We start from the raw sequence: 115343 nt of genomic DNA, 5'->3' as shown, positions 1-115343 counted from the left end.
TGTATCCAACCGGCACGTGCATTTGTCGCCGGAAGATGTGGAGGCACTCTTTGGTCCCGGTTATCAGCTGACCCCTCTTCGCGAACTGTCGCAGCCTGGCCAGTTTGCCTGCCAGGAAACGGTCACGATCGTCGGCCCCAAAGGCTCCATTCACGGCGTCCGCATCCTGGGACCGGCCCGTGGCGCGACCCAGGTGGAAATCTCCCGCACGGATGGCTTTCAATTGGGCGTTCACGCACCTGTAAGGATGTCAGGCGACATCGAAGGGACACCCGGCCTGGTGCTGGTGACGGCCAAGGGCTCGCGGATTCTGGAAAAAGGCGTGATCGTAGCCAAGCGGCATGTGCACATGTCCGAAGCCGAGGCGCAGGAGTATCAGGTACAGGATGGCGACACGCTGATTCTGGAGACGACCGGCGAGCGTCCCATCATCTATCCGGATGTGGTGGTTCGCGTGAATCCGCGCTTTGCGCTTGATTTTCACGTCGATCTGGACGAAGGCAACGCAGCCAACCTGAAAACGGGCGACCGGGTCAAGGTCATCGGCAAGAACGGCCAGCTCTACACCCGTCAAGGGAGGTAATACACCATGGATATCAGGGAAATGGTGGCATCCATCACCAAGGAAATCCTGCAATCGATGAACCAAGAGAAGAAGCCGCCAGCTCCGCGCGTCCTGTACGTCTTTTGCGACAGCCAGGCGCACGAAGCGTTTGCGGATCATTTTATTCAGTTGAAAAATCACGGCATTTGCCACGATATTCTCTTCCTGGACGGCGAGACGTCAAGCTGGCTGGGCATGCACAAGATCGAGTGCGGCGGAGCCGGAAAGATTTTGACGGCGGATGAATACGCGCCGATCCCGCTTGAAGTCCCCAAGGAATACGCGGGGATTGTCATTCCGGAAATTGATTTGGACAACGCCGCCCGCGTGGCGAACGGTCTGAAGGGAACGATCAAGGCCGAGCTGGTTTTCTCGGCGCTGGTGACGGGCAAGTTCGTGCTGGTCGGCTCCGATGTTCCCGGTATCAAGCGGGCGGACCGCCGTACGCTGGCTACGCTCACATTGCCGCCTGCGTACGAAAAGCTGTTTCACCGCCACGTGCAGGAGATGAAGGAGCTCGGTGTGGAGTTTGCCGAACAAAAGCGGCTGGCCGACAGAGTCATCGCCAAGCTGAACGCAGGAAAGAAAAAAGAGGAAGCGGCCCCGGGGCAGCCAGTACTGACAGCGTTGGACGAGACCGAAGCGGTATTTTCGGGACGCTTGCTGACGGCTGACTGGATTCGCTCGCAGCCGCAGCTCCGCAATACCACGCTGTACGTCAAGCAGGGATCGATTGTTTCTCCCCTGGCTTACGACAGTCTGAGAGAACGCGGGGTAACAGTCTCCTATCTGGGAAAAGGGTGATCGCATGTTTTTGGGAAAAGTGATCGGCAGCGTATGGGCCACCCAAAAAGAAAGCGGGATGGAAAATCTGAAGCTGATGGTCGTTCAGCCTGTTGATTGGAACGGGCGGGAAAACGGCCAAACCGTGATTGCCGCAGACCGGATCGGAGCAGGAATCGGCGAGCAGGTGATTGTCTCCAGAGGCACGCCTGCCCGCATCCTGTTTGGCTCCAACAGCGTACCGATCGATGCCGCAATCGTGGGCATCGTCGATTCGTTTGAGGTGCCGGGAGCGACCGAAGGGGAGGGATAGGGTATGGAACAGGAACGTTCGCGCGTCATACAGGAATTTGTGCCGGGGAAACAGGTAACGCTGGCCCACGTGATCGCCAATCCAGACAAAATGCTGTACACCAAGCTCGGTATCAACGAAGCGGGTGCCATCGGCATTTTGACCCTCACTCCGACGGAGACCGCGATCATCGCGGCCGACATCGCCACCAAGGCAGCCAATGTGGAGCTCGGCTTTCTCGACCGCTTTACCGGCTCGCTGATCGTCGTCGGCGACGTCTCTGCGGTGGAAATGGCGGTAGACGCCGTCAATCGCGTACTGAGCGAAAAACTGCGCTTTACCCCTGCGCTGGTGACGAAGTCATGAAAAAGCGGGTCATGATCATCGGTGCGATCGAGGCGGGCAAGTCTTCTCTGGTCAAAGCGCTGTTCAACGACGAGCAGCCTGCCAGGAAAACGCAAGCATTGGAGTTTCGCGACTGGCTGATCGACACGCCTGGTGAGTACAGCGAAAATCCGATGTACTACCGGACGCTGATGGCGACGTCTCTGGAAGCGGGAGCAATCCTGATGGTACAGGACGCGACGCGTGAGCGAAACTACTTTCCGCCGGGTTTTTCATCCGGTTTTCCTCAGCCGTGCATCGGCGTCATCACGAAAATCGACCATCCCGCTGCCAACGTGGCCCGGGCGGAAGCGTTTCTCCGTCAATCCATCGGAAATGCCGTCATTTTTCCCACTTCCGCCTATACGAAGGAAGGCATTCCCGAGCTGATGGAGCATTTGAAAAGCTTGGAAACTCGCTAGTTTTCCTTTTCGTCCGAGTTGTTATGTGAGAAAATTTAATTGATTTCATCGAATTATGGGTATTATCGGACGGTAAAGAGGGATCAGATGCAAACCTTACGAGAGCTTTGCCAATCACAAACAACGCTGCGCGAAGAGGATATTCGGGTTTTGGAGGATTTGGCTGACAAGCTGCAAATTTTCTCGGACTTGTACCAAGCGGACATGTTTATCGACTGTTTGACGGCAGATCGAAGTTCCGCGCTGGTAGTGGCCGAAGCATCTCCCCGTACGGCCAAATCGCTGTACAAAGGATCGGTCGTCGGACAATTGGCCACCGCAATCAATGAGCCGGCTGTGATGTACTGCCTGACTACTGGCAAACCGGTCATCGGCTCGCGAGGAGTTTCCCAGGAGCAGGTCGTGATGAGACAGAGCGTCACCCCGATCTGCAATGCCCAGGGAGAGACGATCGGGACGCTCATTACCGAACAGGATATCTCTGAGCAAGTGGAGCAGGAGCGGAGCGTCGAGCTTTTGAGAGAGACTACGGAGCATCTCAGCGAAACGCTGATGCAGTTTGCTGAACCGGAGATGCCGATCTCCTCGCTTTTGCACGAGGGGATGATCCTGTTTGATTACCAGGGAAATATTTCCTACGCCAACCGGCGGGCGCATGAGCTGCTGGCTTCCATCGGGTATCCCCAGCCGGAAAAAGGGGAGAGCGTCGAGCGCATCTTTTCCTGGCTGCTTTCTCCGGAAAGCTTCGTCAGGAGCGGCGGCTTTATCCAGAAAGAGCTGTCGCGAGGAAAAACCTTTCTGTTGCTGAAAGCGGTTTCGGTTGCCCGCAAGCCAGACGACAGGGGAGGGATTGTACTCCTGCGAGACATATCCGACATCCGCGAAAAAGAAAAGCAGTTGATGATCAAATCGGCTGTGATCAAAGAAATTCACCATCGGGTGAAAAACAACCTGCAGACGATATCCAGTCTGCTGCGGCTGCAAATGCGCCGCTCGCAATCGCAAGAAATTGAAAAAGTATACCGGGAGAGCATCAACCGGATCAACAGCATTGCCATCATTCATGAATATCTGGCCCAGGATGGGCTGGAGCAAATCGATTTCAAAGACATTTTGACCAAAATATCGAAAATAATCGTCTCTTCCATGAGGCGTTCAGAGCAGAGTATACAAGTAACGATTACGGGTGAATCCGTATGTTTGCCGTCCAGCAAGGCGACCTCCTTCGCCCTGATCGTGACGGAGCTGATACAGAACTGCATGATCCACGGCTTTCGGGATCGGCAGGAAGGAACCATCACTGTCTCGCTTGTTCCCAAGGACGATTTTGTCAGCCTGTCCGTAACCGATGACGGTGTCGGCATGGGCGATACAGAACAACTGTTGAAAAAAGGGCATCTGGGGTTGAAGATCGTGGACACTCTGGTCAAGGAAGACCTGGAGGGAACGATTCATTTCAGGAACACGGGCAATGGAACAGAGGTAACGATCCTCTATCCGCTGCATAAGGGAGATGAACAGGATGACACAGCCGAAAATTATGGTGGTTGATGACGAACCGATTATCCGCATGGACTTGCGCGAGATGCTGGAGGCGGAAGGGTACCTCGTGGTGGCCGAAGCGAAAAACGGCGAAGAGGCCGTAGCCCAGGCTCACCGCCACAAGCCGGATTTGATCATTATGGACGTGAAAATGCCGGTCATGAACGGCATCAAGGCTAGCAACATCATTCGTTCCTTTTCTGATTGTTCCATTCTTCTTCTTACTGCGTACAGCCAGAGGGAGCTGGTGCAGGATGCCCGCAAGGCTGGCGTAACCGCCTATTTGGTAAAGCCGGTGTCAGAGGATGACCTGATCCCTGCCGTCGAGATCGCTTTGAGCCAGAAAGAAAAGGTAGTCTCTCTGAAAAAGGACATCAAGGATATTCAGCAAAAGATGGAGGACCGCAAGAAGATCGAGAAGGCAAAAGGGTTGATCATGACCCAACACGCCTTGGAAGAGGATGTCGCCTACAAATGGATGCAGAAAGTCAGCATGCAACGGCGCATGCCCCTGGTGAAGCTGGCGGAAGAAATTCTCGCAGGAGAACAGGTGTATTCTGCTTCCGTGTAGAAGAAACAGGGATGGATGGAGACGGTACGATCTCCGAACTTCTGCACCAGAAATATCCGCAAATGAATAGAAAAGCAATGGCGCTTTGACAATCGGCCGGTTCCATATTCGATCCGGCGGTTTTCAGGCGCCTTTTTGTTTTTGTTTGGAATGCCACTGCTTCAAGGAGGTTCATGATGGATGAACAATGGATCCAAAGCGTGGGTATAGATGTGGGGACGAGCACGACGAAGATGATCGTCAGCCGGCTGCGGCTCGGGAGGATGTCGAGTACATTCTCCCTTCCGCGTTATCAAATCGTGGAACGCCAGTTGCTGTATGCGAGCAAGGTTCACACGACTCCCCTGCACGGCTTTGACGAGATCGACGCGGACGCGATTGGAGCGATTTTGCAAAAGGAATACGAGCAGGCACAAATCAGCCTCGGCGACATCAAGTCGGGTGCCGTCATCATCACCGGAGAAACGGCCAGCAAGAAAAACGCGCAGCATATCTTGCACTTGCTCGCGGAAAGATCGGGTGATTTCGTGGTGGCGACGGCAGGGGCCGATCTGGAAGGCGTGCTCGCGGGGAAAGGCTCGGGCGCGGAAAGGCGTTCGGTCGCCATCCAGGGAACGATTGTCAACGTCGACATCGGGGGAGGCACGGCGAATGCCGCTTGCTTTCACCGGGGGAAGGCGATCGCGACGGTGACGTTTCACGTAGGCGGACGCTTGCTGCGTCTCGGCCCAAAAGGAGAGGTGCAATACGTCTCTCCAAACATCCAGGCGTGGCTGAATGCCAAGGGCCTGTCAATTACCGTCGGAGAAGTGCTGACGTACGAGCGGATCAAGGACTTTTCCATACAGATGGCCAGAGGCATGCTCGACTATTTGAGCGGGCGGGAACGACAAGTTTCCGGTCTGCTTGTGCTGGGCCAGCCTTTGAAGGAAAACGTGTCAGTCGACGAGCTCTCGATCTCTGGCGGAGTCGGACAGCTGATGTCGGCCCCCACACCGGAGACGATTTCCGATGTCAGCCGATACGGCGATTTCGGCCCGATGCTTGCCTGGGCCTTGCGGCAGGAGAGGGAAGCGGGGACGTATCCGATGCAGTGGATCGACCCGGAACAAACAGTTCGGGCTACGGTCATCGGGGCAGGCATGCAAAGCACGGAGATCAGCGGTTCGACGGTGCATATCAAGGCGGAGCTGCTGCCGATCCGGAATGTGCCGATCGTCAAGCTGGAATTGACCGAGGGGCATCTGGGCGACCCGCAGCAGCTTCGCCGGGAAGTTTCGGATGTGTACGACCTGGCTCTGCGCCTGTTTGAAAAGACGACGGGAAGCCCGTTTGCTCTTGCCATTTCCGGCATCACGTATTGCTCGTACTCCCTGCTGCAGACGATCGCAGAAGAGCTTTCGCAGCAATACAGGCAGAAATTCGCGGAGAGCCGGACCATGATCGTGGTGTGCGAGACGGATATGGCCAAGGCCTTGGGCCAGGCGCTGGCGCTCAGGTGCAAGGGCCAGCCGGAAATCATCTGCATCGATCAGGTGCGGGTCGAGTACGGGGATTACATCGACTTGGGAGAGCCGATCTCGGGAAGCATCATCCCGGTCATCGTCAAAACGCTGGCATTTGATGAAGCGCCGCAAAAAGGGGTGTAACAATGAATACGAAGACGACTGTTCTGGGGCAAACCTACCAGTTTCGCAATTTAAAAGAGATTTTCGCAAAAGCAAACGAGGAAAAATCGGGCGACCAGCTGGCGGGAATCGCCGCCCAGGACTCCCGGGAGCGGGTGGCGGCCAAGCAGGTGCTGGCTGATCTCACGTTGGCCGATATACGCAACAATCCGATGCTGCCGCCCGAGGAAGACGAAGTATCCCGGGTGATTGAGGAAGGCATCAATGAAAAAATTTATAGTGAAATTAAAAACTGGAGCGTTGCCGAACTGCGCGAATATATCCTGAGCCATCAGACGGGGGACAGCGAAATCAAGCGGATCAGCCGCGGACTGACGAGCGAAATGATCGCCGCGACCGCCAAGCTGATGTCCAATCTGGACCTGATCACGGCTGCGGCCAAGATCAAAAATATCACGCACTGCAATATCGCCATTGGTCAACCAGGCGTACTTGCTGCCCGGGTCCAGCCGAACCATCCCTCCGACAACGTGCAGGGAATCAAGGCCGCTTTGTATGAGGGTCTCAGCTACGGGATCGGCGATGCAGTGATCGGCATCAATCCGGTTATCGATACGTCCGACAGCGTGAAGGACATCCTGGAGATGACCAAGGATGTCATGACCAAATGGAGCATCCCGACACAAAACTGCGTATTGGCTCACGTCACGACGCAAATGCGGGCGATCCGCCAGGGGGCTCCGGCCGACCTGATGTTCCAGAGCCTGGCCGGATCGGAAAAGGGCAACCGGGCTTTCGGGATCGACGTCGCTTTGCTCGATGAAGCAGATGATCTGATGCGAAAAGAAGGCACGTCTACAGGTCCAAACTTCTGGTATTTCGAGACCGGGCAGGGCTCGGAGCTCTCCTCGGAGGCGCATTTTGACATCGACCAGGTGACGATGGAGGCCCGCTGCTACGGTTTGGCCCGGAAGTACAATCCGTTTATCGTAAATACGGTCGTTGGCTTCATCGGACCGGAATACCTCTACGACAGCAAGCAGGTGATCCGCGCCGGTCTGGAAGACCACTACATGGGCAAACTGCACGGCTTGCCGATGGGCTGCGACGTCTGCTATACGAACCATATGAAGGTAGACCAGAACGACATGGACAATCTCGGCATTCTGCTCGCGGCAGCCGGCGTCAACTTCGTGATCGGCGTGGCCATGGCCGACGACGTCATGCTCAACTACCAGTCGACCAGCTTTCACGATATCGCGGCTTTCCGCGAGGTGCTCGGTCTGCGGCCAGCCCCGGAATTTGAAAAGTGGCTGGAAAAAATGGGCATCATGGAAAATGGCAAGCTGACCCCGATTGCGGGCGATCCGACGATTTTTATGTAAGGAATGGAGGTGAGGACGGATGGAACGACAGCTAGACTTTTTAGTCGACAAGGTTCTTGAGCAATTGGAAAAGAAGCTGGGCGAGATGGGATCGGGCAGCGCGAAGTCGCAAGCTTCGGGGGCAAGTCATGCAGGGATTGCGGCGGCAGGAGAGCAAACGGCGGCTCAGGAAGCAGGCAGCTTGCAAACGGCAGATCAGCCAGCAGCAACAGGGGGATCTGCGTCCGCTTCAGCAGCAATTTCCACAGGCTTTTCCCAAGCGAATTCCGGCGAAAGCGCTGCTCCCCAAGCGTCAGCAGAGCCAGAACGAGTCTCTCATGTGCCCAATCCGAAATACAGGGAAGGCATGCAGGAGCTTCTGGCCAGCACACCGGCCCGGATCGGGGTATGGAGAGCAGGCGTCAGGCCGTTGACCAAGACGATGCTCCAGCTGCGCCGCGACCATGCCGCTGCGGTGGATGCCGTATACGGAGAGGTAAGCGAGGAGACACTCAAGGAGTTTTCCTTGTTTACGGTGGAGACGAAATACGACAATACGGAAAACTACTTGAAGCGTCCCGACATGGGGCGGATCATCAATGACGAAGGCGTACGGCTGCTGGAGGAGCGCTGCCAGAAGAAGCCGCAGGTGCAAATCGTCGTCTCTGACGGCCTGAGCGCCAGCGCTGTCGACGCCAACCTGCGAGATGTGCTGCCGTCCCTCTACGATTCCCTGCAAAGCTACGGCCTTAGCTGGGGAACCCCTTTCTTTGTAAAGGGGGGACGTGTGGCCAGCATGGACCACATCGGGGAGATTTTGCAGCCAGAGGTATTGGTGATGCTGATCGGGGAACGTCCGGGACTGGTCACGGCCAACTCCATGAGCGCCTACATGTGCTATCGCCCGCGCAAAGGGATGGTCGAGTCCGAGCGCACCGTGATCTCCAACATTCATCGTCAGGGTACGTCTCCTGTAGAGGCGGGGGCTCATATCGGAACGATTTTGAGCAAGATGCTGGAGCAGAAGGCGAGCGGCGTGAAGCTGGTCTTGTAGTCGAAGGACGATGAACAGCGAGCAAAGAACAAAGAACAAAGAACAAAGAACAGTGAACTATAAACGAACAAACTACAAACTATAAGGCGTTAACGATCAACTCTAAACTATGAACAGGATTGGAGGAGGATTCAACATGACATTCAAAAGGAAAAAAATCGCTGTGATCGGCAGCGGTTTTACCGGGGCCACGACCGCGTTTATTTTGGCGCAAAAGGAACTCGGTGATATCGTATTGGTCGACATCCCTCAGTTGGAAAACCCGACAAAGGGAAAAGCGCTGGATATGATGGAATCTTCCCCTGTGCTAGGCTTTGATGCCGCGATTACCGGAACCTCCGACTACAAGGATATCGCCGGAGCGGATCTGGTCATCGTCACAGCGGGTATCGCCCGCAAACCGGGCATGTCCCGTGACGATCTGGTCAACACCAATGCGGCCATCATGCGCTCTGTAGCGGAACAAGTAAAGCAGCACGCGCCGCATTCGACCGTGATCATTTTGTCCAACCCGGTAGATGCGATGACCTATACCTTCTACAAAACATCCGGTTTCCCGAAAAACCGCGTTATCGGCCAGTCTGGCGTCCTTGATACCGCCCGCTTCCGCACCTTCGTGGCGATGGAGCTGAACGTGTCCGTAGAAGACGTCAGCGGATTCGTGCTTGGCGGACACGGAGACGATATGGTTCCGCTGCTCCGTTATTCCTACGCTGGCGGCATTCCACTCGACAAGCTGATCCCGGCCGACCGTCTGGAAGCTATCGTGGAAAGAACCCGCAAAGGCGGCGGCGAGATCGTCGCTCTGCTCGGCAACGGTTCGGCCTACTACGCTCCGGCTGCATCTATCGTCCAAATGGCGGAGGCGATTTTGAAAGACAAGAAGCGCATTCTCCCGTCGATTGCATATCTAGAGGGCGAATACGGCTACCATGACCTGTATCTCGGCGTGCCTACCCTGCTCGGCGGCAACGGCATTGAAAAAGTCATCGAGCTTGACCTGACAGCCGATGAAAAAGCGGCACTGGACAAGTCGGTTGCTTCCGTCCGCAATGTGATGGCTGCGCTGAATTAAAGCGAAGGGCTTGGACTTGGAGATTCTAAAGCGACTGCATGGTTAGTCGGTCTGCCCGTAAAGCGGCTGCAGTGGAGAGAAGCCTGTTTCCATTCTGCGCTCCGGTCTGCGTCCTGCAAGGGAGAGTGGACTGTCCGCTCCGCAATGATCCCGAGGGAATCGCAAAACGGCGCGCAGCTCCGAAGCGTAATCATAGGTTGCGATTCTGTTTCCTCGGGATCATCGCTCCGCTGGGCCGGACTCCGCTAGTCGCTCCGAATGGAAACAGGCTTCTCTGGCGAGCAGAACGGCTTCGACGGGCTTTGAAAAGCAGTGTCCCACCGAACCTGCAGCCGTTTTCTCCTTTTTCATCTCCTCCACCAAAGCCCGTCCAACCGAAACAAACAAAATAACGTTCTTCCGAACGAGACAAACAAAAAAGCGGGAACCATGCATGCAGCCAATAGCATGCATGCATAGCCCCGCATTCCAGAAATGCCTTAATCCGCCAGCAGTTGCGCTTCCTTTTTCCCCAGCTTGACCGTAGACTCCGAAGGAATCCACATGCCTGTATTTTCATCCCGCCCCTGCAGAACAAATGCCGGATTGTTCTTGCCCATTTGCGACGCAGCCTTGGCGGCAGCTTGTCCAATCGTTCCCCCCTTGACCCGGTTCACGACCAGCACCAGCTTCACGCTGTCAAGCTCCGTCATCATTTCATAGTCCCCGATGCTGTCACCCGCGATAAAGATCGGACCATGACCGTATTTTTTGACCAGCACCGATTCGATCACTTCTGTTTTCCCATGATGAACGGTGAAAGGATAGTTTTTCTCGTACACGGGCTTGATCTTCCCGTTCTCTACCTGCAGACGCATGCCAATGACGTTTTCGGCAGGCAGGTTGTATCCGTATTTGGGCAGGGTGGCAAATACCCGCACGACCTCTTCCAGAGAAGCGGAGACGACGTACACATCGATTCCGTTGGAGCGGAAGGTGTTCATCAAATTGGCGACCTCAGAAGTCAAACGCAGTCCGGTCGTATGCGACACCGTGATCACTCCCGCTTTTCCTGAAAGCGCTTTCGGACTTGTCCACGAAACTTTCTCGATCGCCATCCCAAGGCTGGCATCGTTCGACGCTTCGGCCAATGCATGCACTTCGTCGATTGTCATGTTGGCAAACAGGTAGAGGACCCACGGATAGCCGATACTGCTGCCGTGCGTGCCATTGATCGCTTCATAGAGGAAATAGAGCTTGGCGCGAAAATCGGCAAACTGCTCGGTCGCTTTGACCTCATCGAGGGATTTGGTTCCCTTCATGCCTTTATACTGATTGTAGAGGAAGGTATAGTCCGCTGCCAGATCGGCGGCGATGTCATCGAGTGTAACCGGCTGGCCGTCGTCGTTTTTGTAATCGTCGGAGAAAGGACCTGCGGGTACACCGGTACGGATGACGCCGGCAAACTCCTCCGGGGTCATTTTAAATGCGAGATGATTGATTTGATAGACAAACAAAGCCTCTTCGGTATCGTGCATGATGCTGGTGTTGTCCCAGTCAAACACGGCGTAAGGCTTTTTTGCCGGATTATAGGAAGGGCTTTTCACCCCGTGCTTATCAATTAAATCTTGCACAGCCTGGTACGTTCCCGGCGCCCATTTCCCCTTGTCGAGCACCTGCAGCTGTTGGAGCGGTTCCTTTGCGGCCCACGCCGGGGCTTGTACGCTCACCAGGGCCAAACAGAGAAACAGCGCAAAGAAGCCCCATTTCATGCTTTTTGTGTGTTTGATCGACATTCGTCCTCATCCTCTCTCTGCTCACGTTCTCAAATGTCACGAAATGCAATACGGCAGTTTCCCTTGTCTCTCCACCTCCTCAAAAAAATAAGCCGCCTACCCGTGGACGGATTCTTCCACAGGTAAACGACTATCATCGTCTGAAAATATTGACTTTTATAAAGAATACATAATTATTTGTTTGATTTCAATGGCATTCTTTATTCTCATTTGACTTTTTTCATCGTGCTCCAAAAAGGGTATCATGATAGCAAGAGCGTAAAAAGGGAGCAAAAGCGTGTGGCAAAAGATCCGTTTACCGTAGAACAGTTGATGCAGCTGCCTGCTTTTCAAGGGGCAAAAATCATGGCGGGCATAGAAGGCCTGAAAAATGAAATCTATTATGTGGACAGCATGGAAATTCCCGATCTGACCGGCTGGCTGCGGCCAAACGAGCTGATTATTTCAACCGGTTATGCCCTGCGGAACGAACCGTACCGGCTGAGCCGTCTGCTGGAAGAGATGCACCGGGTGGGAGGCGCGGCTGTCGCGATCAAGACCAAACGGTTTTTGCAGGAAATTCCGGAAGAAGCATTGCGAAAAAGTGATTTGTATCGCATCCCTTTGATTGATGTCCCGGCGGAAACTCCTTATATAGACCTGACGCACTCGGTCATGGAGAATATTTTAAACCGCCAAGTCGTCGTCATGAGAGGAATGCAGGAGGTCAATCAGCAGTTCACGCAGTTGGTGCTGAACAGGCGGACGCCCGAGCTGGTGGTGATGGTCGGGCAATTGCTTCATTGCGACGTAGCTGTGCTGAACCAGCAGGGAGAGGTTGAAAGCAGCACCGTCCATTTTACGAAAGAGCTTATCGCGGAAAAGCGGAGCATCCTGGTCAGCAACAGAGTCGTCGGCTACCTGGCGATTACAAAAAAAATCGAGGAAGACGATCGCTTTGGGCAGCAGTGTCTGGATCAGGCCGTTACCGTTCTGGCGATCGAATTTACGATCCGGCAGTCTCTGCAGATTCAGCGGGAGCGGGAACAGGAGTCGTTTCTGATAGAGCTGTTGTCAGGTACAGCCGGTGAGGAAGAATTGCTGCGCCACCGGGCCAAGCAGGTAGGAATATCGCATAGCGGTCATCTGTACGTGATGGTTCTCAAGCCGAGTGAAACAGGGAAAGCGAACCCCAGGAAGGAAGAAGCTTTGCTCCGGCTTTTGCAGGAAATGAATCAAGGCGACCCACATGCCAGAAAAGGCGTCCTGATCAATGATCAAATTGCAGTGATTTGTTATACCGACAAGCAGGAGATTTCCAAACAGCGAGAGGAAGCGGTACACTATCTCCAGGAATTGGCCGGCTGGGGAGCCGGGAAGGAGGAGCGAGGCGGCTGGATTTGCGGCATCGGCTGTATCCGCGAGCACATGAAGGATCTTCGCTACAGCTACCGCGAAGCAAAACGGGCCATGCGAATCGGCCGCCTTGTCCGTCCGGGGCAATCGGTGATCCACTTCGAGGACATTTTGGTCGAGGACCTGCTCAAAGATGCAGCGGGCCATCCGTCGCTGACTGCTCTGTCGGGCATGTTTATCGAGCCGCTTGCCAAATACGACGCCGAATACGGGACCGAGCTGCTGTCTACGCTCGATTCCTTTTTGCGAACAGGCGGACAAACGAAAAAGGTAGGAGAAGAGATGTTTATCCACCGGAATTCTGTCTTGTATCGATTAGAGAGAATACAGGAAATTTTGGGGGTGGATTTGCACGATGCGGAAACGCGGTTCCGTCTCGATCTGGTAATGAGGGTTTGGAAAATGAGAGATTTGCCAGCGAATCCTGAGGATTTGTGAGGCTGCCAAAAAATAAACGCATTCTTTTGGGTCGTTTCCCATAGGGGGAAAAGACCCATTTTTGTTATAGTTGCAATTAACGCAATAATAAAAAATTGTTTGACAACGGGGGTGGAAAATCTTCAGTGATCGGAACGTCAGCAATCTTGCTCCCTGCGTTTTTTTTCGGACTATGAGAGAACCAGTGGTTCGCTATTAGAAACAAAAAGGTCGTCACCGTTTTCTCCTCTTGGGAAAACAAAGTGCTGACCGCAAACGGTTGCATTCCATTTTATGAAAACCTTGAGACGATAGGTGGCCAAGCATGCTAAAAACACTGGATAACGCTCTGGATTTACTCAAACACTTTACCCGGGAAAAACCGCAATGGGGAGTTCGTGAACTGGCCAAGGAAATGAATATTAGCCACACTGTTGTGTATCGGATGCTGGCTACGTTTGAACGATACGGATTTGTCAAACAGGAACCTAAAACAAAGAAGTACGAACTGGGGTTTAGCTTTTTGGAGTACGCATCCACTGTCAAGGACAATCTGGACATAACCGAGCTGATTTACCCGGTCATGAAACGGGTTGCCGAAGCAACAAATGAATCCGTTTTCTTGACTTGGCTGGATGGCTTGGAGGGCATTTGTCTGGAGATCGCCGAAAGCAGGCAGCAAGTGAAGTACGCGATGTCTATCGGCAGCAGGACGCTTTTGTACGCTGGGGCCTCCAACAAAGTGATTATGGCTTACTTGCCGGCCAGCACCCAATCAGCCATCATCGAAAAGGGGCTGCGGCCAAGAACAGAACATACGATTCATGACAAGGAGAAGCTGTTGCAGGACCTGGCACGGATCAGAGAAGACGGATGGGCTTACTCCGTAGGTGAATACACCGATACGGTGTTTGGCATCGCGGTGCCGCTGTTTTCCGGGGACAGGCAGGTCGTGGCATCGCTGACCATTGCCGGGCCGGACTATCGCATGCCGGAGCAAAAAGTACCGGAAGCCTTGAGGGAGCTGCGGACTGCACAGCAAGAAGTACAGGCCATACTGCAACGCATTTTCTAGCACAAAGGAGGGGACTTGCATGAACAACATAAACAACGGAAAGAGTGAAAAGGAAAAACACCCTTCCATTTTTGAACCTTTTGCGTTGATTCTGAATATTGTTACCGCTGTTATCGGGGCGGTCATCGGGATGCAGCTGGTGGCCTCGCTCGGAATTACTCCAAATACGGCCATTATCGGTGCGCTTATCGCCATGCTGATCGCGCGTCTGCCGATCACCATCTTTTCCAAGTACAAGTCGGTCCATCGCCAAAATCTGGTGCAAACCTCGATTTCTTCCGCGACATTCGGGGCGGCCAACAGCTTGCTGATTCCGATCGGCATTCCGTTTGTGATGGGAAAACCAGAATTGATCATGCCGATGCTGATCGGTGCGGCTCTGGCGATGTTTGTCGATGCTGCTCTTCTTTATAAATTGTTTGACTCTCGCGTCTTCCCTGCGTCCGGTACATGGCCGGCAGGTGTAGCTACTGCGGAAGCCATTATCGCCGGGGACAAAGGGGGCAAACGTGCCGCTCTGCTCGGTGTCGGTGCGGCGGGCGGTTTGCTCGGCTCCTGGCTCGGCATTTCGATGTCGGCGTTTGGTGTTGCTTTCATCGGAAACATTTGGGCGCTGTCCATGTTCGGGATCGGGCTCTTGCTTCGCCAGTATTCGATACCAATGTTTGGAATGGATGTAAACCAGATGTTCATCCCGCACGGCTTCATGATCGGTGCCGGTGTTGTGGCGCTGATCCAGGTCACGATGATTATTTTGAAGCGCAAGAAGACAGATACTGGAAATGGCAGTGAAGCAGCTGCGGAAACGTACACGCGCAGCGACAAGCAGACGACACGTGTACTCGGAATCGGATTTGTGGCCTATTTGATCATTTCTCTGGTCCTCGCGATTTTGGGTGGACTGATGACAGAAATGTCGACAGGCATGTTTATCGGCTTTCTGATCTTCGCCGCTTTTGCCGCTTATTTGCACGAGCTGATTGTAGGGATTGCCGCGATGCACTCCGGTTGGTTCCCGGCGTTTGCGGTGGCGTTGATCACCTTGATCATCGGGCTGCTGGCAGGGTTTCCGCCGGTAGCGCTTGCCCTGCTGGTCGGCTTTAGTGCAGCGACCGGTCCTGCCTTTGCCGATATGGGGTACGACCTCAAGACAGGCTATATTCTTCGCGGCAACGGACAGGACAAGGAATTTGAACTTCACGGCCGCAAGCAGCAGTACATCACGGGCATGATTGCATTCGGCGTTGCTTTGATCACGGTCATGTTCACCTATAAAGGCTTCTTTGCCAGTGGGCTTGTCCCGCCAGTGGACGCCGTCTATGTGAAGACGATCGAAGCGGGAGCGTCCGCTGAAGTCGCGAAACAACTGCTTCTCTGGGCCATTCCGGGCGCCATCCTGCAGTTTATAGGCGGTCCGAGCCGTCAGCTTGGCGTCTTGTTTGCAACAGGTTTGCTTATCCTGAATCCGGGTGCCGGTTGGGCGGTTCTGGTCGGGATTCTGATCCGTGTCATCGTGCTCAAGCTGAAAGGCAAAGAGGCAGAAAGCTCGATGAGCATTCTTGCAGCCGGCTTTATCGCCGGTGACGCGATCTACAGCTTCTTTAGCTCCATTTTCAAATTCAGTCAAAAATAGGAGGGTGTACAATGACGAAGATCCTGCTCAACGAACGCATGATGGAAGCAGCCGTGTACGGTGGAGCCGTACTCGGCGGAGGTGGTGGAGGCTGGATCGAGGAGGGGCTGCAAATCGGGCGGCTTGCTCTGGAGGTAGGCCAACCGGTGCTGGTTTCCGACGACGAAATGGCGGACGACGATTTGCTCGTCACCGTTTCGCTGGTCGGAGCTCCGGCAGCAAAGGATAAATTCCTCAAGCCGATCCACTATGTTCGGGCACTGGAGCTTTTGTCGGAGAAGGTAAAAACACCGCTCAGAGGGATTCATACGAACGAAAACGGAGCAGGGACAAGCGTAAACGGCTGGTTCCAGGCGGCAGTCACCGGTCTTCCAATCGTCGATTTGCCTTGCAACGGTCGGGCGCATCCGACAGGAACGATGGGGTCGCTGAATCTGCATGAGCTGCCGGATTACGTTTCCCATCAGGCTGCTGCTGGCGGGAAGGGAGACCGTTATGTGGAAATGAGCATTTCTTCTTCTATTGAAAAAGCGGCGTCCATGATCAGAAAGGTGTCCGTGGAAGCAGGCGGCCTGGTGGCTGTTGCCCGGAATCCGGTAACCGTTGCGTATGCCAGAGCAAACGGCGCGCCCGGCGGCATCTCCCAGGCGATCAAGGTAGGCGAGGCGCTTCTCGGGAGCAAAGGAGAAGCGGCGATTGAAGCGGTATGCGCCGCACTTGGCGGCCGTGTCGTCATCGAAGGGGAAGTGAGCGAGTTCTCGCTGGAGACAACAGGCGGCTTTGACGTTGGCCGGGTCACCGTTGGCAGTACGGAGATGACGTTCTGGAATGAGTACATGACGCTGGAGCAAGACGGCAAGCGCCTGGCGACGTTCCCCGACCTGATCATGACCTTGGATGCCCGGACTGCACGCCCGATTGTCACGGCGGCGATGGAAAAAGGGCAGCATGTAGCGGTGATTCACGTGCCTGCCGAAAAGCTGATCCTGAGCACTACAATGCGCAATGAGGGGCTGCTCAAGCCGATTGAAGGCGTGATCGGCAAAGAAATCGTGTCCTACCTGTAAACAAAACGCTCACCAACAACCAAGACGGAGGGATCTTTCATGTCGTTGAAACAAACCATTACTGTATTTGAAGCTATGGACAGTGCCTATGTAAGTGGAGAAACGATCAAAAACCTGTTTGCCAATCATTCCGATGTGCAAGTAACCGTTGAGACCGTTACCGGGCAAAAGGGCAGCACAGACTTCGTGAAGATCGTCATTCCCGGCAAGGAAGGGAAATCCAAGGGCGGGATGGCGCCAACCTTTGGAATCATCGGACGACTTGGCGGTATCGGCGCGCGCCCGAGCCGTATCGGTCTCGTATCCGATGCCGATGGTGCCATTGCAGCCGTAGCGAGTGCGCTAAAGCTGGCGGAAATGCAAAAACAAGGGGATGTGCTGAAAGGCGACGTGGTGATCACCACTCATATTTGCCCAAATGCACCTACCCGTCCGCATGAGCCGGTCGATTTCATGGATTCGCCAGTCGACATTTTGACCATGAACAAGTATGAGGTTACACCTGAGATGGAAGCGATCCTGTCCATTGACACGACCAAAGGAAACAAAGTGATCAATCACAGAGGGATTGCGATCTCGGCAACCGTAAAAGAAGGCTACATCCTGCGCATCAGCGACGACCTGCTGCGGATTATGGAAATGACGACTGGGCAGCTTCCGGTTACCTTCCCGATCACGATGCAAGACATTACTCCATACGGAAACGATCTCTACCATATCAACAGCATCCTGCAGCCATGTGTAGCGACCGATGCGCCTGTAGTCGGGGTGGCGGTGACGGCTCAGTCCGCTGTCCCAGGCTGCGGAACCGGCGCCAGCCACGAGGTGGACATCGCACTCGCAGTGAAATACGCTGTCGAGGTGGCAAAAGAATACACCAATGGTACTTGCCGTTTTTACGACACCGATGAATTTGCCCGAATCACATCGCTGTACGGCTCCATGAAAGTGCTGCAAACATTGGGCAAATAAGCAAGGCGAGGGGAGCTTTCCCCTTGCTTTTTTTCACACGCGAAAAGAAGGAGAGGATGACCGTGAAACGCATTGGGATGATTACGATCGGGCAAGCGCCACGGCCGGATGTCGCGCCAATCGTAGAGAAGTATCTCGCAGGAAGAGCCGAGCTCGTCCAGGCAGGAGTATTGGACGGAATGACGAAGCAAGAAGTGGAAGAACGCCTGTCTCCCGGACCGGGCGAATACGTGCTGACGTCCCGGATGGTTAACGGAGATGCGGCGGTCATGTCGCGTGAGAAAATCCAGCCGATCCTGCAGCGGAAGATCGAGGATATGGAGAATAGCGGCATCCAGACGATCCTACTCCTGTGTACAGGTGTTTTCCCGGGGTTGTCCGCCAAAAAAGCGTTCCTGATCGAACCGGATCACGTCATTCCTCCGACGGTGGCCGCGATGGTCAAGGGAAGCCGTCTCGGGGTGCTCGTACCGCTCGTGGAGCAAAAGGAAGCACTGAAGGACAAATATCATCCGCACGGATTGTTCCCCGTCTTTGCCGCGGCATCGCCGTATAAAAATGATGTGGAAAGCTTCCGGGAGGCTTGCGCGGAATTAAAGGAAAAAGCGGACATCGTACTGCTGGACTGTATGGGATACACAGAGGAAGCCCGCGAGCTGGTCTCCGACTTGACTGGATTGCCGGTCATCCTGTCCAATGCGATGATGGCGAAACTGGTGTCTGAAATGATTTAGGAAGGGTTGAACAAAGATGAAGCTGATCGAAATCAGTAAAGGAATTTTGACCAATTGCATGGCACTGAAAGCCGGGGAGTCCTTTTTGGTGGTAGCCGACGACGCCAAGCGGGAGCTGGGCGAAGCGCTGTGGGAAGCAGGCCGTCAGCTCGGCGCCGAAGCGATGTTCGTCGTCATGAATCAACGCGAAAAATCCGGACAGGAGCCGCCGGCAGCCATCAGCGAAGCGATGAAACGCTCCCATGTGGTCGTCTGCGTGACCCAGCATTCGCTGACGCATACCAAAGCGCGCAAGGAAGCAGCCGCAAACGGCACACGGCTTGCCACCATGCCTGCCATCACCGAGGACATGTTCCTGGAGGGAGCGATCACTGCCGACTACTCCCAGGTAAAAGCATTGACTGAAAAGGTGACCGAGCTGTTGACCAGGGCAAACACGATCCGCATCGAAAAGGAAGGAAAAGCGTTGACCTTCTCGATCAACGGACGCAACGGCGTACCGAGCACAGGCGTTTACGTCAATCCGGGTGAATCGGGCAACCTGCCATCCGGCGAAGCATATATCGCCCCAGTGGAAGGAACAGCCGAGGGCCAGATCGTCGTAGACGGCTCGATCGCCGGAATCGGCAAGATCGACAGTCCGCTGCTCCTGACTGTAAAAGACGGGCGCATTGTCGAGGCCGAGGGGGCCGAGGCTGACCGGCTGTTGAAAACGCTTGGCGACGGAGACGGTCGCTTGCTGGGCGAATTCGGGATCGGCACGAATGACAAAGCGCGGATCACTGGCGTGGTGCTGGAGGACGAAAAAGTGTACGGTACGATCCACGTCGCCTTTGGCAGCAACAACACCTTCGGCGGAACCATTGCAGCGGGGGTTCATATCGATTTGGTCGTCAAAGCGCCGGATGTGTACGCTGACGATGAGTTGATCATGAAGGACGGCAAGCTTTTGGTATAAGCGGCTATCGAAGCGATTTTCAGTATGTCAAATTACGATAACAGTAGTGGAGAGGAAAAAGGATCGAACAGCGTTGCAATGCTGCTCGATCCTTTTTTGCGAATGAGGGTTAGCGCTTCTGTACGGAAGATTTTCGGCAGCAACAACCTTTCTTCTTTAAAAAACCTTAAGAAAGTTCGACAAACACAAAAGCTGTAGAGATGAAACAGAAGTAAAATGCGAAGGCCTTTTGGACACCTCCCAGGCGGAATGGTAAAAGCGGGACACGCTTTTAGCGTCCAACCTCTGAGATGCTTTCCACGAGTCATCGATTTTTAGACGGGGTCCCGCTTTTGGAATGGCAGCTGGACAGTAAAGCCCCCAAGCAGTGTCCCACCGAGCCTGGAGGACTAAATAGTAAATATTTACCAATTGCAGTGTGGGTGATATCATAAAATCACCCGCATTCTACTTTTTTACAGGTAAGTGGTACCGCCAACATTTTGACAAAAACGTACGCTTAGCATTAGAGGAGATGATTTTCAGCCCATCTCAGCTACATTAGCGGTCATCAAACGTGTATGTGGTCATGTCTTAGCGATCGCCGAACCTATGATTTTCAATGGTTTGAGTCATTTAGCGTACGAAGTAAGGAGGGCTCAGAATGAGAAGAATTCTGCTCACAGTCAAGTTGATCCTTTCCGTTTTACTGCTTTCATCATGTGCTAACAACTCCCTATCCACAGATACACAAAAAACAACAAATGAAATCGCAAGCTGGCCGTACCCTTATGTGAAAGTTGAAAACCGTGTTTATGTAATTGAGAGCGATGAAAACAAAGTCGAACTTGTAGAGAAAGAAAATATCGGAGAACAAATTGGAACAGTAGAAGAGAAATACGATTTTGAAGGGGACGAACAAACATCGCAAGCAACTATTGCCTCTAATTATCTGGAGAAAGGGACTAAGCTTTTCACGATCAAGAACGTTGATCCGAGTGATCATATTGCATTTGAAAAAAGCGAGGGTGTATTCGTCAAGGCTACAGAGGAAAGTGCAGTTGCAAAAAAGCCAACTGATAAAACGAACTAAAGGCCATGGGGATACGCTTTTATTATGACTTTTTGCAAAATAAAATGGGACTTCGTGAAGAGTCCCCTTTTTTCATCTCCGCCATTAAAGCCCGAACTTCAGCAAACAAAAGATCGGCCAGATCCCCATCTAGCCGACCTCACAAACCTCTATAGCTATCTCGAGCGTATGCTTCTACGCAGTCCCCAATGTCACGCCCAACTCCTGCAAATACTGCCGATACGCGATACTGACCCGGTCGCATTTCAGGGACAGCTCCATCTGCAAATCGAGCGGCAAATCCTCCGGCTTTTGATTTTCCACAATCGGCTTGTCCTGGGCAAAAATCATGTTTTGGAATTCGACGATTTCCTCGTCGGTGGTACCAGTCTCGTAGTTAAAAGAAAGGACACCGTAGGCGACTGTTTTCCCTTCCTCCGTCGGTGCGACTGTCAGGAGAATGGACATCAGATGACCCGTTTCCCGGTCGCGTTTCGTAAACTTTACAGACAGCGGACGCAGAATTTCATATGTGTAGTAGACGTGCTTGGCTTGTCCGCTCCCGTCCGGGTCAGGCTGAAAGACAGCGATCTCGTCCGAGTAGACGGATGTTTCCGTCCGGTGAACGCGGTAATCGCCGATCTCCCTGTGCTCGGCCACGCCCAGGTAGCCTTCATGAACGACAGCCAAATGCCCGACATCGAGGAAATTCTCTACGACGCGCGGCGGTTTTGCATGGACGCTCTGGGGGCCCCAGATGACGTTGCGAAAACCGGGCTCGCCAAACTCCGGGAGAGGGAACATCTCGGGCTGATTGTTCCCCAGGTTGACCCAAATAAAGCCGTAGCGCTCCGTACAGCCGTAGGACAGGGCACGCGCTTTTCCGGGGATGGCTTGATCCTCGGGAAGCTGAGGAATCTTGACGCAGGCCCCTGTGGACTCGTACTCCCAGCCGTGATAAGGACAGACGAGCTTGCCGTCCCGGACACAGCCGAGGGAAAGGGCCGCACCGCGGTGGATGCACAAATCCTTGAAGGCATGAACACCTTCATCGTTTCGAAATAGGACGATTCGCTCGCCCATGATCACGATCTGCTTCGGCTGATCCTGCAAATCGGTGGAGCGGCAAGCGACGATCCAGTCATTTTTCAGTACAGTATCTTGAACCATTGTCAGGGACACCCTTCCTTCTCAACTTCCGTGCAACGTTTATTTGCGGACATTTTCTTCATATTTTAGCCCCTGTAGATAAAGAGAGTCAACAAAAACACGAACAATATTTTTAGTTAGGAGAAAGTCATTCGATTTTTGTGTACAAAACAATTCGATTATCCTATAATCTGGCGTATAACATTCGTTAATAGCTGAGAAAACATAGGGAGGCATAAGGGTGGAGCAACAGCGGGATGACGTTCGCCTTGTCGTGGGCGTCGATGACAAGATTAGTGTGGGAAAGGCTTTTTTGCTCGGTTTGCAGCATGTATTGGCCATGGACTTGTACATTGCCCCGATTATCATTGCAGGACTTTTGACATTGGATACTTCCAGTACGTCCTTCTTTATTCAAATGTGCTTTTTGGCTACCGGTATCGGCACATTGATCCAGACTGGCTTCGGAATTCGACTGCCGGTTGTGCAGGGCCCCTCTTACGTTCCGATTGGCGCTTTGGCAGCGATCGGCAGCAAACTGGGTATGGCAGCGATGATCGGAAGCATCATCCCCGGCGCATTGCTGATGGCTTTTGTCGGCTATCCGCTGAAGTGGTTTGCGAAAGCCGTACGCAGGTTCATTCCCCCGTTGGTAGGCGGGACGGTCATTGTCATCGTCGGGATTGCACTGATGCCTACGGCGATGGCCAATATTTACAATTCGCCGGGAAGCATCGGGACAAACAGCCTGATTGCAGCCGTTTCGGCGGCAGTATTGGTCGCTTGTATGCTGCTGGGACAAAAGGCAGGGAAAGCAGGAACGTTTTTCCGCCTCGTATCCGTGTTGATCGCGATCTTCGTCGGAACGGTGACGGCAGCGTTCTTTGGAGGAGTTGACTTCAGCTCGGTCAAAAGCGCCGCCTGGCTTTCTTTGCCCAAGTTTTTCCCGTACGGTGCCCCCGTGTTCGACATCAGCGCGATTCTCACCATGGTGTTCGTTTATTTGATCATCATGATCGAAACGACGGGTACATGGTTTGTCGTTTCCTCTGTCACGGGCAAGGAGCTGACGGAAGAGAGGCTGAACCGCGCTTCTTTGGGCGAAGGTCTCGGCTGCTTTGTAGGCGCGTTGTTTGGCGGAACGCCGATGACCGGGTATTCCTCCAATGCCGGGCTGCTCGCGGTAACCGGAGTAGCCAGCCGAATGGCAATCATGGCCGGAGGCATCATCCTCATCGCGCTGGGCCTGGTGCCAAAGCTGTCCGCAGCGATTACCTGCATCCCCGAGCCCGTAATCAACGGCATTTTCGGCATCGTCTGCGTAGCGATTGTGACCAACGGATTAAAAGTCATTCAGCATATCACCATCGACGAGCGCAACATGATGGTCATCGGCCTGCCCATTTTGCTGACCATCGCTGTCACAGTGCTGCCAAAGGACGCACTCCAGGGCGCCCCTGACTTCGTCAATTACATCCTGTCCTCCAACATTACCGTAGGCGCATTGGCAACCTTGATCCTAAACCAAGTCATCCCGGACAAAAAAAGCTGGGCCAAGCAAGGAGTCCCGGCTGAGAGCAGATCATAAAAAACGCTTTGCCTTTAAAGAAAGGCAAATATGTGAAAGGGTGCCCCAAAAACGCGGGCACCCTAATTTTGTAGCCGAGGAAAATTTGATTAGCAGAAATTCAATTTGATACAAGTTTTGAAAAACGAGGGGTGAAGATAGGAGTACAGAGAACAACGAACAAAGAACAACAAAGAAACTAAGAAAGGGGACGAAACAAAGAAGGAACTCTTTTAAGCCTTCTTCTCTGATTGACCTGCCAAAAGACAGTAAAGGACAAAGCTGTAGAGATGAAACAGAAGAAAAATGCGAAGGCCTTTGGGACACCTCCCAGGCTTCATTTCAAAAGCGGGACACGCTTTCAGCGTCCAACCTCTGAAAACGCACCCTCGAACCATCTGCTTTTGGACGCGGTCCCGCTTTTGAAATGAAGCCGGCCAGTCAATCCCCCAAGCAGTGTCCCACCGAGCCTTGAGCCTTTTTCTTCTGTTTCATCTCCTCCCCCAAAGCCCGTCCTACCCCTTATAGAGCTTTTAATCTTTTATTTCAGGAAACCAGTTCAAACGTCTCCGTAATCAAAATGCTTCCTTCGACCGATTGCGCCATCGGGCAGTTTTTCCTAGCCAGCTCAATCGCTTTCTTCACCTTGTCCGCCTGAAGCTGCTCCCCCGTGATGACATAATGAAGATGGATTTTTTCCACCCGGTTTGCCTTGTCCTCGTTGCGCTCCACGTCCGCAGTCACTTTCATGTCGCTGCAGGGCATCCTCATCTTTTCCAGCACCTTCCGCAATACGCCCGCGCCGCAGACCGCAATGGAGGAAACGAGCAATTGAAACGGGCGAAACCCGTACTGTTCGTCACCGGAAACGTGAAGATCTCCATAAGACAGATGTGCTACAAAACCGTGTTCCTTGGCCGTGAATTCCATGAAAGGGAAGCCTCCTCGCTTTGATTTGTCTGCTCCCATTATAAAGAAAGAGCTGTCCGGGATGAACAGAAGAAGTACAAATGGAGTAAAGGTCACTGATGGAACCGGGGGCCTTGCCCCAATGGCGGACAAAGAAGCAATAAAGCAATAGGCCGAAACATGCGTAATAGACGGTCACGGAGAGCCGGATGCTATGCCCAGGAGATGCGACAGATAGTCATTGGCAAATCGGGCCTGCGGATCCCACTCTTCTCTGACAGCCAGAAAGTCCTTCAAGCGAGGGAAAGCCTTGTGCAATCCTGCGGTGTCCATCCTGTGCATTTTTCCCCAGTGAGGACGGCCTCCGTATTTCCAAAAAATTTCTTCGACGCAAGAAAAGTAGGCTTGGTAAGGCATGCCTTTGTACATGTGGACGGCAATGTAGGCTGAATCTCGTTCGTAGGCGGGACTGAGCCAGATGTCGTCCTTTTTTACATAACGGCACTCGATGGGAAAATGGACGGCGAAACGGTGCCGCTCGATCGCTGTCTGGATCTCCTCAATTACTTCCTTCATCCGGTCGGCGGGTACACTGTACTCCATCTCGTGGAAGCGCACCAGACGAGGGGTGGCAAAGAGACGGTGGCTCAAACCCGTTCCCGAGACGGAAGGCACAGCTTTGGCGGATAGCTGACTTGCGGACGGGCACAGGGGCGGGAATAGGCGGCAGCTCTCGGAGAGGAGCCAGAAAAAGCCGTTTTCCAAAATGAGTTGTTTGAAATGATTCCAGCGCAGATATGGACTAGGGGGGTCAGCCGTTTCATTCATGCGTTTGGCCTGGACGAGCTGTGAGTAGGGGAACAGGAAAAATTCAAAATGACGGTTTTCTGCGGTCCATTTGTCCAGTTGGTCCAGACATGTTTCCACGGGAAGCCGCATGCTCTCGTATCGGAGCTGCAGCTTCGGGATGACGCGAAGGCGTACCTTGACGATCACTCCGAGCAGACCGAGCGATACCTGCAGGGCGGGAAACAAGGAAGGATGGCTCTCAGCCGAGCAATCCACCACCTCACCTGCTGCAGTTACGATGGTCAGGCCGACAACCTGCGTGGACAGGCTGCCAAACCGGATGCCCGTGCCGTGTGTTCCTGTACTGACTGCTCCAGCGATGGATTGGGCATTGATATCCCCCAGATTTTCTTGAGAGAGGCCGTGGGAGTGAAGCAGTTCGCCGAGCGCTTTCAGCTTGGTCCCTGCCCATACCTCGGCGACTCCTTTTTCGGCATCTACGCTTGCCAGACCTTGCAGACGGTCAAGAGACAACAGGCATTCATCGGTCTGGACCAGACCTGTAAACGAGTGGCCGGAACCGACTACACGGATGCGCAGCCCCTGCCCGGCACATTGCTTCACGATGGCGACGACATCGGCAATGCTTCCCGGAAAAACGATCTGGTCAGGCCGGCTCTGCACATTGCCGGCCCAGTTTCTCCACAGCTTTCCGGACTTGCTCACGATTGGCATAAGCCATCCCCCCTGTAAGTCGTCACTTCTTTGACGATACGTCCATCTGACACACAGTAGAGCCGGGTGAAGTGTTCGCACAGCTCGCCCGCTTTGGCGTGGCGGAAAAAGATCGGATCGCCGAGCTGCAAAGTCTCCCCTCCGCGGTAGCGAACCGGTGTCTGTACCTCGCCAGCCCCTTCGTTTGGAAGCAGAGAAGCACCTTTCGGCAGGTAAGGCTTGGGGAGTTTGTCTCTCCCGGCTGAGCCCGAAGCGATGAAGCCACCTCCAGCGCAGGTAAAAATACCAGCAGCAGGCTTGCGAACGATCTCGACTGCATAACCGGCCGCCGGCTGGCAGCGAAAATCGATATAGTGGTCAAAAAGGCCGGGAGCAAAGAATCCGGAACCGGCTGTCACTTCAGTAATTGCGTCTTCTTTTCCCGTCCAATGAAGGCTTCCGGTGCCGCCGCCGTTAAAAAAGCGGAGGGAAATTCCCATCTGTCGGACGGTTTCCAGGAGCAAGGCGCGGCGGTCGCGAATTTCACGTCGAGACACATGCTTGAGCATACGGACGGCGATATTTTTGAAAATGCTTCCTGGCGCGCGGTCGCCTACCCCGGCTATCTGCGCTTCGTACCCCATCAAGCCTGCTGCCTCCAGGTGATCGGACGCGACAATGCGGCGCAGGACATAGAGGGCTTGTTCGATGGACCGCACAGAAGAACGCCAGACACCGAAGTGGAGTCCGAAAAAGTCGGTGGACATGTCGGCATCCAGACATACAGGCAGTCTTACCTTGAACTGACGAGCGAACTTTTCCAGGTGTTCTGCATGCTCGACCGAGTCGACCATGAATGTGATGGCGTGTCCGTCCCTGACGGCTATAGCCAGCTTCTCCAGCCAAACCGGCTCCCATATCGGGTATCCCAGCAACAGGTCATCCAGACCGTGGTTAGCCAGATGAAGAGCTTCCGGGGCCGAATAACACATGATTCCCCGAAAGCAGTCATCCATCTCCAGCAAATGCTTCAAAAGCTCGACGCTGCGAATCGATTTACTGGCAATGCGAATCATTTTTCCCTGGCTGCGGAGGCGGATCTGCTGGGCATTGATCCCGAGTAGATCCAGATCGACAAAGGCAAAAGGCTTGGGGATTCCAGCAAATATCGTTTGATAGTAGCGGTAATCGCGCACGGAACAGCCACCTTCCCGCAATGCACTGCTAACACTCATCATAGTACAAATATTCCGTTTATTCATGAAATATTTGTGTTTTGCCAGGGAAGCACAAAATAGAAAATTTGGCACACTTCTTTTTGAACGTTTTGTGATAAACTAACTGACGTATAATTTGTTGATATATAGACAACTGGGGGTGCTCGTGCATTGATGGCGTTTTTAGAGAATCTTGTTGGGATTTTCAATGATTTCCTGTGGTCGAAAATCCTCATTGCAGTGCTCATTATTTTAGGTATTTATTTTACTTTTCAAACAAAATTCGTGCAATTTCGAATGGCAGGAGAAATGTTCCGCCTCCTGGGCGAAGGAGCAAAAGGGGCAGGAAAGAAGAAAGAGAGCATTTCCTCCTTCCAGGCTTTTTGCATCAGTACCGCGTCACGGGTCGGAACAGGGAATTTGGCCGGTGTAGCCATGGCGATCTCTGTGGGAGGACCCGGGGCTGTCTTCTGGATGTGGCTGATCGCCCTGATCGGTTCCGCTTCTGCGTTCGTGGAAAGCACACTGGCGCAGATCTATAAGGTGAAGGATGCGAGCGGCTTTCGCGGCGGCCCTGCCTACTACATGGAGCAAGGGCTGAAAAAGCGTTGGATGGGTGTGCTGTTCGCCATCCTGATTACGCTCTGTTTCGGGTTTGTGTTCAACGCCGTACAGGCGAATACGATCACCCAGGCGTTTCAGACTGCCTATGGCGTCAACCGTACTCTGATGGGAGTAATTCTTTCGGTTGTAACTGGTATTATCATTTTTGGTGGTGTCAAACGGGTTGCGAAGGTAGCTGAATTCCTCGTGCCGTTCATGGCTGGGGCCTACGTACTCGTTGCGCTCTTCGTCGTCGTGACCAACATCGGACAGCTTCCGGGCGTGCTTGCCCTGATCGTCAAGTCGGCGTTCGGCATGGAGCAGGTGGTCGGCGGCGGTCTTGGTGCTGCGATCATGCAGGGCATCAAGCGGGGACTGTTTTCCAACGAAGCGGGTATGGGGAGCGCAGCCAACGCTGCAGCTACAGCTGATGTGACGCACCCTGTGAAGCAAGGGCTCATTCAGGCGCTTGGTGTCTTCGTCGATACCCTGCTTGTCTGCAGTGCTACTGCATTTATCGTGCTGCTTTCCGGCATGTATACGACAGAAGGACTGGACGGAATCGCCCTCACCCAGGCCGCGCTCAGCTCGCATGTAGGCGGCTGGGCAAGCTCGTTTGTCGCTTTGATCGTCCTCTTGTTTGCCTTCAGCTCGGTGGTAGGCAACTACTACTACGGGGAAACCAACATCGAGTTTATCAAGTCGGACAAGAAGTGGCTGACGATTTACCGCCTGCTGGTAGTGGGCATGGTCATGTTCGGATCGGTAGCCAAAATCAGCATTGTCTGGGATCTCGCCGATCTCTTCATGGCTTTGATGGCGCTCCTCAACCTGTTTGCAATCGCCGTGCTGGGGAAAGTCGCATTTGCCGCTCTGAAGGATTATACAAAGCAAAAGAAAGCCGGCAAGAATCCGGTATTTCACGCAAGCTCCATCCCAGGCCTCCCGAAGGTCGAGTGCTGGTCAGAGGAAGCGAGCGAGAAAAAAGCAGTATCATAACGTTGGCAACGGATATGGAAGAGTGGTCCTTAAACAGGGGACCGCTCTTTTTTTGTTGATAAAAAACCGGGCTCTTCATTTTCTCAAGCCGGTCTTCCGGATATACCAGCGGCGTTTATGAAAGGAGATAGACCTGTATTTCTGGGCCATTCTGAAGAGTTGCTCACGAGTAAGTGATGCTGGTGTTGAGGAGCAGCTTTTGTTAAGGGCACTTCTTGCAACCAGATGACCGGGGTAGTGAGCTTTCACGAAGTTACCGTAGGTTTCGAACTCGGAGAAGCCGGCATAACTTTGTTTGTTGGTCTTCTTGATAATCGCCCAGTACCACCTAGTCTTATGCCTGGCCTCAATTTTCCACTTCAGTCGGGAGAGCTTCGATTTGTCGAACAGCATATAGTGGGCAACGAAAGAGCGCGAGGCGGTTGGCTTGGTCCCCAGCAATTTCTTATAGGTGCGAAAATACTCGGGACGACTCCAGTTACGGCAGTAAAAAACGGTTTTCCCGTTGACGAGAAAGACATGAGGGCGGATGAGAATGGTGTCGGCGTCGATCACAAGATAATACCTTCGCTTGGTCAGGTTTCCTCCCGCCAGCTTCAACAATTGTTGAAGCAGCCAGCCTGAGCGATTGGTGCGTTTGGTTTGGTAGCGAATGTCTTTTTTTGTAATCGGAAGGACGCGTTTTTCATTGATGAAGGTGCAGTTTTTACGCCGGCAAAGGGCTTGGATTCGCTTGCTTGGTGGCGATACAACCATGATCTTGCCGATCGGATGCTTTACTTGTGTACGGATACTGTCAATGACATAGGGAAGAGTGCCAAGGTCTTTCTCGATAGCCGGGATCAGGACATCAATTTTGATAGAGCTGTTGAAGGTCCTGTTTGCTGAATGTGTCAACTTCTCAACTCCTTTTCGCTTAGCACTTTCAAGCATATGTGTCTGAACAGGTCGGCTAGTGTGTCCGAACGTTCCAGATAGGATATGATTTTTTTCCTTAGGGTGAATACGACAGATATGGAAAACCTGCAAAATGGGGGTCTGTCTGCCTTCTTGAGTCAATGAGTTAAGTATGTATTGTTCAAATTATGTAAAACCCTGAAACCCTCCTCACTTTGTCTCGTCGAAATCAGAGAAATTGTAATGAATGATGCGTGGTCTTGTATAATTGTGGGAAAAAAGGGAAGGTGATCATGTGATTTTAGGTATATTTATCCTCAGTATGCTGAGTTTTGCTTGTTTACTCTCTATCGCAATGAACTCAAAAGAACTCGTAAAACAAAACAAACAGATTATTGAATTGCTTCAGGCAAATCAAAAGGACAAAAAAGATATTTAACATACCAGAACATGCAGGGCTTTCACGAGGACTGTTGATCGTGTACGAGGCGTCCGGAGCAGCCGGTCCTATTTGGGAGAATTCTTGGCACGCTGTCCGGTGAAGGAAATAAGCTGCTGATGTACGAAAATCCCACAGTTAAATCACGAATGTTCGGTTTTAATGTTCGGATTTAGGTTGTCAGACGACTGATCTTTCGATGGTTTTACGCCCAAACCAATAAAAAGGCGAATAAAAATTATCCAACTGATTGACATGATTCATCATCTGCGTTATCATGCAAATTGTTGCGAGTTTCAAAAACGAAAAATCCGACAGATTCGTATATCCTCAGAAATAAGGTTTGAGGGTCTCTACAAGGAACCGTAAATTCCTGACTACGAATGGGTGTATCGCTATACCCGTTCGCTTGTTGGGTTTTTTTATTGCGAGGAGGATATGAACATGAATAATATGAACAATGAATATGACGTGATTGTGGTAGGTGCCGGACCGGCAGGAATCTTCGCTGCCTATGAATTGACACTGAAAGCGCCGAAGGCAAAAGTCCTGTTGATTGATAAAGGCCATGACATTTACTCGCGCCGCTGCCCGATTTTGGAGGAGAAAATCAAGCTTTGCCCGCCCCCGGCAGGAAAGAAGGATTTCGCAGGCTGTCTGCCGGCCTGTTCGATCACAGCCGGATTTGGCGGAGCCGGCGCGTACAGCGACGGGAAATTCAACATTACCACCGAATTCGGCGGCTGGATGACCGATTATTTGGCTCCATCCCAGGTGCTGGATCTGATTAAATACGTCGACTCCATCAACCTGGAGCACGGTGCGACGACAGCAATTACCGATCCGACGACCGAAACGATCAAAAGCATCGAGCAGCGCGGATATGCAGCAGGGCTGAAGCTCCTGAGAGCTGAGGTGCGCCACCTGGGCACGGAGCAAAACCTGGAGATTCTCAAGTCGATTTATGAATACTTGAAAACGCGCATCGACATGATGTTCAAGACCGAGGTCGAAGATATCCTGACGGTCAAGGAAGCGGACGGTCACCGCGTTCGAGGCGTGGTGCTGAAAAACGGCGAGGAATATTTGAGCGACAACGTGATGATCGGGCCCGGCCGTGACGGTTCCGCCTGGCTGACGGGGATTTTGAAAAAGCGCCGTCTGAAAATGTACAACAACCAGGTAGACGTAGGCGTGCGGGTCGAGACGTCCGACGTGGTGATGCGCGAGATCAATGAGCATCTGTACGAAGGAAAATTCATCTTCAACACATCGGTCGGGACGAGGGTCCGCACCTTCTGCAGCAACCCGTCCGGTCACGTCGTCGTGGAAAACCACAGCGGCGTCATGGCGGCAAACGGCCACTCTTACAAGGACCCTGCGCTGGGCTCCCAGAATACAAACTTTGCTCTGCTCGTTTCGCACAAATTTACCGAGCCGTTTGACAAGCCGAACGAATACGCTCGCGAAATTTGCAAACGCGCCAACGATCTTTCCAATGGCGGCGTCATCGTCCAGAAATACGGAGACATTTTGCGCGGACGCCGCTCTACCGAGTCCCGCATCCGCGAAGGGTTTTTGGAGCCGACGCTCAAGGAAGCCGTTCCCGGCGATTTGGGCCTGGTTCTGCCGTACAATACGATGAAAAGCTTGATCGAAATGGTCGAGGCGCTGGACAAGGTGACACCGGGAATCGCTTCCGAGCACACACTGTTCTATGGCGTAGAGGCCAAATTTTACTCTGCCCGTCCAAAGCTGACCGAGGAGTTCGAGACGGAAATCAAAGGGCTGTACTGCGGCGGCGACGGTGCGGGCATTACGCGCGGACTGGCACAGGCCGGGGCTGCAGGCGTATGGATCGCCCGTAATATCATCAAAAAATCGTTGCAGTAGCATAGTCTATAAATCGGAAAAAGCAGGTGCTCCAAAGTCTCAAGCAGACAGCGGGGCACCTGCTTTTGCATTGCATATAGGGGAGTGGCGGGCATGGGTACGAAATTCGACAGCAGATTGTTTGGCCAGCATGCGAGGCCGAAAACGACCAGTTGTGCATCTTCAGAACCAGTCGAATGATGGAACTTTTTTCACACATTCTTACATTATTCGTAGTCGCTGGGACTTTTCTCAGTCTATAATGGCATCAAGAGCATTTCGCAAGTACGACAGGCAAGAGGGGGTACATATGTTTCAGTTGGTCCGCAACACCTTGACGAACAAAGAAGGCTTTATGATCTTTATTTTATGGAATCATCTCTGGGTTGCAGGCTGGATCGCGTGTCAGATGGATGTGAACTTCTGGAAGGTCACCTCCGCAGGCTTGCTGGCAACACTGATCGTTTCTCCGTTGTACTTCATTCGCAAGGACAGCTACTTGATCCGGTATCTGGTCGGAATTGGTCTTCTCTATTACTCGATTGCATTTGACCACTATACACCGTTTCAGGAAATCTCGTTTCTCGCGTTCATCGTCCTGGGCTTTTTGGCAGCCTATCTGGACTGGAAGCTGATTGTATCGGCGGGGGCGATGCAGGTTGCGGCGACATTAATCGGATTTTACACCGGTTCTTACCAGTTGTTTGACGGCCATTTTTCGGAAGTCAATTTGCTGCTTCGCATTGTCGCCTTCGTGCTGATGATCGCGGGGCTCACCTATCTCTGTCTGGCTGGACAAGCGTCGCTTGCAAAAGCGGACAGCGCGAGACGGGAAGCCGAAGACAAAGAGCAGCGCCTGGAAGAGCTGCTGCGGAATATCAAGATGGTAACAGAGCAGGTGGAGCGCACATCCGTGCATGTCCATGAGCATGCCGAGACGACAAGGCGCAACACGGACGAGATGATGGTCGCCTTCAAGGAAGTGGCGACCGGAATGGAATCCCAAGCCAATTCCACTGTCAAAATCGAGGAAGAAGTGCAGTCGATCGACCAGGAAATTGTGACTGTCAACGAGCAAGCGGCCGTCATGAAGGCGGAAGCGGATCAGAACAGCCGCCGCTTGGCAGGAAGCATCAGCATGATGAGCGAGCTTTCCGAGCAAATGGAGCAAATCGTTCAGGCGGTCAATGTGGCGTCTTCGACGATCCGCGAGCTGAACAAGCAAGCCAACAAGGTCGAGGAAATCGTCCAGACGATCAACCAGATCGCGACACAGACGAACCTGCTCGCGCTCAATGCCGCGATCGAATCGGCTCGTGCGGGTGAGCACGGCCGGGGCTTCGCCGTCGTGGCGGACGAGGTGCGCAAGCTGGCTGAGCAAAGCGCGACGGCTACGCAGGAGATTACCGAAATTTTGCAGTCGCTGCATCAAGAGAGTGAAAACGCCGTGAAGCACATGAGCACGGGCGAAGTGTCGGTAGCAAAGGGACAGGAGCTGGCGGTAGAGACAGTGGCGTCTATCGAGACAGTGCGAACAGGCATGGAAGCGTTCCTGGAGGCAGTCGAGCATGTGCGGACGAGCATGGATCGCGTGAAAATGCGCTCCGGGGAAGTGGCGGCCGAGATGTCTACGATTACAGCGGTCACCGAGGAGTCTGTTGCCAACCTGGAGGAATTGTTTGCGACGGCGGAAAACCAGCACCAAAAGGTGCGGGAGATTACCGAGGAGCTGGGCGAGCTGAACGCCTTGTCGACAAAGCTGCAGCAATCATTTCAGCGATAATCGTAATGTTTGAAATTGCTGAAAAAAGAATTGCATTTTTCAATTGATCTGCTAGAATGAATTCAATATCAATTAAATAGTTTCACCTTACCTTATCAAGAGCGGCGGAGGGACTGGCCCGATGAAGCCCGGCAACCACTGTGCACACGTGCACAGAAAGGTGCCAATTCCTACAGAACCTGTTTGGGTTCTGAGAGATGAGGAAGAGGTTAGCGATATACGGCAAACTCTTCCTCCGGGAAGAGTTTTTTCTTTGTGCAAAGGAGGTTGTTGACGAACGTTAATTTAATTAAATATAATAATATTCGTATTTTATTCAAATTGATTTTTAATACACGCCATAAACCAACGATATTTTGTTATAAAAACGAATATTATCGTTCGGGATATTGATAGGAGAGAGGACATCATGAAAAAATTGCTTCTGGCTTTAACGACATTCGCTGTACTGGCAGCCGGATGCTCGACAAACAGCAGCGCCCCCGAAGACAAGGGACAAGCCCAGACAGGCGGACAAGAAACAGCGAAAAAGCGGATCGCGCTGGTGCTGCCCGAGAAAATCGGGGTTAACCCGTTCTTCCAGCAGATGGACGATGGAGCGAAGAAAGCCGCCCAGGAATTCGGGGTGGATGTCAAGACGATTGAATCCACAGACCATGGGGCTATCGAGGAAAATATCCGCGTGGCAGTGGCCGAGCAATACGATTTGATCATCACGTCTTCCTTTGAAGCCGAGGATGCGCTGAAAAAGGTAGCGACAGAAAATCCGGACCGCACCTTCGCCATCATCGATACGCAAGTTGATTTGCCCAACGTCCGCAGTGTCATGTTCCGCGAGCAAGAGGCTGCATACCTGGTCGGAGCGGCTGCCGGTTTGGCAACCAAAAGCAACAAGGTAGGGATCGTCGCAGCAATGGACATTCCGATCCTGAAAAAATGGACAGTCGGTTTTCAGGAAGGGCTCAAGGCGACCAACCCGAACGCAGAAGTGCAGATCAACTACGTCGGCAGCTTCAGCGACCCGGCAAAAGCGAAGGAGCTGGCGCTGCTGCAGGCTTCCAAAGGAGCGGACTTTATTTACGGCGCAGCGGCTGTAGGAGATCTTGGCGTGTTTGAAGCAGCCAAGGAAAAAGGCTTCTACACCTCCGGACAAGACGTTGACCGGACCAGCATCGACCCTGAGCATATCGTCCTGTCCCAGTTGAAAGGAACGGACTCCGCTGTGTATGAAACGGTGAAGGCATTTGTGGACGGCAGCTTGAAGCCGGGTGTCGTCGCCTACGGACTGAAGGAGAACGGCGTCGGCGTGACCTACGTTACGCATGACAGCCCGACTCCGCTGAACCCGTTCATTGGAGAAGAAGTCGTCAGCAAGGTAAAAGCGATCAAGGATGAGATCGTCGCGGGGACGAGAACCGTGACAGACCCGCTGAAACAATAGCGAGAGCGCTGATTCGGAAACCGGCTACATGAGCGTAGTCGGTTTCCTGCTCTACCGGGAAGACAAAAGAGGGAGGGGGAAAAGGTGGAGAACCGACTGGAAATGCGGGGCATGACCAAGCGCTACGGCGATTTTACCGCCAATGACAACGTTTCGTTTACGTTGAAAGAGGGGGAGGTCCATGCGATCGTCGGCGAGAACGGAGCGGGCAAAACCACGCTGATGCGCATGCTGTACGGTATGGAGCAGCCCACTGCCGGAGAGATCGCAGTAAATGGCAAGCCCGTCGTCTTTCGCGGCCCGGAGGATGCGATCCGCCACGGGATTGGCATGGTTCACCAGCACTTCATGCTGTTTCCCGACTTTACCGTTGCGGAAAATATCGTGATCGGCTACGAACCGCAGCGCAAAGGGCTGTTTCAGCGAAAAGAAGCGGCGAGTGCAGTCCGCTCGCTCAGTGAGCGATACCGGATACCGATCAACGAGAACGCCAAGGTATCCAGCTGCTCCGTAGGGGAGCAGCAGCGGGTAGAAATCCTGAAGGTGCTCTACCAGGGTGCAGATATTATCGTGCTGGACGAGCCGACTGCGGTGCTCACGCCGCTGGAGGTAAAGGAGCTGCTGCAGACGATCCGCCATTTGGCCGAAAGCGGCAAAAGCGTCATTTTGATTACCCACAAGCTCCAGGAGGTCATGGAGGTGGCAGACCGGGTCACTGTCCTGCGCGGGGGGCGCGTGACCGGAACCGTTTCCCGAAGCGAAACCAATGCGGACGACCTCGCCCGTATGATGGTAGGCCGCGAGCTTCAGCAGCTCACTGATCGGGTCCGCCTGGAAGGAAAGCCGCTTTTGCGGGTGCAGGGCCTGAGCATCCGGGAAAAACAAACGCTCGTAGACGACGTGACGTTTTCCGTACACCACGGGGAGATCGTCGGGATCGCCGGGGTATCCGGCAACGGGCAATCCGAGCTTTTGGAGGCATTGACCGGCCTGCGGGCTGTTTCGGAAGGGAAAGTCTATCTCGGAGAAAAGGATGTGACTGGCCAGTCGGTGGCAGCGATTCGCGAGGCAGGATTGGCCCACATTCCCGAAGACCGCTACCTGTGGGGGACAGCAAAGCGGGAAAGCGTCGAGGAAAACGCGCTGATGGGCTATCAGCGCAAGCCGGAGTACATGCGCCGCGGTGTCGTTTTGCGCAGCAAATTCCGCCGTGTCGTGGAAGAGTGGGTCGAGCGGTTTGCGATCAAGACAGGCTCTCTTCATTTGAAAGAGCAGGCAGGCAACCTCTCCGGGGGCAATTTGCAAAAGCTGATTGTCGCCCGCGAGCTGGGACAGAATACACCACTGTTGATCGCGGCCGAGCCTACTCGCGGCGTTGACATCGGCGCGATGGAATACATCCATCAGGCTCTGCTGGAAAAGCGGAACAATGGAGACGGCATTTTGCTCGTCTCGTCTGAATTGACAGAAATACTGGCGCTGTCCGACCGGATTTTGGTGATGTACAAAGGGAGGATCGCCGGGGAGCTGACACGCTCGGAAGCGACAGAGGAGAAAATCAGCGTATTGATGGCGGGAGGAAGCGTGTATGGCAGCAGTCAAGCAGCTATGTAAGTCATTGGTTCAGCCGCTGCTGGCAGTGATCATCGGCCTGTTGACAGGTGCGCTGGTCATTGCCGCCGTGGGCGAATCGATTATCGGTACGTATCAAGAGATGTGGAAGGGAGCCTTTGGCAGCTTCTACTTCCTGACCTCCACGCTGGCCCGGGCCACGCCGATCATGCTGATCGGACTGGGACTGTCGCTCGCTTTTCGCGCCGGGGTATTCAATCTGGGGGCCGAGGGACAGATGGTAACGGGAGCGATCAGTGCGACGTTGGTGGCCCTTTATCTGCCCGCGCCCGGCTTCGTCAAAATGGTGGCCGCTCTGGTAACGGGCGTGCTTGCCGGAGGGTTGTGGTCGCTTTTTGCCGGGTATTTGGAGGCGCGCTTTCGGATTCAATTGCTGATTTCCTCGCTGCTGCTCAATTATGTCGCCGTTTTGTTCGCAGGGTATCTCGTCAGCGAGCCGTTCCAGGACAAAACCGGGTCCGCTGCCATGGCCCAGACCCCGATGCTGGAAAAAAGCGTCTGGCTGCCAAAGCTGTTCGCCGGGATGAGCGTCCATGCAGGCTTTTTGTTTGCCTTGGCTGCTGCTCTTCTGATCTTTTTCGTCATTCGCTATACTCCGTTCGGGTACGAAGTGAAAATGCTCGGGCAAAACCCGTTCTTTTCCCGCTATGGCGGAGTGAACAGAGTTCGGGTGATGCTGACCGGCATGTTTTTCAGCGGCGGACTGGCCGGATTGGCCGGGACTGTCGAGGTATTGGGCTCGCATTATCGGTATGTGGAAGGCGCCCTGACGCTTCCGAACTTCGCCTGGACCGGGCTGATGGCGACCCTGCTGGCCAACTCTCACCCGATTGGCGTTGTGTTTACTTCCTTGCTGCTCGCGGCTCTGCAGACAGGTGCCATGGGAGTGGAGCGGAATACGGATGTGCCGCTTGAACTGGCCAGTGTGATTCAAGCTGTTTTAATTTTGTTTATATCAGCTAAATTCAGTTACGACTGGTGGAAAAATCGCAACAACAAGAGGAGGGAATCTCATGGAGCTGTTTGATTGGTCCCTCGTCAGTTCCACCATCCGCATGGTGACGCCTATTTTGCTCGCAGCCCTGGGCGGTGCGCTCTGTTCGCGCGTCGGCATTTTCAACGTCGGTCTGGAGGGGTTGATCCTGGTTGGCGCCTTTTCCGCCATCGTCGGCAATCACTTTACCGGGAGCCTGCTGCTGGCGCTGCTGTTTGCAGCTCTCGTAACCGTTCTGTTCTCGCTGCTGTTTGCCTACATGACGATCGGTCTACGGGCCAATGAGATCGTCGTCGGCGTCGCGATCAACTTTCTCGGGCTGGGGCTGACCACGTTTGCCCTGCGTGCCGTTTTTGACGTAAAGGGCGCGTTTTACGACAAGGACATGGCCGGACTGCCGCAGTGGCAAATCCCGCTAATCAAAGACATTCCAGTGCTGGTAGACATCGTTTCCGGGCATTCGCCGCTCGTGTACTTCGCCTTTTTGGCCGCAGTTCTGCTGCATTTTTTCTTTACCAGGACCGTTACCGGCTTTCGCGTGCTGGCTGTCGGCATGAACGCGACTGCGGCCCGCAGCCTTGGGTTGAAAGCGACTCGCCTGCAGGTGCTGGCGATCGTCATGTGCGGCGTGCTGTGCGGGATGGCCGGAGCCCAGCTATCGCTCGGCCAGGTGACGATGTTTACGGAAGGCATGACAGCCGGACGCGGCTTTATCGCACTGGTGGCGATGATGCTGGGGCAAGCCCATCCGCTCGGCATCCTCGCGTCCAGCTTCCTGTTTGGCTTGATGGACGCGCTGAGCATTCGTCTGCAAGGCTTTTCGCTGCCGACGCAGTTTACCGCCATGCTGCCGTATGTGCTGACGATCGCGGCGATGTTCTTTTTAAAGGACAAGGGCGCTTCGTCAGCCGGCTCCAGCCAGCAAAGCACGCGATAGCTGATAATAAAGCGGAGTATGAACATTTTCATTTACGACATAAAGGGGAGAGGCTCGGATGAACAAGGCTGATCGTATCAAACGGATGAAGGTGCCGGCTGTAGACCCTGCTCTGGCAAAAAGGCTGCCGCCGGGCCAGGTGCTGACGGAGAGATTTCCGATCCTGCACGAGGGAGAGGTCCCGGTCTACGATTTGCAAACATGGACGCTTCGGGTGTTTGGAGAAGTGGAGCGGGAAGTGACGCTTGGCTACGAGGAAATCCGGGCCATGCCGCAGAGTGTACTGACGTGCGACATTCATTGCGTGACCCGGTGGTCCCGGTTTGACAACCGCTTTGAAGGAGTCCGGTTCCGCGACTTTCTAAAAGCAGCGGGCATCGTGCCGAAGAGCGATTACGTCATGCTGCACGGCGACCACGGGTATACGGCCAATTTGGCTCTGTCCGATCTGGACCGGGATGACGTTCTGCTGGCCCATTCCTTCGACGGGGAGCCGCTGACGGACAAGCACGGATGGCCGCTGCGCATGATCGTGCCTCACCTCTATTTTTGGAAAAGCGTGAAATGGCTGCGGGGAATCGAATTTACCAACGAAAACAAGCCCGGCTTTTGGGAGCAGAACGGCTTTCATCTGAACGGAGACCCGTTCCGCGAAGAGCGGTTCTCCGGCGAAGCGCTGCCGATCCCGGAAGACGAGTGGGAGAAAAAGGAGTTTGATTGAGATGCTGCCCAATCTGAAAATTGATCCGGAGCAACTGCCAAAGCGAGCGATTGTGTGCGGAGACCCGAAGCGGGCTGCCCGCATCGCCGAGCTGCTGGAAGAGAGCACTCTGATCGCGGAAAACCGCGAGTACCACAGCTACAAAGGGAAGTGGAACGGAACAGAAGTAGCGGTCGTCAGCCACGGCGTAGGCTCGCCGGGAGCGGCGGTCTGCTTTGAGGAGCTGGCCAAGGGCGGGGTGAAAACGATCATCCGCGTCGGCACCGCCGGCTCTTATCAAAAGGAGGTCGAGCCGGGCAGTCTGGTGATCAGCTCGGCAGCCGTACGCCAGGACGGACTGACCAGTCAGCTCGTTCCTCCCGGCTTTCCTGCGGTAGCCAATCGTCGTGTGGTAGACGCCCTGGTCACAGCCGCAGAAAAGCAAAATACCGGTCTTCATGTCGCCGAAGGCATCACGCTGACGCTCGATGTGTTTTACAGCGGCGTGGTGGATTTCCCGCACAAGCTCTATCAAAAGGCGGGCGTGCTAGCCGTCGAAATGGAGAACACCGCGCTGTTTGTCATCTCTTCGCTGCGCGGCATGAAGGCCGGCTCGATCCTGGCGATCGACGGGTACGCTGACGCCGACCTGCTGGAGACGTACGACCCGCACACAGACTTTACCCGGAAAGCCATCGAAGCCGAGGCCCGGATCGCGCTGGATGCGATTGTGGCGGTCGAGTAGGCAGTTAGGTAATGAAATAAAAGACCGTCGGTGCTGCAATACCGACGGCAGTACATTAGTCGTCCTCTTTTCAGGAGCGGCTCAAACCTGCGGGAAGTAGATCACCAGGTTGCCAAACTCAGGGGTGATCTACTTCTTTTTGTGGAAGGACAGTACGGCTACGATTAATAAGCCGACCACCCTTAACACCCGTGCATCCGATGTGGATGCACTTTTTTATTGACAGCTTGAAGGATCAACGGCCGTTGTTGGAAGTCACCTGGAGTGTAAATAGCGTAGTACCATCGTTTGTTCTAGCAGGAGGGCTTCATTTATATGTTTTTTATTGGTCTTAGGGGAAAATCTGAGAATCTATTCTCAGATTCACTCAAAAAAGAACGTAAAAAACAAAAGCTTGAGAGATGAAACAGAAGAAAAAAGCGAAGGCCTTTGGGACACATCCCAGGCTCCATTTCAAAAGCGGGACACGCATTTAGCGTCCAACCTCTGAGATCCCCCCTTGTATAGTCTGCTTTTGGACGCGGTCCCGCTTTTGAAATGGAGCCGGACAGTGAATCCCCCACGCAGTGTCCCACCGAGCCTGGAGCTTTTTTCTTCTGTTTCATCTCCTCCCCCAAAGCCAGACCTACCACTTTTCTTAACAGACTCCTTTCACAACATTAACCCTGCATTCACGTTCTCTTAACGAAACCCCGGTATCATTCTAACTAACAAGTGAATAGATCGTTCGGTTGGAGCCCTGGAGAAACCCCCGACATTCATTACCAAGCACTTTCACATAAAGTCTTTGGCAATTGTCTTGTCGCGGGGTTTTTTGTTTTGCAAAAGGAGGAGAACCGAGATGAACCAGGCGGAATTTTTCGAGCGGCTGACCCGGCAGAAAATGATCGCGTCAGTCAAAGAACCCAAATATCTGGAAAAAGCGGCTGAAGCCAAGGTAGGCGCGGTGGTCCTGTCTACGGGAAACATCGGTGTCATCAAGCGCTATGTCGACTTTTTCAAAAGTCACGATGTTCCGGTCTTTCTCCATCTGGAGCGGATCGGGGGAATCAGCTACGACCGGGAAGGAGTCGCGTTTGTCGCTCATTACGTCAAGCCGGACGGGATCGTGACCACGCGCAATACGCTGATCAAGCTGGCGAAAAAAGAGAAGCTTTTGACCATCCAGCGGCTCTTCCTGGTAGACAGCGACGCGCTCAAGTCCGGCCTTTTATCAGTTAAGGAAACGCAGCCCGATGCCGTAGAGCTCATGCCGGCGCTATTGCCGGAATTCATCGCGGAGTACGCGCAGGAGCTGAAGGGCACGCCGATCATCGCGGGCGGGCTGATCCGCAAACGTGAACAAATGGAGACAGCCTTGCAATACGGGGCCGCAGCCGTTTCTGTGGGCAGCTATTCACTATGGAAGGAGTGTCTTGCCGATGTATCCATGCCTGTTGTTTGATCTGGACGGTACCTTGCTGGACAGCAGAGAAGCGGTCATTGACGCGGTCGCGCACACGGCGGAACGCTTTGCCCCGGGCGTTTTTACGAGGAGAGATCTGGTGGGGCGGTTCGGAGAGTCCTTTGATGATTTTCTGGCCGCCGCAGTTGGGGAGGAGTACGACCGCAAAGCAGTGATGGACAGCTACTTCTCGTATGTCCGCGCTCACCATGCAGAGCATGTCCGGCTGTTTCCCCATGTTCGCGAAGATTTGGAACGGTTGAAACAAGCGGGCTTCCGTCTCGCTGTCGTGACGAATAAACAGCGCGAGTTTGCGGTTGCCGGGCTGGAGCTGGCGGGCTTATCCGAGCTGTTCGAGGCTGTTGTCAGCGTGGACGATGTTTCGCGTGGCAAGCCGTCCGCCGAGCCGATTGAAAAAGCGCTGTCCTTGCTGGGAATGGAGCCGGAGCAGGCGCTGATGATTGGCGACAGCCGGTATGATGTCCTGGCTGCTGTAGGGGCGGGCGTCAAATCAGTGGTGCTGGAATGGTACGGTGCGGAGGAATGGAACTACGTTTCTCCGGACTTTCGATATGCGGATTTTCGCAGCTTTGCCGAGGAAATGCTGGCTGTGAAGGCACAGGGAGGGGAATGACAGGTGGCAAAAGTGGTGTTGAAACAGGTGACGAAGGAGTTCAACGGCCAGCAAGTGGTCAAGGGCCTTGATCTGGTGATCCCGGATGGCTCCTTTACCGTACTGGTCGGGCCGTCAGGATGCGGAAAGTCGACGACGCTGCGGATGATCGCCGGCTTGGAGCAGGCGACGGGCGGAGAGATTTTGATCGGGGAACAGCCGGTCAATGATCTGCCGCCGGGAAAACGGGACGTCGCCATGGTGTTCCAAAACTACGCACTCTATCCGACGATGAGCGTCTATGACAACATCTCGTATGGTCTGCGAAACCGCGGCTATTCCAAGAAGGAATGCCAGGTGCTGGTAGAGGAAATCGCCGAGGTCGTGGGACTGGCTCCTTATTTGAAGCGGAAGCCTTCGCAGCTCTCCGGCGGCCAGCGTCAGCGGGTCGCACTGGCCAGGGCCATGGTCAAAAAACCGCAGGTCTTCCTGATGGACGAACCGCTATCCAATCTCGACGCCAAGCTGCGCAACCAGATGCGGGTAGAGCTGACAAGCCTTCACAAGCAGCTTGGCAGCACCTTCATTTACGTAACGCACGATCAGGTGGAAGCGATGACGATGGGCGACCAGATCGTCGTGATGAACGAAGGGCAGATCATGCAGGTGGCGGCGCCGATGGATCTGTATCAGGAGCCGGACAATCTGTTCGTTGCCCAGTTTATCGGCTCTCCTGCTATGAACATCGTCCCGGCGGCAGAGCGCGAGGATCAGGTCTGGGGGTTTCGCCCGGAAAAAGCGCTGCTCCGCCACGCAGGAGTCTCCTCTGTCGGTCACGCTGACGCAATGGATATGCACGGACATATCGTCTCCAGGGAGATTCTCGGATCGGACACGCTGTATCACGTCGAGACGGACAAAGGACGGGTCGTGGTCAAGACGGACACCGAATCTCTTCTGGATGCAGGATCGGCCGTACACGTAACGGTGCCGCTTTCGAGCATCTACGTGTTTGACCGCGCGACCGGGAAGCGGATAGCACGGGCAGAAAACGGTGTCAGGCAGCAAATCCTGGCAGGTGGGGTGGTCTGATGCGAAAGGCAGCGGCCGCACACGAAATGACGGCTTCCGGTCATGCTCTTGGGAGAACGGAGGCGACAAAAGTCAGGCTGAATCTGTTTGAGACGATCCGTCCTTATTTGTATGTCACACCGGCATTGGCCTTCTTCGGCGTCTTTTTCTTCTTTCCGATCGCCTATGTGATCTACCTCTCGTTTCACGACTGGTCTCTGCTGAATTTGGACGAGATCGAGTGGGTGGGACTGGCCAACTTTACGGCGCTTTTCGAGGACGCGGATTTTCGCCAGGTGCTGGGGACAACTCTCATCTATACACTTAGTACCGTTGCACTGGGAATCGGGATCGCCTTTTTCCTGGCGCTTTGGCTAAACCGCAAAGCCAAGATTTTTGGGCTCGTGCAAGCGGCGGTCTTCAGCCCGCATATCATCTCGCTGGTGTCGGTGGCGATGCTCTGGATGTGGCTGATGGACCCGCAATACGGCCTGCTCAATGCGCTGCTGGAATTTATCGGCTTGCCCGGCTACACCTGGCTGTCTGATACAAAAAGCGCCTTGCTTTCACTGATCATCGTCAGCGTCTGGAAAGGAGTCGGCTACAATACGCTCGTCTTTATCGCCGGGCTGCAAAGCATTCCCCGGGACATATACGAGGCGGCTTCCCTGGATCGTTCGCCGTGGTGGCGGACACTGACCCGCATCACGATCCCGATGCTTTCGCCCACGCTGTTCTTTTTGCTGGTGATCAATACGATCTCCTCGTTCCAGGTGTTTGATACGATCTACATCATGACGCAGGGCGGACCGGTCAACAGCACCAATATGCTCGTCTTCTACATCTACGAGCAAGGCATGGACTTTTACAACGGCGGCATCGCCTCGGCAGCCTCTGTCATCCTGCTTGGTATCGTTGGACTGCTGACGCTGCTGCACTTCCGGGTGATGGAAAAGCGTGTTCACTACCGCTAAAAAATGCAAGTGATGAACGAAGAAAAGCAGAGAAGATAGTGGAAGAGAGGAGGAGACAACATGCGACAAGCCGGTTTGACGGCGTGGAAAACGGTGGAGTGGCTGCTGCTTGCGGCTGTGGGCCTGATCTTCGTGTTTCCGTTTCTCTGGATGTTCTTGACGGCTTTCAAGACGATGCCGGAGGTATACCAATTTCCGCCGACCTGGTGGCCGGAATCGTGGCAGTTTCAAAACTTTGAAATTGCCTGGAGCTCCGGGCCATTCCTGACCTACGTCTGGAACAGCTTTCTCGTGGCAGCCGGGATTCTGGTGCTGCAGCTTTTGACAGGGGTACCGGCCGCATACGCGTTTGCCCGTTATCGCTTTCGCGGGAGAGAAGCCTTGTTCGGGCTGACGCTGATCGCGCTGATGATTCCGGCGCAGGTCATTTTCCTGCCGGTCTATGTGGAGATGAGCCACTGGGGATTGGTGAACACCTTGTGGGCGTTGATCCTTCCCTACGGGGCGAGCGCTTTCGGCATCTTCCTGCTGCGCCAGTCCTTCATGCAGGTGCCGGATGAAGTGATCGAAGCGGCGCGGCTCGACAACGCATCCGAGTGGAAAATCATGTGGACGATCATGGTGCCGATGGCAAAGCCGGTACTCGTTACCTTTGGCCTGTTCAGCTTCATTTACCACTGGAACGACTATTTCTGGCCGCTGATCATGACCAACAGCAATGAAGTCCGGACGCTTCCCATCGGGATCTCCATGCTGAAGGCGGCGGAGGGCGGCAAGCTGTGGAATGTGATTATGGCCGGAAATATGATTCTCGTCCTCCCGATTCTGGCGATCTTCTTCTTCGCCCAGCGGCACATCATCAGCGCGTTTGTCTATCAGTCCAAGTAACAAGGGACAATGAAAAGGGAACAAGGAACCTTGACCAGAAAAAACCTGCTTTGACAGAAGCTTTGCCCATTTCGGCAAAAGGGCAGGACAGCATTTCATGGAACCCTACCTATCCGGGAAACAGGGGGAAAACCCCTTACTTTAAAGGAGGCAATTGTGGTGAAAAAAGTTCGTGTATCTTTACTGGCATGCGCAATGAGCATAACGGCTATCCTGGCAGGCTGTGGCGGCGGCAATCAGCAGGCGGCCACAGAGCAGACAAGCGGGACGAGCGGTGCGGCATCCGGAGCGCAGCAGCAGACGGCAGATGCGGGCAAGCCAATCGAGATCGACTTCTGGTACGCGCTCGGCGGCCGCAACGGGGAAATGATCGAAAGCATGGTAAAACAATTCAACGAATCCCACAAGCACATTGTGGTGAAGCCGTCCTACCAGGGCAGCTACTATGAGAACCACGCCAAGGTGCTGGCCTCTGTGTCTGCCGGAAACCAGCCTGACGTGACGATGGTCGAGGTAGGCTCCATCGGGGCGTTTGCGGACGCGAAAGTGCTGCAGGAATTGACGCCTTACACGAACGGAGCCGAAGAGAAGTACATTCCCGGACTGATGGGCAACTCGTACTGGAAAGACAAGCTGTACGCGATCCCATTCAACCGCTCCACTCCGCTGTTGTACCTCAACCGCGACATGCTGAAGGCGGCCGGACTCGATCCGAACGGTCCGAAAAGCTGGGAGGAGCTGCGTGAATTCTCCAAGGCTCTGACCAAAAAAGAGGGTGACAAGACCAAAACATACGGCTTCTCCACCCCGATCGACATCTGGTTCTACGAAGCGCTGGTGTTCCAGAGCGGAGGCAACATCTTGAGTGAAGACGGCAAAAGCCTGCTGATCAATGAAGAAGCCGGAGTGGCACCACTCGAATTCTGGACGAGCATGTTGAAAGAAGGCGTGATGAAGGCGCCTCCGGGTGAAAAATACAATGCATGGGATGTAGCCAAGCAAGACTTCCTCAACCAGCAGGTGGGCATGATCTTTACCTCTACCGGGGATTTGCGCGGACTGAAGGAAGCAGCCAAATTCGACCTGGGCGCCGCGTTCCTGCCGGCCAACAAGAGCTACGGCGCTCCTACGGGCGGAGCCAATCTGGTGATGCTGGCGAAGTCCTCCGAAGAGGAGAAAAAGGCCGCTTGGGAGTTCATCGAGTGGATGACCGATACGAAGCAAACGATTCCGTGGTCGCTGGAAACCGGGTACATGCCAGTGACAAAAGAAGCAGTCGAGTCGGAAGAAATGAAAAAAGCGTACGAGAAGGAGCCGAACTTCCAGGTGGCAGTGAAGCAGTTGGAGTACGCAAAGCCGCGCCCGATGGTGCCAGGCTACAAGGAGCTGCAGGAAGTGATCATGACCGAAATCCAGCGTGCGGTATTGGGGCAGGCGTCCGTGGACGAGGCGATCGGCAAAGCGATGGAAAAAGGGCAGAAGCTGTTGAAAAAGTAACCGCAGCATTTTCGTGAAAAAGGAATTTGGCCTGGGCTGAGAGCAAGCATCGACCGGGAAAAACGGAGGGAACATGATGAACGTCTGTATGGCACACCGCGGCTGGTCCGGAAAAGCGCCGGAAAACACGATGACAGCGATCCGCCTGGCGCTGGCAGAACCGGCAATCAAGGCGATGGAGATTGACGTGCAACTGTCCAAGGATGGCGTACCTGTACTTTGCCACGACTTTACGCTGGAGCGCACGACGAACGGAAGCGGACTCGTTCGGGACCACACCTTTGAGGAGTTGCGGACACTCGATGCGGGCAGATGGTTTGACGCGCGGTTCGCGGGTGAGAGAATCCCGTCGCTGGATGAGGTTTTGCAAGCAGTAAAGGGGCGATGCACGCTGAATATTGAATTGAAGACAGCGCCCGGCATGTACCCCGGTTTGGCGGAAAGTGTACTGGCTTTGCTGGAGAAGCATGACATGAAGCGGGACGTGTACGTGACGTCGTTTGACCATGAAGAGATCCGCCATGTCCGCCAGCTCGATGCCGAAGTGAAGACCGGCCTGATCGTCCTCGGAAATCCCGTACTGATGCTGGAGCAGCTTCGCGAAGCAGGAGTCCATATTTTGTCGATGGCCTATCCGTACCTGACGCCAGAGCTCGCTGCGGCTGCGATTGAGCAGGGCTATGAGGTAATTGCCTGGACAGTCGATGATCCCCAAACAATTCGCCATATTGTAAAGAACTATCCACGTGTGCAGATTTGTACCAACCACCCGGATCGAATGTTGGCTGTTTGCTAAGGACAGGCAAAAAGTTCAGAAGAACCTTATAAAAGGCTGCGGCTATATGGATGGACCGGAAGGGAGAGCCCCTTCCGGTTTTCATGTTTGGGGCAATCGTCTGTATGTCTGGGGGGAATGAAACAAAAGCTGCCCGGAAACGTAAATACATAGAAGGATACATCTGGAAGCTCCAAGAGGCAAAGCGAGGCCGCATCATCCCTTTCTTTGCCGTTTGGCGGTGTAATTTTGTTCGGAGGGTTTGCAATCATCTGGTAAAATGATGATGCGAATGAAAAAAGAGGCAGCATCAAGGGGAGACAAACGAATGATGGAGAGACCGGTTAGAATACTGGGGACAGGCAAATATTTGCCCAAGCGGCAAGTGACGGCAGAGCAGTTGGACCAAAAGCTGGGATTGCCGGCTGGATGGGTGGAAAAGAAATCGGGAGTGCGGGTTCGGCATTTTGTGACAGATGAAACTTCTACGCAAATGGGGGCCGCGGCAGCTACACAAGCGCTTCAGAATGCAGGCCTTACGTTTGCTGACATCGACTGTCTGGTTTGCGCCAGCGGGACGGCTCAGCAGGAAATTCCTTGTACGGCAGCGCTGCTCCAGGAGGAACTGGGGGAGTCGGACTCCGGCGTCCCGTGCTTTGATATCAATTCCACATGCCTCAGTTTTGTCACAGCGCTGGATGTGATGTCGGCTGCGATGGCTGCTGGCGTGTATAAGCGGGTTTTGATAGTCTCTACTGAAATTTCTTCAGTAGGGTTGAACTGGGAGCAAAAGGAGAGCAGTATCCTGTTTGGAGACGGGGCAGCGGCGGCTGTCATCGGACTTGCGCCGGACAGTTCTTCTTCCCGGATTCTCTGCTCCCGGATGGAGACGTACAGCAAAGGAGCGCATTACTCCGAGATTCGCGGCGGCGGGACCTTGATCCATCCAAGCGAGTACGGGAAGGGAAATGAGAGCGACTTTATGTTTGACATGGATGGACGCAAGCTGTTTCGGATGACCTCCCAGCTTCTTGAGGGCTTTATCGAGAGGTTGTTGTCCAACACGACTATCTCCCTTTCCGAAATCAAGGCGGTCGTCCCTCATCAGGCCAGCGGTATGGCGATGCGCATCATGGCACAAAAGCTGGGGCTTGCGCCGGGCCAGATGATCAATATTATTGAAAATCACGGAAATGTGATCGCTGCCTCTATTCCTATGGCATTGCACGAAGCGATCCAGGAGAAAAAAGTGGCCCGCGGGGACTTACTGCTTCTGCTAGGAACATCAGCAGGACTGTCCCTGGGAGGGGTTTTGCTTGAATACTGAGAGGAAGACGATCCTGCTGACAGGGGGAAGAGCACCGGCTACCTTGGAGCTGGCTCGGCTGTTTGACGAGGCGGGACACTGCGTTGTGGTGGCGGAGAGCTTGCCCGCTCACCTGTGCCGGGTATCCCGAGCGGTTGCCCGTTCTTACCTCGTGCCCCCTCCCCGACAGCAGGAAAAAGAATATATCGAAGAGCTTTGCCGCATTGCAGAAAGGGAAAAAGCAGACCTGCTCGTCCCGACATGCGAGGAAGTTTTTTTCGTCGCAAAGGGCAGAGAGCGTCTCCGTCATTATGTGGAACCGTTTGTGGAAAGCCTTGAAGAACTGCGCATCTGGCATGATAAAGCAGCGTTTGTCAGGCTGGCGGAGCAAGCCGGTTTTTCCGTCCCGCAGACGAGATCGGTTATATCGGCTGCTGGGCTGCTGGAAGCTCTCCAAGATGTCGAACCGGGAAAAAGCGTCGTGTTGAAGCCTGCTTTTTCCCGGTTTTCTTCCCGTGTCCATATCTTGCGCCGCTGTTTGCCAAGAAAGGATTGGTATACAGCGAGCGAACTCCCTGCTATAAGAGAGGGAGAAACATGGCTCGTGCAGGAGTTCATCGCGGGCAGGCAGCTGTGCAGCTATGCGGTAGCCAGGGAAGGCCGCCTTGCCTTGTACGCCGATTATGCCACGACGTTCACGGCCGGGCAGGGGGCGTCTATTTCTTTCAGCTTTGCGGACCATCCCGGAGTGCGAACGTTTGTCGAAAAGATGGTCGGGCTCCGCCGTTTTACCGGGCAGATCGCCTTTGATTTTATCGAGACACGCACAGGGGAGCTGTACCCAATCGAATGCAACCCGCGCCTGACCAGCGGTATCCACCTCTTCAGGGGAAAAAGGGAGGCGGCAGAGGCGTTTTTTGGTGGTCGCGGAGCTGGCGGGGAACATGACGGAAACGACAATAACGAGGCTTTGGAAAAGCCGGAACGAGCGACTCTCCCGGTGCACGCGGACAAACAGCCTGTAGTTGTGCCTTCCGCGAATGCATCGGCAGCGTTGTCGATGGCTATGCTCTTCTACGGACTGCCTTCCCTTCGCAGTTGGAGAGAAGGAAGGCGCTGGCTGGGGGAGTTCCTGAAGTCGCGGGATGTTGTGTTTCGCTGGAGCGACCCCCTCCCCGCCTTTGAGCAGCTGCGTTTACTGTGGATATTGGCAGATATGAAAAGAAAGACCGGGATGAGCATGATCGAGTGCTCCACAAGCGATATTGAATGGAATGGTGACGAATGAAAAACAGACGTGTACTGGTGACGGGCGGCACCGGTTTTTTGGGACAGAAGCTGGCGCGAAGGCTTCATGAGCAGGGCGCAGAGGTAACGGTGCTGGGCCGGAACAAACGGGTGGGCGAGGCATTGCAAAAGGAAGGAATCCGCTTTGTCTGCACCGACATCACGGATCAAAAGGCCGTTCGGGACGTCTGCTACGGGAAGCAGATTGTGATCCATGCGGCGGCGTTTTCTTCACCGTGGGGAAGGTACCGCGATATGTACGCCGCCAATGTGGAAGGCACACGCCATGTGATCGAAGGCTGCCGGCAGCACAATGTAGAGCGATTGATACACGTTTCGACTCCGAGCTTGTATTTCGCTTTTGAAGACAGGCTGGGCATTAAGGAATCGGATCCGCTGCCGCAGCGCTTTGCCAATGAGTATGCCGAGACGAAGTTCCTCGCCGAGCGGGAAGTCGACAACGCCTTTGAAAATGGCCTGGCGACGATTACGATCCGCCCGAGGGCATTGTTTGGACCCGGGGACAATGCAATCCTGCCCAGACTGATCCGGGCCAACAAAAATCGGTTTGTGCCCATTATTGAGGGAGGCCGGGCCGTCATCGACCTGACGTATGTGGACAACGTGGTGGATGCGCTTCTTTTGTGCATGGATTCTTCCGAAAAAACGCTGGGAAAGGTGTACAACATCACGAATGGAGAGCCGGTCATGCTCATCGATGTCCTGAAGTCGGTCTTTGCCAAGCTGGACATGCCGCTTAATAGCAAGGAGGTCTCCTATAGGCAAGCGTACGGCATTGCGTCCGTACTGGAGCTGCTGTCCCGCACGCTGCTCGCCTACAGAGAGCCGATGCTGACTCGTTACACGGTGGGTGTCTTGGCGAAAAGTCAGACGCTGGATATTACCCGAGCCCGGGAAGAGCTGGGGTACGAGCCGCGGGTCGGCTTGCAAGAAGGAATCGAAATCTTTGCGAATTGGTGGCGACAAGAGCATGAACGTAACACTGACCCTGCTTGATACGGGCTTTTGCCGGCAGTTGGAGGCCATCTCGCTTGGCGGAGGGCGATTCCAATCGATCCGGTTTCACGCTGTGGCAGGGTGCATGCATCATCCGGACCACGGCTTGCTGTTGTTTGACACCGGGTACGCCCCTCATTTTTTTACAGCAGCCGCACGTTTTCCCTATTCTCTTTACGCCAAAGCGACTCCGGTCTTTACTGAGCGGAGCCAGTGTGTGAAGGAACAGCTGGCAAGCAAAGGGATTGGACCGGAACAGGTCACTGGCATCTTCATTTCGCATTTCCATGCGGATCATATTGCCGGCTTGCACGATTTTCCGGGGGCCCGGCTGTACTGTTTCCGTTCGGCTTATGAGGAGGTCAAGGGACTTAAAGGAATCGCCGCCGTCAGAAGGGGATTTTTGCCGGAGTTGATGCCGGAAGACTTTGAGGAGCGTGCCATTTTCATTGACGATGGTCCAAAGATACGCTTGTCCGGGGAGTACCATCCGTTTGAGGAAGCGTACGATCCGTTTGCAGACAAAAGCCTGCTGGCAATCGATTTGAGCGGACACGCCAAAGGACAGTTCGGCCTTTTCCTGCGCGACACGCAGGACCGCGACATCTTTCTTTGCGCGGATGCGGCCTGGTCCAGCGAGGCGTACCGGAAGCATCGGCCACCACATCCTGTTGCACACCTGATCAAGGCGGACGCTGCTTCCTATTTGCGGAATCTGAGGCGCCTCCATGAGCTTCACCGGAGCTGGCCGGAGCTGTACATCCTGCCTACGCATTGTCCAGAAGTACATGAGCTGAGCAAGGGGGAATTTGCATGGAGCTGATCGGTACCCTCTGGCAGTACATCAAGACCAGGCGGCTGGCCAAGCGGTTTCACACCCGCCAGGAGCTTGCCTGCTGGCAGGAGAAGCAGGTCCAGAAGCTGCTCCGCTACGTTTTGCCCCGTTCGCCTTTTTACCGCGAGCGAATCGGGAGCGATCCTTTGCACGGTTGGAAAACGATCTCTCCGATTGAAAAGCGGGAGATGATGGAGCATTTTGATCTTCTGAACACGGCTGGAATCAAGCGTGACGAAGCGCTTCGGATTGCGGAGGAGGCCGAGGAGACACGGGATTTTACCCCGAAAATCGGAGAGGTTACGGTTGGGCTATCGTCAGGAACCAGCGGCAGCCGCGGTATTTTCCTGGTCGGGCCGGATGAGCGGGTCAGATGGGCCGGTGCCATACTGGCGAAGGCATTGCCGGGGCCGCTCTGGGAGAAGCAGCGGGTCGCCTTTTTTCTGCGGGCCAACAGCAATTTGTATACATCGGTAAAACGGAAACGGCTGCAATTCGCCTTTTTCGACCTGCTTCTTTCGCTGGAAGCGCATATTGCCCATCTGCAGCAATACCAGCCGACGATACTGGTAGCGCCTCCCTCCATGCTTCGGTTGCTGGCCGTCGCCAAGCAGGAAGGCTCCCTTGATATCCGGCCAGGCAAGGTTATCTCCGTAGCGGAGGTGCTGGACCCGATCGATGAAGAGGTGATCCGCGAGGCATTCGGCGGGCCCGTCCACCAGATCTACCAATGTACGGAAGGCTTCCTGGCGGCGACCTGCTCGCATGGCACTCTGCATGTAAACGAGGACATCCTGGTAATGGAAAAGGAGTATCTGGACGAGGAAAAAAACCGGTTCCATCCGATTATTACCGACTTTTCCCGGTACACGCAGCCGATGATCCGATACCGTTTGAACGACATCTTGACGGAACGGAAGGACCCTTGTCCCTGCGGCTCCGTGTTTTTGGCTCTCGAACAGATCGAGGGACGGGCAGATGACATTTTCTATTTTCCATCTGCCAAAGGCGCTGATGGTTCTGCTGAAAGAGGCGAGGGGCTCCGCCCCTTTTTCCCTGATTTTGTCCGCCGGGCAGTGATGACTGCGTCACAGGGAATTGAGGAGTACATCGTCCGTCAAAAAAGTCCCGAGCACGTAGAAGTCTCGCTTGTCATTTCGTCGGGATATCGGCGGGAGGATGTGGAAGAGGACGTCCGTCGGAAGCTGCAGCGGGAAATAGAGAGGCAGGGGTACGCAGGGCCCGAAATCGTTTTTTCTCCTTATCAACCACCGGAGCGGGGAAGGAAGCTCCGGCGCGTGGAAAGGATGTTCCAACCTGATGAACGCTGAACGCGTCCGCCTGTATGAGAAAACGGATTTGGCAGAGCTTGCCTGGGAGAGGATGAAGGACGGAGAGTATGCCCGCGCCTATCTGGAGCCGCTGATTCTCGATTCTGTCCCGGCGTACATGTCTAATGTCCGCACGCGGATGGGGGCGCTTGTCATCGATGATCTCGTACTGCCTGTAACTGTCAATGACGAGGAGTACGACAACTCATACGTATGCTCGCCCTATACACACTACATCAGCTATGCCCGCGAGGAAATGAAGCTGGTCACGTCTTCCATGATAGCTTCTCTCGGCGGGCCGTTGTTGTCCGGGGCAGGTGCCCTGATGAAGCTTAGCCGTGTGAATCGGATTGTGTTCGTGAACAATTGGCTTCTGTCCACCAATCTGTATCACCCGTTGACGGCTGAACAGGTCCGGGAAATCACCAGCTTCCTGACCAGGAGGTTTCCGGACCACGCCGTGGCTTTTCGATCCGTAAGTCCAATCGTCTGTCCGGAGGCATGGACCGGCCTGGAGCGGAGCGGATATGTGATGGTGCCGAGTCGGTATGTGTACCTGTTTGACCCCAAACAGGCTAATGAAAAGGGCTGGCGCGTTCGCAATACGTTAAAGCGGGACCGGGATATGCTGAAGAAAAGCGGTTATCGCATCCTTCGGCACGAGGAGCTTGGGGAGGAGCATGCAGAGAGGATCGCCGCACTTTACCAAGCGCTTTACCTGGACAAATACTCCCAACTGAATCCGCAATTGACGCCGGCCTTTGTCCGACTGGCGCTGCACAGGCAGATACTGACCTTGATTGGTCTGGAAAAGGAAGGCAGATTGGACGGGATTCTCGGTTATTTTCAGCGAAACGGCATGATGACCACTCCCCTGTTCGGGTACGATACCGCTCTTCCCAAAAAACTGGGGCTGTACCGGATGCTCTCCAGCCTTTTGGTGTCGGAGGCGGAACAAAAGGGCCTCTTGCTTCATCAAAGCGCCGGAGTCGGGGCGTTCAAAGCGGATCGCGGGGCAGAGGGTACTGCGGAGTATACGGCAGTGTATATAAAGCATCTTCCTTACCGGCGACAGATGATCTGGAGAGCCTTGGCTGCGATCCTCGATCGCGCTGTCATCGGCATGGCGAAAAAGTACAAGTGGTAACGGACAAAAAGACAGCTTGGAAACCATTCAAGTCAGCACGGTATCGGTTTATGTCTATCGATACCGTGCTCTTTTTTTGCGGGCAAGGGATTTGCCAAAGACAAACGAACAGCGTGCATGCCGGACAATCGGATGTTCCGCGTTACCGATACAGGGTAAACTTCCGGACTTGGTCCTGCAGCTTCTCGGCAACCCTCGCGAGTGATTCGGCAGAAGAAGAGACCTGCTCGACAGCAGCCAGTTGTTCTTCGGTTGCGGCGGAAACGTTTTGTGTACCGTCTGCCGAGTTTTCTGCCACCTTGGATATTTGCTCGATCAAATAGACGGCTTGTTCCGTGCTTGCCGTCATTTGCTGGGAATAGGCCTGCACTTCCTGAATCTTGCTGGCGACCTGAGCGACGGATTCGCTGATCTGAACGAATGAGCTGCCAGCCTCGTTAACCACTTCAATACCGAGTGCCACTTCCTTCGTTCCTTTTTCCATGGAAAGCACGGCGGTATGGGATTCGGTCTGAATCGTTGTGATCAGTTGTTCAATCTGCTGGGCTGATTTCGCCGATTCCTCGGCCAGCTTCCGCACCTCGTCAGCGACCACGGCAAAGCCTCTTCCCTGCTCTCCTGCTCTTGCTGCCTCGATTGCAGCATTGAGTGACAACAGGTTTGTCTGTTGGGCGATGTCGGTAATCACCTGGACGATCTGTCCGATTTCCTGTGAGCTGTCTCCGAGGCGTTTGACGATGCCGGCGATCTCGTTTACTGTGCTGTGAATCAACTGCATCTGGCTCATGACCGTGTCGATCGCCTTGTTGCCGCCGACAGCAATTTCCGAAGCAGTCACGGCAGAGTCAGCTGCATTTTGTGCGTTAACGGCTATCTGCTGAATGCCCGTTGAGACTTCATTGATGGCTCCTACACTTTCCGCCACGCTTTGTACCTGCTGTTCCGCTCCGTATGCCACCTCCTGAATCGAAGAGGCGATCTGTTCCGTTGCCTTGCTGGTCTCCTCGGCATTGGCCGACAGCTCCTCTGCAGAGGAAGCGAGCTCTTCGGCTGCTGTGTTTACCTGTTCGATGATTGACCTCAGATTGCCTACCATATGGTTGACTGACTCGGAGAGCTGCCCTACTTCATCCCGGCTTCTGATGGCCAGCGGATCTACCGCCAGATCGCCATCGGAAATTCGGCTGGCCACGGCGGCAACCTCAACGATGGGACGGCTGATTTGACGAGACACAAAGTAGGCGGCTGCAATGACGATGGCTGCTACGATACCTACAATCAACATCACATTCAGTGTCAGCGCTGTTACCTCAGAGGTGATGGACTCGATCGGGATGTGGAAAAACAGGCTGTAATGAGTCTTGGGGATAGAAGCGTACGTAACGACGTATTCGGTACCGCCGTCCAGATACGTAAAGGAGCCCGATTCGGGTGCGTTATTTTTGAGAATGCTGCTCAAGCCTTCAGGGAGAGCTGCTTCCTCAATGGTTTTGCCGATCAGGTCGGGGTTGGGGTGTACCTGGATCAGTCCTTGGTTATCGACCAAAATCGGGTAACCGCCTTCACCCAGTTGTACATTGTCCAAAAAGGTCGAGGTGAACGAATCCACGTTTACAAGCCCGGTCAGTACGCCGAGTTTTTCTCCGGCATTGCTCACAACGGGAGAAGCGACTACAATCGACCGATTTCCGGTCGTTTTTGCGATCAGCATGTCAGAGTAGCTGGTTTTTCCCTCCATGCCGAGTTTGAAGAACGGACGCTCCGCCAGGTTGATCCCTACGCTGCCTTCAAACGTGTCCGCTGTTACCTTCCCGTCCGGGGAAATAAATGTATTTCCGTCAAAGATTTTGATTTCGTTCGTAAATTTGCGAATGAACTTGTTCTTTGCTTCATTGTCAAAGGATTGGATGTCCGAGGATCGTGCCAGAATCATTACTTCCGACAGTCTCCTGTCCAGCCATTGGTCCATGGCGTTTGCAGTCGACTCCGTCAAATGAACAAAGGAATCCTTTTGCTTGTCGATCAAAATTCTGGTGCTTTCGGTCAGTACCAGATAAGAGCAGGCGATCAAGGGGAGTACGGCCACAAGCAAAAACCAGATAATGATTTTATTCCGAAGCTTGCTGAACAGACGCATCGTTGCAGCATCCTTTCATAATTCATGCTGGGAATCCGGAAGGGACAGAGTATAAAGCTGGAAATGCAGACTGCTGAGATAATCCCAGCAGTCTGCACGTATTATAAATCAATAGCCCATGGCAGCCCCTTCGCCGCGCGGGTCTGCACCGCCAAACTTGATGTTGCTTTTCGGATCGATCAGAATGGCACCGGATTGACCCATCGCATCGGTATAAGCGGCTTCCAGCTTCTCAACCGGATGACCGCGTTTTACCAGCTCGTCGAGGACTTCCTGCGGAATGCGGCTCTCTACCTTCAGATTGTTGGAGGAGGAGCCCCAGTTGCGGCCATGCAGCCATCTCGGTGCTTCAATCGCGTCTTGAACCGTGAATCCGAAGTCGATAATGCGCGTGACGAGAGCGGCTTGTGTCTGCGGCTGCCCCTCACCGCCCTGTGTACCGTACAGCAGGTAAGGCTTGTTGTCTTTCAAGAGCATAGCCGGGTTGATCGTGTGGAAGGTGCGCTTGCCTGGCTCCAGGTGGTTGATATGATTCGGGTCCAGAGAGAAGTAGCTTCCACGGTTTTGCAAGAGAACACCAGTGTCCTTCGCGACGACGCCCGAGCCCCAATCGAAGTAGTGGCTCTGGATCATGGAAACGGCATTGCCGTACTTGTCGACTACACCGAGCCAGGTAGTGTCGCCCTTGGGATCGAGCGGTTCTACGGTTTTGGCAGCCTGCTTCATGTCAATCCGGGCAGCAAGGTCTTTGCCGTGCTGCTTGGACAGCAGCTCGTCTACCGGAATGTCAACAAACTCAGGGTCTGTCAGCCATTTGTCGCGGTCGGCAAACGCTTGCTTCGTCGCTTCCACGATAGCGTGGTAGTAATCCGGCGTGCCTTCGCCCATGCTCTTCAGGTCAATGTTGTTCAATATGTTCAGAATCGACAATGAGGCCATGCCTTGAGAGTTGGGCGGTACGTTGTAGGCTTGGTATCCGCGATAGTCGACGGTGATCGGATCAGCCCAGGTGGACGTGTGCTTTTCAAAGTCTTTCAGAGTCAGCAAACCGCCGTTTGCCTGCATGTCTTTTACGATTTTTTCGGCGATCTCGCCTTTGTAAAAACCGTCTGCGCCTTTTTTGGCGATCACTTTCAACGTTTTCGCCAGATCCTCCTGCTTGAGGATTTCGCCGGCCTGGTACGGCTCGCCGTTCGCTTTCAGGTAGGTCTTGCGGAACCCTTCAAAGCGCTGCAGATTTTTCAGATCGTTGTCTGTCGGATCGATCGCGTATTTGGTCCAGTACACTTGGTTGGGAGAGACCGGATAGCCTTTTTCAGCATATCCAATCGCCGGCTCCAACAGTCTGTCCCATTTCAGCTTGCTATCTCCAGCCAATTCCTTGTGTGCGTAGTTGTACGCTTCCCACCAACCGGAAACGACACCAGGGACCGTGTTGGCGGACTCGTACCCGCGGGAAGGAATTTTTTCGTAGCCTTTCTTTTTGTAATATTCGATCGTTGCCTTTTCACCAGCTCGACCGCTTCCGTTCAGCGCTCTTACTTCTTTCGTCTTTGCATTGTAGATCAGCCAGAAGTTGTCGCCGCCAATCGACGTGTAGTGCGGGTAAACAACGGCGAGCGTAGACGCGGCGGCAATCGCGGCATCGACTGCGTTTCCGCCCTCCTCGAGTGTTTTGAGAGCTGCGGCTGTAGCCAGGTAGTGAGGAGCCGTAACCATGCCGTTTGGCGACATTGTTGTGGGGCGATTTGCCGCCTCCACTGCGGCAGTTGTGAAGCTGGACAGACCGATCGTCGCGGTCAGCGCTAAAACAGAGAGTTTCTTCCAGATTGACTTTTTCACTTTCCATCCTCCTTGTTGTGTACGGTCGAAGCATGAAAGGTTGAACGGTTCGGGTCAAAATCGATTGGCATCACCTCCTTTGCATAACAACACAAAAAGACCAATGACATAGGATCATTGGTCTTTGGTCCTACATCAATACTTCGGCAGCTGGCTGGCTTGTCCATTTGCTGGAGGTAGCCCCTGTAGCTTTGCGTCGCCGGATTTCCCCGGGTTTGCCATTATCGATATCAATGTGAAATAAGATAGTGAACGCAATTTGTGAAACTTAGTACATATGAAAAAATGTACATATGGGAAAAGATTCGTAAGATTGAATCTGATTCCATAGATGCAAAAAATATCTATCCATTACCTATATTCGGTAATATTGGACTAGTACTTTAGTGAAAAATTTATTTATTTTTTTCAAACAGATGCATATCCGTCTTCCGTTTCTCTTTCTTACTCCGAAACGGCTAAGATCTGCTGGCTAAGCTGTTGAAGGTTGCGAGCAAAGAGGCTGGGATAGCTCCAGGAGGCATATGGTTCGGGTATGGGGATTGCTTCGATGGCTTCGGGTGTGGAGCCGTTCTCGGCCAGATGCTTGGCTTGGTCCCACAAAGCTTCCAAATAGTGAAGACAGCTATCCACAGTTTGATGGTCTCCGACCGGGCCGTGGCCGCCGACTGCTGCCGAAATGGGCAGGTCTTTCCAAGCCTTCAAAACGGAGACCCAGTGGGAAAGATTTCCTGTCTGCATACTGGGATGATTTTGCACAAAAAGCAGGTCGCCGGCCAGAAGAACGGGGTCTTCGGGCAGGTACAGGACAGAGTCGCATGTGCTGTGTCCGTTTCCTTTGGCGGTCAGTACGGCAGTTCGCTTCGAGCCGTGGAGCGTGACAGAATCAGAAAATGTCAGGGAGGCAGGGGTCGCGGAGAACGTAGGCAGTGCAGCGTCAAGGGCGAGAATGTCTCCGAGGTCGGTGCGAAGCTCCTTTTGCTTTTCCGGATCTGATTCGGCTTCCAAAGATTGGCGAACCTTGTCAGGGTATTCGGGGTGCTGCTTTGCGAATTGGACGAGGCTTGTACAACGCTCGAGCATGAGATTTTTGGTGGTTTCTGTGGAGAGGATAATGGCATCGGAAAAGACTTGGTTGCCGCCCACATGGTCAAAGTGGAAATGGGAATTGATAACCAACGATACAGGGCGTCCAAGCAATTGCTCGGCTGCTTCTCGCAGTGCAAGCCCTGCCTTGGGCGTGTACATGGTGTCAAAAACGACCGTCCGATCGCCCAGATCGACGATGGCGGCATTGCCCATGGCTCCTGTGCCTGCTTTGATAACGGCGGCAAAAACACCTTCCACAATTTCTGCCAATGTAAAAAAGGAGGATTGTGTATTGATTTTTTCAAGCACACTCACAACAGATCACCCCAATCATAAAATATGTTTCTGCCTGTAGGATAAAATGGGAATCTTTTGGAAACAACTTCAATTTATATACATCGTGTGAACACCCACGGGGGCTCTCCTGCTTATGATAGTAAAAACCCTCTGAAGGGCGGTTTGTAAAAGCGCCTGGTCCAGAGAAGGTGATTCTTGCTACAAGCCGGTTGGCCAAGGGGTGACTGATAACGATGATGCATCGGCCCAACATCAGAAGCCGGGCGAATTTGTTGAACTATCGCCGGGGAATCAGTATTATGGAATGTAAAGGTGAAGGGAAAGGTTGAATTTCTGTGGAAAATAAATCGGCATCATCATCCAACTTTATCCGCAACATTGTCCTGGAAGACCTGCGAGAGGGCCGAGTCGGGGAAATCGTTACCCGCTTTCCTCCGGAGCCAAACGGGTATTTGCACATCGGACATGCCAAAGCGATTTGCCTTAATTTTGAACTGGCAAAGGAATTCAATGGCAGAGCCAATCTTCGTTTTGACGACACCAACCCGGTGAAAGAAGACACGGAGTACGTAGAAGCGATCAAGGAAGACGTACAATGGCTTGGCTTTGAGTGGGACGGACTGTTCTTTGCATCGGATTATTTTGAGGAAATGTACAATCGCGCCGTTCTGTTGATAAAAAAAGGACTGGCTTACGTATGTGATCTGTCCCCGGAAGAAATCCGCCAAACCAGAGGGACCTTGACGGAGCCGGGTACAAACAGCCCTTACCGCGACCGGTCGGTGGAAGAAAACCTGGATTTGTTCCAGCGGATGCGCAACGGCGAGTTTAAGGACGGCGAAAAGGTGTTGCGCGCCAAAATCGACATGAGCTCCCCCAATATCAACCTGCGTGACCCGATTTTGTACCGGATTTCGCATGCTACCCACCACAACACGGGAGACAAATGGTGCATCTACCCGATGTATGATTATGCACACCCGCTGGAGGACGCTATCGAGGGCGTAACCCACTCTCTCTGTTCGCTTGAGTTCGAGGATCATCGCCCGCTGTACGACTGGGTTGTCCGCGAATGTGAAATGGAAAACGTGCCGAGACAATACGAATTTGCCCGGTTGAACCTGACCAATACGGTAATGAGCAAACGGAAGCTGAAACAGTTGGTCGACGAACAGGTAGTAGACGGATGGGATGATCCGCGCATGCCTACCATTTCGGGACTTCGCCGCCGCGGCTTTACTCCTGAGTCCATCCGTACATTTGCCCGGGAAATCGGTGTGGCCAGAAGCAACAGCACCGTGGATGAAAAAATGCTGGAGCACTTCATCCGCGAGGACCTGAAGCTGAAAGCGCCGCGGACGATGGCTGTACTGCGCCCGCTGAAAGTGGTCATCACCAATTATCCGGAAGACCAGGTCGAGCTGCTGGATGCGGAGATCAACCCGGAAAATCCGGAAATGGGAACCAGACAAATTCCATTCTCCCGCGAAATCTACATTGAGCAGGACGACTTCATGGAGAACCCGCCGAGCAAGTATTTCCGCCTGTTCCCGGGAAATGAAGTACGGCTCAAGCACGCGTACTTCATCAAGTGCACGGACGTGATCAAGGATGAGCAAGGCAATGTCGTCGAAATCCACTGTACGTATGACCCTGAAACGAAGAGCGGCAGCGGCTTTACCGGTCGCAAAGTAAAAGGAACGATCCACTGGGTAGACGCCAAGCATGCGCTCCCTGCGGAGTTCCGCCTGTATGAACCGCTGATTTTGGATGATCAGGAGGAAGGAACCACGTTCCTTGACAATATCAATCCAAACTCTTTGGAGATCGTGAACGGATACGTGGAGCCTAACATGAAAGAGACCAAGCCCCACGACAAATACCAATTCTTCCGTCACGGATACTTTAATGTCGACCCGAAATATACGACAGAAGACAAGCTGGTGTTCAACCGGATTGTTTCCTTGAAGAGCTCGTTTGAACTGCCGAAGCAGCAGGGATAACAGAGAATGCAAAGCAGAAAGCTGTTGAAGTCTCATTGAGGCGTTCAACAGCTTTTTTTATTGGCTACATAGGATTAGGAACGTGGCTGCAGTGAGAGAAGCATATTTCCAGGATGCGCTCCGGTCTGCGTCCGCAAGGGAGCCGAGACTGTCCGCTCCACAACGATTCGCGGGGGAGCGTAAAAGCAGCAGCCGTTCCGAAGCCCAATCAGAGTTACGCTCCTGATTCCCGCGATTTCGTTGTTCCGCTGGGCTGGACTCCGCTAGTCGCTCCGCCTGGAAATATGCTTCTCTGTCGTCGCGGGTTCTTTCGGGTATCTCGGGGAGAAAACAAAAGCTGTAGAGATGAAACAGGAGAAAAACGCGAAGGTCTTTGGGACACATACCCAGGCTTCGTTCCAAAAGTGGAACACGCTTTTAGCGTCCAACCTCTGAGAGGCTTCTGCGAACGGGCTGCTTTTGGACGCGGTTCCACTTTTGGAACGAAGCCGGCCAGGATTACCCCCGGCAAGTGTCCCACCGAACCTGGAGCGTTTTTCTCCTGTTTCATCTCCTCCCCCCAAAGCCCGAACAACGCTCATTCTAAAAAACTACTATCGCTACCCCCGGTATCCATCTGACGTTCTTATCAAAATGGCCCTAGCAGATTAAAGAAGATTTGCTGTACCCAAGTCCATCTATAAACCTGTTCAAGCAATTGCGAGAGTCAGCGCGGAGGGGTAAACTAGCATCATGATCATGTAAACCGTTTTCATAGATAAAGGAGGTTACTAGAGATGGGAACGTCTCTCTTTCGGCGAAAGTGGACGACTGTCGACTTTGTCCTGATCGTCGTCACGGCGGCCTTGTACGCGGTCGCCTTGATTATGCTCGCTAACATCAAATTAGCTCCATCCGTACCGCTTCGACCGGCGAATGCGCTGCAGCCTGTTTTCGGCATTTTGTTTGGCATTCCCGGCTGCCTGGGTCTAGCATTTGGAAACGTGGCCAGCGATCTGCTGACGGGAGGCACACCGCCGCATGCAGTCATCGTCGGCTTCATCGGCAACTTTTTAGGAGGATTGATCGGTTATTTGGCTGTCAGTCATCCGGCCTTGAAAACAGGGCGCAGCATCTTGCAATATTACATATTTGTTGTATTGATTGCCTCTGCAGTGGTGGCCTGCTCGATTTTGATCAATGTGGCGCTTGGCTTTACGCCGATGGCCATCGCAACCTTGTTTATTCCGACCGTCTTTTTGAATCAGGCAGTATCGACGGCAATACTGGGGCCAGTTCTGCTAAAGCTGCTGTATCCGTTTGTGAAGCGGGCAGGCTTGTACCGGGGACGAGCACACGGCAATGGACTGCTTTCCATTGAAGAAGGCGGGCTTCGTCCGTGACCGGTCAGCCGCTGCTCCGTTTGGAAAACGTTCGTTGGCAGTACGAGGATAGCGCCAAGCATGCGCTATCCGACATCAATCTTTCCCTCTATCCGGGCGAAGTGGTGGGAATCGTCGGCCCCTCTGCCGCGGGCAAAACAACGCTTCTTTTGGCTTTGGCCGGGCTGGTACCGCGCAATTATTCCGGGCAGTTTTCCGGCGAACGCCGGGTCAGCGGGGAGTTGGGCATCGTCTTTCAAGACCCGGAGACACAGTTTATCGGCCTTACGGTAGAGGAAGAGATCGCCTTTAGTTTGGAAAACAGCGGGCAAGCGGATGAGGAAATCGAGCAGCGGATTGGTGAAGTCCTCAAGCTGGTCGGTCTGGAAGGCTTTGCTCTCCGCTCTCCCTTTGAATTATCCGGAGGAGAGAAGCAACGGGTGGCCATCGCTTCGGCATTGGCCCATCAACCCCGAATCTTGCTTTTGGATGAGCCTACCTCCGAGCTGGACCCAAAAGGAGCTAGGGAAGTGTTTCAACTGCTTTCACAGCTAAAGCGGGAGCAGGAAATCACGATAGTCGTCTCTTCCCACGCGACAGAGGAATTGGCTCAATTTTGCGATCGCATTTTGCTCTTGGCGGACGGGCGGATTGAACTCGATTTGCCCGTACGTCCGTTTTTTGGCAAGGTGGAGGAGCTTGAGAAGCACGGAATTCTCGTCCCCGATGTCATACAGTTGTATTTGCAGATGTGCCGGACAGGCGTCATCACCGCGAACAAAGACGGGGTGCCGCTCCATGTGGATGAGTTGGCCGAGTGGTACCGCGAAGCTCGCATAAGCGGCAGGAGGGATGAGACATGAGCAGCTTGATCCGTTTTGAGAACGTCTCATTTGGCTATGAAGCTGACAAGCAGGTGCTCAAGGATGTTTCCCTGAACGTGGATCGAGGCGAACTCATCGCCATTATCGGCGGAAATGGCTCCGGGAAAACGACGCTGGCCAAGCATTGCAACGGTCTGTACAAACCGACGAGCGGGACAGTCACAGTAAAAGGAAGAGATACGCGTGAACAATCGGTTGCTGAGCTGTCTCGCACCGTGACGTACTGCTACCAAAATCCTGATCATCAGATTTTTCAATCAACCATTTTCGAAGAAGTCGCTTTCGGGCCGAAAAACCTGGGGCTGCCGCAGACTGAGATAGAACAGCGCGTCACAGAAGCTCTGGCTGCTGTGGGACTTGAGCAGATGCGCTCAGCCGAGCCGTATTTTTCGAGCAAAGGGACCCGGCAAAAGATTGCGGTGGCCTCTATTTTGGCGATGAAGCCGGAGGCGATCGTGCTGGATGAGCCGACGACAGGGCTGGACTACCGCGGCGTGCGGGATATCATGGCGCTGTTGCGAAAGCTGCACCAGGCCGGCCATACGATCATCGTCGTGACCCATGACATGAAGCTGGTGGCAGAATACGCCTTGCGCGTGCTGGTCATGCATCAGGGGAGGCTGCTGTGCGACGGGACGCCACAAGAGGTTTTTGCCCGACAGGAAGTGCTGATGAAAGCCCAGGTGGAGGCCCCTGCAGTTTATCGTTTCGGCGTTGCCGCAGGCTGGAGCGAGCCTGTACCGCTCACACTGGAGCAGGCTAAGGTGCGGGTGACAGAGGAGAGAATGCTGCATGAAACACGCTCATCCTAGTTTTGTACTGCTGTCGTTTATCTTGCTGGGGACGTTGCCGTTTCTGTTTCAAGACCCGCGATTTCTCGCAGTCGTTTTGTTGATCAATGCCTTGTTGATCGCCAAGCTGGGGTGGAGCCGATCGATGTTGAAGGGCTACCTGTTGATCGGGGGAATCGGGGCCGTGTTTGCGGCGATCACGTGGCTGCCGTTTACCAGCATCGGCCATCCGTATTGGAGCAGCAGGATCCCTTTGGTCAATTATCCGATCCAAGTGACGGACGTAGGTGTCCTGTGGGCATTAGGCATGGGACTAAGGCTGGCAAACGTGGCTCTGCTGTCGATGTATTACCTGTTTTCAACCAGTCCCCGGGAAATGGCGATGGGACTGAAGGGGATCGGTGTTCCATTTTCCGTCAGTTATTTGCTCTCGCTGATTTTTCGTTTTATCCCTCTCGTCAAGCATGACCTTGTCACGATCCGGGAAGCCCAGATGGTGCGGGGCCTGCAGCTCAGTGAAGGAAGCATTCCGGAGAGGATGCGAAAGTATGGCTTCGTTCTGGTTCCGCTCATTTTCAGCTCGCTCAAGCGCGTGCAGTTGATCGCCAATGCGCTGGACGCGAAAGGGTTCCGGATGAGAAACCGCCAGCATCGCTTTTACCGAATGCCCAAATGGAAATCCAAAGAGCTCGTCGTACTGGCTTGCGGTTTTGTTGTCGTTGCCGTATTGCTTTACTTCGCCCGCATTCATCCTGAACATATGGGCGTGTTGATACCCGGGAGGATTTGATTTGCACAAAATGCGGAAGTGCCGGGTTTGAAACATTACGGAAGGTAGGGGAATCATGGCCGGACAACAAAGAAAGCAGCTGGTGAAAAACGGACTTGTTCTGGCGTATACGGTCGCAGGGAGACCAGAGGCTCCTGCTCTTCTGCTGCTTCATGCGATTCGCAACACCAGTCGATTATTTGACCACATCCTTCCGGAGCTGGCGAAGCGTTGCCGGGTGATTGCGGTTGATCTGCGCGGACACGGAGAGTCGGTCAAAGAGGGGCCCTATACATTTGAACAGCTGGCTGAGGATATCCGTACCCTGCTGGATACGGAGGAAGTGGAACAAGCGGCCATCGTTGCCGCCTCTTTCTCGGCGGTCCCGGCACAAATGTTTGCGGCAGCCTTCCCGGAACGAGTCACACACTTGATTTTGCTGGACGGCGGCTTCTATAGCCTGCGAGAGATGCCCGGCTTTGACAGAGCGTCCACAGTAGACAGACTGGCAGAAACCCGCTTTCCTTCGATAGCTGCAGCGAGGGAGTCCTATATCGCCCGTTATGGAAAGGGCGGCATTCCGTCGTCCTTGCCGGAGAGCGAGCTGGAGCAAAAGGAAGACGGCGCTTATGGCTACAGGCTGCCGCGGGAAGCGTTTGACGGCTACTTTCGGGCATATGCCGCATTTGACAAGGAAGCCTTGTTTGCCTCGCTGAAATGCCCGGTATTGCTGCTGCTCGCAGACGAGATGACGCTGTCCGACGGGGAGCAGCAGCGTTTTTTTCAGAGGGCAGCAGCCGAATACAGACAAAAGGTTCCGCGTGCTGTATGCGAAAAAATTCCCCATGCACAGCATTTGCTCATGCTTACCCACCCGCGAGAGACGGTGGAGAGAATCATATCGTTTGTCCACTAGAAAAGGGACAGGCTGACTGGGTTGCCAGATCAGCCTGTCCCTTTTGCATGTGTACGACCGGAACGCATAGCAATAAAGGCTGATCGCGCCGGAGCACATAGCGAAGCTGGAGTTCTTGGGGCGCGATGCCGTCCCCGATAGCTTGACGAAGCCGAGCTTCTTTCACAAGCCGCCCTTACGGCTGTTTGGAACCGGAGCGGAACAGGAGAGCCAGGTCATCCCCGATATTGGCGCTTTCTTTTCCCGGCCTTGTCGCTTGCTTGATCCGATCCATGGCGGCTATCGCTTGCGGGTTGGTGACAGTCCGGATCTCTACGCCCCCGCCGTAAATGCGTTCGATTTGATCCTTGGCTTTGGACAGCGTTTGTGCTTGAGCGCTTGCGCCCATCGTACCGATTTTGTCCGTCGGCCGCGAAGGTCCGCGGTAGGAGCTTCCTTCATAGGGGCTTAGCAGGTGGTTTTGTGTCTCGTCCATAGAGTTGGTGGAAAGGGTTTTTCCGTCTGCCGGAGCGAGGAAGACGCAGTCATGAACGACCAGAACATTGACTCCGTTGACTCCCGCAGCGGCCAGACGAGCCTCCAGATTCGACGAAGGTCCGCCGTCGTTTAAGCCGGAGCTGCCCATCATGCTGTAGGTGGCTGTCCCCATGCCGCTGTTTGTTGCTCCGTACTGATTGGTGGTCAGCTTCTTGTCGCGGTCAACACTGGGAATGACAGTCGTGTGGTCGTGTCCGGGAGCAGCCTGCTGATGCATGGACTGGGTTTGCGCTCCCTGGTTCGCTGCTCCTTGGTTTTGCCCTCCTTGATTCGGTGTCGCCTGGTTTGTACACGCAGTCAAAAGGCAAATGACACCGATCCCGCTGATCATTTTTCGTATCCGCATCCAAAATCCCTCCAGATTAGTGTTTGCCAGCTACCCGATATGATTTGCCGATTATTGCCTATTTATTGATGTCCGCAGTTGGAAATTTTTTTGGAGAAAATGGTTATTTTGCCGAAGAATTGCACACATAAAAGATATACATTCAGGAGGTGGTAGCTTTGGCACAGACAAACGAAGGACAAGAGCAAGCCGTTTCAAGAAGGAAATTCTTGAAAAACTCCGGTTTGGTTCTGGGCGGTCTGGTAGTAGGCGGCGTTGCGGGCAGCTTGCTCAGGACACAGGCCCCGCCCCCACCTGCGGCAGCTCCTGCACCGGCCGACTTCAATCAGGCTCTGATGTATTTTTCACCGGAGCAATTCCGGGTGGTTGATGCGGCGACAGAGAGGATTTTCCCTGAGGATGAGAACGGCCCCGGAGCCAGAACCCTTGGTGCAGCTTATTTTATCGACCACCAACTGGCAGGGGATTGGGGATTCAATGCCCGCGATTATATGCAAGGCCCTTTTTATCCCGGTGAAGCTACCCAAGGATATCAAGGCCGGCTCAGAAGGCGGGAAATTTTTGATATCGGGATTCAGGAAATGAACAACTACAGTACAACGAAATACGGGAAGCGTTTCTACGAATTGGAGGCAGATCAGCAAGATGCTGTATTAAAAGCCTTTGAAGCGGACGAAGTGAAGTTGACCACCATCTCTGCCAGCGGCTTCTTCAAGATGCTGCGTGCCAGCACGATGGAGGGCGTCTACGCTGATCCGCTTTACGGCGGCAACAAAAACATGGACGGCTGGAGGCTGAAAAATTACCCGGGGAACCAGATGGCTTATACCCAGGTAATCGAGCAAGACCAATTTGTCAAAATGGAACCAAAAAGCTTGCGTGACCATCAGCACGGATAAGAGGGGGATCGGACATGCCCAGAAGACTGCCCAAGGTAGATGTCGTGATTGTCGGAGTTGGTTGGGGCGGAGGAATCATCGCCTCGGAATTGACGAAGCAAGGCATGACTGTAGTAGGTTTGGAGCGAGGGAAAGAGCGAAAAACGGAGGACTATTTCATGGTCCACGACGAGCTGCGCTACGCTCTCCGCTACGAGCTGATGCAGGATTTATCCAAGGAAACGATTACTTTCCGAAGCAATACGAGGATCAGAGCGCTGCCGATGCGGAGCTACGGTTCCTTCTTGCTGGGGACGGGATTGGGCGGTGCCGGTGTCCACTGGAATGGACAGACCTTCCGCTTTTTGCCGTATGATTTCGAGATTCGCAGCAAGACGATTGAGCGGTACGGCGAGAAGAAAATTCCCGAAGGCATGACCATCCAGGATTGGGGCATCACCTATGATCAGTTGGAGCCGTACTACGACCGTTTTGAAAAACTCTGCGGGATCTCCGGTGAGGAAAATCCGCTGGCCGGAAAACGATCAAGTCCATACCCCACACCGCCGATGAAGCAGACACCGGCCATGAAAATGTTTGCCGAAGCGGCTAAAAAGCTGAAGCTTCACCCCTACATGATGCCTTCGGCCAACTTGTCGCAGCAGTATACGAACCCGGATGGAGTATCGCGGGCCGCCTGCCAATATTGCGGATATTGCGAGCGGTTTGGCTGTGAGTACGGAGCCAAAGCCGACCCGGTCGTAACCGTGATTCCTGTGGCGAAAAAGACGGGCAAGTTTGAGATCCGGACGCATTCCCATGTACGGAGAATTTTACATACCGGCAACAAGGCGACAGGTGTTCTCTACACAGACGTGACGACCGGAGAGGAATTCGAACAGCCGGCGGACATTGTCGTGTTGACCAGCTACGTGTTCAACAACGCCCGTCTTTTGCTCTTGTCCAAGCTGGGCCGTCCGTACGATCCGGCTACCGGAAGAGGAGTAATCGGGAAGAACTATGCGTATCAGGTAATCCGCGGGGGAGCGACAGGCTTCTTTGAAGAGAAGGAGTTTAACCTGTACGCAGGAGCAGGCTCTCTCGGCATGACGCTGGACGATTACAACGGGGACAACTTTGATCACTCCGATCTGAAGTTCCTGCACGGAGCGAGCATCAGCCTTTCGCAGACCGGACAGCGTCCGATCGCCAACAACCCGGTTCCTTCAGGTACGCCGAACTGGGGCAAGGAATATAAGGCAGCTTCGCTCAAGTATTTCAACAGGGCCCTTGGAGTCGGAGCCCAGGGGGCGTCCATGCCCTTCAGGCACCACTTCCTCGATCTTGACCCGACATATCGGGACGTCTTTGGCGATCCGTTGATGCGCATTACCTTTGACTTTGAAGAGCAGGACCGTCAATTGGCTGCCTTCACGGCGGACAAGTGTGGACAAATTTTAAAGGAAATGGGAGCGACCCATATCGATGTGAGGCGCGAGCTTGGCCCATACGACATTACCCCGTATCAGTCCACTCACAATACGGGTGGAGTTATCATGGGTGCCTCGCCTGACACTTCTGCCGTGAATAACTACTTGCAGATGTGGGATGTGGAAAATTTGTTTGTGGTCGGTGCGTCGGCTTTCCCCCACAACAGTGGTTACAACCCGACAGATACTGTGGGGGCGCTTGCTTACCGGGCGGCAGAGGGGATTGCGAAGTACGCGAAAGGCAACGGAGGGCTGCTTGTGTAGGTGGTTTGGTCTTTCGATGGAGGGACCTGGCTGTTTGAAGAAGGGGGCGTCTTGGGCGCTTCCTTCTTTTTTCTTGATGATACGCATCTGGGGCGGACTCTAGCGTACCTGGGCCGGACTTTCGTGAAGGAGATGAAAACGGAGAAAAACGCTACAGGTTCGGTGGGACACTTGCTCGGGATTGACTGTCCGGCTCCATTCCAAAAGCGAAACCGCGTCCAAAAGCAGCGGTTTCAGGGGGTATCTCAGAGGTTGGACGCTGAAAGCGTGTTTCGCTTTTGGAATGGAGCCTGGGTTGGTGTCCCAAAGACCTTCGCGTTTTTCTCCGTTTTCATCTCTACAGCTTTTAGGTTTTATCGGTTGGTCGCAGCGCCCACTCAAACGCTCGAGTACGCAGTAGTCAGTCAGACACCCGAGCCTTCATTCTTCACTTTCAAAGTCCATTCTCCACACTGATTGTCAGTTTTGCTAAAACGTTTAGCGAAAATGCGAAAAAACGGGTGTAGATTTGTTGGGGAAATTTGCGGGTCGGTTTCCGGCCTTTTTCTCCAATAGGGAAAAACACCGTGTTGGTAAGGAAAATAAGGCGGTTTTGGAACGCTTAGTTTCGGTATTTAAGTTAATTGCAGAATTGGCACAATCCTTGCAAAAGTAAAAGGCAAACGAACAGTGAGAGGAAGAAGCATCATGGACGCAAAAAAATGGAAGATGGATACAGCGTTGATTCATGCCGGGCATCAGCCTTGCGATAAGACGGGGGCGGTAGCTCCGGCAGTCGTGCCGGCGGTGGCTTATGCGTTTTCCGATGCGGATGCCGCGGCTGCGGTTGTATCCGGGGAGAGGGAGGGAACGTACTATGGACGCTACGGCAACCCTACGATTGCTTCTTTGGAGATGAAGATCGCCGCGTTGGAGAATGGCGAGGCGGCTTTGGGCGTCAGCAGCGGCATGGCGGCGATCTCCGGGGCTTTGCTCGCTTTTTTGAAGCAGGGTGACCACGTCGTATGTACCAAGGATGTGTACGGCGGCAGCCATAAATTTTTGACTTCGCTTGCTCCACGCTACGGGATTGAGGTCGATTTTGTCGATTGTACCAAGCTCGCTGCCGTGAAACAGGCGATCAAGCCGAACACGCGGGTGCTTTATCTGGAGACGCCTTCCAATCCATGTCTGACAGTCCTGGATCTCCGGGAGCTTTCCCGACTGGCCCACGAGCACGGACTTACGGTCATTGTCGACAATACGTTCATGACGCCGTACCTGCAAAAGCCTCTGGAACTGGGGGCCGATGTGGTCGTACACAGCGCGACCAAGTATCTAAACGGCCATGGCGATGTGATCGCTGGCTTCATCGTTGGCAAACAGGATGTGATCCGGTTTATTCGGAAAAATATCATGGGTGATCTGGGCCAAAATTTGAACGCCTGGGATGCCTTTTTGATTTTGCGCGGGCTCAAGACGCTGGGCTTGCGGATTCGCCAGCACTGCCAGAGCGCGGAGGCGATTGCCCGGTATCTGGAGGCGCATCCGGCGATCGAACGGGTGTATTATCCGGGTCTTGCCTCGCATCCGCAGCACGAGCTGGCGAAAAGGCAGATGAGCGGGATGGGCGGAATTGTTTCGTTTGAAGTAAGGGGCGGATATGAAGCAGCAAAATCTTTCATTAACGGACTGCGCCTGGCTATGATATCGTTTAGCTTGGGAGATCCGGAAACACTGGTTCAGCATCCAGCGTCCATGACGCATTTTTCCATACCGCCAGAGGAGAGGGAAGCCTTTCATATTACGGAAGGGTTGATCCGGCTGTCTACGGGCCTGGAGGATGTGTCGGACATTATCGAAGATCTGGAGCAGGCGCTTCGGCCGCTTGCGAATCACGTGTCTGCCGGCGTGTAACGTTTGACCGGGAAATGGCAGGGAGGTCGGGGCATGACGGAATTTTCTCGCATCCGCACATTTATTCAGGGGTACGCGGATAATATTGCGGAGGTGCTGGGGCTTGATGTCACTATTCTGGATGAACAGGGCATCCGGGTCAGCGGAACCGGAGATTACCGGGACCTGATCGGTTTGCCAGCCCCGGAAGGTTCGTTTTTTCGGATGATTTTGCAGACCGGGCAGCCGGGTATCATTTACGACATGAAGAAGAACGAATCCCAGTGCATGAACTGCAAGTTTCTGCTGCAGTGCAGGGAGCTCGCGACGATCGGGTTTCCGGTTCACAAACGGGAAAAGACCGTTGGTGTGATCGGCCTCATCGGTTTTTTGCCCGAGCAAAAAGAGAAGATGCTGCAGCATTCGGAAAAGCTGATGACGTTTTTGCACCATACCAGTGCTCTGATCGTGCACAAGCTGCTGGAGCTGGAGGAAGAGCGCAGACAAGGCTGCAATATCCAGGAGGAATTGCCCTATGACCCTGCCCAGGCCGTCTATTTCGCCCAGCTGATCGGAGCGGAAACCGGCTTGCAGGAGGTCATCCGCAAAGCGAAAAAGGTGAAAGACAGCCTCTCTACAGTGCTGATTCGCGGTGAAAGCGGGACGGGCAAGGAGCTGTTGGCGCGTGCGATTCACAGCGAAGGCAACCGCGCTGCGCATCCATTTATAGCTGTAAACTGCGCGGCGATTCCGGAAACCCTCCTGGAGAGCGAGCTGTTTGGCTACGAGGGAGGAGCTTTTACCGGTTCGAGACGAGAGGGAAAGCCGGGGAAATTCGAGCTGGCGCACAAGGGCACGATTTTTCTTGACGAGGTCGGAGATATTCCGCTTTCGCTCCAGCCCAAGCTGCTTCGCGTGCTGCAAGAGCGGACGGTGGACCGCGTAGGCAGCGTCAAGCCTGTCGCTGTGGACGTGCGGGTCATCGCGGCGACACATCGGGATTTGGAAAGCATGGTGAGGGAAGGTGCGTTTCGGGAGGATTTGTACTACCGGCTAAACGTCATTCCGCTTCGGCTGCAGCCTCTTCGGGAGCGGCGGGCGGACATTCCGCTCTACATTCACCATTTTTTGAACAAGTATGGAGCCCTCCTGCAAAAAGGTCGAATAGAGGTCGATCTGGACGTGATGGAACGGTTGAAAGGCTATGATTGGCCGGGAAACATCAGACAACTGGAGAACGCGATCGAATACATGGTCAATATGGCCGAGGATACGGTGATCGGAGCTGGCGACTTGCCGGAATACCTGGCGCAGCTTGAGCTGCCGGCAGTATCTGAACAGACGGGAGGCGAGGCGGCCAGCGGAAGCCTGGAGGATATGGTAGCCATGTATGAGCGAGATATTTTGCAGCAGTATTTTCGCTCGCCCAAATGGGGGGGCGACAAGACGAGGATTGCGGAGGAGCTGCAAATCAGCCTGTCCACGCTTTACCGAAAGCTGGAGAAGCACAGGCTGATTTGACTGTGGTTCGGCGGAGTGTATGCTTGTCAGTCACCTCAGTCTTGGCCTATTCTACGAGCGCCAGCCCCGGGAAAAGCAGCCTTGGGGTCGCAAAAAAGCAGCGTCCCTTTTGGGGCCGCTGCTTTCTGCATGAATGGTCGATTATGTCAATAAAAGACCGGTACAAACTCCTGCGACATTGCATGGTTTGCCTGCCAAGCGCCAAATAAACGGACAGAAGGCGACTTTGGCCAAACGTGAAAATGAATGCTGTCGCTATTGAAGCAATGAACGAATTTCACCCGTATTCGGATTGACGACAAACCATCCATACGTGCTCGTGTAGCTGTCGCCGGACTGGAAGTTGTTCACTACGGTCTGGTATATCTGGATGACGTAGTGCCCTTTTTCGTCGTCGTGATCGTATTCGACGATATGCTGCGGTGTCAGGCTGCCTGCAAACTTCTTTTTGACCAGCTCGACAGCTTCCATTTTGGAATACATTTTCCCGGCAGGAAGCTTGCCGAGATAGATCGATTTGGTTTTTCCGTCGTAAATGACTGACTTGCCGAGATTTTCCGCGACAAAACGGATGGGTACATAGACTGAATTTTTGTACAATATTCCTTGTACGTCCATCGCTGGTGATTTTGGCACTCCGTCAAAATAATAGGTGAACGGCGTCTTGTTGATCTCGCTTGAATCCGGGTACGCTGGTGCAGCCAAGGCCAGTCCGGAGAACAGTGCTGATCCCACGACAATTCCCCCAACAAATGACTTCACATCCCACTTCATGAAAAACCCTCTTTCCCATCTCTATTTCTATGAATGAATTCCAAGGGATATTATGACAAAAAACATAGGACCAAGCTATCAAGCAAGGGTCATAGGAGCGAACGCCCAGAAACCGGGAAAAAGGCATTCTGTTCCCTCTGCGTTGGTCCTAGCAGGGGGATGGTTTTCCCGGGCAGGCAAGGAAAGAAGGCCCGTCTGATGGCGGGATGATTTCCCGGTCTCTTTTCTAGCAAATGAGAAGAAGGTATGATAGAGGGAAAGCTTTACTGAGAAAAGGCAGGTGTCTAGCATGTCTATTTTGCGGAACGATTGGGCTGAGATATTGGCGGACGAGTTTGAAAAGCCATACTACATCCAGCTTCGTGAATTTTTGAAAACAGAATACCAGAGCCAGGCAATCTATCCTCACATGTACGATATATTCAATGCGCTTCACCTCACACCATATCGGGAAGCCAAGGTCGTCATCCTCGGCCAGGACCCGTATCACGGTCCTGGTCAGGCACATGGACTCAGTTTTTCTGTCAAGCCGGGGGTAGCGACGCCGCCGTCCTTGCAAAATATTTACAAGGAGCTTCAAAGCGACTTGGGCTGTACGATCCCGCAGCACGGGTATTTGGTCAATTGGGCCAAGCAGGGCGTGCTGCTGCTCAACACGGTGTTGACGGTGCGAGGGGGAAACCCCAACTCTCATAAAGGCAAAGGCTGGGAAATCTTTACGGACCGGGTGATCGCCGCCTTGAACGACCGGGAAACGCCGCTGGTGTTTATTCTGTGGGGACGGCATGCGCAGGAAAAGGCGTCATTTATTGATACGAACAAGCATTTCATCATTTCGTCTCCGCATCCGAGCCCGTTTTCGGCCAATCGCGGCTTCTTTGGCAGCAGGCCCTTTTCGCGGACCAACCAGTTTTTGCGTTCGCAGGGGATGAAGGAGATCGATTGGCAGCTTCCGTTGCAGGCGGAGCTGGAAGAGGCGACTGCGGCTCGGTCGTAAGCTTTAGAAAATGAGCGAGCCATGAATGATGTGAGTGTGCAGGTAGGCACCGTTCCTCTGGAGGACGTAGGCCGGAGCGGGGAGCGGTAACAGGCTTCTCTTCAAACGCAGTCGCTTTTCTTTTTTGTGGTTGGACCGGCTCTAGTGGAGGAGATGAAAAAGGAGAAAACAGCTCAAGGTTCGGTGGGACACTGCGAAGGGGCTGGACTGGCCGGCTCCATTCCAAAAGCAAAACCGCGTCCAAAAGCAGACTGCTCGATGGAGCGTTTCAGAGTTGGACGCTAAAAGCGTGTTTTGCTTTTTCCATTCCGCCTGGGAGGTGTCCCAAAGACCTTCGCGGTTTTCTCCTTTTTCATCTCTACATCTGTTGGTTTTCTCGTAAAAAACCGTTCGGACATACGCCCGAACTGTTTTTAGAGAGGCTGGTTTGCAAGGAAGCTCGTATAAATGAACATCCGTCAGATTGCTGAGATCAGGCTTGTCGTGGGCCTTAAACAACATGAAGTCAGTTGCTGATAAATGCTTGCGGAGGTTTTTAGCCAGAGTTGTGGTCATGACTTTTTGCTCGAAATCCGTAGTCAATTAGAAGCCAACCTACTGACAGGTGAACCTTAGACACCTTTGAACGATCCCACATGCTCTTTAAAGCTGGGAGAAGCAAATCCCGCTCGCCAGAGAATCCTGTTTCCAGTCGGAGCGACTAGCGAAGTCCGGCCCAGCTCCGCAATGATCCCGAGGAAGCAGAATCGCAACCTATGAATACACTTCGCAGCTGCGCGTCGTTTTGCGATTCCCTCGGGAGCATTGCGGAGCGGACAGTCCCAGCTTCTTTGCGGGACGAAGACCGGAGCGGAGAGTGGAAACAGGCTTCTCTCCACCGCAGCCGCTTTTTGAAAGTAGAAAAAAAGCTTCTCCCCGCAGCCAGAGAGATTCACTGTCTAATCCATGCTCTGAATCACAATCAGGCAACCGGCCTCGATCGAAACCGTTCCGGTTTCCGAAACCAGTACGTTGCTTATGCCCAGCGTGTCGCCCATCCGCAGAGTCGCCTTGTCCAGCGGGTACTGAAAGCCGGATAGGGTGATTCCGCTGACCGTCTCTGTGAGCGGCAGCAGGGAGACGTGGGAATACCGGCTTTTCCGCAGGGTGATTCGGTCGGTGACGAGCATGATCTCGTTTTTTTCGTCCACGATCCGGCAGGGCACGCCAGCCTTCAGCCCTTTTGACAGCAAGTGAACATTGGCAAGCGTATGGTCGAACCGGGAGCCCAACGCTCCGACGAGAACGATCTCAGCCGGCTGCTGCTCCAGCGCCCAGAGAAGGCCCATCTCCGTATCAGTCAAGTCCTTCATGACCGGGTCGCAGGAACGCATTTCCTCGCTGTTTTGGCAGATGATCTCCCGCTCATCGGGTGTGACCGAGTCGAAGTCCCCGATGGACAGATGGGGACGTCTCTCGTTTTGTATCAAAAATAACGCTCCTCGGTCGACTCCGACCAAAAAGGCATCCTCGTCTATTTCTTCCAAAGCCCAACTGCCCAGATTTCCTCCTGCAAACAGTATGATTTTGGACGATTTCTCCATGATGTTCCCTCATTTACGTGGATTCGCGGCTGTCAAAGGAAAAGGCTGATTTGTTGAGCGGCCAAGCCTGACAGCATCTTTCTTTATCTTACCATGCAGGTGCGGTTAAGAGACAGGAGGGGCAGACATTGCAGTTACTGTAAGCAATACAGGCAATACAGGCAATGCAGGCAATGCAAACACTGCAAACACTGCAAACACTGCAAGCACTCAAGCAATACAGGTACTACCTCCCGCTTGCTTTCTATGCCGGAAACGTACTACGATACTTTTACTATCCAAGATAGATGACTATTGGAGGCGAGAGCATGTCCGATAATTATACGAAGGTGTACACGGAAGAATCCTTTTGGGACAAAGTGAAGAAGTTCGCCAAAAAAGCGGGAGGAAAAGTAGTTTACGTAGCGCTGCTGCTCTATTACGCCCTGCAAAATCCCAAAACGCCTGCGTGGGCGAAAACGGTCATATTAGGGGCGTTGGGCTACTTCATCACTCCGTTGGATGTGGTGCCGGATATTACGCCGGTCGTGGGATATGGAGATGACCTGACAACGCTGATCGGAGCCTTGCTCATGGTCGCTGTCTATATTGACGACGATGTCAAAGGAAAGGCCCGCGGCAAGCTGACGGATTGGTTCGGGACGGAAGTGCTGGACGAACTTTCCGAGATCGATGAGAAGCTGAACAGCAAGAAGGAAGAGTAGGCTGACACAGCTTTCTTCCTTCTTCAGCCACGTAAACAAGAGGTTTTCTTTTCGAGTGAAGCGATATGGCCAGGATGATCGAAACCAAAACAAAACGATTGAATCTTGCGAATTTATTGATTAAAATTTTTTTATCGAACCAAGACCATTCCACTCCTTGCTTCCTGCATCCATGCAAATCTCGCCGAAGGATGGGTGAAGTCGAGCTTTTTATAAAAAAGACGGAGAGTGATTACCCGTGTCCACGATTTCCATCAAGCGTTTTCCGGAGTGTACGTTGTCTGAAATTACCGAGGCCTGGAACAGAGGATTTGAGGGGTACTTTTTCCCTGTCAATATGACGGTGGAAAACATGATTCAAAGGCTGGGAACCGAAGGGTATGCTGCTTCCCTTTCCGTCGTTGCCTTTGCAGACGGAGCGCCGGTGGGGGTTGTGGCGAGCGGTGTGAGAACGATTGGCGGAAAAAAGGTGGCCTGGAACGGCGGCACCGGAGTAGCGACAGAGTACCGGCGTCAGGGCTTGGGCAAAAGCTTGATGGAAGCCACACTTGCCCTGTACCGGGAAGCGGAGGTGGAGGTGGCCACTTTGGAGGCAGTCAGTCAAAACGACAAGGCGATCTCGCTGTACCGGCAGCTCGGCTATGAAGTGGTTGACAAGCTCTTGTTCTGGCAGCATAATGAAGCGTTTGCCAGCGCCCATCCGTTCGGCGATCCGGCCTCGCTTCCGTACCGGATTCGCAGGGGAATTCCGCAGGAGTCCGCTTCGCTTTCCTTTTACCCGGCGAGCATTCCCTGGCAGAATCAGTGGCAAAGCCTCCGCGACGGTGAGGCTGTATTTGTGGAGGATGCCCTGGGCGAGACGCTTGGCTACGCCTTGTACAAACGGACCTTCGACGAGGAAGGAAAGCTGGCTGCGATCACCTTGCGTCAGTGTGCATATCACCCTGACCGAGCGGATGCGGAGGACATCGTTCGTTTTGCGCTCGCCCATGCCTACGGGCCGCTTGACTATACGTGCCGTAGGGGAACCTTTAATTTCCCGGCCTCACAGGAAACGGTTCTTCGGGTACTGGAGGAAGCGGGATTTGCCCCATCAGGCAATGAGCAGGTATTCATGACCCGTCAGATGGAGAGAAAAGGCTGACTGGCTTTTTCATTGCTGACAGCCTGTGCAGTAGAACACTTTGCGGGATGACCATACGTCCTGTGTAATCGGATGAGCGCAACGGGGGCACGGCTCGCCTCCGCGATCATAGACGCGGCAGTGTTCATTGTAGCCGCCCGTCAGACCGTCTCCGCGGAAAAACGGCGTTTCCATGTAGCCGCCGTGCTCCAAGGCATCGTGGAGGACAGCCTGCAGCGAGTGAAACAGCCGTTTTTCCTCTTCCGGCTGGAGGGAAGGGATGCGGCGGAGCGGCAAGATCCCTGCGTGATGACAAAGCTCGTCGGCATAACAGTTGCCAATGCCGGCAAGCACATGCTGATCGACCAGCGCGGCTTTCAGAACGCCGCGCTTTTTCTGTATCAAGCGGGTAAACTGCTCTGCGGTAAACAGGGGGTCGAGCGGCTCGGGACCGAGCTTCGCCAACCGGTTTTCCGCTTCTTCCTGCGTCAGCAGATGCAAGTACCCGAGGCGCAGCCCGTGAAAGTAGAGAACGTGCCGTCCCACTGAGATCGTCACCTGGGCAGTCCGGTCGAGCTTGTCCTCCGCGGTCCCCCAGTACAGAAAACCGCCGAGCATGAGATGCAGCAACAAAACACGGCCCGATTGCAGCCGGAACAAGATGTGCTTTCCTCTGCGTTCGACCGTGGAAAAAGCAGTGCCTTTCACATGCTCTTCAAAGGCCGCTGCGGGTATATTGATCGTTTTCTCCCGCTGCACGCTGACATCTGTAATCGCCTGTCCGGTTAAACGCTCCTGCAGCAGTCTGCGATAGGTCTCCATTTCCGGCAGCTCCGGCATTTTCGTATATCCCTCCAGTCTGTTTTCCCCGTTCTGTTTCAAAGCGTCTGTCTTCTGCGTCCTGCCTCAGAGCGTGCGTGCTACTCGTCGTTGCCAAGCTCCAGGCGGTTTAGCAGCACATCCTCGACTTTCAGCAAATGGTGGAGCATTCTCTGCTGCGCCATCAAGGCGTCGCGTTCGCGGATTGCCCTGTAGATCAAGACGTGTTCCTCGTACAGTCTTTCCGTGCTCGCCCTCTCGCCAAACAGCCACATTTTGCGGGTGTTCCGCATGCTCTTCGTCATGGCTCCGGAGATCGTCTTCATCATGTCGATCAACAGCCGGTTGTGACTGGCCTGCGCGATCGCCTGGTGAAAGTCGATGTCGGCCTGTTCGCTCGCCTCTTCCGAATCGGTGCCTGCCCTCATGTCATCCAATGCCTGTTTAAGAGAGGTCAGGTCCTCTTCCTCCCATTTTCGCGCAGCCAGACCGGCACTCCCGACCTCCAGGATTTTGCGGACTTCCAATAGCTCCAGAATGTCTTCGGAACCCATCAGGATGGTAGAGAGGGGAGCGGTCAGGCTGGACGTTTCAAATTTGCGGATAAAGGTGCCTTCGCCTTGCTTTATATCCACCAGGCCCATCGCCTGCAGGGCGCTCAATGCTTCTCTGACCGCAGATCGTCCGACCTGGAATTTTTCCGCCAAAGCCTGCACGGAATCCAGTTTATCCCCGGGCTTTACCTGCCCCTCCATTATCATTTGCTTTAGCTCGTCGGTGACGGCTTCATATATCTTTTTGTTGGATATTTGCTGAATTGGCAATGTGCTTCCACCCTTTACCTTGTGCTGAAATCATTTTACTATACGGGAACCCCCGAAGCATCTGCCTCAGGTTTGTCTAGTAAAACAGTGTCGATGCGGAAAAAGATCACAGCCGCGTATAGTTGGTTTGCTTCCGTCACATCTTTTTTCGAGGAGAGCATGGCTGGATGCTGGAAGCTGTCTCGAAACTATATTTTGGGAATATTCAGTCGTATAGTCATCAGATGAGTGAAGACGAGAGCAAAGTATCAAAAATTGACTTTGTGATTCTTTAAAATAGATTCAATATTTAGGTATATATGATAAACTGGTATGTAGCAAGGGTTTTTCAGAAGCAGGCCAGGCAGTATCGGCGTTCGCTGCCTGATGGACAACGGCTGGAGACTTGGTGTTTCTACTTGCCAAGCGTTACTATTTGACAAAAGTCATCAGATGACCTGATCACTAAAACGGGGGATTAGACATGCTGGATACAGAAATTCGCAAAAAGCTGTCAGCGATTGTAGGAGAAAAATATTTGCTCGACACGCCGAATGAACTGTACGCGTATTCCTATGACGCGACGCCCATCCACCAAGCCATGCCGGATGCGGTGGCGATGCCGGGCAGCGTAGAAGAGGTGTCGGCTGTGCTTAGGCTGGCAAACGTTCACGGCATACCGATCATACCACGCGGCTCGGGGACGAACCTCGCAGGGGGGACAATCCCTGTCGAGGGCGGCATCGTCATGAATATGAACCGGTTCAACCGCATTTACGAAATCGACAAGCAAAACCTGACGGCAACGCTGGGACCCGGTGTCGTGACTGCCGACCTGCATCAGGCAGTCGAAGCGGAGGGCCTGTTTTATCCGCCCGATCCGGGGAGTATGCGGATATCCACTGTCGGCGGAAACATGGCCCAGTGCGCAGGCGGGATGAGAGGACTGAAATACGGGGTCACCAAGGACTACATACTGGGGCTGGAATACGTCCTGCCGTCCGGAGAAGTGCTTCGCTGCGGCGGAAAAAACATGAAGGACGTGGCCGGCTATGATATGACGAGACTGATGGTCGGCTCCGAAGGTACACTCGGCGTCATTACCGAGATTACGGTAAAGCTGCTTCCCCTGCCGGAGACGAAGCGGACGCTGGTCGCCTACTATACCAACCTCGTCGACGCAGCCAAGACAGTGGAAACAGTGATTGCCTCCAAGATTATTCCGGCGACGATCGAGTTTTTGGACCAGTCCACGATGAAGGTCGTCGATGACTTTGCCAAGCTGGGCCTGCCTTTGGAGATGAAGTCGATGCTCTTGATCGAGCAGGACGGGCCGGAGGAGCTGGTCGTCCGGGATATGGAACGGATCGCGGAGATCGCTAGGCAGCAGGGGGCGGCCGAAGTCAAATTGGCGCAAACAGCCGAGGAGGGAGCCAAGCTTCTGGCGGCCCGACGTTCAGCTTTGGCGGCGCTTTCCCGGCTGCGTCCTACCACGATTCTCGAAGACGCGACAGTGCCCCGCTCCCGTTTGGCCGAGATGGTCGAAGAAGTGGAGCGAATCGCTGAAAAGTACCAGGTGCAGATCTGTACGTTCGGTCACGCAGGGGACGGGAATTTGCACCCCACCTGCATGACCGATGAGCGGGACAAGGAAGAGATCCACCGGGTAGAGCAGGCGTTTGAAGAAATTTTTCACGCCGCGATTCGACTGGGCGGAACAATAACCGGGGAGCACGGCGTAGGGATGGCCAAGAGGAACTACCTCGACCTGAAAGTAGGTGCGGGCGGCATCGAGCTGATGAAGCGGATCAAAGCCGCTTTTGACCCGAACAACATCATGAATCCCGGCAAAATGTTCGCAAGCAGCGGCCGGCGCAGAGTGGTGGTGAAACGATGAGCAAGACGACCAGTCAGGAGCTGCTGTCGAAATTCAACATGGACGAGATCATGAACTGCATGCACTGCGGCTTTTGCTTGCCGGCCTGTCCGACCTACCGGGAAACGGGCCTTGAATCGCACAGCCCCCGCGGGCGCATCGCTCTCATGAAAGGCGTTGCCAACAGCCAGCTTTCCGTAGACCCGGAATTCGAGAAAAACATGTACGCCTGTCTTGGCTGCCGTGCGTGCGAGACGGCTTGTCCGGCGGGGGTCCCTTACGGCAGTCTCGTGGAAACGGCGCGGGAAGTGGTCGAGGACAACAAAAAAAGCGAAGCCAAACCGCCTTTTCTTCGCCAGCTCGTGTTCGACAAGGTATTTCCTTATCCGGAGCGGATGCAAGCCTTGGGTACGGCTCTATGGGCAGCTCAAAGCGCAGGACTTCAAACACTGGCCAACAAGACCGGGCTGATCAACATTCTGCCGCGGGAGCTTGCAGAGATGCAGCAAGCGGTCGACAAAATCGCTTCCCCGAGGGAGCGCAAGCAGCGGGAAAAAGTAATGAAAGCGGAAGGAAAGGCCGCCCTGAAGATCGGGATGTTTACGGGCTGCATCATGGACGTGATGTTTTTCGAGACGAATCAGGCGACGGCAAGGCTTTTGACAAAAGCGGGCTGTGAGGTCGTTTTCGTGGAAAACCAGGTATGCTGCGGGGCGCTGCACGCTCATGCGGGAGAAAAGGAAGGGGCAGTCGAGCTTGCCAAGCGCAACATGGAAGCGTTCGAGCGGGCCGGAGTGGACTTCGTCGTCAACAACGCAGGCGGCTGCGGCGCGGCGCTGAAGGAGTACCACCACTGGTTCCACGACGATCCCGAGTGGAAGGAGCGGGCCATGGCGTTTGTCTCCAAGGTGAGAGACGCAAACGAGCTTTTGGCCGAGCTGCCGCCGCTGACCTTTTCCAAGCCGCTCAACGTCCGTGTCACCTATCAGGATTCCTGTCACCTGGCTCACGGACAGGGCGTTCGCAACCAGCCGCGCCAGCTACTGAGGAGCATCCCCGGCGTCGAGCTGATTGAAATGACCGGTGCGGACAGCTGCTGCGGCTCCGCGGGAATTTACAACATCACCAACTTCGACATGTCGATGCAAATTCTCGACGGCAAGATGGAGCATGTAAAGGAAACAAAGGCCTGCGTGATCGTCACATCCAATCCCGGCTGTCTCCTGCAAATGAAAAAAGGCATCATGCGCGCAGGGCTGGAGGGGCAGATGGAAGCGGTCCACATCATGGATTTGCTGGCCCGGGCATTGTAAGGCTGATCAATTGGTTCCTCCGCAGGCCGCCAATTGCCAAGAAACAGACAAATGCGAGCCGTTTCATACCGTACGATCATAGTCCCGTTTCCGTTTGGACGGGACTTTTTGGTTTGCCCCTGTAGAAGATTACCAATACACCAGCAGAATCGGGTAATATAGTATAGGGGGAAAGACCCTCCCATTTACGCACGGACAGGAGATTATGGAATGCAAAAAGTGGAATTGATCGCAACGGCGACATTTGGCCTGGAGTCAGTGGTAGCCGATGAAGTTAGGGCACTGGGCTATCAGGATGTCAGAGTAGAAAATGGAAAAGTTGAGTTTACGGCAGATATTTCCGCGATTCCCCGGACAAATTTATGGTTACGAACGGCGGATCGCGTGCGTCTAAAGATAGGGGAGTTTCGGGCGACGACGTTTGACGAGCTGTTTGAGCAGACAAAAGCGCTTCCGTGGTCGGATTGGATACCGGCAGATGCGACATTCCCCGTCGAAGGAAAATCGGTAAAATCAACGCTGTTCAGCGTACCGGACTGCCAGGCGATCGTCAAAAAGGCAGTCGTGGAAAGTCTGAAAAAGACGTACAAGCAGGATTGGTTTGAAGAAAAGGGGCCGTTGTACAAAATCGAGGTAGCGCTTTTGAAGGACATCGCGACCTTGACGATTGACACGACGGGGCCGGGGCTCCACAAGCGCGGCTACCGGAGCCTGATCGGCGCAGCTCCCTTGAAGGAGACGATGGCGGCGGCGATGATTCTGCTGTCACGCTGGAAGCCGGACCGGACATTGATGGACCCGATGTGCGGCTCGGGGACGATTCCGATCGAAGCGGCTTTGATCGGGCAAAACATCGCGCCGGGTATGAACCGGGAATTCGTTTCGGAAAGCTGGCCGACGATACCGAAGACGGCATGGCGGGAAGCGCGGGCCGAGACGCATGATCTGGCCCGCTACGACCAGCCGCTGGAGATTATCGGAACCGATATTGACGAGGATATTTTGCGGGTCGCGAGACGGAATGCAGCCGAAGCAGCCGTAGATGAGCACATCCATTTTCAACAGATGGACGTCCGCAATGTCCGCACCAAGCGAAAGTACGGCTACCTGATCTGCAACCCGCCGTACGGCGAACGGCTCGGAGACTGGAAGCAAGCCGCCCGCCTGTATCGGGAGATGGCGGAGGCTCTGCGGACCTTGGATACATGGTCCATCTACATGCTGACCTCGGACGAGCAGTTTGAGGAGCATTTTGGACGCAAGGCGAGCAAGAAGCGGAAGCTGTACAACGGAAATATCAAGGTCGACTACTACCAGTTCTTTGGACCGCGGCCGCCCCGTCCGAACAAATCAGAAACCCCGGCGGATTGATTCGTTTGTTCAAAGGAACCGGGACGTCTCTTGTGGGGTAACGTAAGCAAATCAAACACAAAGCAGAAAGAAGCGCAATGGAGGAGAAAACATGGGTGTAAGACGATCTGCAGGGAGGGTAATGGCTGCTTTCCTGGCATTTTCATTGATGGCCACCTCGGCAGCCGCCGCCACGGCAGCCGCCGCCACGGGACCGACTGTTCCGACCGGCACCGCCCCTGAGCCGGACAAAAAGACAGAGGCGGAGCGCTTGCCTGGTGAACAGGCGATTGTCTTTAGCGATCTGACGAACAGCTATGCCCGCGAGTCGGTCAATCATTTGGCGTCGCTTCAACTGATCAGCGGGAAAAAGGACAATCTGTTCCTGCCGCAGGAGGCTATTTCCAGACAAGACGTGTTCGTTTTGCTGGCAAAGGTGATGGGGGTACAGCCCAAGCTGCCGAGAGAAGAGAAATACGAGGATGTGTCGATGAACAGTCCTTATGCGCCGTACATTTACGGCCTGACGGAACTTGGCGTGCTGAACGGACGCAGCGATGGCACGCTGGGGGCTGCAGATCCCCTGACCCGGCAGGAGATGGCCGTCATTTTAGACAGGCTTTGGAAGGCGGGCAGCGGTCCGAAGCAAATACTGGGGAAGGAAGCGTACGACGACGAGGATGAAATCGCCGACTATGCCAGGGAAGCGGTAGCATCCGTCACCGCCCAAGGCTGGATGAAGGGAGCCAATGGCGCATTCCGTCCACAGGGACAGGTGACGAGAGGAGACGCTGCTGTCATCGCGGAGCGCGTCTGGAATGCCCGTTATCAGCTGGCGGAGAAAGTCGATTTTGCCGTCAGCAAGACAAAGCTGACGGTGATGGCTGGCACCAGCGAGCGCGTAGAGGTCACACGCCCGAGCGGAGGAGCCCTGCCGTTTACCCCGGTCTTCGCGTTTGACCACCCGGAGCTCGGTACGATCTTGCCGGACGGCACCTTCGTCGCCGGTCCCTCTGCCGGGAAAGGCACACTGACGGTAAACGTCGGTTTCAAACAAGTGACGATTCCCGTGGAAATAACGAATGCGCCTGTCGAGCCGAAGAAAGACGAGGCAAAAGGACAGGATGCAAAGGGAACGGCGGAAGGAAAGCAAGCCGCTGACGCCAAGGAATCTGGCAACGCCGCGAAAAAAGCGGATGCGGATGAAAAGCAGGCGGAATCCAAAAATGGACAGGCATCCGAGAAAACGGGAACGCCTGATTCGGAAAAGAAAGAACAAGCTAGTACAACCGACACGGCAGCATCCGAGCTTGCGGGAGACAGCCAGTCCCAAAAGGCGGAGAACGGCAAAAAAAATGAAGCGGTTGGTTCGCAGCCGGGCAGCGGCCAGGAAGCCAGCAGCAAGGGTAGCGACAGCAAAGCTGCCGGAAGCGAGGATACTGGAAGCAAAGAAACAGGCAGCAAAGAAACCGACAGCATGGATACTGGAAATAAAGATACCGAAAGCAAAAATGCCGAAAACAACGATAATGATAGCGAAAACACCGACAGCGATGTCGATCAGCCTTCCGAGGAGGACGAGCTGGTCAATCTCGCCCCGGGGAGCTTCACATCCGTAAAAACGTTTGGAATGGCAGATGCATTCTTCCAGGAAGTCGAAAAACAATACCCCGGCCCAGTCGGCGGCTTGGTCACGCCTTCCGAGACATGGACGGGCTACAATCGCCAATTTGGCCGAAAGGTGACGGTTGTGCTGCCGGAAGCCAAACAGCTGGAGAGAGTAACGCTCACGCTCAAGCATCAAAGAACCTCAGGAATCACCATTCCGGAGTGGATGGACGTGGAAGTGTCCCCTGACGGGAAAGCATGGTATTTTGCCGGAAAAGCAAAGCATGATGTATCTCAGGCGGAGGACGCTGTAGTTGAGCGGACGCTGGCCGTTACGCTGCCGCAGGTGGAGACCCGCTATGTACGGGTATCCTTCCCGGTAAAGGTGTTTGCCTTCGCCAGACAGCTCGAAGTATGGGGCAGGGATGGCAAGGGAAGCGCAGCGCCGCCGGTGCTGCTGCCATTTGCCAACCAGACCGATCCCCAAGCGGTAAAACCGTTGCCTCGCCGAGTAGAGAACATGCTTCTCGCCTATACCGGTGAACACGGCGAACGGGGAACCTGGACAAAGGAAGAATTCCTCCCGATGGTCGGCTACCGAACCACAGACGGGTACATGCGGGATCAGATGTTTGATACGATCCTCTTCCTGCCGTACCAGACCATGCCGGCCACCAAGGACAGGTGGAAGCAGTATTTGGATGATTTGTACCGCTCCAACCAACAGCTCGACGCGCTGAACAGTGCGATGCGAGAGTTCAACCGCTTGCGGGGAACGCTGTATGCATCGCCGACGATAGAAAATGTCGTATTGGCGCTGCCGTACCCCAATTCGGCGCAAACGGACTTCGGCGTGATCGATCCGAAAAAAGGGTCGCTTTCCTTCAACGCCAAGCAGGTGGGCGAAGAGCAAGCGTACCAAAACCGCAAGCAAGCATTGGAATGGTACTATGGAGAACTGAAGAAGCGCTGGGATCAGGCTGGCTTCCAGTACCTGCGACTCGACGGCATCTACTGGTTCCATGAGCTGGTAGAAGACGGAGCTCCAAAGGAACGAGACCTGATCCGCCACATGGGCAGCATGGTCCATAACGATTCGCTGCGATATTACTGGATTCCTTATTTCGGGGCGCCAGGGCTCAGCGAGTGGAAGTCCCTGTATTTTGACAATGCGTTCCTGCAGCCGACCTACTACACCGACAAGCCGGTTCCACTGGAGCGCATCCAGGGAACGGTGGAAGTGATGCAAAAGTACAGCATGGACGTTGAGATTGAAGGAGACGACCGGATGTACCGCGATCCGAAGTTCTACCAGCTGTACTACAACCAGTTGATCGCGGCGCGCAAAGCCGGAATGGACAAAAATAATATTCACGCCTATTACTTTGGATCGAAAACGCTGCTGATCGCCGCGAACAGCGATGATCCTGTGATCCGCGCTATCTATGATGACACGTATAAGTGGATGCGAGGAAAGTTTGAGCAGGATGAGTATTATCTGCCGGAAGAAATTCCGGTGAACAAGTAGATTTGTGAACGCTGAAAAAGGTCTGCCTCCGAAGGGAAGCAGACCTTTTAGCAAGTTTTAATAAGAGCTGATTTCATTGTAGTTTTCGTCGTACGCTACGATTGTGGAAAACGTTTTAACACCGAGTCTAACATCAAAGTAGTATTTATAATTATCGATCATTATTATGGAAGATTCATTATTTGGGTATGTAATTTGAACCGATTTGATCCTGCTGTCATTAATTACTCCGCAAATGATTTGGAAATTAGTGTCTTTATTTCGCAAGCCTCCTACTACTTGCAGTTTTGTAAACGGCGAGTTAACATCCATCTTTGCTATTTCCAGATGAACAATCTCCCAGTTGTTTTTGTTATGTTCAGCATAGAATGAACCTTCAAATCGTTCCTCATTCTTATTAAAAATAAATTGTCCAAATCCAGATTGTTCGATATATGAAACCTTCACAACTTTGAAATCTTCAACTTTCGAACCTATTTTTTCGTCTGTCTTTTGATGAACAAATGAAATTAGCGCTTGGTCTTCATCTGTAAAACTAATCGTTTCTGGACTGGTGTTTATTTCTTTAGGTTGACATCCTAATAAAAGCAGAAATAACAGTACAGTATAAAATAATTTAGTTTTCATTAAATTGGTTTCCTCCTTAAATAAAAGTGGGGTTTCCCCCACTTTTATTTATACATAGCGGCAAACATGTAAATAATACCGGGTCCTTCAACCTCACTAATTGCGTATTGCTTCCAGCTTGCCGAGGCTCCAGCGTTAATGGATAATCCCAGAAAACTAGCAGAAAATGCCTTAGATACTCTTGCTGTCGCTGGTTGGTAGGATTGAATGTAACTTGAGATCCCTTTGGCATAAGTAAAAGGGTTTTTTACAGACTCTTCTGTAATTTCTACAACTCCGTAACCTGCTGCGGCACCACTAGTTGCTGATGTATTCGTGCTTACAGCATCATCTAATATATTTCCGGGGGTATTGTTATTGTTTAAATAAAAGTGATGAACTATCGCTACTCTAGAGTAACTAATACCTTGTTGAAACTCCCACGATGGACCTGTGACATAGTTTCCCGACTTATCAGGAGTTGTATGTGTGTCAATATATGTCGAATAATTCCACGGACCAGCAATGTGAGGTAGTAATTGAGCTGCTGCTAGATCTTTTGTTAGTTCTTTATATCTTTGAGGGTCTGTTTCAGATGTGTTAAAACTAGCTCTAAAAATGGTACCATCAGCAAATTTTATTTCATATTGATCTTTAAGTTTTCCTTTTTTTTCTATCCCTATCAATTATTTTCTGGGCCTCTTCCATTCTATCTGCTTGTTTTGCTAAAGCAACTAATTCCTTTTTCCATACTGCTTTGTCTAGATTGCGAATTCTTTCTTTGTACTCACGGGGATGAGAATTAACATATTCTTCAGTAACATCACTTAAATTATATTTATTTTCAGATTCACTATATTCATCAAGAGAGAACTAAACACCCTTTCCAAAAAATATTTTATAATTGTATAATATTAGTAATAAACAACAATATCAACCATTTATTGTATAATTTTCAATTAGCATTTTGTTACTTGATTGGTTTATTACAAGTCGTTAACTTTGTCTCGGACAAGTAGAAAGGACACCATTTACAAGGTAAGATAGTTAAGTAGAAACAAGAGGGACTAACTCCCTCGGAAGACAAACCCTCTTGTTTTAATCTAGTAGCCTCATCTTACAGGACACGCCTGGCATCTCTTATTATATTCCTACTTTGCTTTGCTCGTCTTTTACCCTCTATACCCCGATGTTCTTTCAATACCACCACCCTCCGGTATCAACCGGAACATATACACATACAGCAAAGCACTCAACAGCGAAATACCCAAGATAATCGAGAAGACGCCGAGCGGCGACAGCCACTCGGACAGACCGATGGCGAGCGGCGCGATAAACCGGCCGATGGAAAATTGCAGCGATGATGCTCCCATGTACTGACCCCGGGCGTCCTCAGGCGCATATTTGCTGATAAAGCTCTGCACGACCGGCGTGCGGATCAATTCGCCCAGAGTCAGTACGAACATACAGCCGAACAACAGCCAAATGTTGTTCGTAAAAGCCATCAGGAACAGGCCAAAGCCGTACAGGACGGAGGAGAGGATCAGGCTGTTCCGATCGCTCCAGTGCTGAAACCAGCGGGTGACAGGCAGGGTAAACAGCACGACCAAAAGACCGTTCAATCCCATCAGCCAGCCAAATGCGGATGTCCCCCCGATAGAAAAGGACCAATCTCCCCACCAGACCAGCGGCTGACTGGGCACGTGCTCTTTTACGTACAGCGCCATGTACAGGTCCAGCTGCATGAAGGCGATGGCTACCAGAATGCCGGCCAGAATGTAGATGGCAAACGGTTTGTCTGTAAAAATGACCGCATAGCTCCGGAACTGTTCTTTCAGCGAAAAACGCTTGGGCGGCGAGGCCTCTGCCTTGCCGATGAGAGAAGGAAGCGTCTCCCGGATCAAAAAGAAGAGCAAGACCCCGTAGACAAATTCCACGATGGTACAGGCGAGCAGCAGTTCAAAGCGGTAGTGGACAAAGAAGATGGAACCGAGCACGGGACCGGCGACAACCCCGATGTTCATCGCTGTGTAAAAGGTGGCGAAGACAACGCGGCGCTCGTCTTCCGTTGTCAGATCGGCCACCATGGCAGAGCTGGCGGGCCAATACATCGAGCCGGCCATCCCAATGCCGATAAAAGCCACGTAAGTCATCCACGGCGAAGACGAAAATGCAAACAGTGCAAACATGACGGATGATGAAAAAATGGCGATCAGCATGGTCTTTCTACGGCCGATCCGGTCTGCCAGATACCCGCCGGCCAGATTGGCGACGATGCCGAGCAGCGGAGGAACCATCAGCAGCAGTCCGGCTACATCCTTGCCGAAAACATCGCTGAAATATAGGGCCATAAAGGGAAAGTACATCCAGAAAAACGTATGCGTAATCAACTCGCCGAACAGGCGGACCTTCAGGTTGAGGTCCCAAGAACGCCAATACATGAAAATTTCCTCCAATCTCTCAAAGAAGCTCGTTTCGCATCTGCAGGTGCCCCGCCTTTGTGAGGGGCTGATTCTCTCCTGGTTCGGCTTGGATTATGAAAAAAAGCGCAAACGGAGGAGTGTGAAAACCTCTTCCGCTTGCGCTTTTTGCGTCTGGGTCGGGATACTGGGACGGGGTCTTGGGGTACGCGAAAACAAGGTACGTATCCCGTACGCAGAATCGACAAAAGAACGGTCTCGATTCTACACCGAATGTCCCAGATCAGAAAAGACGGAAGCGGGTTCAGGCATCCTGCAGCTTCTTGCATTCAGATAGGGTTTTGTCAGGGGTGAGGACCCCTGGACAAGGTCCCCAATCTAAATCGTAGAAACTACAGAAAGCAACATGAACCAACACTCCCGTCTTTCAAAAATTTTTTGCCAGATTGACTCTTGTTGACTAGAATACTCCACTGTCGGGAAAAAATGCAAGAAAATTTTTTTGTTCTACGGGTGAACCTCGATCATACCTGGATGGTCCTCTACGACGTCCGCGATGATCCGGGCCCACTCTACTCCATTTGCATGCAGGGTTTGCAGCAGCCGCTCGCCATCAGCAGCAGGCAGGCTGATCAGCAATCCCCCGGAGGTGACGGCGTCGCAGAGGATCAGCCGGTCTGTTTCGTCCAATGCTTCCGGGAAACGGACGCGGTCCGATACCCAGCGGAAATTGGATTTGCTGCCGCCCGGGACGATGCCCTGTTCAGCCAGCTCGCGGGTACCAGGCAAGACGGGCACTTGTGACTGGCGGATGCGGATGCCGACCTTGCTGCCTTCCGCCATTTCCAGCGCATGCCCCATGAGGCCAAAGCCGGTCACATCCGTGCAGGCGTGCACGGGAAAATCGTGCATGCATTCAGCGGCCCGCTTGTTCAGCGTAGCCATGATTTCCATGACCAGCTCTGTCTTCTCCGGAGAAAGAGCTTCGCGCTTGATCGCGGTCGTTTGGATACCCACACCGATCGGCTTGGTCAGGATCAGCACGTCACCCGGCTTGGCCCCGGCGTTGGTCAGCACGCGGGAAGGGTGGATGGTACCGGTAACCGCAAGACCGAATTTTGGCTCCTGATCGTCGATGGAGTGGCCGCCGACGAGCACGGCACCCGCCTCTGCGACCTTTTCAGCGGCGCCGCGCAGGATGTCCGTCAGAATCGAAGGGTCCAGCTTGTGAATGGGAAAGCCGACGATGTTCATGACCGTCAACGGTTTTCCGCCCATGGCAAAAACATCGCTGATCGCATTGGCAGCAGCGATCTGGCCGAACCAGTACGGATCATCCACGATCGGGGTGAAAAAATCGAGCGTCTGTACGATAGCCAAATCGTCAGTCAGTTGGTAGACGCCGGCATCGTCCGAAGTCTCCACGCCGACCAAGAGACGCGGATCGCGCTCTGCAGGCTTGGGCAGATTTTTGAGTACAGACGAAAGGGCGTCAGGGCTGATCTTGCAGCCGCAGCCTCCCTTTTGGGTAAGAGCAGTAAGCTTGATGGTTCCAGACATGTTATGACCTCCTGACCAGCGAGGAATAATGATAAGATAGAAAAAACAAACAAGCTGATACATTCAGGATACCAGAAGCAAGGGTGACATGACATTGCAAGATATAACCGTAGAAGAGATGCTGCATCGGGGATACGCCAATCTGATCGATGTCCGTTCCCCCGGGGAATTTGCCCGCGACACGATCCCGGGAGCGGTCAATATTCCATTGTTTAGTGATAGTGAACGCGCACAGGTCGGAACTGCCTATAAGCGTGAGGGACAAGCAGCGGCTCAGTGGCTCGGCATGCAAATTGTCTCTCCCAAAATGGAGACGCTGATGGAAGCCATCCGGCAAAGGGGAGAGGAGACGGGGGAACCGCCGGTGATTTTTTGCTGGCGGGGCGGGATGCGCAGCAGGGCGATGGCGACCTTCTCCACGTTTGCCGGTGTCCCGGTCCGCCGACTGATCGGAGGCTATCGTGCGTACCGCAAGCATGTGGTTGGCACCATAGAGCCGTATGAGCTGAATCGGCCGGTCTTCCTTTTGCACGGCATGACAGGAGTCGGGAAAACAGAGCTGCTGCGCCATTTGGAGGCATCCGGCTTGCCTGTCCTCGACCTGGAGCGAATGGCAGGCCATCGCGGATCGGTATTTGGGCACATCGGCAAAGGAAAGCCGGCGAATCAGAAGATGTTTGACGCGCGTTTGTTTGAAACGCTGCGAAGGCTGAAGGATGCGCCGTACTTTGTCATGGAAGCGGAAAGCCGGCGGATCGGCAATGCGCTGCTCCCGCCGTTTTTGCTCCAAGCCAAGGAGCAAGCTGTCCACATTTTGTTGACGGCTCCTCTGGAGGTGCGGGTTCAGCGTCTTTATGATGAATACGTGACTCCCTTTTCCTGGAGACCGGATTTTGCGGAAAAAATAAAAGACGCCTATCTAAAAATCGCCCGCCGCATTCCTACCGCGCAGGCAAAGCTGTTGACGGAGGCTCTGCAAGCCGGTGATTATCGCCAGGCGATCGCGTCGCTGCTGGTCCATTACTACGATCCTAGGTACCAAAACAAGCAAAGGGATTACGTAACAGAAATACACGAATGCGTAGATGCCGCCGATCTGGAAGCAGCAGGAAAAAGCATCCAGGCACTAATTGAAAAATATCTGCCAGTTCGGTAAAGTTATTTTTATCAAACTATGGTGCAGGAGGAGATGGGATGCTGGACCCACGCATAGTCAAGCTGGCGGAAAACCTGCTGAATCACTCTGTTCGTTTGCAGGAGAAGGAATGCTTGTTGATAGAAATTCGAGGAGAAGGGCACCCGCTGGCAAAGGAATTGGTTAAACAGGCGTATGCCAAGGGAGCGTATCCGTTTGTCCAGATCATCGATCCGTCTATCGAGCGGGAGCTGATGATGGGGACGGATGAGGAACGAGCGTCGTACATGCTCAAATGGAATGAGCCCAAATTCAAAGACATCCAGGCCTACATTGTGATCAACGGTCCGACGAATGACAGCGAGTCCGCTGATGTTCCCGTAGATCGCCGCCGCGCCCATCATAAAGTGGTGCAGCCGCTCAATGATTACATCGTTTCCAACGTGCGCTGGACACTGCTCAACTACCCGACCCCGTCCATGGCCCAAAGCGCCAATATGTCGACGGAAGCATTTGAGGACTTTTACTTTGACGTCTGTTCGGTGAATTATCAAAAGATGCACGAAGCTTTCCTGCCGCTCAAAGAGCGGATGGAGAGAACAGACAAGGTGAGATTGACCGGACCGGGGACAGATTTGACGTTTTCCATCAAGGGAATTCCAAGCATCATCTGTGCAGGGGAGTTCAATATCCCGGACGGGGAGATATATACGGCGCCTGTGCGTGATTCGGTCAATGGAACGATTGCCTTTAACGCAGCGACATCGTATATGGGCACCCGCTTTGAAAACGTCAAGCTGACCTTTGAAAACGGGAAAATCATAGAGGCAACCGCCAATAACACCAAGCGGCTGGGTGAAATCCTGGACAGTGACGAGGGAGCGCGTTATATCGGCGAGTTTGCCATCGGGGTAAATCCGTATATCCTCCACCCGATGAACGATATTTTGTTTGACGAAAAGATCGCTGGCAGCTTTCACTTTACTCCCGGCCGCGCCTATGAAAACGCGGACAACGGCAACCGCAGCCAGGTGCATTGGGATATGGTCAACATTCAGCGCCCTGAGTACGGCGGCGGTGAAATCTGGTTTGATGACGTGCTGATTCGCAAAGACGGATTGTTTGTACTGCCTGAACTGCAAGGATTAAACCCGGAGAATTTGAAAGGGTAAGCGGGCAGGTGCAGAAATGAACGCATGGCCATTTCTCTGATGAATTTCAAAGCCAAATACGGAACCGGAACCTCCCGGATGCTGCCATCCAAGTGGCTGTTCGGCGAGAAGCTTGGTTAAAACCTCTTGTGAGAGCAAGGGGTTTTCTGTTTTTTGCATATGGGGCATCCATTCTACAGGTTCAAGCAGTGGCCAATGGCTGTCACGACCCGGCAAAGTCTTTTTGTAACTTTACAAACAAAAATGTTTACAAAATAACACCTCTAAAATATACTTAATATACAAATAAGTTTAAAAAAAGAGGTGTTTACCATGACCCGCTTGCTTTGGAAACATCGTTTGCATATGTTTTTTGACGGAAACCTCATTGGTCGGGAGTACCACGCAGAAGAAGGATATGTCACGCAATGCCTGGAAATGGGGCAGGCAAAAGCGGCCATCGACTTTGACCGGTGCATAAGCGATGTTGTACTCCGCTTTTGAACAAAGCGGTCAACTGGCGCTTGCTCATCATCTTCCGATACAATAGGAGGAAATGAGAACGAAAGCAGGAGATGGGCTTGAGCAAAAAAGGCTGGCTGGAATATGAGGTGGCAGAGGCGGACGCAGGGCTTACTGTCGAGAGCATCGTCCGGGAAAAACTCCATGTCTCGGGGAGAATGCTGCAACGGCTTACGAGGAGCAAGGGAGTGCTCCTGAACCGGAAGCCCCCTTTTCTAAAAAGGGTGGTAAAAGCAGGGGACAAGGTAGCGGTCAGGGTTCAAGATCAGCCCGGGCAGGATGCTTCACCGCAGCAAGCAGCCCAGCGAAAGCAGGGGAAGAGCGTTGAAGCGGCTTTACCTGTAGAGATTTTGTACGAGGATGAGCATCTGCTGGTCGCAAACAAGCCGGCGGGCATGATGGTCCATCCCGTCAAGCAAGATCAACAAGGCACACTGGTTCATGCCCTTGCCGAGTATTTGCGGGAAAAGGGCGAGCCGGACCGCGTCCATCCGGTACATAGGCTTGACAAGGAGACCTCGGGAGCCATTTTGGTGGGAAAGAACAGCTACGGGCATCAGCTCGCTGATCGATTGCTGCGCGACGGGAGCTTGCATCGGGAATACCTCGCTGTCGTCTGCGGGCGTCTGGAGGAGGCGAACGGTACAATTAGCGCTCCTATCGGGCGAGACCCCCGCCATCCTACCCGCCGCAAGGTAACGGAACGGGGGGAGGAGGCTGTCACCCATTACGAGATGGAGGCCTCTTCTGCGGATACCAGTCTTGTCCGGGTATGGCTGGAGACCGGGCGAACGCATCAAATCCGCGTTCATTTTCGCCACATCGGGCATCCGCTTGCAGGAGACGGCATGTATGGCGGCAGAAGGGACTTGCTCAGGCGTCAGGCCCTCCATGCCAGCAAGCTTTCCTTTCCGCATCCGATTACCGGGCAGGAGATCGTTTGCGAGGCGCCGCTACCAGATGACATGAACGAAATGATAAAAAGGGAGTACAATCTGGCAAATCGCTAGTTTTTGGAGCTGTTGACCCATACGGTCAGCAGCTTTTTTCATTGATGTTGACAGGAAATGAAAGAGACCCTGCATTTATACGTTTCACGTATGGCTTACAGCTCCGCTAAAAAAGCCCGGGTCCAAAAACCCATTTGGAACGCATGCAAGTATTTACATGCATGCAAAGCTCCGTTATAATGGGTTTGCTAATTATTGCCATGTGAAAGCAAGTGCTTGCATGATACGGAGGTAACAAAATGGATAAGCCGGATCACGAAAAAATCCAGAGCGGGAAAGGAGATGAACAGGAAACGAGGGAACGGATTTTGGCTGCTGCCCGCCAGCTCATGTCCCAGAAAGGCTACAAGGGCGCAACCACTCGCAAAATCTCCGAGCTGGCCGGCGTGAATGAAGTGACGATTTTCCGCCATTTCAAAAACAAGGAGCGGATTCTCATCGAGCTTTTGGAGGAGATGACCGAGATTCGCCCTGCGCTGGAAAAAGCGATTCACGCCTGCGGCCACGACGTCAAAGCGATGCTCATGCACTACGGCGAAGCCTATTACAACGCGCTTGTGGAGCGAAAGGAAGTTCTGATCATCTGTCTGATCGAATCGCAGAATCACCCCGAGGTTTTCAACCTGCTCAGCCGCATGCCGCAGATCGCCGATGAGATGCTGAGCGAAAAGCTGCAGGAGATGCATGAGGCCGGACTTCTTCCCAAAGGAGACTTTGCGACCGCAGCCCACATGTTTGTCTCGGCATTCTTCCACTCTTTTTTGGCAAGGCATTGGGTGAAGGTAGACTGCGACAGCTTGATCGATATACCGACAATGACGGAAAGCAGTGCAGACATTCTGCTGCGCGGCATCGGCAGCCGATGAAATGATGCCAGTTTTCAGTTGTATATTGATGAAAGCACGTAGATGAGCGGACATATAGGGGAATGGAGTGGAGGGTCACATGAGAAAACAATGGCTGTCTTTTCTCGCAATCGCCGGGCTATTGGCGACGACGGCTTGCAGCAGTCAGGAGCCTGCTGCGGAAGCTGTGTCCGAAGTAAAGCAAGTAGAGCTTGCCGTGGTGAAACAGGAGCAGGCGGTGAAGGTAACCGAGCTTTCCGGCACATTGCAGCCGCTGGAGGAAGCGCTCGTCTCGTTCGAGGTAGCTGGACGGATCACCGAGCTTGCCAAAAACGAAGGTGACACTGTCAAAAGGGGTGACATCCTGGCTCGTCTGGACGGCAGCGATTATTCGCTTCAGGTCGCTTCCGCCAGTGCCACCGTTCAGCAAACAGGAGCCACGCTGGAAAAGGTAACAAAGGGAGCACGCGAGCAGGAGATCGAGCAGGCGCGCCTGGTTGTGGAAAAGGCGACGATCGCCCATCAACAGGCGGAGGACGACTTCAAACGGATTGAGGCGCTGTACCGGGAAAAGGCCATCTCCCAGAGCGAGTACGAGACTGCGCAAAATCGCGTAAATGTTGCCCTGACGGATTTGCAAAACGCCCAGCAAGCCTTGTCGCTGGTTACGCAGGGCGCTCGCGCCGAGGACAAGACACTGAGCCAGGCGAGCTACCATCAGGCCGTGATCGGCAAAGAGCTGGCTGCCAGTACGCTGGCCAAAACCCAGCTGCGCGCTCCGATCGATGGCACGATTATCGCCAAGCTCGGATCGGCGGGCTCCCTGGTCGGTGTGGGAAGCCCCGTTTACCGGATCGGACAGATCGATACATTGAAGGTCGTGCTGCCGGTTCCAGACCGGGAGATTTTTGCCTGGACGGAAGGTGAGGCCATTACGCTTGAGCTTTACGGGCAAAAGCGGGAGGGCAAGGTGGTGAAAATTCACCCGGCCGCCAACCAAAGCACGGGGACCATCGGTGTCGAGGTACAAGTGAAAAACGAGAAGCACGACTGGTTCGCCGGTCAGGTCGTGAAGGCGACCAAAACGGTGCAAGGAAAAGCAGGGCTGTACGTGCCGGTCGAAGCGGTGATCAGCCGAGGGCAGGGCGAGGCCCACGTCTTTGTCGAAAGCGCCGGAAAAGCGGTGAAAACCCCGGTGACGATCGGCGAGATCAACAGCAACAGACTGGAGATCACCAGCGGGTTGAAGGAAGGGGACCGACTTGTCGTCAAAGGAGTAGACCAGTTGTTTGACGGCGATCCGATCGAGGCGGCAGGAGGACAACCACAGTGATTGAATACATCGTCCGCAAACGAAAAATCACGCTCTTGTTCTTTACAATGGTCGTCCTGATCGGTTCTCTCAGCTTTTTCCAGTTCCCCAAGCAGGAGCAGCCCGACATCATTGTCAATCTTGCCACTGTCACCACGATTTATCCGGGTGCTTCGCCAGAGAAAGTAGAGCAGACGGTCACCAAGAAGCTGGAGGAAAAAATCAACGAGCTTCAAGGCCTGAAATACGTCTCGTCTGTCTCCGGTCTGGGCGTGTCGAGCATTATCGTGGAGACAGACGGAGATGTCGATCCCAAACAAAAGTGGGATGAACTGCGCAAAAAGGTAAAGGATGCCGAGGCTGATTTGCCGGAGGATGCCAAGCAGCCGATCATCAATGACGACCTGAACCGCACCTTCGTCCAGACGCTCGCGATCACCGCTGACACCCGCGAAGAGCTGTACAGCCTCAGGTCCACCCTGAAGTCGTGGAAAGAACAGCTCCGCACGATTCCCAATGTGGCAGACGTGACCATCAAAGGCTTGCCGGACGAGGAGATCCAGATTCAGGTGGATACGCAAAGGCTGAGCCAGTACGGGCTGACCTGGGGCCAGGTGCTGATGGCGGTCAAAAAGGAAAACGAACGGATTCCGCTTGGAGACTTGACGGCCGATAGCCGCACATACCAGCTCAAGCTGGCGGAAAGCCAGGATGTGGAGGCTTTAAACGACGTCATCGTCTCCCGGACACAGCAGGGCTTCCCGATCTATCTGAAGGATGTCGGTAGCGCCATGCTCACCACAGAGCAGATCGAGTCGTATTCCTACTTCAATGGCAAGCCGTCTGTATCGATCAGCATCAACGCCGAGACAGGCAGCGACGTACCGTCCCTGCAAAAGCGCGTCGACGAGATGGTGAAAACGCTGGAGAAGTCGCTTCCCGCATGGGCGCAGAAGCATTCCATTTACTCGCAAAAGGAACGCGTCGATGAGCTGTTCGGGGATCTTTCACGCGAGATGCTGATCGCCGTTTTGGCTGTACTGTTGGTATGTACACTGGGATTGAACCTGATCACTTCTTTTGTGGTAGCGCTGGCGATCCCGATCTCGCTTGCATCGGGGTTGTTGTTCCTGCCTTCCATGGGCATCACGCTGAATATGATTTCGATTGTCTCGCTGATCATCGTGCTGGGGATTCTCGTGGATGATGCCGTGGTCGTCAATGACAACATCGAGCGGAGGCTGTCCACGCTGGGCGAAAAACCGCTCCCGGCAGCAGTCAAAGGCGCAAAAGAGGTGTCCATCTCCATCGTCACGGCAACGCTTGCGACAATCGCTTCCTTCGGTCCGCTGATGTTCATGAGCGGAAACGTCGGACAGTTTATCCGGCCCGTGCCTGTGATTATTTCCTTGACGATGCTCGCTTCGATGCTCATGTCGCTGACGATTATCCCGATATTCCGGCAGTGGTACGAACATCGCCGCAGAGGCGGAGTCGAAGGGTACCGGAAGCCGCCGGGGCTGCTCGGCAAGCAAATTTTCCAATTGACGAACTGGTACGCGGGCAAGCTGATGCCGCGGATTTTAAAACGGCCCGTGCTCGCGGGCATGGTCGGCGTTTTGATCGGCACCAGCGCCTACGGATTGATCCCGCTGACACCGATCCAGCTTTTCCCCAACGACGAGCGGCCGCAATTTCTCGTCAACGTCCGTCTGCCGGTCGGGACCAGTGTGGAGGAGACGGACCGGGTCGTACGGGGAGTGTCGGACTGGATCCAAAAGCAGCCGGGGATCGAGTCGGTCGCCGCTTACGCGGGCGGCAGCGCCCCCAAAATGTTCAGCGGCGATACCGAAATCGGCGAGGGCATCACGCTTGGGCAACTGGTCGTCCGCTTTGACAAGTCAAAGGTAAAGATTGAGGATATGCTGGAGCCTTGGCGCGAGGAGTTTAAAAAGCTCTATCCGGAAGCGAGCATTTTGCCGAAGCAGCTGGAAGCAGGTCCCCCGGTCGGCAAGCCTGTTGTGATCCGGGTATATGGGGAAGACATTCCTACGCTACGTTCGTTAGCAGGGGATATCAAGGACCGGATCGCCAAGCTGGAAGGCACGTACGACATTCAGGACGATTTCGGAATCGAGCGGTACACCCTGGAGTTTGTGGTGAACCGGGAGCTGATGAAGGAAAAGCTGGTCAATTACAACGATCTGTCGCAGACGCTCCGCCTCGCCAGCGAAGGCATCACCGTCAGTCAGTTCGATACGGGGGCGGATTTGCTTGACATCAAGCTGTTTATGCAAAAGGGAGCGGCCGATCCGACCGTCCTATTCCAGCGACTGACCGTAACCAATGCGGCAGGCGAGCAAATTCCGCTGTCCCAGCTAGCAGAGGTCAAGCCCACTTTCAGCACGCAAAAAATCCCGCACCGGAATCTCTCGCGTGCCGTGACGATTACGAGCGACCTGCGAGGCCGTACGGCGACAGAGGTCATGGCTGAAATCAAGCCGCTGCTCGAATCCATTTCATTCCCTGAGGGGTATCGCTGGGAAATCGGCGGCGAGACTTCGGAGCAGACGGATATCTTTATCGACATGGGGAAACTGTCGGTCATCGTCCTTTTCCTCATCCTGATTTTGATTGCGATGCAGTTTTATTCGCTCAGCATTCCCGTGCTGGTTCTCAGTACGGTGTACCTGGCCTTTGCCGGAAGCTTGATCGGGCTGTTCGTCACGCAGACGCCGCTCGGCTTCATGACGATGATGGGGGCGATCTCGCTATCGGGGATCGTGGTGCGAAACGGCATTGTGCTGATCGAGTTTATCGAAGAAGCGCGGCATGCAGGCGCGGAACTGAAGCAGGCCGTGATCCAGGCCGGAGAGGCGCGTCTGCGTCCGATTTTGCTGACCTCGCTTACGGCTGTGGCGGGCCTGACGCCGCTCGCGCTGTTTGGGGACGTACTGTTCCGTCCGCTGGCGGTCACCATCATCTTCGGATTGATCTTTTCCACGCTGCTGACGCTGATCGTCGTTCCGTCTTTCTACACAGTGCTCGCGGAGCGGAAGGCCAGGCGGAAAGCCAAACTGGCAGCCAAGCGGCCTGATCTGTACGGGCCGGAGGCGGAGCTGGAAGGGTAACGAAGTTTCGATACGTAAAAGCATCGAATACAAACAGGCACCGAATACACTAGTACCGAAAACAAACAAGTACCGAATACAGCAAAGATGCTTTTATCACTTTGCGGCGGGCTTCTGCTCCTAAGGGACAGAAGTCCGTTTCTCTTTCAAACGCGAGCCTCCCCGAATGAAGGCACACAAGTACATAGCTCGCTGGATGTCGAAGGGAAAATAGCAATGGCAAAGCCTGTTATTTTCATCCCAAGGCATATGATATAATCCCGATAGAGGATGTTCAAAAAGTCCGGGAAAAGCAAGCTGCGAATTTATGATGTGGTCCGACTACTGTCATGTAATGCCGCGACGTATGTGGGAGAGGCGCACGTCCGAAAAAGCTGTTGTCCACCCATCCGCGTATACATAGCATCTGCATATACAGCTTCACCTGCGCTCCGCACATACAGGCTCAGCATACACAGCCGCACCTGTGCTCCGCTGCTGGGGTCTGCCGTGCCTTGAACTGAAACGGCCTGGTTTTCCCGGACTTTTTGAACGCGGCCCCACTTAACCAGGAAATTTTTCGAGCCGGAAGGGAGAGTGACCAGATTGAAACAGCCCCAGCTTTTAGACGAAGAAAAAGTGTTTAAAGACCCGGTGCACAGCTATGTACATGTACGGGACAAGCTGATCTGGGATTTGATCAATTCGGCGGAATTCCAGCGTCTGCGTCGCATCCGGCAGCTTGGTACGAGCTTTTTTACCTTTCATGGCGGTGAGCACAGCCGCTTCAATCATTCGCTTGGCGTCTATGAGATCATGCGCCGCATCCTGGAGACGTTCGAGGGGAGAATCCATCTCTCCTATGAAGAAAAGCTGCTTTGTCTCTGTGCTGCTCTGCTTCACGACGTGGGGCACGGGCCGTTTTCCCATTCGTTTGAAAAAGTATTCCGCTATCATCATGAGGATTGGACAAGGGCGATCCTGCAGGGTGATACCCAGATCAACCGGATACTGAAGCGCATGGGTGAAGATTTTCCGAAACGGGTGGCTGAGGTTATCGCCAAGACTTACGACAACAAGCTGATCGTCAGTCTGATTTCCAGCCAGATCGACGCTGACCGGATGGATTATTTGCTGCGCGACGCGTATTACACGGGCGTGAATTACGGCAATTTCGAGATCGAGCGGATTCTTCGCGTCATGCGTCCGGGCGAAGACGGAATTGTCTTTAAGTACAGCGGCATGCACGCCGTCGAAGACTACATCATGTCCCGCTATCAGATGTACTGGCAGGTTTATTTTCATCCGGTGACGCGCAGTGCGGAAGTGGTTCTGCGCAAAATTTTTCAGCGTGCGAAAGAGCTGTTTCTGCAAGGCTTTCCCTTCCGTCAGGAGCCGACTCTCCTGCTGCCGTTTCTAAATGAACAAGTAGAGCTTGCCGATTATTTGTCCCTCGATGAGTCGGTCATTCTCTTTTACATGCAGCTCTGGCGCAATGAAAATGATGCCGTTCTGAAAGATTTATGCGCCCGTTTTCTCGACAGGAATCTCTTTAAATACGTCGAATATAACCCAAGAGATTTCCGCTTGCTGGCAGACTTGAAAGAGCTGTTCCAGTCTGCGGATATTGATCCGGCCTATTATTTGGAAGTGGACACGACCTCCGATCTTCCGTATGATTTTTACCGTGCTGGCGAAGATGAAGAGCGGATTCCGATCATGCTGGTAATGCCTTCAGGCGAGCTGACCGAGCTGTCGGAGAAGTCGGAGATCGTGCAGGCGATCAGCGGCAAACGCCGGTTTGACTACAAGCTGTATTTTCCTATGGACAAGGTTATGGCATTGCCGGAGGAGCTCTCCGGAAAGATACGAGATCGTCTGGGAGTGATGGAGGATGCTTAGGCGTCACGCCAAAATCATACGTTTAATCGAGACCGTGGGCGAAGTGAGCGGTCGCAAAAAGCTGCAAAAGATGGTGTACATAGCGAAACATCTGGATATGGACTTCGATGAGCGGTTCGAGTTTCATATGTACGGTCCTTACTCGGAGGAGCTGACCTTGCGCGTGGACGAGCTGTGCAACATGGGACTTCTGGACGAGCAGGTGGAGACCAAAGGGGCCATTCACATGTACCGGTATACGCTGAATGACACCGGGCGTGATTTTTTGCGTTTTCACGAAGTCGATTTCGGACTGGGCGAGCAAGCAATCCGGCGGATGAACGAGGAGAACTCCCGTTTTCTTGAGCTGGTCTCGACCATCCTTTACTTCAATCATCTTCCCTATGAAGAAATGAAAGCGAAGATTTTTACCTTTAAGAGCAAACAGCGCTATACCGAAGAGGAGATTCAAAAGGGGTTGGCTTTTATCGAAGAGCTCCGCGAGCTGACGAAAGCTGGTCATACCCCGTTGATATAGTTTTTTTGTGTTGGAAAAAATGCAATCATCTTTCTTGTTTCCATGATGAATACGTTTTGCGCAGCGGGGTTTTTAGCGCCTGCTGCGGTACCTTTCGCCAACCAGCCGGTCAGATGACCGGCTTTTTTTTGTCCCAGGAGAAAACGGCATAATGGACTCACCGTTCTTTGACAAACGCATATCGCCATTACAGTGTTAGCAACACACACTATAAAGCTTGTTCGGGAGGGAACCCTCATGAAGACAGGATACAAGCAGCGAGGAAAGAACTGGCGCTGGATTTGGGGGATAACCTTTGTGCTCGGGTGCATGTTCGCCGCAGCTCTCATGTCTGTCACGATGGGAGCGGAGCAAGGGAGGGTCGTGTACGTGTACAGCGACAGTTGCGGATATTGCACCACATTCGCCCCTAAATTCGATGAAGCTGTGCAGGATATTTCTTCTGGCTGGCGGGTAGAAAGGCTCGACATCCATAATCCAAAAGAGCTGGATGAGGCGGAAAAGCTGGGTGCGGAGGTTACGCCTACGGTGTTTATTGTGAAGGATGGGAAGGTAGTGGATAAACTGGAGGGGGATGTTTCCGGGGAAGTGCTTGACCGGTTTATTCAGAAGCAGATGGACGCATATTCTTCTTGATTGCTTATACAGGTAACTTATACCATAATTGGAAGGTAGAAAGGTGTGGGAAGATGGCGAAAAAGGAGGATGTGTCTTGAAGCGATTCTATAAACTTTTTTCAAGCGCAATTGTTTTGGTCCTGACAATTGGTGCAGGATTATCCGCTCTTGTGCCGGTAACCAATGCAGCCCAAGTACCGGCCAAGCTAAGTGATTATCAGAATCATCCACATCGCGATGCGATTGATTATGTTGTGAAAAATAAATTGATGTGGCTTTTTCCGGATGGGAGTTTTCAGCCTGACAAACCGATTACTCAGGCGGATTTGGTTGCAGGTCTGGTAAATGTTAAGGGGTTGACTTCGGGTGAGCCTGTACAAGAATTACCTGAAAATCATTGGGCGAAAGTTTACTATGAACGTGCAAAGCGTGATGGAATTCTTGATGGTGTTGAGATCAATCCAAATAAAGTTATGAATCGAGAGGAAGCTAGCAGATTGATGGTCAATGCCTGGAAGAGTTTGCGTAAAGGGTACCAGCGGAATCCCCAGTACTATATTACTGATGCGGTAGATTCTCACTGGATTTCTGGCAAATTGGGGGCATTTCCAAATGGAGTTTCTACCACACGGTATGATGCTCTTGGAACTCTAAGTAGGGGTGAACAGGCAGCAGCTCTTTATGTGCTGCATACAGACTTTTTGAGTATTCAAGAAGGAGAGAAGATCGCTACAAGATTTCATAACTCCTTAAAGGTTTCTGGGGGAATATTACGTGGAACTGTGCCATCGGGCAAGGGGTATGATATTCGACTTTACGTACAATTTAAGGATGGAAAGGTTTCTTCGATATATTCCGGGAATATCTCATTCAGTGCTAGTGAGGTAGAATATATCAGGCTGACAGTTAAGTTTCAGGGAGAAGCAAAGTCATTAGCTAGTTACCTTTATCGAGATTTTCGTACTCTCGAGCGGGAAAATAGTAGGTGATAAATTGCATAAAACATTCCTGAGTAGGGTACTAACAACACTTTGTGTTATTGTATGTGCATTTAACACTTTTCTTTTCACTCCTACGGTAGGTGCCAACACGTTTACGCCAAACACTTACGGTAGAATTCCTGGGTGGATAGATGAGCATTATGCGATTAGGGATAGCGATGAAAGCTTTGTTAACGGTTTCGGCCTTAGGGAGTATATGTCCCTCACTATAGCCGACGTACGATATTCTGGAGCTACAAATGGAACGGGTAAGGTAGCCAACTATTCAAAAGCATCGACGAAAGTAGATAACGGATATCCAATTGTCGATTTAGACGAAGCGCGAGACTGGGCGAGACTCTTTAACGGCAATCCCTCCTTCATGACTAGCAACAATGGACTTTATGGTGGAAGTATTACTGAAGGGGGAGGACGAGAGTATACTGGATACCTCCTTTCTAAAGTAGCAGAAATGTCCGGTGGAAGGGGAAATCCTTATAGTTACCGTGCAGCCCAGAGCCATGAGAAAGGAGTCTACGTCGGGGTAACCAGCTTCACCACAACCCAGCGCCCCGATGGAAGTATCAAAACCGACAAGACAAAATATGAAGTCGGACAAACTGTTACGATAACTGCCCAAGGAAAAGACTACAGTATCTACAATCGCGGATTAAAAGTCTTAAACTATTACATCTACAATCTGGATACAGGGCAGACCGAAAAGGCATTCTCTGAGGCGATTACAGAGTATCCGATTAGTGGGGAAGGAAACGGCAGCGGCCAATCTGTAAACTTTCCACAGAAAACATGGGTACCCACTAAAGCTGGAAACTATGAAGCACGAATCCTATTCACAGATACCCATGCAAGAAATACAATAAATGCTCCCGCGGTAGACGGACAAGGTGTTGCTTATGCAGCACCTTTTGTTGTTGGCGAGGTACCACCGCCTCCCGGTGAGGACAATGGCGGGGGCAAAGACCCAGATCCACCACCAACCGGTTGCAAAAAAACGACCATGGAAATACGAATCGAAGGAGAGAAAAACGATACGGAACGGCAGGGTGTACCGAGCGGAGGAGATACGGAACGCATTGAAAGAGATGCAAGGGTCGTCTTCACCGCATCAAAGCCCGGCACCTTTTCCTACAACGGCACCCCGATGCAAATAGGCTCCGGGAACAACAGGAAGGTGGGGATCATGTACGTTCCCTCATCAGGCTCCTTTACAGTGAAATACGTAAGCGACGACGGTACGCTATGCTGGGACAAGCAGTTTTATGCTGGTTCTCCAAACGACAAGTACGATAGCTGTCCCATCGTCAAAGTGAATGGAGACGCCATTCCAAGGGGTGGAGTCATTGAAGTTATGCCCGGAGAAAGTCTGAAATTTGTAGCTTCATACAAAGATAGCGGCGGTGAAACGCAACCGTTTCATACTACGTGGAATGTTACGATGCCTGATGGCCGAGAAAGGGTAATCCCGTTGGATGAGGGAGACAATGGCCGCGTGCGTCCGTATGTCTCCGATCATGTTTCCTTGCCTTACCGAGGTCCGGATAGAAGCTATGACATTCCCCTGGAACGCGGGAAAACGTACAAGCTGTCCTTGGAACTAAAGCGAACAGACTTTGAAAAGCGCCCAGAATGTGAGTGGACGATTACAATCAAAGTAAAGGATACAAGTTGTACGATCGACGAACAAAAACGCATAGGATTTAAAGCTTATGGTGAGCCTCCGAGCTATTATTCACCGGCAGGAGAGAATCTCTACAGTGGTTTGAAGTATCTCTATTTCTCCAATCTGACCGCTACAGGGGACGGGTACGATACCCATACGGATATTTCTGCCGATGTCGCTGGTTCTTGGTTTATAAAAGAGGAGGACAGGAACAAACCGCTGTCTGGCAAGCTTGCAGCAAATGAAAGGTTCCGGTTGATCTTACCGAAAACGATTGACGCCGGGGATGATGTAACACTAGTCTTCATAAGTGACAGAGATTGTGTCGTAGAAATGACCTTCCCGATTCTGTCTGATAGAAGATGCTACATTCTTACAGCAAAGATAGCGGGCGGCAAATACGGCGATGATGACGTTGTTTGGAGCAAGCCGGTTAAACGCGGCGAGACGCTGGAAATGAGTCCGGAGCAATGGACCGATCCCTGGCATTCCTTTACACTCTTTGCTGATGAAAAGATAGACTTTGTTACCTATTATTTCGATCCAGACAAACGTTCCTGGGAGCGAAAACGCGATGGGAAATGGCTTTCCGATTCAACGAATGCAAGATACCAGCAAAAAATCATCTTTCCGATGGACCCGGCCACAGATGGTTATTTTCCTCTTTCCGGATTGTACAAGGTTGAATTTTATGCAGAGGATCGCACAGCAGCGGATTGTGATGGCTTTTTCTTTGTACAGATCGGGGAAGGGCCGCCAAAACCCGAGGGAGAAAACCTGCTCATCGTAAAAAGCAGCTTCAAGATAACCCCTGCTGATCCGCAAGCAGCCGGATCAGATGCGACGATAACCTTTGATGTGAAGAATGACGGCAAGCAGGAACACGATACCAAGCTGGCCGTCCGCTGGGAAAGCTCAGACAAAGCAACAATGCTGGACGTGGCCAAGTTTAAACCCGGAGAGGTGCGGAAGATTACCGTTCCAACCAAATATCCGCAAAAATCGGAGGATTTTATCGCCCATATCAACCCGGATAAAGACAAACCTGATAACGAGACCATTTGGCCGGATAACCGCGCAGTTTGGCCCGTAAAGGTAACAGGTGATGAAGGCGGGGGCAACGGGCCGAAAGAACCGGAGATACCGAATCCGCCGGTTGGAGGAGGAGACTTCGATGGCGGTGAAATTGGACTCGACATCTATGACAGTGATGGCCGCCAACTGCAGAGACTGCAGGTCAATGTGGATGGGGTCTGGGAGAGAGAGCCGGCGAAGATTCGCGTCGTCATTGACCAAACCAGGATTAATCAAGGCTTTGATCAAGTAAAACGGGAAATCAATCAGAATATCGAGACATACAAGTCGCAGCTGCTGCAATCAGCCAGCGGGGAAGGAATCAAGAATGCAAGTGTAACAGTCAGCCCTGGGTACATTGCTGATGCAAAGAGCCTGGCGGTGTATAGCCCGGCGCAGCTCGATCTGAAAGTATCGGGTCCAGGGACGCCTCAGGAATGGAAGGTGAGCAGCTCCTCAATGGGCGGCGATTACTTGTACACCGGTACGACTGTGCCGACAGAAACGACTTGGAGACAGGTTCTGAACCCGATGAAATACAAAGCCGAAATCAACGGATTTGTCATCACGATGGACTACAATGTGCAATTTGCCCTCTCGTACGACCGTTGTGCCAAAAGCGCAGGGGAGGACGGAGAAGAAGGAGAGGAGACCTGCCAGTCCAATACCGTGCATCAAAGCATGTCGGGGCGCTACACCATAACGGTAAAAGGCAGTGAGCGTCAATTTGGGGTATTTGAGCCAAATGCCAAAGGGGTACTCCGCCATACAAGCGAGTGGCAGGAGTACACCGCGCGGGACCGCTATCCGGCGAATAAGCCGGATGACTTTTACGCTGGCGAACGAATTTTGACCCATGTCGTGCTGGAACCTCGCCATCGCCACCCAGTCAGCGCACTCTATCCCGACATTGCAGCGGCGCAATCCTGGATCTCCGAAACGGGGCTCCGGAACACGACGCTCCAATCGACCCTTTCGCTGAAAAAGACAACACCGATTTGGTGGCAGGGGCCGTCTTATGCCGTTCCCAAATTGGGAGTGCGGGAAATGGGGGTCGATACTCCCTTGATGGGAGACAAGCAAAAAGGGTTTAAAAAGGATTCCACTTACGCTGTTCATTTCTCAGTGCAGTTCCGCTTTGGTGTCGTAAAGGGATTCGCGTTTCCGAACAAACAGAATGGCCAAGGTCATGAACTGACCGATTATCGTGTGCCATTTGCCGTGACAGCAAATGCTTGGGAGCGTCAGGGAATCCGCAATCACACAACTCGATAGGCAAATATATTTGCACCCCCTATCTGTCTTTTCCTACGGTGGAAGAAGAACAAGCTAGGGGGGTTTTATGTGAATAAGCGAATCAGGATCGCGAGCATATTGGTCATGGTGGTCTTTTTGCTTTCCAGTATTGTTCCAGCCGGTATAGCCAAAGAAAGGATGGGTCAACCCGTTGGCTGGAATGAAGACACTGGGACTGTCGCAGAAGCCGAGGCGGACCATCCGCCGCAGGAGACAGCAGGGGATGGCGTTGAATCGGACCCGGATCAGGATGGCTCTGAGGTGCCCCAAATACCTGATGTACCGGGAGATACGGATGTAAGCAATGAGACAGATGTAAGAGACGAGACAGATGTAAGAGACGAGACAGATGTAGATGAGACCGCTGATATGCCTGAAGCGCCGCCGAACCTAGACGGGGAAAATGCGGACGGAGAGGAGCTGCTGGAACAGGCAGAGTTGGAGGAGGCGGATGAAGATTTCCAACGCCGATTTGCAGGAAAGAAAAAACCGAGTGAATCCGCGTTGCGCAGGGTGCCAGCTACCTTTGAGGTGGAACGGAACGATACGTTTGCCAAAGCGGACTGGATGTTTGCGGGGAAAAATGCCCACGGGAGAATTTCGACTGGCGACGATATTGATACGTGGAAGATCAAGCCTGCCAAAGACGGGACGCTAACATTTTCATTGACTCAGGTGCCATCCAATGCGAACTATCACTTGTTTGTATTCGATGATGAGAAAAGGGAAATTGGGAGATCCACCAAACCAGGGCAGGCCGATCAAAAGGTCGAGGAGATTGCAGTTGAGAAAAACCGATTGTACTATGTTCAAATAATGGGGAATAATGGAACGTTTGACCGTTCGAGCTATTACTTGTTGCGGGGCGATTTTTACACTGGCGAGGAAGGCAAGCCGGACGAGTATGAGCCGAATAACACGATAAAAGACGCACATCCCCTTGATAATGGCGAAATCATTGCAAATCTCCATGACCGAAGTGATGTTGACTATTACAAGCTTACTTTAGACCTGGCTTCAACAATTGAAGCGAAGCTTTGGGATATTCCCGAGGGCATGGATTTGGACCTGTACCTGTTCGACAGCGACAACAAGCAGATCGCGTTTTCGGACAGGCCGAAGAATAAGGACGAGGAGATTTTGTTTAACGCAGACCCCGGCACATACTACCTGAAAGTTGCTGCCAGCCGCACCTCCGGCTTCAAGAATCACTCCTACCATTTGAAGGTGACCAGCAATACGATCCCCGTCATTTTGATTCCGGGGATTGGCGGATCAAGGCTGGAAGCAAAGGAAAAAAGGCTGACCTTAGAAGCATGGCTTTCACTGGATAACATCGTTTTTGGAATTCGCGATCCACGCCATCGCATGTATCTTCCCTTGAAGCCAGTGGCGAAAAACAGTGTCGAGGTAGAGTCCCTCAACAAAGGATTTACCGTTTACCCGGAGAAAGAAGACGGGGGATTTCGTGCGATTGAATATTTGTCTTACTTTCCAGTTGATAAAGTGAAGGAAGAGACGGAGCAGTACGCCAGCATGGTTAAACGTCTGGAATCAGAAGGATACAGAAAAAACATTACCATGTTTGCGATGCCCTATGATTGGCGTTACAGCAACAAGGACAATGCCAAATATCTGAAGGAAAAAATCGATGAGGCCCTAAAGGCGTCAGGCGCAAGCCAGGTTCAATTGGTTGCCCATAGCATGGGTGGTCTGTTGGCAAGAGAAACCTTGCTATCAAACGCTTCCTATCAGCCGAAGGTAAAACGAATCATTTATATGGGCACCCCCTTTTTAGGCTCACCTCGAGCTTATCAGGCCATCCAATTCGGGTATAACTTCGGAGTGCCTTTTTTACACGAAGAAACAGGGAGGGTGATTGCAGAATATGCCCCCGCTGTCTACGAGCTGCTGCCATCACCGACTTACTTTGACAAGGCGATCGTTTTAAAAAGAGACCCGATTTACAGCTTTACCTATGAAGACATGGTGACTGACAGCCGTGTCAAGATTGCTTATACCCCATTGGTTCGTCAGGCCGAGGCACTACACAATAAATGGGACAAGAGGACATTGAGGGTCCAGCAATACTCCATTATTGGAACCGGACAAAAAACTTTGCTTGGCTACGAATACAATACAAGCAGAAATATTCTAAAGCCCTTTTATGATAGTGGAGAAGGAGATGGAACAGTGCCCTATATAAGCGCCGAATACGGTCAAAGCGATATTGCTAAAAAGTTTTACGCAGTGGCAGCCCATGCAGCTTTGCCCAAGGACCCGCTGGTAATTGAACAAGTTGTCCAGTTGTTGAAAGGCGTAGAAAAAATACAGGCAGGCCTTAGAAAGAAACCGCAGAAGCCGGATTATCTGTACTATATTATCTCACGGGAGGATGGCGAGTTTCCTGAGATTACATTTACAAAGTCGGGACAAACAATGACGATCTTAGCAGATAAAAAGGAACACTGGGAGAATCTTCAGGTAGAGTATCACGGAAATATCGTTGTCATCCATGTGTTGGATTTGGAACCGTTGGTGTTCGAAGACCGTTTGCAATTGCGCAATGGCATGGAAGTCTCTCCCTTTTTAATAGACACATACTCATCAAAGGGGAATGAAAATTCTGACGATGAAGAAGTGAATGAGGAAGCGGAATACGAAGAAGATGATAAAAATGAGGAAGACGCTTTAAAGCGTGAAACATAAAAGTAATCGTTAAAAATGGAGGAGAGGGCAAATTTGGATTACTTTTTTATCCTTGTCTTAGGTCCGATCATTTATGGCTGGTCAACCGGAATTCCGTTATTAGTATTAACCATATGCGGTTTTTCGACGATCATTTTCAAAACAAGAGCGTTAATCAATATTTTCGTAGCTTTGCCTCTTTCATTCTTGTTCTACGAGCTTGCCCGTCCAAAGGAAGGGTGGATTGTTTTGGATTGGGAATTTAGTCTTGTTCTGGCCATCAACACCGCGTGGAATGTACAACTGCTTATTTGGCAAATCCAGAAAGCAGTCAAAGCCTTCCAAAACCAAAAAGAAACAGGCGGGTAAAAGGAATTATCCAGGAAGGGATCAATTGATCCTGTTAAAAAGTAGCATGGCCGCCTACTGTAAAACGGCGGCCCACTGTTTTCGTACTGAATTGATTTCGTGTACTGATTTGCTTTCGTACTGTTCCACTTTCGTACTGTTCCACTTTCGTACTGTTCCACTTTCGTACGAATCTGCTTTCGTACTCTTCCGCTTTCTGACTGTTTCATTTTGAGACTTTTCCAAAGCTGAATCTACAATCTCCCGGGGTCTCTTTTTACAGAGAAACTGGATTGACTCTTCGGCAATCGGCCAAAGCTGGCCTGGTAATTGGAGGGGATATCCGTTTCCAGTCCGTCGCCCATTCCCGCCAATTCTTCCGGAGCATTCGAGAGCCCGGCTCCAGGTGGGGATTCAGCGCGTTTTTCCGCAACGATTTGGTCTACCGCTCTGGCTGCGGCAGGATAAGGCTCCTGCAGCTGGCGTTGTCTATTCAATTCGATATCGCGTTCTCTTGGATGATCATGGGATTGCGTATTGTTCATTTCGGTCATCGCGTAATTCTCCTTCAATGCAGTTGCATAAGCATAATGTGCCCCTCCTGAGCCCGATGTATGAACGTAAATGTTCTGTGGCAATGTGCTGCCCGTCAAAGCAGGGCAAGCGGACAAATTGCGTGCAGCGTGGTTTCGGGGTAGAATATCCTCAAGAGTCTGTGAGCAAAGAGGTGTTACGCATGGATATTTTTGATAGCAAAAAGGGCGGATTTACGATCGTCAGCGGCAAAACTGACGTGCATGGCGGTTATGGTCAGGGCGTCCTTGACTTGTCTGCCGTATCGTCTGTGATTATCGACGGGGACGAAGCCTATATTGATATGGGAGCGCTTCATGCCAAAAGCTCCGTTGAAAAAGGCATCAAATGGACGACGAACAAGGAAGAGGTTCCGAACGGAAAGCCTTACTGGGTCGTATGGGTAACGGTAGACCGCAATGAAGCAGGTCCGTATTATGCAGGCGTAACGGCATGCTATATGGAAATTGATCGGGAAGCGCGCCGTGGCTACAAGATTTTGGCGGACCACGTCAATCGGATGGACTACTCCATGAAGCGGCGGATCATGGTCTCTGAATTGAACGAAAAAGAAAAAGCAGCATTGAAAAAGATGCTGATCGAGCACAATGAAGAAATGTGGAACAATTCTTCCGCAGAGTTAAAGGAAGGATTGGCCTGAGTTGGAAATCTTGAACGGTATGTGAACAAATGAGGAAATCAATTGTTAGTAATATTGAAGTCAGGTAAACTTAATTCCATAGCTGTATACATTTACACTAGGTTAGCAAACAGGGAGAGAGCCGTCACTCTTTCCCTGTTTGTCTTTTTTTGAAGGCGCTCACACAATATTTTCAGGGCATCCGCCCGAGGGATACGAAACAAACTAACTGTGCACGGCCAAATTGTCGAAGCAAGGGGGCGTTTCGGTTGACCGATCATACCCGAACACAAGGTGAACACGATCACTTTGTACGACATGGCGGCGTCCATTTTCGCTCGCATGTTTCTCCGCAGCAGATCAATACCTTTATCGGTCGATTGCCAGCCGGTAAACGGGAGAGTCTGTTTGAGGTGCTGGATCAATTAGAAAAAGCCGGAATGATCACCATTTACAACGACCACCTGTTTACGGACGGAAATGGCGTGGTCGGTGGCGGCGAACAGACGGCCGGAGAGGGCGAAGCTGCCCGGCCAACGTTACAGTAGCAAAAAGGGCCAAACCCTTGCAGATGTTCTGCATGAGGTGTGGCCCTTTTTTTTGAAAAACCGGCAGCTTCCCCTATCACTGTGACGGGCTCCACCAACTGCCCATTCGCTGCCAGAAGGAAGGCGAATCGGGAGGCGAGAGCGGAGTCGGGGATTCGTTTGGCGGAAGGTGATCTGTACAGAACTCCTGCGGCTCCGTCCCTTTGGCAAAGTAATAAAGCTGTGGGTCGGGACAGTGTTCCGTGGCCAGTTTCCCCGATTTGGAATCAATATAGACCGAAACGACCCCAGCGGGCATTTCAAACAAGGCAGGCGGTTGATCCTGCAGTGCTTTTTCCATGAATTCGGCCCAGATCTTTTTGGAAAGATAGCCTTCCTTTACGTCATCTACCTTGCGATTTTGGTCATAGCCTACCCAGACCGTGCTGACGAGCTGAGGGGTAAAGCCGCTCAACCACGCGTCATAATCGGTCGAGCCGGTCTTGCCCGCCACCGGGCGGTTGAGTATGTTGGCGACGCGGTAACCGGTGCCGCCCCGTTCAAACACGCTTTGCATCATGTTGGTGAGCAGCGCGGATGCGACAGGATCAGCGACCCGGGTTCTTTCCGTTTTTTCTTCCACGAGAATGTTCCCTTGGCTGTCCTCAATGCGCGTGATCGCGATCGGCTTTACATACTCGCCCTTGTTGGCAAACGCAGCGTATGCTGCATTCAGCTCAAAAGGCGAAACCAGTGACGTGCCCAGTGCCAGGGAAGGAACCGCTTGAAGCGGACTGGATATTCCGAGGCTTTTCGCTTGCTCGACCACCTTTTGCGGCGTCAAATGGTCGATCGTCTTGACAGCGTAAATATTGTCAGAGGTTTTGATCGCTTCCCTCATGCTGATAAAGTCGTGAGCGTAGCGCTCTCCGAAGTTGCGCGGGATATACTGCTTGACCTTGTCGTACGTAAAGACGGTCGGC

95 protein-coding genes and 3 riboswitches (2 of these 98 only partly in view) are annotated in these 115343 nt (G+C 53.1%); of the genes, 75 read left to right on the top strand and 20 right to left on the bottom strand.

What is annotated here, in order from left to right; translation table 11 throughout:
* The 11 genes from pduL to mdh form a co-directional block, all read left to right on the top strand.
* Positions 1–583: the 3' portion of a phosphate propanoyltransferase gene (pduL, locus tag NSQ24_RS24875; RefSeq protein WP_003388596.1), read on the top strand. It extends 197 nt beyond the left edge of the window; only the last 583 of its 780 coding nucleotides appear in the window; its start codon lies beyond the left edge, outside the window; the stop codon is at positions 581–583.
* Positions 584–589: 6 nt separating this feature from the next.
* Positions 590–1408 (top strand): hypothetical protein, encoded by an 819-nt coding sequence (locus NSQ24_RS24870; RefSeq protein ID WP_031932529.1) that lies wholly within the window; start codon positions 590–592, stop codon positions 1406–1408.
* Positions 1409–1412: 4 nt separating this feature from the next.
* Entirely contained in the window at positions 1413–1700 is a 288-nt protein-coding gene (locus tag NSQ24_RS24865) for a EutN/CcmL family microcompartment protein (protein WP_003388594.1), read from the top strand.
* 3 nt (positions 1701–1703) lie between these two features.
* Entirely contained in the window at positions 1704–2045 is a 342-nt protein-coding gene (locus NSQ24_RS24860) for a BMC domain-containing protein (RefSeq protein ID WP_003388593.1), read from the top strand.
* On the top strand, positions 2042–2485 hold the full coding sequence (locus NSQ24_RS24855; RefSeq protein ID WP_003388592.1) for a EutP/PduV family microcompartment system protein: 444 nt from the start codon (positions 2042–2044) through the stop codon (positions 2483–2485). The genes NSQ24_RS24860 and NSQ24_RS24855 overlap by 4 nt, the downstream gene beginning before the upstream one ends.
* 87 nt (positions 2486–2572) lie before the next feature.
* A complete protein-coding gene (locus NSQ24_RS24850; protein WP_003388590.1) occupies positions 2573–4036 on the top strand; it encodes a sensor histidine kinase in 1464 nt (487 codons plus the stop codon).
* Positions 4008–4598, top strand: a complete 591-nt coding sequence (locus NSQ24_RS24845) for a response regulator (protein WP_024984491.1) — start codon at positions 4008–4010, stop codon at positions 4596–4598. Before NSQ24_RS24850 ends, NSQ24_RS24845 begins: the two co-directional genes overlap by 29 nt.
* Before the next feature lie 176 nt (positions 4599–4774).
* Positions 4775–6247 (top strand): ethanolamine ammonia-lyase reactivating factor EutA, encoded by a 1473-nt coding sequence (locus NSQ24_RS24840; RefSeq protein ID WP_339166835.1) that lies wholly within the window; start codon positions 4775–4777, stop codon positions 6245–6247.
* A gap of 2 nt (positions 6248–6249) precedes the next feature.
* A complete protein-coding gene (locus NSQ24_RS24835; protein ID WP_003388586.1) occupies positions 6250–7611 on the top strand; it encodes an ethanolamine ammonia-lyase subunit EutB in 1362 nt (453 codons plus the stop codon).
* Between the two features lie 19 nt (positions 7612–7630).
* The gene (gene eutC / locus NSQ24_RS24830; RefSeq protein WP_311067950.1) at positions 7631–8644 is read left to right on the top strand and encodes an ethanolamine ammonia-lyase subunit EutC; all 1014 of its coding nucleotides are present in this window, start codon (positions 7631–7633) and stop codon (positions 8642–8644) included.
* Positions 8645–8780: 136 nt separating this feature from the next.
* Entirely contained in the window at positions 8781–9719 is a 939-nt protein-coding gene (gene mdh, locus NSQ24_RS24825; RefSeq protein WP_003388584.1) for a malate dehydrogenase, read from the top strand.
* Positions 9720–10198: 479 nt separating this feature from the next.
* On the opposite strand, the gene NSQ24_RS24820 is transcribed toward mdh, so the two are convergent.
* Positions 10199–11494: a haloacid dehalogenase-like hydrolase gene (locus tag NSQ24_RS24820; RefSeq protein ID WP_003388582.1), complete on the bottom strand. Its 1296-nt coding sequence runs from the start codon at positions 11492–11494 to the stop codon at positions 10199–10201.
* 279 nt (positions 11495–11773) lie between these two features.
* Between NSQ24_RS24820 and NSQ24_RS24815 the strand changes: the two genes are divergently transcribed.
* From NSQ24_RS24815 to NSQ24_RS24780, 8 genes are all read left to right on the top strand, one after another.
* A complete protein-coding gene (locus NSQ24_RS24815) occupies positions 11774–13327 on the top strand; it encodes a PucR family transcriptional regulator (RefSeq protein WP_003388581.1) in 1554 nt (517 codons plus the stop codon).
* Positions 13328–13631: 304 nt separating this feature from the next.
* Positions 13632–14381 (top strand): IclR family transcriptional regulator, encoded by a 750-nt coding sequence (locus NSQ24_RS24810; protein ID WP_003388580.1) that lies wholly within the window; start codon positions 13632–13634, stop codon positions 14379–14381.
* Between the two features lie 19 nt (positions 14382–14400).
* Positions 14401–16014, top strand: a complete 1614-nt coding sequence (locus NSQ24_RS24805) for an OPT/YSL family transporter (protein WP_003388579.1) — start codon at positions 14401–14403, stop codon at positions 16012–16014.
* A gap of 11 nt (positions 16015–16025) precedes the next feature.
* Positions 16026–17081, top strand: a complete 1056-nt coding sequence (locus NSQ24_RS24800) for a DUF917 family protein (RefSeq protein WP_024984486.1) — start codon at positions 16026–16028, stop codon at positions 17079–17081.
* A 39-nt stretch (positions 17082–17120) separates the two neighbouring features.
* Positions 17121–18053 carry a DUF1177 domain-containing protein gene (locus tag NSQ24_RS24795; RefSeq protein ID WP_327969823.1) on the top strand — a complete coding sequence of 311 codons (933 nt, stop codon included), beginning with the start codon at positions 17121–17123 and terminating at the stop codon, positions 18051–18053.
* 56 nt (positions 18054–18109) lie between these two features.
* The gene (locus NSQ24_RS24790; protein WP_031932536.1) at positions 18110–18787 is read left to right on the top strand and encodes an AroM family protein; all 678 of its coding nucleotides are present in this window, start codon (positions 18110–18112) and stop codon (positions 18785–18787) included.
* Positions 18788–18803: 16 nt separating this feature from the next.
* Entirely contained in the window at positions 18804–19745 is a 942-nt protein-coding gene (locus tag NSQ24_RS24785) for an aminopeptidase (protein WP_251247056.1), read from the top strand.
* Between the two features lie 643 nt (positions 19746–20388).
* Entirely contained in the window at positions 20389–20817 is a 429-nt protein-coding gene (locus NSQ24_RS24780; RefSeq protein WP_227277537.1) for a hypothetical protein, read from the top strand.
* Between the two features lie 174 nt (positions 20818–20991).
* Here the strand turns inward: NSQ24_RS24780 and NSQ24_RS24775 are convergent, their stop codons facing one another.
* On the bottom strand, positions 20992–21966 hold the full coding sequence (locus NSQ24_RS24775; RefSeq protein ID WP_339166829.1) for an aromatic ring-hydroxylating dioxygenase subunit alpha: 975 nt from the start codon (positions 21964–21966) through the stop codon (positions 20992–20994).
* A 220-nt stretch (positions 21967–22186) separates the two neighbouring features.
* Here NSQ24_RS24775 and NSQ24_RS24770 point away from each other — a divergent pair, with 220 nt between their 5' ends.
* Entirely contained in the window at positions 22187–23533 is a 1347-nt protein-coding gene (locus tag NSQ24_RS24770; protein ID WP_024984483.1) for a nucleobase:cation symporter-2 family protein, read from the top strand.
* A 525-nt stretch (positions 23534–24058) separates the two neighbouring features.
* Here NSQ24_RS24770 and NSQ24_RS24765 read toward each other — a convergent pair.
* From NSQ24_RS24765 to NSQ24_RS24755, 3 genes are all read right to left on the bottom strand, one after another.
* Positions 24059–24442, bottom strand: a complete 384-nt coding sequence (locus NSQ24_RS24765) for an OsmC family protein (RefSeq protein WP_122957982.1) — start codon at positions 24440–24442, stop codon at positions 24059–24061.
* Positions 24443–24616: 174 nt separating this feature from the next.
* Complete coding sequence (locus NSQ24_RS24760; RefSeq protein WP_122957981.1) at positions 24617–25945, bottom strand: D-arabinono-1,4-lactone oxidase; 1329 nt, start codon at positions 25943–25945, stop codon at positions 24617–24619.
* Positions 25933–27120: an amino acid deaminase/aldolase gene (locus NSQ24_RS24755; protein WP_003388567.1), complete on the bottom strand. Its 1188-nt coding sequence runs from the start codon at positions 27118–27120 to the stop codon at positions 25933–25935. Before NSQ24_RS24755 ends, NSQ24_RS24760 begins: the two co-directional genes overlap by 13 nt.
* A 195-nt stretch (positions 27121–27315) precedes the next feature.
* Between NSQ24_RS24755 and NSQ24_RS24750 the strand changes: the two genes are divergently transcribed.
* Positions 27316–28743, top strand: coding sequence for an alanine/glycine:cation symporter family protein (locus NSQ24_RS24750; RefSeq protein ID WP_003388566.1), 1428 nt, complete (start codon positions 27316–27318; stop codon positions 28741–28743).
* 75 nt (positions 28744–28818) lie between these two features.
* On the opposite strand, the gene NSQ24_RS24745 is transcribed toward NSQ24_RS24750, so the two are convergent.
* Positions 28819–29640, bottom strand: a complete 822-nt coding sequence (locus NSQ24_RS24745; RefSeq protein WP_003388565.1) for a DUF6492 family protein — start codon at positions 29638–29640, stop codon at positions 28819–28821.
* Positions 29641–30379: 739 nt separating this feature from the next.
* Positions 30380–30479: riboswitch (purine riboswitch) on the top strand.
* Between the two features lie 53 nt (positions 30480–30532).
* On the opposite strand from NSQ24_RS24745, the gene NSQ24_RS24740 reads away from it, so the two are divergent.
* From NSQ24_RS24740 to NSQ24_RS24640, 21 genes are all read left to right on the top strand, one after another.
* Entirely contained in the window at positions 30533–31972 is a 1440-nt protein-coding gene (locus NSQ24_RS24740) for an NAD(P)/FAD-dependent oxidoreductase (RefSeq protein WP_327927176.1), read from the top strand.
* Positions 31973–32261: 289 nt separating this feature from the next.
* Positions 32262–33734, top strand: coding sequence for a methyl-accepting chemotaxis protein (locus tag NSQ24_RS24735; RefSeq protein ID WP_339166826.1), 1473 nt, complete (start codon positions 32262–32264; stop codon positions 33732–33734).
* An 89-nt stretch (positions 33735–33823) separates the two neighbouring features.
* Positions 33824–33938: riboswitch (SAM riboswitch) on the top strand.
* A 205-nt stretch (positions 33939–34143) separates the two neighbouring features.
* Positions 34144–35175 carry a BMP family protein gene (locus NSQ24_RS24730; protein ID WP_003388561.1) on the top strand — a complete coding sequence of 344 codons (1032 nt, stop codon included), beginning with the start codon at positions 34144–34146 and terminating at the stop codon, positions 35173–35175.
* A gap of 84 nt (positions 35176–35259) precedes the next feature.
* The gene (locus NSQ24_RS24725) at positions 35260–36789 is read left to right on the top strand and encodes an ABC transporter ATP-binding protein (RefSeq protein ID WP_339166823.1); all 1530 of its coding nucleotides are present in this window, start codon (positions 35260–35262) and stop codon (positions 36787–36789) included.
* Entirely contained in the window at positions 36764–37834 is a 1071-nt protein-coding gene (locus NSQ24_RS24720; protein WP_003388559.1) for an ABC transporter permease, read from the top strand. The genes NSQ24_RS24725 and NSQ24_RS24720 overlap by 26 nt, the downstream gene beginning before the upstream one ends.
* Positions 37821–38738: an ABC transporter permease gene (locus tag NSQ24_RS24715; RefSeq protein ID WP_003388558.1), complete on the top strand. Its 918-nt coding sequence runs from the start codon at positions 37821–37823 to the stop codon at positions 38736–38738. Before NSQ24_RS24720 ends, NSQ24_RS24715 begins: the two co-directional genes overlap by 14 nt.
* 58 nt (positions 38739–38796) lie before the next feature.
* A complete protein-coding gene (locus tag NSQ24_RS24710; protein WP_003388557.1) occupies positions 38797–39459 on the top strand; it encodes a sulfite oxidase-like oxidoreductase in 663 nt (220 codons plus the stop codon).
* 1 nt (position 39460) lies between these two features.
* Positions 39461–40183, top strand: coding sequence for a nucleoside phosphorylase (locus NSQ24_RS24705; RefSeq protein ID WP_024983709.1), 723 nt, complete (start codon positions 39461–39463; stop codon positions 40181–40183).
* 841 nt (positions 40184–41024) lie between these two features.
* Complete coding sequence (locus NSQ24_RS24700; RefSeq protein ID WP_003388555.1) at positions 41025–41627, top strand: glycerol-3-phosphate responsive antiterminator; 603 nt, start codon at positions 41025–41027, stop codon at positions 41625–41627.
* Positions 41605–42261: an HAD-IA family hydrolase gene (locus NSQ24_RS24695; RefSeq protein WP_031932544.1), complete on the top strand. Its 657-nt coding sequence runs from the start codon at positions 41605–41607 to the stop codon at positions 42259–42261. The genes NSQ24_RS24700 and NSQ24_RS24695 overlap by 23 nt, the downstream gene beginning before the upstream one ends.
* A gap of 3 nt (positions 42262–42264) precedes the next feature.
* On the top strand, positions 42265–43332 hold the full coding sequence (locus NSQ24_RS24690; RefSeq protein WP_003388553.1) for an ABC transporter ATP-binding protein: 1068 nt from the start codon (positions 42265–42267) through the stop codon (positions 43330–43332).
* Positions 43332–44285 (top strand): sugar ABC transporter permease, encoded by a 954-nt coding sequence (locus NSQ24_RS24685; protein ID WP_003388551.1) that lies wholly within the window; start codon positions 43332–43334, stop codon positions 44283–44285. Before NSQ24_RS24690 ends, NSQ24_RS24685 begins: the two co-directional genes overlap by 1 nt.
* A 60-nt stretch (positions 44286–44345) precedes the next feature.
* The gene (locus tag NSQ24_RS24680) at positions 44346–45173 is read left to right on the top strand and encodes a carbohydrate ABC transporter permease (RefSeq protein WP_003388550.1); all 828 of its coding nucleotides are present in this window, start codon (positions 44346–44348) and stop codon (positions 45171–45173) included.
* A 195-nt stretch (positions 45174–45368) separates the two neighbouring features.
* Complete coding sequence (locus NSQ24_RS24675; RefSeq protein WP_051567360.1) at positions 45369–46670, top strand: ABC transporter substrate-binding protein; 1302 nt, start codon at positions 45369–45371, stop codon at positions 46668–46670.
* Positions 46671–46746: 76 nt separating this feature from the next.
* Complete coding sequence (locus NSQ24_RS24670) at positions 46747–47466, top strand: glycerophosphodiester phosphodiesterase family protein (RefSeq protein ID WP_003388548.1); 720 nt, start codon at positions 46747–46749, stop codon at positions 47464–47466.
* Positions 47467–47776: 310 nt separating this feature from the next.
* The gene (locus NSQ24_RS24665; RefSeq protein ID WP_339168089.1) at positions 47777–48772 is read left to right on the top strand and encodes a beta-ketoacyl-ACP synthase III; all 996 of its coding nucleotides are present in this window, start codon (positions 47777–47779) and stop codon (positions 48770–48772) included.
* Positions 48762–50039, top strand: a complete 1278-nt coding sequence (locus tag NSQ24_RS24660; RefSeq protein ID WP_251237530.1) for a carbamoylphosphate synthase large subunit — start codon at positions 48762–48764, stop codon at positions 50037–50039. Before NSQ24_RS24665 ends, NSQ24_RS24660 begins: the two co-directional genes overlap by 11 nt.
* Positions 50036–51055 carry an SDR family NAD(P)-dependent oxidoreductase gene (locus tag NSQ24_RS24655; protein ID WP_003388544.1) on the top strand — a complete coding sequence of 340 codons (1020 nt, stop codon included), beginning with the start codon at positions 50036–50038 and terminating at the stop codon, positions 51053–51055. Before NSQ24_RS24660 ends, NSQ24_RS24655 begins: the two co-directional genes overlap by 4 nt.
* Positions 51030–51878, top strand: coding sequence for an MBL fold metallo-hydrolase (locus NSQ24_RS24650; protein WP_122957974.1), 849 nt, complete (start codon positions 51030–51032; stop codon positions 51876–51878). The genes NSQ24_RS24655 and NSQ24_RS24650 overlap by 26 nt, the downstream gene beginning before the upstream one ends.
* Entirely contained in the window at positions 51869–53221 is a 1353-nt protein-coding gene (locus tag NSQ24_RS24645) for a F390 synthetase-related protein (protein ID WP_339166819.1), read from the top strand. Before NSQ24_RS24650 ends, NSQ24_RS24645 begins: the two co-directional genes overlap by 10 nt.
* Positions 53211–54368, top strand: coding sequence for a GNAT family N-acetyltransferase (locus NSQ24_RS24640; protein WP_031932548.1), 1158 nt, complete (start codon positions 53211–53213; stop codon positions 54366–54368). The genes NSQ24_RS24645 and NSQ24_RS24640 overlap by 11 nt, the downstream gene beginning before the upstream one ends.
* A gap of 142 nt (positions 54369–54510) precedes the next feature.
* Here the strand turns inward: NSQ24_RS24640 and NSQ24_RS24635 are convergent, their stop codons facing one another.
* The 3 genes from NSQ24_RS24635 to NSQ24_RS24625 all read right to left on the bottom strand — a co-directional run bounded on the left by NSQ24_RS24635 (position 54511) and on the right by NSQ24_RS24625 (position 59751).
* Positions 54511–56505: a methyl-accepting chemotaxis protein gene (locus tag NSQ24_RS24635; RefSeq protein ID WP_003388538.1), complete on the bottom strand. Its 1995-nt coding sequence runs from the start codon at positions 56503–56505 to the stop codon at positions 54511–54513.
* A 108-nt stretch (positions 56506–56613) separates the two neighbouring features.
* Positions 56614–58239 (bottom strand): gamma-glutamyltransferase, encoded by a 1626-nt coding sequence (gene ggt, locus NSQ24_RS24630; protein ID WP_227277540.1) that lies wholly within the window; start codon positions 58237–58239, stop codon positions 56614–56616.
* Positions 58240–58489: 250 nt separating this feature from the next.
* A riboswitch (cyclic di-GMP riboswitch) is annotated at positions 58490–58577 on the bottom strand.
* A gap of 214 nt (positions 58578–58791) precedes the next feature.
* Positions 58792–59751, bottom strand: a complete 960-nt coding sequence (locus NSQ24_RS24625; RefSeq protein WP_339166815.1) for an MBL fold metallo-hydrolase — start codon at positions 59749–59751, stop codon at positions 58792–58794.
* Positions 59752–60068: 317 nt separating this feature from the next.
* Between NSQ24_RS24625 and NSQ24_RS24620 the strand changes: the two genes are divergently transcribed.
* From NSQ24_RS24620 to NSQ24_RS24595, 6 genes are all read left to right on the top strand, one after another.
* A complete protein-coding gene (locus tag NSQ24_RS24620) occupies positions 60069–61736 on the top strand; it encodes a glutamine--tRNA ligase/YqeY domain fusion protein (protein ID WP_003388535.1) in 1668 nt (555 codons plus the stop codon).
* Positions 61737–62512: 776 nt separating this feature from the next.
* Positions 62513–63118 carry a QueT transporter family protein gene (locus NSQ24_RS24615; RefSeq protein WP_024983717.1) on the top strand — a complete coding sequence of 202 codons (606 nt, stop codon included), beginning with the start codon at positions 62513–62515 and terminating at the stop codon, positions 63116–63118.
* Positions 63115–63960 carry an ABC transporter ATP-binding protein gene (locus NSQ24_RS24610; RefSeq protein WP_243014097.1) on the top strand — a complete coding sequence of 282 codons (846 nt, stop codon included), beginning with the start codon at positions 63115–63117 and terminating at the stop codon, positions 63958–63960. Before NSQ24_RS24615 ends, NSQ24_RS24610 begins: the two co-directional genes overlap by 4 nt.
* Entirely contained in the window at positions 63957–64793 is an 837-nt protein-coding gene (locus tag NSQ24_RS24605; protein WP_003388531.1) for an energy-coupling factor ABC transporter ATP-binding protein, read from the top strand. The genes NSQ24_RS24610 and NSQ24_RS24605 overlap by 4 nt, the downstream gene beginning before the upstream one ends.
* Complete coding sequence (locus NSQ24_RS24600) at positions 64774–65562, top strand: energy-coupling factor transporter transmembrane component T (RefSeq protein WP_003388530.1); 789 nt, start codon at positions 64774–64776, stop codon at positions 65560–65562. Before NSQ24_RS24605 ends, NSQ24_RS24600 begins: the two co-directional genes overlap by 20 nt.
* 55 nt (positions 65563–65617) lie before the next feature.
* Positions 65618–66457, top strand: coding sequence for an alpha/beta hydrolase (locus tag NSQ24_RS24595; RefSeq protein WP_003388529.1), 840 nt, complete (start codon positions 65618–65620; stop codon positions 66455–66457).
* Positions 66458–66632: 175 nt separating this feature from the next.
* Here the strand turns inward: NSQ24_RS24595 and NSQ24_RS24590 are convergent, their stop codons facing one another.
* A complete protein-coding gene (locus NSQ24_RS24590) occupies positions 66633–67340 on the bottom strand; it encodes a hypothetical protein (protein ID WP_024983719.1) in 708 nt (235 codons plus the stop codon).
* Positions 67341–67498: 158 nt separating this feature from the next.
* Here NSQ24_RS24590 and NSQ24_RS24585 point away from each other — a divergent pair, with 158 nt between their 5' ends.
* From NSQ24_RS24585 to NSQ24_RS24570, 4 genes are all read left to right on the top strand, one after another.
* A complete protein-coding gene (locus NSQ24_RS24585; RefSeq protein ID WP_003388527.1) occupies positions 67499–68239 on the top strand; it encodes a gluconate 2-dehydrogenase subunit 3 family protein in 741 nt (246 codons plus the stop codon).
* A 14-nt stretch (positions 68240–68253) separates the two neighbouring features.
* Positions 68254–69972, top strand: a complete 1719-nt coding sequence (locus NSQ24_RS24580; RefSeq protein WP_031932551.1) for a GMC family oxidoreductase — start codon at positions 68254–68256, stop codon at positions 69970–69972.
* Between the two features lie 687 nt (positions 69973–70659).
* A complete protein-coding gene (locus NSQ24_RS24575; protein WP_031932553.1) occupies positions 70660–71868 on the top strand; it encodes an aminotransferase class I/II-fold pyridoxal phosphate-dependent enzyme in 1209 nt (402 codons plus the stop codon).
* A gap of 33 nt (positions 71869–71901) precedes the next feature.
* A complete protein-coding gene (locus NSQ24_RS24570; protein ID WP_003388523.1) occupies positions 71902–73368 on the top strand; it encodes a sigma 54-interacting transcriptional regulator in 1467 nt (488 codons plus the stop codon).
* 255 nt (positions 73369–73623) lie between these two features.
* Here the strand turns inward: NSQ24_RS24570 and NSQ24_RS24565 are convergent, their stop codons facing one another.
* Positions 73624–74142 carry a stalk domain-containing protein gene (locus NSQ24_RS24565; RefSeq protein WP_003388522.1) on the bottom strand — a complete coding sequence of 173 codons (519 nt, stop codon included), beginning with the start codon at positions 74140–74142 and terminating at the stop codon, positions 73624–73626.
* Positions 74143–74431: 289 nt separating this feature from the next.
* On the opposite strand from NSQ24_RS24565, the gene NSQ24_RS24560 reads away from it, so the two are divergent.
* The gene (locus tag NSQ24_RS24560) at positions 74432–75139 is read left to right on the top strand and encodes a uracil-DNA glycosylase (protein WP_339166808.1); all 708 of its coding nucleotides are present in this window, start codon (positions 74432–74434) and stop codon (positions 75137–75139) included.
* A 938-nt stretch (positions 75140–76077) separates the two neighbouring features.
* Here NSQ24_RS24560 and NSQ24_RS24555 read toward each other — a convergent pair.
* Complete coding sequence (locus tag NSQ24_RS24555; RefSeq protein ID WP_003388519.1) at positions 76078–76722, bottom strand: thiamine diphosphokinase; 645 nt, start codon at positions 76720–76722, stop codon at positions 76078–76080.
* Between the two features lie 308 nt (positions 76723–77030).
* Here NSQ24_RS24555 and NSQ24_RS24550 point away from each other — a divergent pair, with 308 nt between their 5' ends.
* Entirely contained in the window at positions 77031–77426 is a 396-nt protein-coding gene (locus tag NSQ24_RS24550) for a DUF1232 domain-containing protein (RefSeq protein ID WP_003388518.1), read from the top strand.
* Positions 77427–77664: 238 nt separating this feature from the next.
* Positions 77665–78570, top strand: a complete 906-nt coding sequence (locus NSQ24_RS24545; protein WP_051925491.1) for a GNAT family N-acetyltransferase — start codon at positions 77665–77667, stop codon at positions 78568–78570.
* Positions 78571–78579: 9 nt separating this feature from the next.
* Here NSQ24_RS24545 and mutM read toward each other — a convergent pair whose 3' ends face one another.
* On the bottom strand, positions 78580–79389 hold the full coding sequence (mutM, locus tag NSQ24_RS24540; protein ID WP_031932557.1) for a bifunctional DNA-formamidopyrimidine glycosylase/DNA-(apurinic or apyrimidinic site) lyase: 810 nt from the start codon (positions 79387–79389) through the stop codon (positions 78580–78582).
* A gap of 80 nt (positions 79390–79469) precedes the next feature.
* The gene (locus NSQ24_RS24535) at positions 79470–80192 is read right to left on the bottom strand and encodes a FadR/GntR family transcriptional regulator (protein WP_339166805.1); all 723 of its coding nucleotides are present in this window, start codon (positions 80190–80192) and stop codon (positions 79470–79472) included.
* 463 nt (positions 80193–80655) lie between these two features.
* Here NSQ24_RS24535 and NSQ24_RS24530 point away from each other — a divergent pair, with 463 nt between their 5' ends.
* From NSQ24_RS24530 to NSQ24_RS24515, 4 genes are all read left to right on the top strand, one after another.
* Positions 80656–82068 carry an FAD-linked oxidase C-terminal domain-containing protein gene (locus tag NSQ24_RS24530; protein WP_122957968.1) on the top strand — a complete coding sequence of 471 codons (1413 nt, stop codon included), beginning with the start codon at positions 80656–80658 and terminating at the stop codon, positions 82066–82068.
* Positions 82065–83360: a (Fe-S)-binding protein gene (locus tag NSQ24_RS24525; RefSeq protein ID WP_311067961.1), complete on the top strand. Its 1296-nt coding sequence runs from the start codon at positions 82065–82067 to the stop codon at positions 83358–83360. The genes NSQ24_RS24530 and NSQ24_RS24525 overlap by 4 nt, the downstream gene beginning before the upstream one ends.
* 210 nt (positions 83361–83570) lie before the next feature.
* On the top strand, positions 83571–84731 hold the full coding sequence (locus tag NSQ24_RS24520) for a class I SAM-dependent RNA methyltransferase (RefSeq protein ID WP_031932561.1): 1161 nt from the start codon (positions 83571–83573) through the stop codon (positions 84729–84731).
* A 91-nt stretch (positions 84732–84822) separates the two neighbouring features.
* Positions 84823–87846 (top strand): DUF4855 domain-containing protein, encoded by a 3024-nt coding sequence (locus NSQ24_RS24515; RefSeq protein WP_339166802.1) that lies wholly within the window; start codon positions 84823–84825, stop codon positions 87844–87846.
* Between the two features lie 57 nt (positions 87847–87903).
* On the opposite strand, the gene NSQ24_RS24510 is transcribed toward NSQ24_RS24515, so the two are convergent.
* The 4 genes from NSQ24_RS24510 to selD form a co-directional block, all read right to left on the bottom strand.
* Positions 87904–88473: a hypothetical protein gene (locus NSQ24_RS24510; protein WP_024983728.1), complete on the bottom strand. Its 570-nt coding sequence runs from the start codon at positions 88471–88473 to the stop codon at positions 87904–87906.
* A 44-nt stretch (positions 88474–88517) separates the two neighbouring features.
* Positions 88518–89138, bottom strand: coding sequence for a hypothetical protein (locus tag NSQ24_RS24505; RefSeq protein ID WP_003388507.1), 621 nt, complete (start codon positions 89136–89138; stop codon positions 88518–88520).
* Positions 89139–89624: 486 nt separating this feature from the next.
* Complete coding sequence (locus tag NSQ24_RS24500) at positions 89625–90893, bottom strand: MFS transporter (protein ID WP_243014089.1); 1269 nt, start codon at positions 90891–90893, stop codon at positions 89625–89627.
* A 486-nt stretch (positions 90894–91379) separates the two neighbouring features.
* Entirely contained in the window at positions 91380–92432 is a 1053-nt protein-coding gene (gene selD / locus NSQ24_RS24495) for a selenide, water dikinase SelD (protein WP_024983730.1), read from the bottom strand.
* Positions 92433–92520: 88 nt separating this feature from the next.
* Between selD and mnmH the strand changes: the two genes are divergently transcribed.
* The 14 genes from mnmH to NSQ24_RS24425 all read left to right on the top strand — a co-directional run bounded on the left by mnmH (position 92521) and on the right by NSQ24_RS24425 (position 112641).
* Positions 92521–93588, top strand: coding sequence for a tRNA 2-selenouridine(34) synthase MnmH (gene mnmH, locus NSQ24_RS24490; protein ID WP_051567358.1), 1068 nt, complete (start codon positions 92521–92523; stop codon positions 93586–93588).
* A 38-nt stretch (positions 93589–93626) separates the two neighbouring features.
* Positions 93627–94739: an aminopeptidase gene (locus NSQ24_RS24485; RefSeq protein ID WP_327926417.1), complete on the top strand. Its 1113-nt coding sequence runs from the start codon at positions 93627–93629 to the stop codon at positions 94737–94739.
* A gap of 312 nt (positions 94740–95051) precedes the next feature.
* The gene (locus NSQ24_RS24480) at positions 95052–95222 is read left to right on the top strand and encodes a hypothetical protein (protein ID WP_155807961.1); all 171 of its coding nucleotides are present in this window, start codon (positions 95052–95054) and stop codon (positions 95220–95222) included.
* Between the two features lie 71 nt (positions 95223–95293).
* Complete coding sequence (locus NSQ24_RS24475) at positions 95294–96250, top strand: RluA family pseudouridine synthase (RefSeq protein ID WP_339166800.1); 957 nt, start codon at positions 95294–95296, stop codon at positions 96248–96250.
* Positions 96251–96489: 239 nt separating this feature from the next.
* The gene (locus tag NSQ24_RS24470; protein ID WP_003388499.1) at positions 96490–97116 is read left to right on the top strand and encodes a TetR/AcrR family transcriptional regulator; all 627 of its coding nucleotides are present in this window, start codon (positions 96490–96492) and stop codon (positions 97114–97116) included.
* 79 nt (positions 97117–97195) lie between these two features.
* Entirely contained in the window at positions 97196–98428 is a 1233-nt protein-coding gene (locus NSQ24_RS24465; RefSeq protein ID WP_003388498.1) for an efflux RND transporter periplasmic adaptor subunit, read from the top strand.
* Positions 98425–101538 (top strand): efflux RND transporter permease subunit, encoded by a 3114-nt coding sequence (locus NSQ24_RS24460; RefSeq protein WP_339166797.1) that lies wholly within the window; start codon positions 98425–98427, stop codon positions 101536–101538. Before NSQ24_RS24465 ends, NSQ24_RS24460 begins: the two co-directional genes overlap by 4 nt.
* Before the next feature lie 585 nt (positions 101539–102123).
* Complete coding sequence (locus tag NSQ24_RS24455; protein WP_003388496.1) at positions 102124–103419, top strand: HD domain-containing protein; 1296 nt, start codon at positions 102124–102126, stop codon at positions 103417–103419.
* On the top strand, positions 103412–103936 hold the full coding sequence (locus NSQ24_RS24450) for a hypothetical protein (protein ID WP_003388495.1): 525 nt from the start codon (positions 103412–103414) through the stop codon (positions 103934–103936). The genes NSQ24_RS24455 and NSQ24_RS24450 overlap by 8 nt, the downstream gene beginning before the upstream one ends.
* 237 nt (positions 103937–104173) lie before the next feature.
* On the top strand, positions 104174–104572 hold the full coding sequence (locus NSQ24_RS24445; RefSeq protein WP_003388494.1) for a thioredoxin family protein: 399 nt from the start codon (positions 104174–104176) through the stop codon (positions 104570–104572).
* A gap of 76 nt (positions 104573–104648) precedes the next feature.
* Positions 104649–105542: an S-layer homology domain-containing protein gene (locus NSQ24_RS24440; RefSeq protein ID WP_339166794.1), complete on the top strand. Its 894-nt coding sequence runs from the start codon at positions 104649–104651 to the stop codon at positions 105540–105542.
* 4 nt (positions 105543–105546) lie between these two features.
* Complete coding sequence (locus NSQ24_RS24435) at positions 105547–109563, top strand: ABC transporter permease (RefSeq protein ID WP_339166792.1); 4017 nt, start codon at positions 105547–105549, stop codon at positions 109561–109563.
* 459 nt (positions 109564–110022) lie between these two features.
* Positions 110023–112293, top strand: coding sequence for a pre-peptidase C-terminal domain-containing protein (locus NSQ24_RS24430; protein ID WP_327955674.1), 2271 nt, complete (start codon positions 110023–110025; stop codon positions 112291–112293).
* Positions 112294–112326: 33 nt separating this feature from the next.
* Complete coding sequence (locus tag NSQ24_RS24425) at positions 112327–112641, top strand: hypothetical protein (protein WP_039071036.1); 315 nt, start codon at positions 112327–112329, stop codon at positions 112639–112641.
* 233 nt (positions 112642–112874) lie between these two features.
* On the opposite strand, the gene NSQ24_RS24420 is transcribed toward NSQ24_RS24425, so the two are convergent.
* Entirely contained in the window at positions 112875–113174 is a 300-nt protein-coding gene (locus NSQ24_RS24420) for a hypothetical protein (RefSeq protein WP_003388486.1), read from the bottom strand.
* 182 nt (positions 113175–113356) lie between these two features.
* Here NSQ24_RS24420 and NSQ24_RS24415 point away from each other — a divergent pair, with 182 nt between their 5' ends.
* Together NSQ24_RS24415 and NSQ24_RS24410 are read left to right on the top strand one after the other, a co-directional pair.
* Positions 113357–113854, top strand: a complete 498-nt coding sequence (locus tag NSQ24_RS24415) for a YwhD family protein (RefSeq protein ID WP_003388484.1) — start codon at positions 113357–113359, stop codon at positions 113852–113854.
* 248 nt (positions 113855–114102) lie between these two features.
* The gene (locus tag NSQ24_RS24410; protein WP_003388483.1) at positions 114103–114381 is read left to right on the top strand and encodes a hypothetical protein; all 279 of its coding nucleotides are present in this window, start codon (positions 114103–114105) and stop codon (positions 114379–114381) included.
* A 76-nt stretch (positions 114382–114457) separates the two neighbouring features.
* Here NSQ24_RS24410 and NSQ24_RS24405 read toward each other — a convergent pair whose 3' ends face one another.
* A protein-coding gene (locus NSQ24_RS24405; protein WP_003388482.1) for a penicillin-binding protein 1A crosses the window boundary here: on the bottom strand, positions 114458–115343 show its 3' end. The gene runs 1166 nt beyond the window's last position; 886 of the gene's 2052 nt are visible here — the last part of the coding sequence; the start codon falls outside the window, past its right edge — the gene reads right to left on this strand; it ends in the stop codon at positions 114458–114460.

Source organism: Brevibacillus sp. FSL L8-0520, from assembly GCF_037963895.1.
Lineage (GTDB): Bacteria > Bacillota > Bacilli > Brevibacillales > Brevibacillaceae > Brevibacillus > Brevibacillus borstelensis.
This window is presented reverse-complemented; position numbering and strand designations above follow the sequence as displayed.

Bases quoted from the DNA above. Each gene is read 5' to 3' on its own strand.
- NSQ24_RS24570 (WP_003388523.1), top strand. From the start codon at position 71,902: ATGACGGAATTTTCTCGCATCCGCACATTTATTCAGGGGTACGCGGAT.
- NSQ24_RS24760 (WP_122957981.1), bottom strand. From the start codon at position 25,945: ATGCCAATCGTGAGCAAGTCCGGAAAGCTGTGGAGAAACTGGGCCGGC.
- NSQ24_RS24805 (WP_003388579.1), top strand. From the start codon at position 14,401: ATGAACAACATAAACAACGGAAAGAGTGAAAAGGAAAAACACCCTTCC.
- mutM (WP_031932557.1), bottom strand. From the start codon at position 79,389: ATGCCGGAGCTGCCGGAAATGGAGACCTATCGCAGACTGCTGCAGGAG.
- NSQ24_RS24550 (WP_003388518.1), top strand. From the start codon at position 77,031: ATGTCCGATAATTATACGAAGGTGTACACGGAAGAATCCTTTTGGGAC.
- NSQ24_RS24800 (WP_024984486.1), top strand. From the start codon at position 16,026: ATGACGAAGATCCTGCTCAACGAACGCATGATGGAAGCAGCCGTGTAC.
- NSQ24_RS24810 (WP_003388580.1), top strand. From the start codon at position 13,632: ATGCTAAAAACACTGGATAACGCTCTGGATTTACTCAAACACTTTACC.
- NSQ24_RS24685 (WP_003388551.1), top strand. From the start codon at position 43,332: ATGCGAAAGGCAGCGGCCGCACACGAAATGACGGCTTCCGGTCATGCT.
- NSQ24_RS24605 (WP_003388531.1), top strand. From the start codon at position 63,957: ATGAGCAGCTTGATCCGTTTTGAGAACGTCTCATTTGGCTATGAAGCT.
- NSQ24_RS24480 (WP_155807961.1), top strand. From the start codon at position 95,052: ATGACCCGCTTGCTTTGGAAACATCGTTTGCATATGTTTTTTGACGGA.
- NSQ24_RS24595 (WP_003388529.1), top strand. From the start codon at position 65,618: ATGGCCGGACAACAAAGAAAGCAGCTGGTGAAAAACGGACTTGTTCTG.
- NSQ24_RS24580 (WP_031932551.1), top strand. From the start codon at position 68,254: ATGCCCAGAAGACTGCCCAAGGTAGATGTCGTGATTGTCGGAGTTGGT.
- ggt (WP_227277540.1), bottom strand. From the start codon at position 58,239: ATGTCGCCAAACGGCATGGTTACGGCTCCTCACTACCTGGCTACAGCC.
- NSQ24_RS24475 (WP_339166800.1), top strand. From the start codon at position 95,294: ATGGGCTTGAGCAAAAAAGGCTGGCTGGAATATGAGGTGGCAGAGGCG.
- NSQ24_RS24450 (WP_003388495.1), top strand. From the start codon at position 103,412: ATGCTTAGGCGTCACGCCAAAATCATACGTTTAATCGAGACCGTGGGC.
- NSQ24_RS24820 (WP_003388582.1), bottom strand. From the start codon at position 11,494: ATGTCGATCAAACACACAAAAAGCATGAAATGGGGCTTCTTTGCGCTG.
- NSQ24_RS24870 (WP_031932529.1), top strand. From the start codon at position 590: ATGGATATCAGGGAAATGGTGGCATCCATCACCAAGGAAATCCTGCAA.
- NSQ24_RS24520 (WP_031932561.1), top strand. From the start codon at position 83,571: ATGCAAAAAGTGGAATTGATCGCAACGGCGACATTTGGCCTGGAGTCA.
- NSQ24_RS24465 (WP_003388498.1), top strand. From the start codon at position 97,196: ATGAGAAAACAATGGCTGTCTTTTCTCGCAATCGCCGGGCTATTGGCG.
- NSQ24_RS24740 (WP_327927176.1), top strand. From the start codon at position 30,533: ATGAACAATGAATATGACGTGATTGTGGTAGGTGCCGGACCGGCAGGA.
- mdh (WP_003388584.1), top strand. From the start codon at position 8,781: ATGACATTCAAAAGGAAAAAAATCGCTGTGATCGGCAGCGGTTTTACC.
- selD (WP_024983730.1), bottom strand. From the start codon at position 92,432: ATGTCTGGAACCATCAAGCTTACTGCTCTTACCCAAAAGGGAGGCTGC.
- NSQ24_RS24515 (WP_339166802.1), top strand. From the start codon at position 84,823: ATGGGTGTAAGACGATCTGCAGGGAGGGTAATGGCTGCTTTCCTGGCA.
- NSQ24_RS24670 (WP_003388548.1), top strand. From the start codon at position 46,747: ATGAACGTCTGTATGGCACACCGCGGCTGGTCCGGAAAAGCGCCGGAA.
- NSQ24_RS24710 (WP_003388557.1), top strand. From the start codon at position 38,797: ATGAACAAGGCTGATCGTATCAAACGGATGAAGGTGCCGGCTGTAGAC.
- NSQ24_RS24665 (WP_339168089.1), top strand. From the start codon at position 47,777: ATGGAGAGACCGGTTAGAATACTGGGGACAGGCAAATATTTGCCCAAG.
- NSQ24_RS24850 (WP_003388590.1), top strand. From the start codon at position 2,573: ATGCAAACCTTACGAGAGCTTTGCCAATCACAAACAACGCTGCGCGAA.
- NSQ24_RS24500 (WP_243014089.1), bottom strand. From the start codon at position 90,893: ATGTATTGGCGTTCTTGGGACCTCAACCTGAAGGTCCGCCTGTTCGGC.
- NSQ24_RS24420 (WP_003388486.1), bottom strand. From the start codon at position 113,174: ATGACCGAAATGAACAATACGCAATCCCATGATCATCCAAGAGAACGC.
- NSQ24_RS24860 (WP_003388593.1), top strand. From the start codon at position 1,704: ATGGAACAGGAACGTTCGCGCGTCATACAGGAATTTGTGCCGGGGAAA.
- NSQ24_RS24635 (WP_003388538.1), bottom strand. From the start codon at position 56,505: ATGCGTCTGTTCAGCAAGCTTCGGAATAAAATCATTATCTGGTTTTTG.
- NSQ24_RS24565 (WP_003388522.1), bottom strand. From the start codon at position 74,142: ATGAAGTGGGATGTGAAGTCATTTGTTGGGGGAATTGTCGTGGGATCA.
- NSQ24_RS24705 (WP_024983709.1), top strand. From the start codon at position 39,461: ATGCTGCCCAATCTGAAAATTGATCCGGAGCAACTGCCAAAGCGAGCG.
- NSQ24_RS24835 (WP_003388586.1), top strand. From the start codon at position 6,250: ATGAATACGAAGACGACTGTTCTGGGGCAAACCTACCAGTTTCGCAAT.
- mnmH (WP_051567358.1), top strand. From the start codon at position 92,521: ATGACATTGCAAGATATAACCGTAGAAGAGATGCTGCATCGGGGATAC.
- NSQ24_RS24855 (WP_003388592.1), top strand. From the start codon at position 2,042: ATGAAAAAGCGGGTCATGATCATCGGTGCGATCGAGGCGGGCAAGTCT.
- NSQ24_RS24765 (WP_122957982.1), bottom strand. From the start codon at position 24,442: ATGGAATTCACGGCCAAGGAACACGGTTTTGTAGCACATCTGTCTTAT.
- NSQ24_RS24750 (WP_003388566.1), top strand. From the start codon at position 27,316: ATGGCGTTTTTAGAGAATCTTGTTGGGATTTTCAATGATTTCCTGTGG.
- NSQ24_RS24415 (WP_003388484.1), top strand. From the start codon at position 113,357: ATGGATATTTTTGATAGCAAAAAGGGCGGATTTACGATCGTCAGCGGC.
- NSQ24_RS24680 (WP_003388550.1), top strand. From the start codon at position 44,346: ATGCGACAAGCCGGTTTGACGGCGTGGAAAACGGTGGAGTGGCTGCTG.
- NSQ24_RS24555 (WP_003388519.1), bottom strand. From the start codon at position 76,722: ATGGAGAAATCGTCCAAAATCATACTGTTTGCAGGAGGAAATCTGGGC.
- eutC (WP_311067950.1), top strand. From the start codon at position 7,631: ATGGAACGACAGCTAGACTTTTTAGTCGACAAGGTTCTTGAGCAATTG.
- NSQ24_RS24780 (WP_227277537.1), top strand. From the start codon at position 20,389: ATGAGAAGAATTCTGCTCACAGTCAAGTTGATCCTTTCCGTTTTACTG.
- NSQ24_RS24510 (WP_024983728.1), bottom strand. From the start codon at position 88,473: ATGAAAACTAAATTATTTTATACTGTACTGTTATTTCTGCTTTTATTA.
- NSQ24_RS24525 (WP_311067961.1), top strand. From the start codon at position 82,065: ATGAGCAAGACGACCAGTCAGGAGCTGCTGTCGAAATTCAACATGGAC.
- NSQ24_RS24695 (WP_031932544.1), top strand. From the start codon at position 41,605: ATGTATCCATGCCTGTTGTTTGATCTGGACGGTACCTTGCTGGACAGC.
- NSQ24_RS24720 (WP_003388559.1), top strand. From the start codon at position 36,764: ATGGCAGCAGTCAAGCAGCTATGTAAGTCATTGGTTCAGCCGCTGCTG.
- NSQ24_RS24575 (WP_031932553.1), top strand. From the start codon at position 70,660: ATGGACGCAAAAAAATGGAAGATGGATACAGCGTTGATTCATGCCGGG.
- NSQ24_RS24845 (WP_024984491.1), top strand. From the start codon at position 4,008: ATGACACAGCCGAAAATTATGGTGGTTGATGACGAACCGATTATCCGC.
- NSQ24_RS24650 (WP_122957974.1), top strand. From the start codon at position 51,030: ATGAACGTAACACTGACCCTGCTTGATACGGGCTTTTGCCGGCAGTTG.
- NSQ24_RS24735 (WP_339166826.1), top strand. From the start codon at position 32,262: ATGTTTCAGTTGGTCCGCAACACCTTGACGAACAAAGAAGGCTTTATG.
- NSQ24_RS24865 (WP_003388594.1), top strand. From the start codon at position 1,413: ATGTTTTTGGGAAAAGTGATCGGCAGCGTATGGGCCACCCAAAAAGAA.
- NSQ24_RS24700 (WP_003388555.1), top strand. From the start codon at position 41,025: ATGAACCAGGCGGAATTTTTCGAGCGGCTGACCCGGCAGAAAATGATC.
- NSQ24_RS24645 (WP_339166819.1), top strand. From the start codon at position 51,869: ATGGAGCTGATCGGTACCCTCTGGCAGTACATCAAGACCAGGCGGCTG.
- NSQ24_RS24530 (WP_122957968.1), top strand. From the start codon at position 80,656: ATGCTGGATACAGAAATTCGCAAAAAGCTGTCAGCGATTGTAGGAGAA.
- NSQ24_RS24795 (WP_327969823.1), top strand. From the start codon at position 17,121: ATGTCGTTGAAACAAACCATTACTGTATTTGAAGCTATGGACAGTGCC.
- NSQ24_RS24655 (WP_003388544.1), top strand. From the start codon at position 50,036: ATGAAAAACAGACGTGTACTGGTGACGGGCGGCACCGGTTTTTTGGGA.
- NSQ24_RS24675 (WP_051567360.1), top strand. From the start codon at position 45,369: ATGAGCATAACGGCTATCCTGGCAGGCTGTGGCGGCGGCAATCAGCAG.
- NSQ24_RS24715 (WP_003388558.1), top strand. From the start codon at position 37,821: ATGGAGCTGTTTGATTGGTCCCTCGTCAGTTCCACCATCCGCATGGTG.
- NSQ24_RS24790 (WP_031932536.1), top strand. From the start codon at position 18,110: ATGACCGTGAAACGCATTGGGATGATTACGATCGGGCAAGCGCCACGG.
- NSQ24_RS24600 (WP_003388530.1), top strand. From the start codon at position 64,774: ATGAAACACGCTCATCCTAGTTTTGTACTGCTGTCGTTTATCTTGCTG.
- NSQ24_RS24470 (WP_003388499.1), top strand. From the start codon at position 96,490: ATGGATAAGCCGGATCACGAAAAAATCCAGAGCGGGAAAGGAGATGAA.
- NSQ24_RS24560 (WP_339166808.1), top strand. From the start codon at position 74,432: ATGTCTATTTTGCGGAACGATTGGGCTGAGATATTGGCGGACGAGTTT.
- NSQ24_RS24590 (WP_024983719.1), bottom strand. From the start codon at position 67,340: ATGCGGATACGAAAAATGATCAGCGGGATCGGTGTCATTTGCCTTTTG.
- NSQ24_RS24840 (WP_339166835.1), top strand. From the start codon at position 4,775: ATGGATGAACAATGGATCCAAAGCGTGGGTATAGATGTGGGGACGAGC.
- NSQ24_RS24730 (WP_003388561.1), top strand. From the start codon at position 34,144: ATGAAAAAATTGCTTCTGGCTTTAACGACATTCGCTGTACTGGCAGCC.
- NSQ24_RS24615 (WP_024983717.1), top strand. From the start codon at position 62,513: ATGGGAACGTCTCTCTTTCGGCGAAAGTGGACGACTGTCGACTTTGTC.
- NSQ24_RS24445 (WP_003388494.1), top strand. From the start codon at position 104,174: ATGAAGACAGGATACAAGCAGCGAGGAAAGAACTGGCGCTGGATTTGG.
- NSQ24_RS24785 (WP_251247056.1), top strand. From the start codon at position 18,804: ATGAAGCTGATCGAAATCAGTAAAGGAATTTTGACCAATTGCATGGCA.
- NSQ24_RS24775 (WP_339166829.1), bottom strand. From the start codon at position 21,966: ATGGTTCAAGATACTGTACTGAAAAATGACTGGATCGTCGCTTGCCGC.
- NSQ24_RS24485 (WP_327926417.1), top strand. From the start codon at position 93,627: ATGCTGGACCCACGCATAGTCAAGCTGGCGGAAAACCTGCTGAATCAC.
- NSQ24_RS24640 (WP_031932548.1), top strand. From the start codon at position 53,211: ATGAACGCTGAACGCGTCCGCCTGTATGAGAAAACGGATTTGGCAGAG.